The organism is Rheinheimera tangshanensis (assembly GCF_014645135.1).
GTDB lineage: Bacteria > Pseudomonadota > Gammaproteobacteria > Enterobacterales > Alteromonadaceae > Pararheinheimera > Pararheinheimera tangshanensis.
The window spans coordinates 115,344-199,895 of sequence record NZ_BMLH01000005.1; the positions used below are offsets into that span (position 1 = coordinate 115,344).

Here is an 84,552-nt window from a genome sequence, read left to right on the forward strand (position 1 = left end):
CTCTGTCTAGAATGATTCTGGAAACAACTTGCGAAGTAGTGCCCGAGGAAGTAAGGACTTTAAATACATCCTCCTGAGGTACACTTTTTAGTTCTTGTTGCTTAAACAACCGCACTGGCATCAATAAAGAGTTGCTACTCAACCAATTACCATGCCTGAATGAATTAGTCATATTCTGGTAAGATTTGCAATTCTGATAGTGATGTGTATCCAATCTACTTAAATGCAGTTCAATCGCCTCTCTCTTGTGTTCTTTCGAGAGGCTATAAGGTGAAGGTTGGTTATAAAAAAAATCAAGATTATTCATACTACCCCATCAAATCGCTGAGCGCCTTGCCATTAACTTTGCCATTGACCATTCTGGGTATTAAATCGACGCAATGGACAGCTATCGAGTTAATATTAATTTTCAAAGTAGCTGAAATCAATGCTGCAACGTGCTGCAAAAAATCATCTTGTCTATGACCTTCAATAAAAATGAATAACTTGTCATCAATTCCGGTTGCAGCTGCTGAAAGACCATTGTCAGCAAGAATGTTATCAACAGCATCTAAGCTCACTCGTAAGCCATAAATCTTAATAAAACGTTTTGAACGACCGGTAATGTAGAAGAAACCGTCATTATCTTGATACCCTAGATCGCCGGTCTTTAATACTCCTGCATTATGATCACCAAAGGATAGGTCAGACAAAGATTCAGCATAACCTAACATGACATTTGGCCCTTTATAAAAGAGCTCTCCTTCGACATGTGGTTCAGTAACTAAACCATTATCAATATCACGAATAGTCAATTCCCCCCCAGGAATCGGGATCCCTATAGAACCCAACTTATCTGCTAACCGTTCGCAAGGTAAATAGCTTATTCTCGCAGTTGCTTCAGTTTGCCCATACATTACATAGAGTTTTTGGTTTTTAATTGAACATTGCTGATAGAAATAATTTAAGGTTTCGTTATCTAGTCGACCACCAGCTTGAGTAAGATAACGTACCGAGCTCGTATTAAAACGTTCATAACGCATCTTCTTCAGCATCTGAAATATATAAGGGACGCCTGATAAAGATGTGACACTTTCTCCCTGAACCAAATGCCAAAACTCTTTACTTATCAAAGAAGATGACGTCAAAACTATTTTCGCACCAGCAGTTAAATGACTGTTAAGGATAGATAAACCAAATGAATAATGCAGTGGCATCGTTGTTATCGCAACTTCGTTATCAGTCAAACCAAGATAAACCACTATTGAATTAGCATTCTGTTGCAAATTTTCTTTGCTCAAACGAACCAGCTTAGGTGATCCTGTCGAACCAGAAGTAGAGAGCATCACTGCCAGCTCAGGAGCTAACTGGAGTTGTCTTTGATGCGTAACATGGATTTTCAGGCCTTCGATAATTAGATTTGGTTGATAAGTCTGGTAAAGCTTGTCGAGGAGCCCGTCATTCAAATCTGAGTCAACCATAATCAGAGGATGGTTATTCCTAAGGCATGCTAAGTAAGCTATAACTGACGCTATATCATTCCGGACTTTTAGCAGTACTAACGATCGATTTGACGGTAATAAGGCGCTAAAAAGGTCAACTTCTTTATTCACATCTGCGTAGCTTAAATGCCGGCCAGATTCATCTGTAAAAGCCACACTAGCAGCATCAGTCAGATCTAAATTCCAAAAATAGCTCATTCAGTGTGCCTTACTTCTTTAAATTAACATTCCGCCATCGACACCGATCACCTGACCAGTGACATACGCAGCTAAATCAGATGAAAGAAAGGCAGCAACAGAGGCTATTTCTCCAGGCTGGCCAATCCTTTTCATTGCGATAGATGAAACTCTAGTCTCAAACACTGAATCAGGAATAGAACGAGCCATATCGGTATCGATAAAACCTGGAGCAATCGCATTCACTCTGATGTTTGTAGAAGCTAATTCTTTTGCAAGAGACTTTGTGATGCCAATAACAGCAGCCTTAGAACCGCCATACACTGCTTGCCCACAATTACCGTTTGTACCAATAATTGAAGTCATATTGACAATGCTGCCAGATTTGTTTCTGCTCATAATCCGAGAAGCGTATTGGCTCATATAAATAACTGAATAAGTATTGACTCCAAAAGTACGCTCTATCTGAGCCGGTGAAACCATTCCAATTAGAGCGTCGTCCAATATTCCGGCGTTATTAATCAACACATCGAGTTTCTTTGATTTAGAAAGGAATAACTTGAATGCATTTTTAACTGATTCAGGGTCTGCGACATCACATACAAAAGCATCGGCCTTGCCTCCATCGCTATTTATTTGCGTAACGACAGCTTGTACCTGGCTTTCATCTCGACCATTAACAAAAACCCAGGCGCCTTGTTCAGCAAAAAACCTGGTCATTGCCAAACCTATACCGCGAGTAGCTCCTGTGATAATGCAGACTTTGTCCTTCAGCAGCATTTTAGAAATGAACCCCATATTTTGATAAAATTTCCTTTGCTTTAGCAACTGAACTCATATCAATGATGTCGTCAGTATCTAGCATCAAATCAAACTTCTCTTCTAGCATTGCGATCAAAGTCATATGAGCAACTGAATCCCACTGAGCAATTGAGTTGTATTTTAATGAATCGACTACTACTGGAGCCTGCACACCTAAAGCTTCAACAAAACATTGAACAAGAATATCTTGTGACATTAATTACCTCATTAATCTATTTTTAACAACAACATACTCTCCACGCAACGAGACAATGGATTTACTATCAACATTTGATTTTACATAAGAATGCGAGTCAACGATACTCTTATCACCTAACACCATCTTAGGAAAAACGGTTGCTCGGGTACCGAGAAAACACTGATCACCAACAATTGCATTCCCATTAACAGCGCTATATGGCGAAAGTACTGAACTCTGACCTAAATTAGACTCGTGCCCGACGCTACAATGAACATTTACAGCAACATTGGCTTTAATTACAGCCTTAGCGTTAACTATTGAGTAAGGCGCGACAATACATCCCTCCTCAATACTTGCAGTTTCGGCAATATAGGCAGACGGATGTATATAGCTAATAAAACAAGCCCCTTTCATTTTTAAAGATTTATAAAGTTTATCTCTGTTAAGTGGACTACCTAAGGTAATCAAAAATACGTCATCTATTTCTGGATCATAGTCTTCGACATTGCTAAGCAACCTCAGGGGTAGCTCAGATTGAGTTTTGACGTCATCGATAATACCCTTTATAGAAAACTTTTCAGTAACAGACAAATCCCTCTTTATATAATCAAATAACTCAAGAAAGAATCCACCACCACCTACAAAAACCAAATTTTTCACAACAACTCCGACTCATAAAATAACATTAGTCTGCAACAAACGACTGGATGTATATCACTCCACAGCGCTCAATCTTTAAGACTTAGCTCATCATGAATATTCCGACTATTTTGTTGTCGTACTTAGCGAAATTAGTTACAAAATTCTAGCCACTAATGTTTACTTATCTCACATGTAAAATATGTCAAAGGTATCTTTTCAATGTATTACATACATGAATTACTTCCTTTTCTGTCAGAGAAAAATACAACGGTAAACAAATAGTAGCAGAGGCAAAATGCTCAGAAACTGGACAACTGCCCGACTGCTGCGCACAATAAATATCTAATGTATTCAACGACGGCGCGAAATAACGTCTGGCAATAATGTTTTCATTTTTCAAGCCTTCTAGCACTTTTGTACACTGCTCAGCAGAAGAGAAAGTCACTGCAATATATGCCCCGTTGTAATTTGACTTCTCATGCCACACTGGAAACCTTACATAACCGGTCAGCTCTTTAAGATACAACTCAAAGAGCGCAGTTCGATGAGCGAGGATCAGATCGATATCATCTAAAACAGCTAAGCCCATTGCTGCATGTACTTCACTCATTTTGGTGTTTATGCCGTCGCTGACTATACTGCCATCGCTGGTATCTATGCCAAAATTAGTCATAAACATAGCTCTTTCATAATCGTCACTATTTCTGAAAATGACAGCTCCACCTTCAACACTATGAAACACCTTAGTGGCATGAAAGCTGAGAGATGAAGCATCACCATAATGAAGCACGCTTTTACCATTTACCTTGACACCAAATGCATGAGCGGCATCGTAAATAATCTTAAGACCATGGCTCTCCCGTAGTTTCTCGAATCCGTCGACATCACAAGGATTCCCATACACATGGACTGGCACTACAGCCGTGGTCTCATTGTTAATGTGCTTTTTTACCGAATCTAAGCTCAGACAATAGCTTTTCGGATCAATATCAGCGAAAACGGGACGGATATGTTCCCACTGAAGGCTACTGCTTGTCGCAATAAATGTAAACGGTGTAGTGACCGCATTGCCTTTTAACGCAAACACCTTATAAGCGAGTTGCATAGACAGTGTGCCGTTGGCAACAAGCATTAAGTTTTTTACACCCAGATAGTCTTCTAATCGAAGTTTCAGTTCCTGCACCAGTGGACCATTATTAGTCAGCCAGTTTCTTGCATAGGCTTGCTCTAAATACTTAGAATACTTTGAAAATGCAGGTAAATATGGTTTGTTAACAGGGATCATTTCACTCTCACAAGTTCAGCGAGGTATTGGCCATAGGTATTTTTCGACATACTGGCAGCAATCCGACTTATATCGTCGGCACTTAGCCAGCCATTCAAATAAGCAATTTCTTCCAGTACTGCAACTTTAAAGCCCTGCCGATGCTCTATCGTTTGAACAAAAGCTGAAGCCTCTAACAGACTGTCAAAAGTACCAGTATCAAGCCAGGCAAAACCACGTCCCAGCATCTCAACCTGAAGTTCGCCACGTTCTAAATAAACCTGGTTAATGCTGGTGATTTCCAGCTCCCCTCGCTCTGATGGCTTAATTTTTTTTGCAATTTCGATAACATCATTGCTGTAAAAATATAGACCCGTGACGGCATAATTTGATTTTGGCTTAGCAGGCTTTTCTTCTATAGAAATAGCTTTACGATTTTCGTCAAACTCAACCACGCCAAAACGTTCGGGATCTCGAACCTGATAACCAAACACAGTGGCACCTGCAGTTCTTAATGCAGCTTGCTTTAATTTGGGGCTAAAGCCTTGTCCATAAAAAATATTGTCACCAAGAACTAAACAGACGCTGTCACTACCGATAAATTCCTCGCCAATAATGAAAGCCTGCGCTAAACCGTCAGGGTTTGGCTGAATCGCATAACTGAGGTTGATACCAAAATCACGGCCATCTCCTAATAGTTTCTGAAATAAGCTTTGTTCTTCCGGTGTAGTAATAATTAATATGTCACGAATGCCTGCCAGCATAAGTACGGACATTGGGTAATAAATCATAGGCTTGTCGTATACCGGTAACAATTGCTTGGATACACCGCGTGTTATCGGATAAAGACGGGTTCCAGAACCGCCAGCGAGAATAATGCCTTTCATCAATCAACCCCTTGCCCTAAACGCTCCATCGCATAACTACCATTCAGGACAGCTTGCCACCACTCTTTGTTATCCATATACCATTGCACGGTCTTACGTAAACCTGACTCAAAACTTTCCTGAGGTGACCATCCAAGCTCGCTGGCAATTTTACTTGCATCTATTGCATATCGTAGATCATGACCAGGCCTGTCTGTGACATAGGTAATAAGGTCATGATATTTAGTTACTCCTGCTGGTTTAACAGGAGCTAGCTCCTCTAGTAGCTCACATATACTTCGTACAACTTCAATATTTTGCTTTTCATTGTGTCCGCCAATGTTGTATGTTTCTCCAACATTCCCCTGTGAAACCACTTTGTATAAAGCGCGGGCATGATCTTCAACATAGAGCCAATCCCTCACCTGATTCCCCATGCCGTAAACGGGAAGCGGCTTACCAGCCAACGCATTTAGGATAATCAAAGGGATAAGTTTTTCGGGGAAATGATATGGACCATAGTTATTTGAACAATTGGTCACTACCACAGGCAAACCATAAGTTCGATACCAAGCCCGAACTAAGTGATCACTGCCTGCTTTACTTGCTGAATAAGGGCTGCTGGGCGCGTAAGGCGTAGTTTCAGTAAATAAGTCTTCTGTACCATGCAAATCACCAAATACCTCATCAGTAGAAATATGGTGAAATCTGAAAGAGGTCCTGCGTTCGCCCTGTAGAAGATTCCAATAACTGCGTGCAGCTTCCAACAAAGTATAAGTACCGACAATATTTGTTTGAATAAAAGTAGAGGGACCATCAATGGAGCGGTCTACGTGACTTTCAGCAGCTAAATGCATGACTGCATCAGGTTGATAGTCGCCGAAAATGCGTATGAGTTCACTTTGATCACAAATATCAACCTGTTCAAAGGCGTAACGCTCAGAATCAGAAATATCAACCAGTGACTTAAGATTGCCAGCATAAGTCAATTTATCGACGTTAACGACAAAGCACTCAGTATGCTGAATTATATGTCGCACCACCGCTGATCCAATAAACCCAGCACCACCAGTGACCAGAATTGTTTTACGATTATCCGTTGCGTTTGTCATAATTTCTCAGGATTTAAATTAATCTAGCTAAAATATTTAACTGCTCTGCTCAGAGAGTATTTTTAATAATTCTGGTAAAAATACTTTGCTGTATTGGTGGATTGTCGGATCAGTGTTAAGAGAATCAAGACTAACCCACCGATAAACCTCATGCTGTCCAATAGGTAACTCAGCATCAATACTTACTAATCGAACTAAATGGGTTGCATTTATATAATGGGTCGATACTGATGAACCAAAGATACTCTCATCATAAAAGTGCTCGTACAGTCCTAATAATTTACTGTCAACGCGTTCTAGATTCTGGTTTAACTCGGTGAGCGCAATTCTTACAAAACCATCATCTAGTGACTCACCTTTAAAAACCCTCCCTCCGGGCACAAACCAGTATCCTTGTGCAGGAGGATTTTTTCGCAGCCCAACCAGAATCTCGTTTCGCTTATTCAGAATTACCAAATCCATAGCAAACAAAGGAGCATTCTGAACTACTTGTCTGAACTCATCATGATTCAACATTTTTCTATTTTCTGAAAACGTCTTGATTACGAAGAAACCACTCGTAAGTGCCTTCCAGCCCTGATTCCAAATCAATAGAGTACTTCCAGCCGAGTTCTCTGAGACGATCTACATTCATAAGCTTACGCGGTGCGCCATCAGGTTTAGTGGTATCCCATACAATTTTACCAGAATAACCAACGACCTTAGCCACAGTTTCTGTCAGCTCTCTAATGGTGCAATCGATACCTGTACCAACATTGATGTGGCTTAACATTGGACTGGTATGCTTTTCATAAGTTGATTTATCTAGTTCCATCACAAAAATGCTTGCGACGGCCATATCATCAACATGCAAAAACTCCCGCATTGGTGAGCCAGAACCCCAAGCCGTAACTTCTGGCGCGTTAGCTAATTTCGCTTCATGGAAACGTCTTAACAATGCAGGTATTACGTGGCTATTATCCGGGTGAAAATTATCGTTAGGACCATACAAATTTGTTGGCATTACACTTCGATAATCACGCCCATACTGCCTATGATAGCTTTCGCATAATTTGATACCAGCAATTTTCGCCAAAGCATATGGCTCGTTAGTTGGCTCTAAAGTGCCAGTTAATAAAGCATTTTCAGCCATTGGTTGAGCCGCAAGTTTCGGGTAAATGCAGCTAGAACCCAGAAACAGTAATTGCTGAACATTATTAATGTGCGCAGCGTGAATAATATTGGCTTGTATCATCAGGTTTTCATAAATAAAGTCTGCAGGATAAGTATTATTAGCAATAATACCTCCGACCTTTGCCGCAGCTAGGTAGACTTGATCAATCGTTTGTTCAGAAAAAAACCGCTGAACAGCAGCTTGGTTAGTCAGATCTAACTCTTTGCGAGTTCTGGTAATAACCTCTGCAGTGCCATTTTTTTCAAGCTGCCGCACTATAGCTGAACCAACCATACCGTTGTGGCCAGCAACAAATACCTTTTTCATGAAAACCTCAAATATGAAAACCACGATACACAACAATGTATCGTGGTTTCAGGATACTGATACTTACTCTACGGATACTGGTAGCTCATAACCATGTGCTTTTAATAAAGCATGGCGTTTAGCTGATTTCAGATCAGCTGCAACCATTTCAGCACACATTTCCTGAGTGGTAATTTCCGGCACCCATCCTAGTACTTGCTTCGCTTTAGTTGGATCACCTAATAACGTTTCGACCTCGGCAGGACGGAAATAACGAGGGTCAACTTTAACAACAATGTCTCCAATTTTAAGAGCAGGAGCATTGTCGCCGTCAATTTTCTCAACAATAGCAACCTCGTCAACTCCCTGGCCTTCAAAACGCAAAGTGACACCTAATTCTTTTGCCGACCAGCTGATAAATTCCCGAACTGAATACTGCACACCCGTGGCAATTACAAAATCGTCTGGTTGATCTTGCTGCAACATCATCCACTGCATACGAACGTAATCTTTAGCATGACCCCAGTCACGTAAAGCATCCATATTCCCCATATAAAGGCAAGATTCTAAACCTTGAGCGATGTTCGACAAACCGCGGGTAATTTTACGGGTCACAAAAGTTTCACCACGACGAGGAGATTCATGGTTGAACAGAATGCCATTACAGGCATACATACCGTAAGATTCACGATAGTTAACAGTGATCCAGTAAGCATACATTTTAGCAACAGCATAAGGAGAGCGCGGGTAGAAAGGTGTAGTCTCTTTCTGCGGGATTTCCTGTACTAAACCATAGAGCTCTGACGTTGAAGCTTGATAAAAGCGGGTTTTCTTTTCTAAGCCCAATAAACGGATAGCTTCCAACAAACGAAGAGTGCCCATCGCATCTACATCTGCAGTGTACTCAGGTGATTCAAAACTTACAGCCACATGACTTTGTGCGCCTAAGTTGTAGACCTCATCTGGCTGAACTTCCTGCAAAATACGTGTCAAATTTGAAGAGTCAGTCAAATCGCCATAATGCAAAATAAAGTTTTTATTGTCGATATGTGGGTCCTGATAAATATGGTCAACACGTTGCGTATTAAATGAAGATGCACGGCGCTTAATACCATGAACCTCATAACCTTTTTCCAGTAAAAACTCAGCTAAATAAGAACCGTCTTGACCGGTTACACCTGTAATTAACGCTTTTTTCTTCATTATCAATGCCTATATCAATTTAAACTTTATTAATTTTCACTTTCCGTAAAGAGGGAAATAGCAGCACTGCCAAAGTACCCAGCAGCCCACCAAAAATTATAGCAACACCCACAATTAAAGATCTTTTAGGCTCAAATCTATCCTCGGCGACTATAGCCGGATCAACTACTTTGAACATGTACTCACTACGAGTGTTAGCTAACATTAGAGTCTTTGTTTGCTCCTCAATTAGTGATGACAATGTACTCTTTACTTCAGAAATATTAGTTTTAGCGATTTGTTTTTCTAAATAATTAATACTTCGCTCTGATTCTTGGATATCTTTAATTTTCATCTCTTCATTAATATCAAATACAATCCAATCTAGTATTTGCTTGGCAAAATAGGGAGAATAGTGTTTAAAGGATAATGTTATTATTCCTGATTTAGCATCTTTTGATGCATTAAACCCTTCCATAAATGTCTTGTACGCCTCCTGCATAGATGGTTCTGCCTTTTTAGGAAAACTGACCTTACGAACCCACATCGAAGCTTTACTATCATACAACTTCTGATCAATCATCAAACTATTGTTAGCTGCATCCCAATTATTTGCAGCCATCAACTCAACTAGAATATTATGATCTAGTATAAATTTAGAAACGAATTGTCTTGATTTAATTGTTTCTAGAGCTAGAGTTGTCTTGTCTACACCATTGCTGCCGCCGATATTTACTCCTGCTAAAGCAGCTAATCCCCCAAGCTGCCCAGACAACATTCCACCTCCCTGCTGTTGACCAGTAGAGGCTACAAGTACTTCACTTTTATATATATTCTTTAAAGTAACAGCATAAAAAACAGATATAATTGAAACAATAGAGACAAAAATTATGATGAAAGTCTTACCTTGCCATACCATAAAAGCCAGACTTCTAAGATCGATTTCGTCGTTGTTAAGTTGAGCTCTATCATTAAATGCATCAGACCGTTGTTCTAATTCTTTCATAATTTACTACCAACTATACTAAAAGTAAGACTAAATTAAAATGAGTTCAAAGCAGCTAACGCCACACCTGATTGATAGAATATCTGTGTAATTTGACTCCAAAGCGATAAGCTATCCTTATATTCTGTATCGACAGGCACAACGATAGTATCACCAGGTTGCAAGCCAGTTTGAGCTACTGCAAACCAGCCGTTACTTTCTGGTAACATCACAGAACCATCTGCTTTAATAACATAAATACGTTCTTCGTCAGCACGCTTACGAGTGCCTCCGGCTAGTTTCAGATACTCCTCAAAAGACAAATCTTTTTGATATCTGTGGCTACTGGCGTGCTGAACTTCACCTACTATGGAAATAGTATTGTCATTGCGTGGCACATAAAATAAGTCACCGTCTTGTACCTGCACATCGTAGTCAGGCATACCGGCAAGGATAGAAGGTAAGTCTAAAACTAGGCGGCCCACAGGTTGTTGCTTTTCCAATTGCTCAATCATCAACAGCGCGTCTTCGGCAGGGGGAGCACCTTCAACCTGAGATAAGCTTTTGGTCGCAATATCTGCTCTTAACTGGTCTGCCAGTTTCTTAATTTGGATACGTTCGCGTTCTTTAATGTCTTCACGGGTGTATATAGCGCCTTGCATAAAGGCATTACGATTTAAGCCACCGGCACGCTGAATGACACTGGATAACATTTCTCCACGTTGGATAGTGTAGCGACCAGGGAAACGCACTTCGCCACGCAGCTCGATAGTGCGCTCAATGTTCCAATCAGGCACAGGAAACACGTTTAAGCGGTCACGGTCTTGTAAGGCAAGGCTGGTTTCTCCCGCAAACACTTGTGACAAATTCACAGCGATGTTCTGCGCTTCAATACCATTTTTATCTGAAGCTAATACTGCCCGGGTCAGTTCTGCACGGTTTAAATAAGCCGATTGGGTTAAGCCACCTGCTGCAGCTATTAAAGAAGCCACATCTGCATTTTCTGCACGAGGGTAATCGCCTGGTACTTTTACTTCACCCGAAACAGAGGCAATCATAGGGTCAGCACCACGACGCACCTGAGCCTTTAACTTTTGCAGCAGTGGATGCAGTAACTCAGTACGGCTAAAGCTTGCCGATAAAGCTAAAACTTCTTTATCACGAAATACTCTGGACATCATGTCTTGCATAATTGCAGGTAAGGCATCTTTACCCAGATCTTCAACCGCATTCATCGCTTGATTGGTCATCTGGCCAGGCTGAAGCTCGTTCGCTGCCTGATTTTGGTTAGCGCCTTCTCTGTTGTTTCTGCGATTTGCGGTTAAGGTAGTAGAAGACAAATCCTTCGCTGGCTGTACTAATTGCTGATCGCCTATGCTGGTTGCCTGACGCTGGCCTGTAAGTTCATCCTGACGCTTTTTGTCTGCATCTAACATGTCTTTGAAAGCTTTAGCTGTTAAATCTTCAGATGCAGTCCAACGCATATCTGGCATTAACTTGTATCTGTCCGTGATTTGCTTACGCAAATACTCGTTCAGTTTGTCACGCTGTATATGCTGATCAGCGTGGTGGAACACCATCACTAAATCACGAGGTTTTAAACTAAGGTTAGCCTCGCCTGAGGGCTGATTAATGGCATCTGCCAAGCTAAACTGCAAAACTTTTACATCACCAGCGTTGTTAATTTCGCGCACTACTAAGGCGTAATCTAAGTCGGCCGTCATATGTAAATCAGACCAGAACGACTTGATTAGATCGCTAATGCGGATACCTTGTTGCCAGGCATAAAAACCAGGGCGAACTACAGCACCTGCCACTGTGACCACATTTTCAATACGGGGGGAGGTTTCAGCGATACGCAATAAGTCACCATCACGTAGTGCCATTTGACGGTTTACTGCGTTGGTTAAATCTAAGTTCAATAAATCACGTAAGTTATTGCTGTTATAGCGTTCCAAAACTACCGATTGCGGGTAAGCGCCCGCTTTGGTACCACCAGCCATACTGAGCAAAGCATCAATAGTTTCGCCAGATTTTACTTCGTATATAGCAGCGCGCTTAATTTCGCCCGTCACCTGAACAGTGGCTTTCATCGGTGCTACAAATACAACGTCACCATGTTGCAGCTGGATATCGCCAGAACTGTCGCCACGTAGCAATAAGTCATATAAGTCAAAACGCCCTACTGTGGCGCCACCACGTTTTACCTGGATATCGCGTAAGCTACCAATGTCAGAAACGCCACCAGCTAAATACAAAGACTGGGTTACTGTAGTTAAAGCTGACACGGCAAACATACCTGGCGTTTTTGCTTCGCCCGCTACAAAAATATTGATAGTACGCAGTTTGCCCATAGTAATGGCGGCGTCGACACCTATCATCGCCTCACGCACTTTATTGGCGATCACATCTGATGCCTGAGACACAGATAAGCCACTGACATTAACAGGACCAATTTCTGGCAGATTAACAGAGCCGTCACGGCCAACGATAAGTTCTTCGCTGCTATTTTGCTTGCCAAATAATTGCAGTAACAGAATGTCGTCAGGGCCTAAACGGTAATTTTCCGGTACTGGCGCATTGTCTACCGGCGCAAAAGTGCTGATTTGCGAGTTAAACATAGTCATGCCGAAGCGCTGATTGGCTTTTTCTTCTTCAGTTAACTCTTTTGGATATTGTCCAAATTGAGGATCAATAGTTTCGAAAATTGGACTTTGCTGTTGAGGTACTAGCACCTGAGGCTGAGCTTGTTGTGCTGATGCCCCCATGCTACCCGCTGGTAAATCGATACCATACTGTTTAGCTAAACGCTGCTGCTCTGCAGGGGATAAGTTTTGAAACTGTGCCAACATTGCAGGAGAAGGTGTCACAGCTGACACGGGCAATGCAGCAAATAAAGCCACCAGCACACAAGTTTTAAACAGTTTTAGCACGCTACAACTCCAGATAGTGTATTTGTTAGATCCAACAAAAAAGAACCTACGTAGTTTACCTGCTTTACTCGTTTTTCCAAGCAGAAAGTCGGTTCAGACAAAGCCGACCACACGGAGAATCAGCAGAGGCTGATTATCAGTTTTCGCTGTTTTTATGGCACAGCTAAAAAGTGAAGTCGAATATTCTTCTTTTTAAACGATTTTTTTGTGTTAAACCAGCTGTATGTCAGAAGTAACTCAGAGAGGATTTCTGCACATCCTGATGCTAAAGGTCCTTTACGGTTCTTTACCCAAACCAAACCGGCGGCGACTTTAGCGAATTACACCGTTTTTGTCTAATAGAAATTTGTGTCTTTACAGTAACAGCAGCGAAACATTTAATCACATTTCGCTGCCGGTCAGCACAAAAGCAAAGGTTTAAAAACTGGCCTTAATTGCCTCAATAATTCGGGCGCACGCTTTGCCGTCCCCATAAGGGTTATGGGCATAACTCATTTGTTCATAATACGCTTTGTCTGTTAATAGACGGCTGACTTCCCGCACTATCACTTGCGCATCCGTTCCCACTAGTTTGACCGTACCTGCGGCTACAGCTTCCGGACGCTCAGTGGTGTCGCGCATCACCAATACGGGTTTGCCTAACGATGGCGCTTCTTCCTGAATACCACCTGAGTCAGTGAGCACTAGAGTGCTTCGGCTCATCAGGTAAACAAAAGGCAGATAATCCTGAGGTTCTATCAGGTGCACGTTGGAGGTGTCACTTAATAAACGAAATACGGGCTCACGTACATTCGGGTTTAAGTGCACTGGGTACACAACGTCTGTATCCGGGAACTGCTGGGCAATTTGCTTTAAGCCAGCACAAATTTGTTCAAAACCACCGCCAAAACTTTCGCGTCTATGGCCTGTAACCAACACTAGACGACGGCCGTTTAGACCATAAGGGAATTGTTGCTCAAAGTTTTTGGTTAAATTGGTATCCGCATCAATTTTTGCCACCACCTGATGCAAAGCATCAATCACGGTATTACCTGTCACTACGATGCCAGCAGGGTCGACATTTTCTTTGAGTAAATTCTGTTGTGAAGTCTCAGTGGGTGCAAAGTGCAGCTTGGTTAAAGCTCCTGTGAGCTTACGGTTTGCTTCTTCCGGCCATGGGCTGTAAATATTGCCGGTACGAAGCCCTGCCTCCACATGACCCACTGCAGTTTTTTCGTAATAACAAGCTAAAGCAGCAGCGAAAGTGGTACTGGTATCGCCATGCACTAATACGATATCAGGTTTAAAATCGCGCAAAACTGGCTTGATATTCAGTAGTATGCTGGTGGTGACGTCATACAAGTCCTGACCTGCTTTCATAATGGCCAGGTCATAGTCCGGAACTATGTTAAACAGCTTCAGCACCTGGTCCAGCATTTCTCTGTGTTGGCCTGTCACACAGACTTTGCTTTCAATGCCTGTTGTTTCTTTTAACAAATTCACAAGAGGAGCCATTTTAATGGCTTCAGGTCTGGTGCCAAACACACTTAATACTTTGATCATAGGGACTTCCATTGAAGTGAAACTACTGAAATGGTATCAGAATTTCCGTAATGGCGGCAGAGTAAAGTGCGCTAGCTGAACCGGAACTTAAAATCTAAAAATGGGGTCAGATCACATTGTTAACAGTTAACAATGTGATCTGACCCCATTTTTATCCTATGACGACCTTGTGGCCTTTGGATTCAAGTTTTCTTTTCAGCTCCAGTTTGGCGTCCATATCTCCGTGCACCAAACGGATTTGCTCTGGAGGACTTCGCATCTGTTCGACAAAATGCAACAAGTCCTGCTGATCGGCATGAGCAGAATAACCACTCAGTTGTATCACTTCTGCGTTAATCGAATAGTCTTGCCCATCCAGCTCTACATGGCCACCGGTGTTTCTCTGCTGCAGTATAGCTGCGCCCGGAGTGCCCCGGGCCTGATAGCCAATAAACAAGATTTGATGGCGGGCAGAACTTAACAAGGCTTTCAGATAGTTCACCACCCGCCCTCCTGCACACATACCACTCGCGGCTATGACTATCGCAGGCCTGCCGGTCTCAGCCAGGTGCTGTACTACTTTTTGGTGATCGGCATGACTTTTAACCGTCAATAGTTGCTCAAATTGCAGAGGATGGCGGCCACTTTTTAACTTCTGTTTCGCCTCGTCATCCCAGTACTGTTTTAACTCCTGATAAACAGCTGTGAAATTAGCTGCAAGCGGCGAGTCGACAATAATATCTAATTGATCCCATCTCAAACCTTTGTGGATAGTCTGCCCCTGCATTCGATGAATAATATCCTCCAATTCATACAACAGCTCCTGAGTGCGGCCTATGCTAAAAGCCGGGATCAGTACTGTCCCATTGTCTTTCAGCGCTTTTTCCAGTACGTGCTGTAAACGCTGTTGTCGGCTTTTTCGATCTTCATGGTTTTTATCGCCATAGGTACTTTCAAGTACCAGCAAGTTAGCCTCTTCTAATGGGGTTGGATCGGGTAACAATGGAGTGTCACGAGCACCTAAATCACCAGAAAATACAGCTTTGTAATAAAGCTCTTTGTTCATCGGGTTGTGATGGCGAATTTCGATATAAGCAGACCCCAGAATATGGCCTGCATTTTGAAAACGAATAGAGCTAGTGTCTGCACATCCTTCCAATGGATACCAACGCCCGTAGTCGCATGGCCGCAATTGACGGGATACCGCTTGAATAAAACCAGTGATCAGTTTTTCATCGCGCGTGATGCCCATTTTTAAGGCATCTTCTAACACCAGAGGCAATAACAAGGCAGACGCCTTGCTGCAATAGATTGGGCCTTTAAAACCTGCAGCTATTAAATAAGGAATACGGCCAGCGTGATCGATATGGACATGAGTTAATAAAAGCGCCTGAATACCATCCAACGTAAAATTAATCTGAGCAAAGTCGGCTCCGGCTTTGCCCATGCCCTGCTCTACCCCCTGAAACAAACCGCAGTCAATCAGTACACTGTGCTTTTCGCTGACAAAATATTGATGGCAAGAGCCTGTTACTCCGTCTACGGCGCCATGGTGGATTAGCCTTGGATACTGCACAAAATTATCCTTATCTGCTTGTCCATAACAAAAATGGAGGCATATCACATTGTTAACACTTTATAATGTGATACGCCCCCCATTTTAGATACTACCAGGTTATTTATAAACCCAATTGGGGCTTTTGATTAGGTTCAAGCACAGTACGTGCTATCGACTTTTTGCTGGAAGTAAAACTAATACCCTTAGCAAGCCCGCTTACTGCAACCTCTTCAGTAATGGCAGTTTCGTTCCAGTAATCAAAGGTAATCTCTTCGTAGATGTTCAGACGAGGACCAATACCAGTGGTGATATACCAGGGCGACGTACTGTCGAATCTCTGATCCTGTACTTCAAACACATAAATGCGAGAGCCTAAGATGCCATCAGTTGATTTAAGTAAACGCCACTGACGCTGAGTACAAACTTGCGTTTGGTCATCAGGACACATTCTGCGATTGATGGACATGATAGATTCATCCTCAGAAATAACCTCTTCGTCCCAGCTTAAAGATGTATTAAACACAGGTTCAAAATCTGGTGGCGATGTCATAGAAGATCCCATTTGATAGCCTGTGCCGTCTTCGAGGAACTGCCAACCAAAGTACGCAAAGCCGTCATCCCAAAGCAAAGTATCCTCATCCCATGCACTTTTAACCCACTGATTAATAGTGGTTTGCCAATACATATCTTCGGGGTTGCTTTGATCGTAGGTACTGAAATCGCTGCCATCCAATTTCAGAGCATAATCAGCGTCAGCGGCTATTAAGGTTCCTTCGGCATCGTAGGACGCACTAAAGACCTGAATATCAGTTCCCAATTGATCTAACTTCATAATTTCTGAATAAGAGCCGTCTTCGAAGGTCACTACAAATAAACCTTTGTCATCTAACTCCCAGGTGAAGGGCTTGTCATTTTCAAGTGCGACACCTGTTCCATCAGGATTAATATCAAAAATATCAGCAAACATATCGGAGTAGCCAAAACCTTCTTCACCTGCGTAGTAATAGTGTTCAAATAACCATTCGCCATCCAAATCTTCAGCAACAAATTTCACATCACCCAGTTTGTCGGCATTACGCAGCAATTGATCCTCGGTAGATTCATAGCTGACGGGGTCCGGGGCTATCACCACACCACCGGGTAGAGTAACAGGAACCATAGCTCTGGTTCCGGTTTCAACCACACGATAGGTATCAGTTTTTTCACCCTGAATAATGCGGGTTAAACTGGCAGTTAATGGCGTTTGTTTTGCTTCTACCTGGAAATAACGCGCGTCGTAAAGTTGATTGACCTGCTCCTGAGTTAAACCAAATAATCCAACTACAACAGTTGGGAAATAGGTTGTGCTGGTTTCGCCAGAATAGGTGATATCAACTTTACCTTCGGTCAGAGTCCATTCGAACTGATGAATACCAGAATTGAATACTTCTGAGCCTGTACCATCACTGTTAAAGTTAAACTTATTACCACCGCGAGATAAGAAACCTGTAGCCGCAGGATAAATCTCAAAGTATGCACTGGCCAGGCTAGTCGCATCTACAGGTGGTGTCAGTTCAGGGTCAGCGATGATCTCATCAATGGTATCTGTAATGATATTTGGATCTTGCGCCTCGGCAGCTGCAACATAGTCGTTATAGGCCTGAGTATTTGTCAGCAATTCAAGAACATTAGTGACGCCTTCAGGCAATGCAAACACACCACCTTGAGTGATCAGTTTGACCACAGCAGCCGCTTCAATCAGCTCATCCGGACTGACAGACTTCTCCACTAAGGTGAAACTATCCAGATTAATTGGAGCCGTTCCACCATTGGCCGCAACAATTAATGAATACAAAGCAGTGGACACGGCGTTGATGGAGACTGTATTGGGACTATCTCCTTCGGCCATGGGTCTCACATCAAACAGAGCGGCGACTGCAGAAGAGAGTCTTGTTGTTAGAGAACCAGCGACAGCTTGGGTGGCGTCAGCAGTTAGGCTCGGCACAAACTTATAATACTGCAGTCCTGTCGTGGTGACAGAGCTTGCTCTGATATCGGCAAAAAGATTGGTTTCGTCATCATCTGCTTGCATAGGCAAACTAAAAGTACCTGTAGCATCAGCAGTCGCAGTAAATGTCTGACCGGCTAAGGTACCTCTTATTGTCGCATTTGCAAAAGCGGCTTCAGATACAGTTCCAGTTACAGTAAAGCTTGTCTTTACTGGTGTGATAGTGACCACACCTTCAACCAAGGTAGCTTCCTCGTCATCATCAGTGACGGTAAGACTAAAACCCAATGGCGTATCTTCTGTCACGCTAGGTGCGGTAAAACTGAGGGTTGCAGTATCAGCCCCAGTTAAAGTGACAGGGTCGCCTGAAGTTTGTACCCAATTATAAGTTGTAACTGTGCCATCCGTATCCGCGGCAGTCGCAGCCAGGCTAACGCTTGATTTTTCGGCTGCAGAACCAAAGGTAGCGGTAACTGTGGGGAACTGATTATTGGCTACATTAACGGTAACGTCTGCGCTTGCGGTTTGGTTGCCTTTATCCGTCACTGTAATGCGCAATACGGCAGCAGCGTCAGCACTGACAGCCGGAGCTGTGACACCTACAGTCGCAGTGGTTGTATTAGTGAGAGTCAGGGTTGGACCAGACAGCTGGGTCCAACTGTATGTAATGGTATCGTCATCATCGTCTGCTGTCGCAGCTATGGTGGTCGTTCGGCTTTCTTTTAATGAAACGGCAGAGGCAACCGATACTGTTGGTACTTCGTCTTTATCGTCTGATCCACATCCTGCTAAAACCGCACAGGCAATAATGCTGAGCGATAAGTTATATAAGATCTTGTTTTTCATGGTGACTCCTTGCGGGTAATTCCCACGTGAGTCTAGACAACAATGGCTATTTCGCCAGAAAAGTCAGCGCATTTGCTCTGACCACAGCACTGCGCAACAAAAGTGTAATCAAATGTAATCAAAAATTAATAAGGCTATTCACAAGTCGCCAATGGCTATAACAATTCACTTATTGAGATTGTTTATGCAGATTGAAAAGTAGTTCGGCTTCCGCCTGAGGGAGTTCACATTCGAGCATGATTTCATCCAGAGTTGCCCCCATCTGAACCATTTTCATAGCTCTGCTGTAAATCTTTGATTCCGGATCGAACAAATGCAATGATTTTTGTTGCTCGGCAAGCTCAGCCACCTGCTGCATGCCCTGCCCTAAATGACTTTCTAAGCTCAATACCCGTTGCCCTACCCCAATCACTGTGGAGCGCAGCTCCTCGATATCCTGATAGGAACGTTTCAACTGTTGCCTTTGTTGTTCGAGTTGTTGTTGTAATTGCTCAAGGTTTTGTTGTTGCTGCCAACTGGCTGCAGCATTTTCATTGATAATGACCAACAGCTTTTTTGTTTGGCGTGACGCAACAATAGCCATCACAACAGACAGCAACAAAATGGCTGCAATACCCAGCAGCCATAGCCATGAAAAGTCAGTCAGAAAATTAGCCATTAAATACTACGGATCTCTTCCCACTCGTCATCGGACAGTAACTTATTCAGATCCACCAGGATCAGTAACTCGCCATCACGATTCGACACGCCCTGAATAAACTTAGCACTTTCGTCTGTTCCGACGTTTGGTGCTGTATCAATTTCAGATTGTTTCAGATAAACCACTTCAGCCACGCTGTCGACCATAATACCAATGACCTGACGCTCTGACTCGATAATCACAATACGGCTGTTGTCCGTCACTTCTGAAGGAGGTAAACCAAAACGAGCACGAGTGTCAATCACAGTGACTACGTTGCCACGTAAATTGATAATACCCATCACGTAATCCGGTGCACCAGGGACTGGAGCTATGTCGGTATAACGTAGTACTTCCTGCACCTGCATTACATTAATGCCGTAGGTTTCTTCTTGCAGTTTAAAGGTCACCCATTGCAGCACTAAATCTGTGACTTCTTTAGTTTTAGCGGATTGCGCTGTTAAATTACTCATGCCGAGCTCCTACCCAGAAGTTAAATTCTTGTATTATCAATCAATTTTGACTATTCATTCCCTTCGCCAGTAATGCAATCAGAGCATCAACGTCCAGCAAAGCACACATATGTTCTTTAATTAAACCGGCAAGCCATGGCCTTTTACCTTCTGTCTCACGCCACTTTACGTCGTCTTGCTCCAACGCGATAGTGTTAACCAACGTATCACAGGCTAAACCCCAATGACTATTGCCAAGCATAATAACATATTGATAGTTTAGCTTTTCTGCCAGTCCCTGATCATATTTTTCTGGCATCACCCAACGCGCCGTATCAACCACATTAATTTTTTGCTCGCGATATAACATGACCCCCTGGAGCCACTCTGGCTGTCCGGGCAAAGACTTCACAGGCATCATTTTATGAATACCGCCTAATGCCTTCAAAGGCAAAGCAACTTTTAAACCCGCAACGGTAAAAAACAGCGCCTGAAAACGGCCTTTTCTGTAATCTTTTACCACTGGTGCAGCCACTTGTACTGCCGGCGCAACTGCAGCCACTTTCGTTTGTTCAACCACAGGAGTGACCGGAGCAGCAACAGGTGCTTTTACAACTGGCGCAGTAACAGGCGCAACAACTGCTGGTTTTGTCACTGCAGGTGCTTTCACCGGAGCAGAAACAGGAGCCAATAACTCATTCAGTTGCTGTTTTTTTGCTTCCTGAATAGGCGTATCTACCACGTCATCCGTCAATAAAGCACTTAGATAGTGCTTCATCACTTTTTGGCTGGCTTGCAAATCGCTCATCTTAATTCTCCGGAGCTAACTGCAATAAATAGGTTAGCAACGTATTGTAAGCAAATACACCCCGTGATTTTGGCACAAATACAGGCGGAGGGGTCTGAGCTAAGCTAGCGTCACGAAATTTAGTGTCGATAGGGATAACAGCAGACCAGACCCTGTCCTGATACTGAGCTTTTAACGCCTTGTAAGCATCCAGCGAAGCTTTAGTTCTCTTGTCATACATGGTTGGGATTATAGTAAAAGCATAATCCTGTGGTGATGAACTGTGCATCAGTTGCATAGTTGCGATCATCCGGTCCAGGCCTTTTAAAGCCAAAAATTCAGTTTGCACCGGTATTAAAATACGATCACAAGCAGCCATAGCGTTGACCATCAGCACACCGATCACAGGAGGACAGTCAATCAGCACATAGTCGTAATCATTTTCTATTTTTTGCAGCGCCTTTTTCAGAATAAGACCCATACCACCTTGCTGACCATGAGAACGGTCTAGAGTAGCCAAGGCCATAGAAGTCGGCAGAATATCCAGATTCGGCATACCGCTTGGACACATCGACTGCAGGATTTCTTCTCCGGTAATATCTTTGCCACGAATAAAAATATCATAGACGCTGACTTCCAGCTCTTCGGCATCAATACCAAAGTAATAGGTTAAGGAGCCATGAGGGTCAGTATCGATCAGTAAAACACGATGCCCGCGCTGTGCAAGCAGAGCGCCTAAGGTGACTGTAGTGGTAGTTTTTCCAACTCCACCTTTTTGATTTGCGATAGTCCAAACAACCAATTTACTGTTCCTATTGACTAGCTGGTTCTTCTTCGCCTGGTTCAGGCGGTCTGGTTGTGATCCTTATACCGCCATGAGGTAAGCGGATCACCCGTATTTTGTTCTGTTCTTGTTCTGCTGCTTCTTCAGCGGCTTGTTCTTGCGCACTTTGTGCTTCTGCTGGTTGTGGTATTTGCGCCACAACAGGCTCATAGGCATATTTTGATAAAGCAATCACCACTTTGCGGTTTTGGCTACGTCCCTGAGCTGTCGTGTTCTCAGCAAAAGGAGCATATTGCCCATAGCCTTCAATGGCCATGCGCTCTGGGGCTATACCCAGCTCTTCCAGTAACCGGACTATAGACGCCGCTCTTGCCACGGATAACTCCCAGTTGGACGGGAATTGTTCAGTGCGGATAGGCACTGAGTCCGTATAACCCCGCACACGCATGTAGTTATTGGTTTGTTTTAAGATAGCAGTCAGTTCAGTCATCACGGCAGAAGCAGAACTGGTGGAATTAGCGCTACCACTGCTGAACAACAAACCACTACTGAGTTCAATGGTCAGCCAGTCTTCATCTAACGTCACCTTGGCTAAGTCTGACTCAACAAGGCTGCGTAATGCTCTGTTAATGTCTTTTTGCAAGGCCGATAAAGGACTGCCACGTCTTGTTCTGTCGATATGTTCCAGTTTAGCATTGTCAGCCAGCAGCGTCGGACCTGTTGCGTCTTCCAAACCTGAACCATACAGTTCAAAATCACTTTGAGGATGAATATCAGGTTGCACAGATTGGCCCTGAATACCCGTCTCCTGTTTATCTGTTGCTTCAATAAAAACCTTGGAAATAGTGTCCTGCAATTTTTTGAACTGCTCTTTTTCCATAGTAGCCATTGAATACAACAACAAAAAAAGTGCAAACAACAAGGTCATGTAATCGGCGTAGGACACCAACCAACGTTCTGTATCTGATTTGTCCGCTTCTACAGCGACAGAACTGCGTGGTCTATACATTTACGTCGCTCTGTAAGCCTGAAGTTTCATTTCCACACTACGAGGGTTTTCTCCAAGCGCTATAGAGCATAAACCTTCGATCACCATCGAATGAAACAGAGCCCGTTCTTCTACGAGTAGTTTGATCTTGTTAAACACAGGGATAAACAAAAAATTAGCTAAACCCACGCCGTAAATAGTAGCAACAAAAGCTGTGGCTATACCTTGTCCTAACTCATCCGGATTAGAAATATTAGATAACGCCAGAATTAACCCCAATACTGCGCCTACTATACCTATAGTCGGACTATAGCCTCCCATAGCTTCAAACACCCTGGCGGCACGCAACAGCCGCTCTTTTTCCAGATGTAGTTCAGTATCCAGAATATCCTGCAGCACTTTGACTTCGGTACCATCCACTAATAAATTCAATCCCCTTTTTAATAAAGGTTCTTCTTCATTCAGCGCATCGGTCTCTAAGGACAAAAAGCCTTGCAAACGCGCTGAGTGGCCCCATTGAGTCATGCGCTCAATCGTAGAGTCAAAGTCCAGCTTAGGAGGTGCGATCACCCAGGGAAGCAAACTCATGCTTAATCGGAATTGCCTGACAGGACTCTGAATAAGCACAGCACCTAAAGTACCGCCAAAAACGATACAAAAAGCAGGCCAGTGCAACAAAGTAAAAATGTCACCACCTTCCTGGCTAAACCCGCCAACTATAGCCGCCAGCGCAATTATAATGCCAGCGAAGGTAAGCTTATCCATGCCCTACTTCCGCCACTATGCGGGCTGCTACATCGGATAACGCCACTTCAACATCGGTCAATCCCGCAGCTGTTACCGCCTGAGGCATACCATAAACTACACAACTGGCTTCGTCCTGAGACCAGATACGGGAGCCGGATTGTTTTAGTAAACGGCAACCTTCTCTGCCATCCGATCCCATGCCCGTCAGCACTATAGCCAGCACTTTGTCATTAAAGATCTTTGCTGCAGTGCCAAAGGTGATATCTACGCTGGGTTTGAACGTAATACGGGGCGAATCATCTTCGCGAACGCGCAATCTGGCTTGGTTTTCATTGCCATCCAGCAGCATTTGTTTGCCGCCTGGAGCCAGATAAGCCACGCCAGGGCGCAACACATCATTATCTGCCGCTTCTTTCACTTCAATTTTCGCTAAGCCATTTAACCTGCTGGCAAAAGCCCCGGTGAAAGCCGCTGGCATATGCTGAATAAGCACAATGGGCAATGGAAAATTGGCAGGCAAAGCGGTGATAATTTGTTGCAACGCAACAGGACCACCAGTGGATGTGCCAATAGCGACCAGCTTGTAGTTTTTCCCGCTGGAGTCAAAGCTGCCAGAACGGTGAGTTTCGGCACGCTCAGCAGCACGATTTTGCAATTCAGCACGCTCAGCTAAAGCTCTGGCGGCTAGGCTTTGAGCTAAAGGCGCTCTCGCTGGTATGGCTGTTGGGCTTGCGGCCGGCGTTGCTGAAGTACGGGATGCTAAGGTTGAGCTAGCAGACCCTGTTAAACTGGAAGGTCTGCTAATCACCCGGCGTCTGGCTACTGTCTTAACACGCTGACGCAGCACATCAGCGGCTTCGGCTTTATCACGGGCAATATCTTCAAATTTTTTCGGCAGGAAATCGATGGCGCCTGCTTCCAGCGCATCTAAGGTCGCTTTTGCACCTTCATGAGTTAAAGATGAAAACATCAGAATAGGTGTGCGCTGCACCTTAAGGATTTCGCGCACAGCCGAAATGCCATCCATAACCGGCATTTCGATGTCCATCGTAATAACGTCAGGACGTAAGGCTAAAGCTTTTTCCACCGCCTCTTTACCATTATTGGCGGTGGCAATGACCTCTAACTCGGCATCCTGACTCAGAATTTCCGTCAGACGGCGACGGAAAAAACTGGAGTCATCAACAACTAATACCCTGATGGTCATAGTGCACTCTCTTAAGCTGAGAATTTGTCAAAGCGATCAAATTTAATTTTGGAACGTTTGGCATAATGCTTCAGCAGGTTAGGCACATCCAGGATCAGCGCTATACCGCCGTCTGATGTAATGGTAGCTCCTGCCATACCTGGTGTGCCCTGTAATAAAGCATCCAGCGGCTTGATCACCACCTCTTCCTGACCAATCAAAGAATCCACCACAAAACCGATTTGTTGAGTTCCCAGTTGCACTATTACCACATGGCCTTGTTCGCGTTTTATCTTCTTGTTCGAACCTTTTACCAGCCAGTGCTCAAGATAAAACAGCGGAATAGCTTTGTTACGTACAACGATAGTCAACTGACCATCCACATTGTTGGTTTTGGCTAAATCTAAATGGAAAATTTCGTTGACCGTCGCCAGTGGCAGAGCAAAGGTCTGCTCGCCCACAATCACCATTAAGGTCGGCAATATCGCCAAAGTCAGCGGAACCTTAATTTCTAATAAGGTGCCCTGACCCAGTTTTGAGTTGATATGCACTGTACCGTTGAGTTGAGTAATTTTGGTTTTCACCACGTCCATACCCACACCACGGCCTGAGATATCAGAAATCTGCTCTTTAGTGGAGAATCCTGGAGCAAAAATCAGGTTAAAGGCTTCAGTATCTGACATTCGCGCTGCGGCATCCGGATCCAGCACTCCCCGCTTAATAGCGATAGATTTCAGTTTCTCCGGGTCCATACCTGCACCATCATCCTGAATGGTTAGCAAAATATGGTCACCGGCCTGAGAAGCTGCTAATCTGACCAAACCCGTACGAGGTTTACCAGCTTTGACCCGCACATCCGGCATTTCAATACCGTGGTCTACCGAGTTACGCACTAAGTGGACCAATGGATCGGCCAAAGCCTCCACCAGGTTTTTATCTAAATCTGTCTCTTCCCCTTCCAGCTCAAGATTAATATCCTTTTGCAGTGAACGGGCTAAGTCGCGAACAACGCGAGGGAAACGGCCAAACACTTTCTTGATGGGTTGCATCCGGGTTTTCATCACAGCGCCCTGTAAATCGGCTGTGACTACGTCCAGGTTAGCAATGGCTTTGCTCATTTCTTCATTTTGCGCAGAACCAGACAGGCTCACCAGACGGTTACGTACCAGTACTAATTCACCGACCATGTTCATGATCTGGTCCAGGCGCTTGGTGTCAACCCGAACTGTAGTTTCTGGTTGGTTAGCTGCCGCTTTAGGATCAGCATCCGGATCTTTTGGCGCAGCGGCAACAGGAGCCGCTTTAGCTACAGCAGCTGCAGGCGCGGGCGCAGCTGCTTTCACTGGTTCAGCAGCTTTTGCCACCGTAGTGGAAGCAGGCACAACAGCAACAGGTGCTTTGCCTTTACCATGTAATTCATCCAGCAGAGATTCAAACTCATCATCAGAGATGTCGTCTGAAGAGGCCTTTGCTTTTTCTTTTGTTTTATCTTCTGTTTTAGCCGGTGTTTTTTCGACAGGAGCAGACACAGCAACTTCACCAGGGATAAAAGAACCCTGGCCATGCAGCTGGTCTAAAATAGCCTCAAATTCATCGTCAGTAATATCTTCGCTGGCGGTTTCTTTGGTCGCTGGAGGTGGCAGATTGGCAGACGTATCACGACCAGGCGCACCACTTCCATGCAATTCATCCAGCAAAGACTCAAATTCGTCGTCACTGATTTCATCAATAGAAGAAGAGCTTTCGACAGCAGGTGCAGTGGCAAACTCGACCACGGCATCAAATTCTTCCATACTAATTTCAGGTTCGGGTTCAGGTTCTGCAGGCGCAGCATGATGTGCGTGCTGTTCATCTTCTGATTCAGGCATGCTCAGGCGATGCAAGGCGTCAATGATGGCAGGGTCGGCCGGAGTCAGAGGTTCACGGTTTTGCACGTCGGCAAACATCGCATTCACCGCATCCAGGGCTTGTAAAATAACATCCATCAATTCTGGCGTGACACGGCGTTTGCCTGTGCGCAGAATATCAAACACGTTTTCGGCGCCATGGCAGGCGTCCACTAACTCAGTCAGCGATAAAAATCCAGCGCCACCTTTGACGGTATGGAAACCTCGGAAAATGGCATTTAATAAATTTGCGTCATCCGGATTATTTTCCAACTCAACCAACTGCTCTTGCAGTAGTTCAAGGATCTCGCCGGCTTCGACTAGGAAATCCTGTAAAATATCCTCATCTAAATCAAAGCCCATGCTACAGCTCCCCTTTTAGAAACCTAAACTTGATAATAAATCGTCCACATCATCCTGACCGGACACCACGTCATCACGCTCTGCTGCGTCAATAATAGGGCCTTCAGCTTCGTGACCTGCTTTTGGTTTTTTCGATACGGCAGCCGGACGCTCTTCCATACTTAAATTAGTCTGGCCAAAAGCCGTTAATAAACCAATTAAGCTGTCTTCCACTTCCCGGACCAATTCAATGACCCGCCGCAAAATCTGCCCTGTTAAATCCTGATAATCCTGTGCCATCAGTACTTCGGTCAGCAATGCATGTAAGGTAGCAGAGTTTCCGGTCGCCTGATGCAAAAAGCCATCGAGATTGTGACATAAAGCTTTGAACTCTCCGACTTTTAAGTCGCGACTCATCAGTTTCTGCCATTTAGGCAAAATAGAGTGTAAGTGCGTATTGAGTTCATCAGCGATAGGGAGACAGTTTTCGACTGCATCCATCGTTTTATTGGCGGCTTGTTCAGTCATATCGATGACATGATTCAAGCGTTTCTTCGCATCCGGAATATCATCTTCCAGCAAAGAACTTAGGGATGGGTCTATTTGGAAGCTTTTCAAAGAGTCGTGCAGTTGCCGGGTTAGTTTTCCAACCTCGGCAAACAACTCAGAGGAGCCCGGTACAGCCAGCTGTTGCACCAGTTCATTTGCGGCCTGGGTTTCGCCAAACTCCAGCAACTGAACTAATTCACGGGCCTGCTCTAAAGAAATCAAGGGTGCCGTAGCTACAGACATGGTGTACTCCTTTGTCAGTTACGGTTTAACCCAGGCGTTCGAATACTTTAGCCAGTTTTTCCTGTAAGGTTGCAGCAGTAAAAGGTTTAACGATATATCCATTCACGCCTGCCTGTGCAGCAGCAATGATTTGTTCCTTTTTAGCTTCCGCAGTAACCATCAACACAGGAATATGCTTCAGTTTAGCGTCAGCTCGAATTGCACGTAACAAATCGATACCTTGCATACCAGGCATGTTCCAGTCAGTGACTACAAAATCAAAATCACCGTTTTGCAGCATAGGTAATGCAGTGCTGCCATCATCAGCTTCAGAGACATTGGTAAAACCAAGATCTCTTAACAGGTTTTTTATAATGCGTCTCATGGTTGAGAAATCATCAACCACAAGAATTTTCATATTCTTATCCAAAATCCCCTCCGGTGAGAGCCCAAGCTGGACTAACTCAAACTATTACAACCAATCCTGCATCCTGGAGCGCAAGCGCACCAGCGCCTGACTATGAATCTGACTGACCCTGGACTCACTAACATCCAGCACAGCGCCAATCTCTTTCAAATTTAGTTCGTCATTATAATACAGCGACAACACTATAGCTTCTCGCTCCGGTAAGCTACTGATATTTTTTATCAACGCCTGTTGAAATGCATCAGTTGCCTGTTGTTCGTACAAATGATCATCATCTTTATCATTTGCTGTGACCAACACATCATCAGAGATGCCCAGATCTTCGATACCAATAATGCGACCACTGCTGGCGTCGCTGAGCATATGATGATACTCATCTAAAGATATATCAAGTTTTTCAGCAACTTCACTATCTTTTACATCACGACCCAGTTCAGATTCAAGCTCTGCAATAGCTTCAGCTATCATGCGGGAGTTGCGGTGGACAGAGCGTGGAGTCCAGTCGCCACGGCGAATTTCATCCAGCATAGAGCCACGGATACGGATACCGGCAAAGGTTTCAAAACTTGCGCCCTTGCTGCCATCAAAATTCTTGGCTGCTTCAATCAGGCCTATCATGCCAGACTGAATTAAATCGTCGACTAAGACACTTGCGGGCAATCGGGCTAATAAATGATAGGCAATACGTTTTACCAGAGGCGCATGCCGTTCCACCATTTGTGTCAACTGATCAGCGGCGCCGTAGGCCGCAAGTTTGCTATTCAAACCAGACCTCTCGCTTCAGGTTGTTGTACCAGTTGCTCCAGGAAAAACTCCAAATGTCCTGAGGCGACTGGCGGTACTGGCCACTGCACAGCTCGGGTAGCCAAAGTACGAATAGCCAAAGAGGCCGGAGTTTTTGGAAAAGCATCGACAAAAGCTTTTTGTTTACGAGCCGCTTTTCTGACGTTTTCATCAAATGGAATGGTAGCTACCAGCTCCAGATTGACATCTAAAAACCTGTCTGTCACCCGGCTTAGCTTGGCGAAAAGCTCTTGCCCCTCTTTTAAACTGCGCACCATGTTGGCGACAATTTTAAAGCGCTGTACACCGTGTTCACGGCTTAATATTTTCATTAAGGCGTAAGCATCAGTGATAGAAGAAGGTTCATCACAGACCACCACTAACACGTCTTGCGAAGCGCGGGAAAAACTCAATACCATATCGGAAATACCGGCAGCTGTGTCCACCAGTAAAATATCAAAACGGGTACGCATTTCGCTAAAAGCACGGATAAGACCAGCATGTTCCACAGGCTTTAATTCGGTCATCGACTGAGTGCCTGATGTTGCAGGCACAATTTTGATACCAAAAGGTCCTTCTATCAGAATGTCATCCAGCTCAGCCTCGCCGGACAACACATGAAATAAGTTTTTTTGCACCCTAAGCCCAAGCATAACGTCACAGTTCGCTAACCCAAGGTCAGCGTCCAGCACTAATACTTTTTTTCCAAGCTGAGCCATTGACATGGCAAGGTTCAGCGTAACGTTGGTTTTACCCACGCCACCTTTGCCGCCTGTCACTGCGATGACTTTTACTATCTGTTGTTGCTGTTGTTGCTTCATTCGTCTCAGGCCACTGGCTTGATCATCATTCATCGGAAGATTATGCATAGGTTCCTTCCACCCGGGCCGTTGTATCTGAATACCATTGATAGCCCGTACTACTGTTAGAGATCCGTAACTGCTCTGCCTTGGCAACCATTGTTTTCGCATCAGCCATTTCTATATCCTCAGGAACTCTTTGGCCCTGAGTCAAATAACTGACCGGCAACGCATTTTGGATTGCCACGTTAATGATTTCTCCCAAACTTAAGCATTCATCAAGTTTGGTGAAAATACAACCCGCTAATGGAATCCGTTTGAAATGTTCAACGGTTTCCTGCATAACTCGGGCTTGGGATGTTGCAGACAATACCAGATAACTTTTTATTTTAACACGCGAATTATGCACTAAAGACGCAAGTTTTTCAGCAAGACGAACGTCACGCTGACTCATTCCTGCAGTATCAATCAAAATTAATTTACGTTGTTGCAACTGATTTAACAGCGTCGCCAACTCTTCGCTGTCTTTGACCTGTTTTACCGGGCAACCGATGATACGACCAAAAGTGGCTAACTGTTCATACGCACCGATACGGAATGAATCCGTCGTAATTAAAGCCACCTGATCTGCACCGTGACGCTTAGCAAACTGAGCTGCAAGTTTAGCCACAGTAGTGGTTTTACCCACACCTGTAGGACCGACCAAAGCCACAACGCCACCGCGGCGCATAATGTCGTCGTTTGTTGTGATCAACTGGCCCGTTAATAGCTCTAATGCACTGTCCCAGGCTTCTGCATCATTGATATCTTCCGGCATAAAACAAGCGATTTGGTCAGCCACAGGTTCAGATAAACCTAATTCCAACAATTTTTCAATCACCAGAGCCCGCACTGGTTCACGACGAGCTAAATCTTGCCACATTAACCCTGAAACCTGGTGCTGCAACAGTTGTTTCATTGAAGACATTTCACTGCGCATCGCATCAAACTGTTTTTGCATCAGCTTAGCTTGCTGTTCCTGATAACGGGTTAGCTCACTCAGATTTACAGCGGCAGTGGCGGAAGATTGACGCTCATTGTCCGAAGGTGTTGAATTTGCAACCGAAAACAAAGCACTGGTCGCTGCGGCGGTTTTTGCAGCCGCCATTTTATTGGCAGAGATAGCCTGAGCAGCTGCAGGTTGTTTACTGATTTGGCGGGCGAGCAAAGCCTGTAAAGAATCAGCAGGAGTTTGTTCTGGTTCATCATCGACTTTGATGTTCAAACGACTGCCGACTGCTGGCTGAGCAGGAGCTTCTGGTTCGGGTGAAACCTTAACTGGCGTGGCCTCCGGGTCTATAGCCGCTACAATTTCAACGCCTCCAGCCACTTTTTTATTCGACAGAATAATGGCATCAGGGCCTAAAAACTCTTTGACTTCTGTCAGAGCGGTACGCATATCTTTGGCAACAAAGCGTTTGATTTTCATAGCTTAACTCCTAATTCGACTGGCCTACCACACTGACAATTCGGATTTGTTTGTTGTCAGGGATCTCTTGATAGGACAAAACCCGTAATCCTGGAATACTGTACTTCACGAATCGTGCCATAACTGATCGCAGAATACCGGAAGTCAATAAAACAGCAGGTTCGCCAGCCAGTTCCTGATTCTGAGAGGCGGTCGCCAAAGATTGCTGAATGCGTTCGGCAAGGCCTGGTTCAATGCCAGCGCCGTCGTTACCAGCCGATTGCATCGACTGATGTAACATCTGCTCTAAATCAGGCGCAAAAGTGATCACAGGCACTTCTGGCGCACTGCCCACCACTTCCTGGATAATCAGCCGCTTTAATGCGACACGACAGGATGCGGTCAGCACATCAACATCCTGACTCTTGGAACCATAGTCGACTAAGGTTTGCACTATGGTCCGCATATCGCGAATAGGCACGCCTTCATGCAGCAGATTCTGTAGCACCTTCACCACTACAGTAAGCGGCAGCGTATCAGGCACTAAGGCATCGACCAGCTTAGGTGAAGATTTCGCCAGCATATCCAGCAGATTCTGTACTTCTTCATGACCCAGTAACTGAGCTGCATTGTTGGTTAATATCTGGCTTAAATGAGTGGCCACTACGGTAGCAGCATCCACTACTGTGTAGCCCAGAGTTTGTGCATGTTCACGCTGATTTTTAGCGATCCAGACCGCCTCTAAACCAAAAGCAGGATCTTTGGTGGCTATACCCTTGACTGTGCCGAACACCTGACCCGGGTTAATCGCCAGCTCATTATCATGCCGCAGTTCGGACTCACCAGTCGTAACCCCCATCATGGTGACACGGTAAGTGTTAGGCTCTAAATCCAGATTGTCACGAATATGCACAGCCGGAATAAGGAAACCCAACTCCTGAGATAATTTTTTGCGCACCCCTTTAATGCGGGTCAGCAATTCTCCCCCTTGCGCTTTGTCAACCAGCGGGATCAAACGATAACCAACTTCCAGACCTATAGTATCGACTGGCTGTACATCATCCCAACCAATTTCTTTAACAGGCGCCATTTCAACTGGAGTCGTCAACTCAGCCTTTTTAATAGCGGCTGCTTTTTCTGCCGTTGGGTTTTCTACACGGTATAAATAGTAGGCTGCACCACCGACTATGGCCGCCAGACTCAAGAAGGCGACATGCGGCATGCCTGGCACTATGCCCATGATAACTAAAATTGCTGTGGCAATGACCAACACTTTAAAGTTGCTGAACTGGCCTGCCATCAAGGTACCAAAATCACCCTCTTTATTTTGGCGGGTGACGATAATGGCAGTACCTACAGATAACAATAAACCTGGGATTTGCGCTACCAGACCATCACCTATAGTCAGTAGCGTATAAATTTGTACGGCTTCCATAAAAGCTAAGTCATGCTGCAACACCCCAATGACTAAACCGCCAATGATATTAATGACCATAATGACGATACCGGCCATCGCATCGCCTTTCACAAATTTGTTGGCACCATCCATTGAACCGTAGAAATCAGCTTCTTCGCCAATTTGCTCACGGCGACGACGCGCCTCTTCAGCGTCAATAAAGCCAGCATTTAAATCAGCGTCGATCGCCATTTGTTTGCCCGGCATAGCGTCAAGAGTAAAACGTGCTGTCACTTCGGAAATACGTGCAGCACCTGAGGTAACCACCATCATATTGATAATAACGAGGATGATAAACACCACAAAACCTACAGCGTAGTTACCGCCTATCACCACTTCGCCAAAAGCCTCTACCACCTTACCTGCTGCATCAGGACCGTTATGGCCTTCCAGTAAAATAACCCTGGTACTGGCGATATTCAGCGTTAAACGCAAAATAGTAGCCACCAGAATGACGCTGGGGAAAATAGCGAAATCCAGAGGCTTTCTGGTATAAATGGTGATCAGCAATACCACGAGGCCTAACGTGATATTAAAGGTAAACAAAATATCCAGCATCAAAGGCGGTAAAGGTAATACCACCATGGCAAGAGCTGCCAGGATCAGTAACGGAGTGCCAACACCTTTGGCATAAGACCAAACTTCTGGATTAACGCGGGAAAACATTTGGGTCATCGACATAACAAGCCTGACAAATTACTGACGCTACAGGCTGTTATACAAAAAGCGTTCCACAATGAATTCAATTGAAATGAAATTGGGGTCAGAACACATAAGTTATGCATAACTTATGTGTTCTGACCCCATTTTTAATGACGGAAATCTTCAGGGATAGGCAAGTCCTTCGCCAGAGTTTTCGGGCGTTTTCCTTTGCCTTTTTTGTACATATTCAACTGATACACATAAGCCAGAACCTGAGCGACAGCTGCGAATAACTGCTCCGGAATGGGATGATCAAGCTCAGTGGTATAAAAAATAGAACGGGCTAAAGCCGGAGATTCCAACACTGGCACTTTGTTTTCTTCTGCTAAACGTCGGATATAAAGAGCCACTTCGTCCGCGCCTTTGGCCACAACCACTGGCGCTCTGAATTTGGCCTGGTCGTATTTCAGTGCCACGGCAAAGTGCGTCGGGTTAGTCACCACCACGTCGGCGGTAGGCACTGCAGCAATCATTCGACGCCTCGCAGCCTGATACTGCAAGCTACGAATACGCCCTTTCACCCGCGGGTCGCCCTCAGAGTTTTTGTATTCATCTTTGACTTCCTGCAGCGTCATTTTTAGCTCTTTGTGATGCTTCCACATCTGGTATGGCGCATCGATAGCAGCTATGACAATCACGCTGAAACAAATACCAAAAAAGGTCCAGGCCAGAATTTCGGCTGAAGCAAAAATATCCTCAGGATTGGTCATCAGAGATAACGCCATAATGTCGTCAAAGAAGGTCGACAACAACGCAAAAGTTAAACCACCTATCACCAGAACCTTGGCGATACTTTTAATCAGTTCCACCATAGCCTGCAAACCAAACATACGTTTGATACCGGCTAAAGGGCTTAATTTACTCCACTTAAAACCCACAGCTTGCCAGGTAAAGTTATAACCGCCGATCAGTACACTACCCACATAGGCAGCAAGCAAAATCAGCAGAAAAAACTTCAGTAAGCCTGGAAACAACTCAATTAAGGCGTCCTCCCAGACAGAGAACATCGAATAAGGATTAAAAATATCTTTTTCGTCCAGCGACAATAAACGGCGACAAACTTCCAGTACAGAACCAGCTATCTCTTTACCAAAGATTAGAATACCTGCACTGCTGCCCACTAACACGGTAAAAGTAGCCAGATCGCGGGAACGAGCGACCTGACCTTTCTTTCGGGTGTCTTCGAGCTTTTTACTGGTGGGTTCTTCGGTTTTTTCCTGGCCAGAGGTTGCCATCTGCTACTCCTAACAGCCAATTAACTTGCAGGTGTACTCGATACCATGCTGCCAGTTCAAATTAAAATGAAATAAGAAGGTGTCCATCGTCAGCCACATAATAAGTAGTCCGGCCAACATGCTAATGGGCATACCTATGGAGAAAATATTCAACTGCGGTGCTGTACGGGTGAGTACACCAAAAGCAATATTCACCACCAACATGGCTGTTACAGGCGCCAGCGTAATAGCAAGGGCTGTGGCGATAATCCAGCTGCCAAATTCAGCCACCTGCCAGTATTTATTCACATCCATCCACTGGCCATTGATAGGCAAAGACTCAAAACTGAACACCACCATCTGAAACATAATCAGATGGCCGTCATACACCAAAAATAACAAGGTGGCCAAAATCAGGTAAAACTGACCTATAGCCGGCACGGATACACCGTTAGCGGGATCTGCCATAGCGGCAAAACCTAAGCCGGTTTGAGTGGCCAGAATTTGACCTGCGGTGACAAAAGCCTGGACAAAAATTTGTGAGATGAAGCCTATCGCCAGTCCAATGATAATTTGTTGGATCATCTGCACAACCAGATTCAGCGACATCAGATTGACATCTTTGACTGGCGGCACCACTGGCATAATCATCACGATAAAGGCCGCACAAAAAGCAGCTTTAACCCGGGTAGGAATATTTTTGGCACCAAAAGCCACCATAATAAACATCATGGCGGATACACGGGCGAAAGGCAGCATAAAGTCAGCAATAACCTGAAGTAACTGCTGAAGTGGGTATTCCATCAGCTCACTACCGTGGGAATACTCTGATAAAGCTTCTCGGTGTAATCCATCAGAGTTTGAGTTAACCAATGACCACCGTACATCAAAGCAAGTAATGTCACTATTAAACGAGGTAAGAAGCTTAAGGTTTGTTCGTTGATTGAGGTCGCGGCCTGAAATATAGACACAATAAGGCCCACAATCAGCGAAGGAATGATAGCCACGGAGACAATGAGGATCACCAGCCAAAGCGCATCATTCAATATATCAACAAAAACCTCTGGACTCATGTCCCCACTCCGTAGCTAGTGGCTAAAGTCCCCATGACCAGTAACCAGCCGTCCACTAATACAAACATCATCAACTTAAAAGGCAAAGCAATAATCATAGGGGACAACATCATCATACCCATGGCCATCAAAATACTGGCAACCACCAAGTCAATGATCAAGAAGGGAATAAATATCATAAAACCAATTTGAAAGGCTGTTTTCAGTTCACTGGTGACAAAAGCCGGGATCACCACTGTGATAGGTAAATCGGCAACGTTGTCGACTTTTGGTGTACCCGCAATTTCAGCAAAGGTTTCTAAATCTTTCATTCGGGTTTGATGCAACATAAAGGCTTTCATAGGCTTTATTGCTTCATCAAAAGCCTGAATGGAGGTCATTTGTTCCGCCAGATAAGGCTGCAGAGCTTTTTGATTTACCTCGTCAAACACTGGCGCCATAATAAAAAAAGTCATAAAAATGGTGATACCAATCAGCACCTGGTTCGATGGTGAAGATTGCAAGCCTATAGCCTGTCGTAAGATAGCCAGCACCACGATAATACGAGTGAAACAGGTCATCATAATGACCATAGCAGGGATAAAACTCAGCGCCGTCATTACTGCCAATACTTGCAGCGTCACACTGTAATCCTGCGAACCATCCGGATTAGTAGTGACAGATAAAGCAGACAACGCACCGCCCTGCTGGGCTAACAACTCTGGGGATAACACCAATAAAACAAGCGCAAGTAATGGCCACATATTAAGGTTTCGACTTTTGTTTTTGAAGAAGTGTTTGAAACTGAGCACGCCAGTCTGGCATAGCCACATCATCAACCAGAGGTTGGTCTAATTCAAATAACATATTAATTTGATTGGATGTTACTCCCAGCACTCTTTGTTTGCCTTGCACTTCGATCACTAAAATACGTTCACGCGGCCCCAGCATCACAGAGCTGACAATTTTGATATGACTGGAGCCAGGTAATTTAATCGCCAGCTTTTTATACAACCAGGCCAAACCAAACAATAACCCCAGCACAATAATCAAGGAGCCAAACACATTCATAATGGTCATGGCATTCATACCATTACCTTGTGCGGTTGGGGCAGCAGCCGTTGCCACAGCAACGGTTTCAGCTATAGAAAAGGCAGGACAAAGTGCCATAACAGTAAAGAACACCCGCATTAGCGCAGCTTCTTAATACGTTCAATCTGACTGATCACATCGGTCAGACGAATACCAAATTTGTCGTTCACCACCACGACTTCGCCATGAGCAATTAAGGTACCATTAACCAGTACGTCCAGTGGTTCGCCGGCTAAACGCTCGAGCTCAACAACAGACCCCTGATTCAGTTGCAGCAAATTACGGATACTGATCTTAGCGCGCCCAACTTCCATAGAAATAGTGACAGGAATATCTAAAATCGTATCAAGTTTGCGTTTCTCATCAACGGTCAGTTGAGCTGGTTCTTCTTTTAACTCATCCAGTTCAACAGCAGAAGCGCCGCTATCTCCTTCCGCTTCCGCTAAGGCCGCAGCCCATTCGTCCATGGTATCTTGTTCATTCGCCATGATTATCTCTCTCCACGTTCAGATAAGTTTAGATCCGCTTCCAGTTCACTGATATCTGCATCGCTGTCCAGGCGACGACCGCCTTTGGTGAACACATGCATCTCTGATTTCACGGATTCAGGTCGTTTAATTTTTTCGATGATTTTCAACGCGAGATTATCGCGGGAGCGTCCCATTTTGGCTCTGTAGGTCGGTAAGTCTTCAATCAACACTGTGATATGGTCCGGCATTTCGACCGGAATGATGTCACCGGCTTTCAGGTTCATCAACTGCTCCAGCGTGATATCGACATCCAGCATCTTGGTGGTCAAGTCTACTTTTACATCCATAATTTCGTCACGCAGAGCTTTACTCCAGCGTAAGTCGGTGTCTTCTTTATCACTTTGCACACCGGCATCCAGCAGCTCACGGATAGGTTCTAACATCGAATAAGGTAAAGCCACGTGGAAGTCACCGCCACCGCCGTCCAGTTCAATGTGAAAGGAGCTGATAACCACCACTTCTGTAGGGCTGACGATGTTGGCCATAGCCGGGTTGACTTCAGAATCGAGGTATTCAAAGGACACGTCCATCACCGGAGCCCAGGCTTCTTTATAGTCTTCAAAGATAAGCTTCAGCAGCATCTGAATAATACGACGCTCCGTTGGGGTAAATTCGCGGCCTTCGATTTTGGCGTGATAACGACCATCACCTCCAAAGAAGTTATCCACCAGAATAAACACTAAACGAGCTTCCATCGTAATCAGGCCTGTGCCTTTTAATGGGCGGAATCGCACCATGTTTAAACTGGTTGGAACAAAGAGGGTGTGTACGTATTCACCAAATTTAATCATCTGTACGCCGTTGATAGACACTTCTGCGGTGCGGCGCATCATATTAAATAAGCTGATCCGCATATGACGGGCAAAACGTTCGTTGACCATTTCGAGCGTGGGCATACGACCACGCACGATACGATCCTGAGAGGAGAAGTCGTATTCGGTCGCAGAACGCCCACGACCGTCGCCACTTTCCTCGACCTCTTCTTCTTCGACGTCATCGACACCATGCAGTAGCGCGTCAATTTCGTCCTGGGACAATAAATCAGTCAAGCTGTTGCTCTCTTATTGCATCACAAAGCCAGTGAATAGTACTTCTTCCACTACTTCACTGCCGGCCACGCCAACTAGGGCTTCCTGCACTTCTTTCAGTGCCTTTTTCTTTAAATTCTCTTTGCCTTCTACCGTAATCAACTCTTCGGCATTACTGGTGCTGAAAGTACGTAATAAGGTACTTTCAATCAGAGGGATATGCACTTTGGCTGTTTCTTCATTATTGCTGCCACGCACCAACAGCTGTACTTTAATTTGCACCAGACGATCTTTACTGGCACCTGGTACATTAAAAATAAAAGGCCGTGGCATACTGACATATAAAGCCGAACCTTTGTCTGCTGAGGCATTTGGATCCGCTGCTACTGCAGTTTCAGCTGCACCAGCTTCTGCGGCAACAGGTTCTGCCGGATCACCGGACATCATCAATACCGCAACTACAGCGACTATAGCCAGCAACACTACTGCGCCGATAATGATGATCAGCTTTTTCTTTTTTTCCTGGCCTTCACCAATTTCTAAGTCTTTACCCGCTGCCATTTTTATTCCTTATCCGCTGTGATGAAGTCGTATTATTGACCTTGGCTTTCATCAAAGGCAATCACTAACTGTGCATCTGCCGCTTTTCTGTTCTGCAAAGCACTGTAACTGCAAATACTCAGCTGTACAGTTCTGACCCGAATCTGATTTAGGCGTAATAATCTACAACCCGATCACTAGTCTTTGTTGGTAAAACAACAGGTTCTGTCAGCTCTTCCGACAAGGCTTGTCCATTGCCCGAACCAGTGCCTCCGGCCGTACGGCGCCCCCCGTCCTGGCCTGAAGAAGATTGGTTTTGTTGTTGCACTGAGCCCTGACTCAATTCAATGCCCTGCTGTTGCAGTAGTTCTTTGAGTTTTGGCATTTGTTGTTCCATCAGTTCTTTAGCATTTCCTTGCTGAACCATAAACTGCACTGACATCTGATCCTGCTGCAAACTAATCTTGATCTGCATCGAACCTAATTCAGACGGATCCAGACGAATTTCAGCGGTATGAACCTTATCTTTTACCATCATCAGCATTTTTTCTTTTAATTGATTCGAAGCTTCAGGCTGGATCAGATTGAGTTTTTGTCCCAGCTGGTCAGCTTGTTTCTGGCTCGCCTCAGACACTAATTCACGACCAGACACTGAGATACCTGAGCTGATTTTGTCCAGAGTAGATTTTAGCTGGCTGCTAAAGGAATTTGTCTCTGCCACAACAGCTGCAGAAGTTTTTTGCGGTTCAATCGCGCTCAACAGCGCTTCTGTGGATCCATGCTGCGACGACTCACCAGAAGACGAGGAACTCCCCTGTTCTGCCTGTGCTGTAACTCCTACAGTCTGAAGTTGTTTTAACAGCTCTTCGGTGGTTACTTTAGCTTCTGCGGTAGGGGCTTTGCTCTGCTGCACCGCAGGTGCCAGCAATGCCGCCGCACTTTGAGCCTGTACTGAAGCTTTAGGATCTGTAGCAACAGCAGGCGTAGTCAAGATTTCACTGCCCTTTTCATCACTACTGTCCACTGTCTCATTACTGCTGAGAGTTACAGCTGTGCTAGCTTTTAGTAAGGCTGGAGCTTGCTCTGGCTGAGCCACAGATTTGTTCACCGGGCTGCTCGCTACTAGTACTTCAGCGTTTATTGCACTTTGCTTCTCGGTCTCAGCAGGCTGCATTGTCTGAGTCGTTTTCTCTAAGGCTTTCAGTGGTTTTTCAAGATGAGCCTGAATTTTATTTTGATCAGGTCCTGTGTCTTTTTGCACACCAATATTCGGTTTAGTATCCGCTTTATCTGTTGTTTCAGTTTCTTTATTTTGTGCTGTTCCGGGCTGTGTGAAGGCAGGATCGGCTAACTGTTTTGTCGTTTTGTCAGATGGAGTCGTCAGCTTTAACGCCTTCAGCTCTTCTGATGTCAGCTGCTGCTCTGCGCTTTGCTCTGACAACAGCGTCTTATCAAGCACTACAGGCCCATCTTTTGGTTCTGCGCTTTTCACTTTGGGCAAAGAGGACGTCTCAGTCTCTGACAGCCCGGCAGGTACTAACTTCTCGGTTTTCTGGCTTAATTTCACAGCCTCTAAGTCGTCGTGGTCCATCAAAGCGGAGGCTTTAGTTTCACTGCTTTGTGCTTTGTCCAGGCGCTCCTGCAAACTTTTTGCTTTATCCAATAAGTTTAACCAGTGGGAGTGATCAGCCTCGCTGGCATCACTCTTCATCTTTGCTGTATCAGAGGCTTCAGACTGAAGTTCTTCAGTCTCGTCTGACTCTGACTCTTTGCTGCTCACCGACTTGTCCTGTTTCAGCTCAGCAGCAGTCGTATTCAGCTCTGATGAAGTCTCTTTGCCTTCTTGCATTTCAGAGGCAGTATTCTGCCGTGTTTTAGTCGTGCTTTTTGCAGGCTTTTCCGGAGCTTTGCCATTGACCTCAGCGGCCAGGGTTGCCGCAAAACTTTGATCCGGCTCAGCTACGGTATCATTCGGCTGCGTCGTCTGTGGCTTTGTTGCAGATACCGGCTCAGCGCTTAGCATGGTCATGGATAAAAATTCAGTCATCGGTCACCCCGGGTCCAGATGCAAGTGACTCACTTGCTGCTGTTGTTGTTTTTGCCTGTCTTGAGCAGACAAAAGCTGTTTACACACGTCATAACAAAAAGACATACAAAATACGCGCCATACTTAACTTACTCTGCGGAAAAATTGCTGAGTTGCAATTTCGTCCAGCATTTTTTGCTCCTGCTTATCGGCTTTGCGTTGTATTTCTGCCAACTCACGGTCAATCAGTATTTCCATAGCTTTGCGTTTTTTCTGCATAGCCAACAGTTGCTGTAAACGCTGGTCGGCACTGGCTTTTGCCTGTTGTACATACTGTTGTTGTGCAGTTAAGGCCGCATCCAGCTTGCCGATAAAATTCAGGTATTGGTTAAACTGACGGCTTGCCATCCCCTCCTGACCGCGACTTTGAGTTTGCTGGACGTACTCAATACGGTAATCTGCCAGCCCCTGATACTTCTGCTGCATCGACTGGTAGTTCTGCTGTGCAGCTCTGTACTGCGCCTGAAGTTTGTCTTCTTTTTCCTGTTGGACTTTTACCAACAGCTGAAGTTGTGCCAAAGCCATAACTTATCGTCCTAAATGTGCAGGTAAAAGTTTATCCAGCTGTGTCAGACTTTCGTCATAAGGCACCACCTCTTTCATTTCCTGCTGTAAAAAACCACGGATTTTTGGCATCAGTGTCACTGCGGCATCCAGTTGCGGGTCAGCGCCTTTAACATAAGCACCAATGGAAATTAAATCTTTGCTTTGCTGATAAGAGGCATACAACTGTTTTACAGCGCGGGCCAGCTTTTGATGCTCCATGCTGGTCACAGCCGGCATCACCCGGCTGATGGATTTTTCGATATCAATAGCCGGAAAATGACCGCTGTCAGCGAGCTGACGCGACAAAACTATGTGCCCATCCAAAATAGCGCGGGATGCATCAGCAATAGGATCCTGCAAATCATCGCCTTCAGATAACACAGTATAAAACGCCGTAATAGAGCCCTGACCTGCAGCGCCATTACCTGCTCTTTCGACCAATGCCGGCAATTTGGCAAAGACTGAAGGTGGATAGCCCTTTGTTGCCGGAGGTTCACCGACAGCCAAAGCAATTTCCCGCTGCGCCTGAGCATAACGGGTGATGGAATCAAGCAGCAGTAAAACATCTAAGCCTTGCTCGCGGAAATACTCAGCCACCTGCACTGCGGTCTCACAGCCTTTTAAACGCATTAAAGGTGACACATCGGCAGGAGCCGCAACGACCACCGAACGTTTGCGGCCTTCCTCTCCCAGAATTTCGTCGATAAATTCTTTCACCTCGCGACCCCGTTCCCCCACCAGCCCTACGACTATCACGTCAGCTGCAGTGCCTCGGGTCATCATACCTAGTAATACAGACTTACCTACACCAGAGCCTGCAAACAAGCCCATTCGCTGGCCTTTGCCGACGGTAATAATACTGTTGATAGCACGCACCCCTACATCCAGCGGTGCATGAATAGGCTGACGTTGTAACGGATTAATAGGAGGTTTTTTCGCGCCGCCAAATTCCTGACTTAAAATAGGGCCTTTGCCATCCAGTGGTTTACCTGCACCGTCAATAACCCGCCCCAGCAATGCCATGGTCAAAGGTACGCCTTTAAAATCATTCAAAGGCGTGACCTTAGCGCCAGGCACTACACCGGACACATCATCTTTAGGCATCAGAAAAATACGATCGTTGGCAAAACCCACCACTTCAGCAAATAGCTGACCCGATGCAGTTTCCACATGACAAGTCTGACCTATAGCCGCTGTGCAGCCTGTCGCTTCCAGAGTCAAACCTACGACCCGGACTAAACGCCCCGCCAGATTAGGCCTGCTTTTCTGAATGTGCTGCAGCTGTAGCTTTAAATTGGCAGCTAATTGTGACGACGACATACAACTCCTTAAACAAAGCCCGCGATAACGCAGAACTTAATATTAATCAGGAGAATGCAAGAAATGCTCCAGACTGCTTTGCAATCTGTGTTTAATGCTTCTGTCCATCGAAGAGACTGGAGTTTCCAGCAGACAACCGCCGCGTTCGATAGCCGGATCAGAGCGAAGTTGCCAGTGGCGTTCGGCTAATTGCTCCGCGCTGAAATGCTGCTCAACTATGGCTATATCATCAGGGTGAAGTTTGATCAGTATATGTTCGGTTTGTAGTGGCAATACTGCCGTCGCATCGGACAGGGTTTTTAAGATCACTTGTGGATTAGTTTTACACTCGACTGCTATTACAGCTTCAGCCATCGCCAGGCACAGCTGCAGCAGTTGTTGCTCGACTTGTTGATCAACTTGTAATAGCGGTTGTTGCAGCTGATCCAGCAGAACAGCAAGCTCCAGCTTTTTCTGTTCAATCTCCTCAGTGGCTTGCTCTAAACCTAATTTTTTACCTTCGGCCTGACCATGGGCTAAACCATCCGCTGTGCCTTGTTCACGACCTTCTTCATAACCTTTGGAAAAACCTTCTTCTTTGCCTTGCGCAAAACCTTCATCAAAAGCAGCCTGACGAATTTGTTCAATGTCATCTGCTGTCAGAGGCTTAATTTCCAGTTGTGCCTCTTCTTCGATTTCAACTGCTGCAGCCTGGTGTGACGGCAGCGTTTTGTTCAGCGCATTCGTTTTTCCAACAGGAGCTTTTTTATCAGACTCAAGCTGTGGAGTTGGCCAACGTTTGAGTAACTCCAGTAACTCATCCGTTGGTGCAAAAGGTTGTTTGGTTCGAAAAGGATCCATGGTCATACTACTTTACTCCGGTATCCTGTTACAGGAAGTCTTCACCACCGCCACCACCAAGCATAATCTCTCCTGCATCGGCCAGACGACGGGCTACCGATAAGATATCTTTTTGCGCAGCTTCCACTTCACTGACACGCACAGGTCCCATGGCTTCCAAATCGTCGTTCAACAGTTCGGCAGCACGTTTGGACATGTTTTTCAGGATCTTCTCTTTTAAGTCGGCATCCGCCCCTTTTAAGGCTTTCATCAGTGCATCCTGCTGTACTTCCCGCAAAATGGTCTGAATAGCTCTGTCGTCAACATCGATCAGGTTTTCGAATACAAACATCAGATCCTGAATTTGTTGCGCCATTTCTTCGTCATGTTCACGAATAGCGTCCATCAACTGCCCCTCAACATTGGTATCGAGGTAGTTCATGATATCGGCAGCTGCTTTTAAGCCGCCCATTTTTGCCGCCTGAGCACCAGCTTGACCCGCAAACTGTTTCTCCATAATTTCGTTTAATTCCTGCAGTGCTGCCGGTTGTACTTCTTCCAGGTTGGCAATACGCATAGTTAAATCTAAACGCACTTTTTCCGGGAACTGCGACAGAATTTCGGCTGACTGCTCCGGTTCTAAATAAGACAATACAATGGTCTGGATCTGCGGGTGCTCGTTGCGGATGATATTCGCCACCTGCTTCGAGTCCATCCATTTCAGTGAATCCAGACCTTTGGCACCACCACCCAAAATAATCTGGTCGATGAGGTTCGAAGCTTTTTCTTCGCCTAAAGCAGCGGTTAACGCGCGGCGAATAAAGTCTTCGCTCTGGAAACCTATGGTGCTGAAGTTCTGAATTTGCTCGATAAAGAGCTTGTGCACCGCTGAGATTTTGGCCTGATTCAGATCGTCAATCTGTGCCATCGCCATCCCCACCTTCTGCACTTGCTTTGGCTCAAGGTGTTTTAAGATCTGTGCAGCGTCCTCTTCTGACAAACTCAGCAACAAGATAGCGGCTTTCTCGACGCCATCTAATTTGCCTACGTCAAAGCTCGGCTTGATGTTTTCAACATTACTCATCTTCGGCTAACCAATTTTTAACGACCAGTGAGGACAATTCTGGCTCGTTTGCCACCAGGGCCCGAACCGCTTTTAACAGATCTTCATCACCATGCAAGTCTGGTAACATCAAAGTACCATCAGCAGCAAAACCAACAGACTTCGAATCAAACTCACGAGTTAACATATCAAGCGTATCATCACCCAAATCTAATCCGCTATTTAATGAAGACTCATCATAAGCTTCCTGCGTATCTTCAGGGTAAATCAGTTTCTTCAGCATTGGGCGAACAACAGCCACAATCAACACTATGATGATCAAGGTACCCATGACCAGCTTCAGCATACGGGCAAACCATTCTTGCTCGTAAATAGGTGGTTCGACGGCCTCAGGCAATATATTACGGGCAAAAGGTACTGAGACAACTTCTATAGTATCGCCCCGTTGCACATCAAAACCAATGCCGCCTTGCAATAAACGCCGGATATTAGCGATTTCCGCCTGAGTACGGATCTGCGGTTCAGTGACAGTACCATCAGCCGCAGTGGAACCAGGCAAATAGTCCACAGCCACAGAAACACTGATACGACGAATTAAACCAGACTGCTGGGTGGAATGACTAATAGTAGTATCCAACTCATAGTTACGGGTCATTTCTTTGCTATTGCGACCCGGCACTACAGCTTTACTGGCATCCGCACCTACAGCTTGTTCCGGTATAGCACTATTGAGTGGTGGCTGATTAGTTAAAGCGCCAGGAATACCGCCTAAACCACCGCCCACGCTGTTTTCTTCAATACTCATCTCACTGCGCACTGCAGGCAAATCTGGATTAAAGCGTTTTTGAGTTTGCTCGACAGCAGTGAAATCCATCAGCAAATCAACCTGAGCTGTGTAGTTATCAACCCCCAGCACAGGAATTAAAATAGAGTCAATTTTCTGGCGATACTCTTCCTCACGGGCGCGCTCCATTTCGTATTCTTTACGACTACGCGCTGAAGATGCATCCTGTGAACCACTATTGAGTAACCGACCATTCTGATCTGTCACTGTAACACGGCTAGGTTCAAGCCCTTGCACCGCGGAAGCCACTAAATCCACGATAGAGTCGACTTCACCTTCTTTTAAACTTTTTCCACCTTTTACCGTCACCATCACGGTAGCAGAAGGTTGCTTTTCACGACGGGCGAAAATATTTTCCTTGGGGATAGCCAACAGCACACGGGCAGACGCAATGCTCTGAAATTGCTCAATAGTGCGGGCAAGTTGCTGTTCGCGACTGTGTTTTAATCGTTCCATCTCCAGACGCTGACTGACACCAAAACCGCTGTCCTGCATCAGAATTTCATCGCCTGTGGTTTGTTCTTGCTGCAAACCTGCGCGGGCCAGCTGCAATTTGATAGTCTGGTACTCTTTACCTGATACCATCACCACCTGGCCTTCGAGCTTGTAGTCAATTTTCTGACTATCCAGATAATCCAGAGTCTCAATCAGCTCTTTAGTTTCAAAAGTCCCCAGAGGACGCATGTCAGGTTCACGCGCCCATAAAATAATAAGGACAGCTAATGCAATACAAATGGTTAACGCGACAATCAGACTGATCTGCCGCACCATATCCATGCCACCGCCCATAGAACCCAGGAAGCCGGACTTCTGCTCCTGTTGCACAGGGGTATTACTGCCAAATTCATCTGACGATAGGGTCAGTTCAGTTGAGGTACTCTCTGCCACTTTTTATTCCCCCGCCTTAGACCGGCATCGACATAATTTCTTTGTAGGCTTCCACTAGCTTGGTTCGCACCTGCACTGTGGCTTCAAAAGCTATAGAAGCCTTCTGTCCAGCCAACATAGCTTGAGCCAGCGATACTTTAGGGTCGCCCATTTCAACAGCAGTACTAAGTTGACGACTTTCGCCCTGCAGACCATTTACTTTGTCTAAAGCACCTTTGAGCATGGCGGAAAAATCAGACTGACTGGAATTTTGTTCAGGGATAGCCGGAATCGCTAATTCAGCAGGCACACTCCGGGCTTGTGAAGCGAGGGATTGAAGTTCCTGATAAAGACTGTGACCTTGACCTTGAATGTTCATCTGCTGTGACCTGTCAAAATATTGCTATTACTACGATTAAAGTAGGTAAAGCAGGTATCGTGCCAGAATTAAAACGATTTAAATCAGATGGTTAATAAGTAAAAATGGGGTCAGATCACATTGTTAACCGTTAACAATGTGATCTGACCCCATTTTGAGTCGAAATTAGGCGGGTAATTGAATACCGGATTCACGCATCCGGGCCAATTTGTACCTTAAGGTTCTGGCACTGATGCCTAAACGTTCAGCCACTTCTTTGCGGCTATTGGCACAGGCACGCATAGTTTCCAGAATAATGCGGTGTTCCTGCTCATAGATCTCAGATTTAAATGCACTGACATCAGACTCGCTTGCATAACCCGACGCTGTATCAGGCATGCTGTCCATCATATTCGGCGCAGACTCGAGCAGAATATCAGCTGCACTAATTTGCTCACCATCACAAATGATCAGAGCACGCTGCACTATGTTATCCAGCTCCCGCACGTTACCTGGCCAGTAATGCTGCATCAATTTATGTTGAGCTGCGTAACTTAAGCTGGGCTGTGGCATTCCGGTGCTACGACAATGCCGTTCTAATAAATGCATCGCCAGTGGAACTATGTCAGCGGGACGCTCAGCCAAGGCTGTCCAGGTCAATGGGAAGACGTTCAGGCGATAGTACAAATCTTCGCGGAATTTCCCTTCAGCCACTGCTTGTTTTAAATCTCTGTTGCTGGTGGCAATCACCCGCACATCCAGTTTTATGGTTTTGCGTGCACCTAAACGCTCGACTTCGCGCTCTTGTAGCACACGCAGTAACTTCGCCTGCAGGTTTAAATCCATTTCACTGATTTCATCCAGTAGAATAGTACCTTGCTGAGCTTGTTCAAACTTACCGGGACAAGCCTGAACAGCACCGGTAAAGGCTCCTTTTTCGTAACCAAACAAAGTGGCTTCCAGCATATTTTCCGGAATAGCAGCACAGTTAATGGCTATAAAAGGTCCATCCTGACGACCACTTTGTTGGTGGATATAGCGCGCCAGTACTTCCTTACCAGAGCCACTTGGGCCCAGCACCAGCACATTGGCATCAGAACGAGCCACTTTTGCCGCCAGCTTCACCAGCTGTTTGCCTTGCTCGGAATGTACGACAGGTTCAATAGTCGCGACTTCTGCACCCAAGGCATAACGGCTGACCATATTAATCAGCACTTCAGGTGAAAAAGGCTTCGCCAGATAGTCTACAGCGCCGTGACGGATAGCAACCACAGCGTCATTCACATTGGCGTAGGCTGTCATCATCAACACAGGTAAAGAGGGGTAATTGAGCTTCACGGTTTTGAGTAAATCTAAACCTGACATGGTGCCCATTTGTACGTCACTGATCAGCAAAGACACTTTGTGCTCTTTTAACAGCTGCAAGCCCTGCTCAGCACTTTGGGCTGGCACCACCTGATAATTCGCCAGACTCAGCGTGTCACACAATGCTTCGCGTAAGCCGGCATCATCTTCAACGACCAAAATACTAGTTGTTTGCATAACTTAACTCCTGACCTGCAGTGACAGGCACATAGACGGGAAACAATAATTCAAAACGAGCGCCACCCAACTCTGAAGCACAATAACGGATAGAACCATTGTGCGAGTGAGCAACAGCCTGCACCACGGCTAAACCAAGCCCTGTGCCCTGACTACGAGTGGTAAAAAAGGGTTCAAAAATTTGTTGTTGTAAATGCTCTGGTACACCAGGACCATTATCTTCAACCGCGATCATCACCAGCTGAGGATTTACCTTATCCAGACGGGCCTCGAGCTTCATTACTGCACCCTGACCAATAATTTGCATGCTGTTTTGCAGTAGATTCTGAATAGCACCAGCCAGACTGCGTGGATTACCTAAAATTTGTACATCAGGTTCAGGTAATTGAATGTGGATCTGACTTTGTTGCTGTTCGACCAAAGCTTCAACTCCGACAAAGACATCACTTAACAGACGCTGTAAAGATAAAGGCTCTACCTGCTGCTCACGCCCTGCGCGCGCAAACAACAGCATGTCATTCACCTGCTGCTCTAAATCCACCAGACGGGCCACCAGTTTCTGCTGAAACTGCTCACGTGAGTTTGGATTCAATTTAGGACTGGTTAAGTTCTGGGCGTACAACAAGGCGGAAGATAAAGGGGTTCGAATTTGATGCGCCAGGGATGCCATCATTTTGCCAAGAGTAGATAAACGCTGCAGATGAGCCAGGCGGCTTTGTAACTGGCGAGTTTCCGTCAGATCGGTTAACACAATCAACTGACCAGCTTCAGGTTCAAGGGAACTGATCGCCAGTTTGACTCTGCGTCCATCCAGCAAAGACACTTCCATACCATCATCACTACGGGGACGGAATGAACGCGCTATCACATCCAGCCAGCGCTGCCCGACTAGAGGTTCGCCCAGCATGGAAATAGCCACAGGATTGGCTTCAGCGACGTACCCACGCTCGTCCAGCACTATGACGGCAGTGGGAAGATTGTTGACTAAATGCTGCAGACGGCGGGCCTGACGGGCCGTATGAATGGCGGTTGCAACAGGTGCGGCCGCATCTGGCTGCATTTCTGCTGCAACATAAGCAAAAGCTTTGGCTGTACTCATAACGTCTTCGCAAATGAATTGACACTAGCCTTTCAAATGCACAAGACATGCCACAATTAAACCAGATATAAATCAGATACTTAAGCAGCCATTTTTTTGACAGAAAGAGGGTTAAGCCTGATTTTCATCCCGCATCAAATTGTATTTACGCATCTTCTCTACCAATGTGGTACGACGCAGACAAAGAATATCAGCGGCTCTTGCTACTACATATTCATGGCGCTCCAGCGCCTGAGTAATCAAAGAAATTTCCAGTTCGGCTAAAAACTCTTTTAGATCCACCCCCTGCTCCGGTAAAACTTCAAGGCTGCCTGATGTTGCGAAGCTCAGCACGTCTGTCTGCTCGTCTTCATCGTCAGCACTTTGGAACAACTCATTGATGGCATCCCGCTCTAACAATGCATCCGGATATACGGGCACATAAGTTTCGACGTCCAGATGACGGTATTTTTGCGGTAATTCTGCGACGTCCACGACCTGATTCGGATACATAATAGCCATCCGCTCTACCAGATTGGCTAGTTCGCGCACGTTGCCAGGCCAGGGATGCAGTTTTAAGCTCTCAAGCGCACGCTCGGTAAACTTCACCTTGGCATGCCCTTGCTGTTCAGTGCGGATGATCAGTTCCTGCACCAGCAGCGGTAAGTCATCGGCTCTGTCACGTAAAGCCGGAGTTTCGATAGGAAAGACGTTCAGGCGATAAAATAAATCTTCACGAAAGCGCCCCTCCTCGATCATTTGCTCCAGCGCCCTGTGAGTGGCTGCAATAATACGCACATCAGCGCGAATAGGCTGACTGCCCCCCACCCGCTCATACACTCTTTCCTGCAGCACTCTTAATAACTTCACTTGCATAGGCAGTGGCATATCACCAATTTCATCTAAAAACAGCGTACCGCCCTGCGCCAGTTCAAAACGGCCTTTGCGGGTAGAAATTGCACCGGTAAAGGCACCTTTTTCATGACCAAACAGCTCGCTTTCCAACAGCTCTGCCGGAATAGCACCGCAGTTTAATGGCACAAAAGGCCCCTGATGACGATTGGATAACACATGAATATTGCGGGCAACTACTTCCTTCCCCGTTCCCGAATCACCAAGAATTAATACATTGGCGTCCGTTTTAGCGACTTGTTGAATTAAGAAACGGACTTGCTGCATGGCCTGAGTTTGACCAACCATGCCAATAAAACGGGACTGTTCGCACTGACCTTTCTGACCTGGCAATAAACGTTGGTATTCCTGACAATCACGCAGCAATTGAGTAAAAGAAGCGTAAGAGAAAGGCTCGGTCAGCAAGCCCACCACATTCGCCAGACCTAAATGATGCTTCAGCGTTTCGCCCAGCAATAAAAAAGCACAAGCAGGATACCGGCGGATCAGTTGTTCGTGATCCTGACTGGACAAAGCCCCTAACAGAACCACAGCCTGAGACTCAGCATGTAAATACTGGTCAAGTTCGTGATACTGCAACAATTGATGGGGCTCAGAGATAAAACTCAGTACAGCACCTAAGCGAGAGGTTCGTTGTTCCTGCTGATCCAGAATATAGAGCTTGGTGGTCATAAGACTCAGACTTTTATTGCTTTTTAGTCATTCTACAAAGCTTGTCTGAGGTTGCAAGGTAAAACGCTATTTTTTTGACACTGGTGTCAAAAAAATAGCGTTTTATGGGATGAAAAGAATAAAGAATTAAGCGAGTAACTTTAGGGCTTGTTGTTCAGACACCCGGCTCTGACTGACCACAGATAATGAAGCTTGTTCACGAATACCAGCTGCCACTTGTTCTGTCACCGCTTTCGCGTAATCCAGGTCTTGAATACGGCTGATCGCTTCCTGCTCGTTCACATTCTGAGTTTGCAGATTGCGGGCACTAGACTGTAAAGCGTTGATCGTCGCACCTAAATCAGTTCTGTTGTTATCCACCAGTTGCGAAGAACTCTGAATGGACTTCAGCGAAGCTTCTGCACTTTCAGCAGAAGATAAGTCGATGCTAAAAGCACCTGAGTCCGTTAAACGAGTCGATAAATCCTGAGTTTTGATACCAATGCTGCCATTCCCTGTACCAACAGGGATAGAGCCATCCTGGTCAAACAACTTAATACCAGCAAACTCAGTATTTTTAATCTGGTCTTGAATATTTGCTGCATAAGCGTCGGCTTGCTTCTGCAGCGCCTGACGATCGGATGCGGTTAACAAGCCATTACCGGCCTGCACAGCCAAACGCCCCATTTCACTCAGGTTATCTGTCACCCCCTGTAAGCCTTGGTCAGCCACAGTAGCAAGAGAAATACCATCATAGACATTTTGTGTCCCTTGAGCAGAGGCATTAGCGCTTTGAGTTAAACGGTTGGCAATTTGTAATCCGGCAGCATCATCAGCAGCACTATTAATACGACGCGCTGAGGCTAATTTTTTCAGCAGATTTTCAGATTCATTGGAGTTGAATTTCAGCTGATTTTCATTGGCTAGCGAGTTACCGATTTTCATACTACTACCTCAGGCTGTTCCGAAACGGATTTGCTATAAAAATTAGTCTACCTCAAAATCACCTGAGTGCCCAAGCCTTAAACTGAGCTTTTTTTAGCCAGCAAAAAGATAGCTGAATGATCTGCAGCTAAGCTTCTATATAAAAAGGATTTTTTAATAGTGGAATAAATTATGCTAAGGTTTGTTACAGTGGGTACAGATCCAATATGACTGTCAGTTTTATGACATATCAGGGGCGCTTATGTTTGACGGCAAAAATATCTTTATTACAGGTGGCACTGGCTCTTTTGGCCATAAATACACCCAAACACTGCTGGAGCGGTACAAACCCAACAAAATTATCATCTATTCCAGAGATGAATTAAAACAATACGAAATGCAGCAGAAATTCAATGCACGCTGCATGCGCTATTTCATTGGTGATGTAAGAGATCAGGAACGCTTGATTAGAGCCATGCGGGGTGTTGATTATGTCATTCACGCCGCAGCGTTAAAGCAAGTACCAGCGGCCGAATATAACCCTATGGAATGTATAAAAACCAATATCAATGGTGCAGAGCATGTGATTAATGCAGCTATTGAAAACCAGGTAGAAAAAGTTATAGCGCTGTCCACTGATAAAGCAGCCAATCCGATCAACTTATACGGCGCCACCAAACTGGCATCCGACAAACTGTTTGTTGCAGCCAACAACATTTCAGGCGGTAGTAAGCCTCGTTTTTCAGTGGTGCGTTATGGCAATGTAGTAGGTTCCCGTGGCTCTGTAGTCCCCTTTTTTGAGCAACTAAGACAAAAAGGCACAGACCATATACCTATCACTCATCTGGAAATGACCCGCTTTTGGATCAGCCTGCAACAAGGTGTGGATTTTGTACTGAAAAATTTCGAACGTATGCTGGGTGGTGAAATATTCGTCCCTAAAATCCCTTCTATCCGCATCGTGGATTTAGCAAAATCTATGGCACCTGATTTACCTATCCGGGAAGTGGGTATTCGTCCTGGTGAAAAATTGCATGAAATGATGTGCCCAGGTGATATGTCCTATAACACTTACGAATACGATGACCATTATGTTATAGCTCCATCAATTCAGTTTTATAACCGTGGCAATGACTTTACGATCAATGCATTAAAAGAGCACGGCAAACTGGTGCAGCCCGGCTTTGAATATGTGTCGGATAAAAATCCTCACTTTTTAAGCATCGAAGAGCTGGTTCAATTTAACCGGGACGCAATGCTATGATCCCCTACGGCAGACAGTCGATCAGTGATGCAGATGTAAAAGCCGTTGTAGACACTCTGCAATCTGATTTTCTGACTCAGGGACCCGCAATTCCTGCATTTGAAGAAGCGCTGGCGAAGTACTGTAAGGTTCCATACGCAATTGCAGTTAATAGTGCCACTTCGGCTTTACATATAGCTTGTCTGGCTTTAGATGTAAAAGCTGGAGACAGAGTCTGGACCAGCCCCATCAGCTTTGTCGCTTCAGCGAATTGCGCTTTGTATTGTGGTGCTAAAGTTGATTTTGTTGATGTAGAACCTGATACAGGCCTGATGTCGGTCAAAGCCTTAGCGGCTAAATTACAACAAGCAGCAGCCAACAATACCTTACCTAAAGTTCTTATTCCTGTGCATCTGGCAGGACATAGCTGCGCTATGCAACAAATTGCGACTTTATGCCAACCTTACGGTATTCGTATTATCGAAGATGCTTCCCATGCGATAGGCGGAAGTTATCAGCAAAATAAGATAGGCAGTTGTCAATTCAGCGATATCACAGTATTCAGTTTTCATCCGGTCAAAATAATTACTACAGCTGAGGGTGGTGCCGCGTTGACCAAAGATATGGCACTGGCTGCTCGTATGCAGTTGCTGCGCAGTCATGGTATTACCCGCAATCCAGACGATATGACTGAGGTCAGCCACGGTCCCTGGTATTACCAACAGATAGACCTTGGTTTGAATTACCGTATGACGGATCTGCAAGCTGCTCTGGGACTAAGCCAGTTAAAAAGACTGGATATTTTTGTAAACCAACGTATTGAAGCTGTGGCCAATTACAGTGCCTTGCTGCAAAACTTAGCTCTGGAGCTTCCTCAGGAATGCAGCACAGGACAATCATCATGGCACTTGTATATTGTGAAATTGCATGATGAAAACCTACGCTTGTCCACATTTGAAACACTGCGTGCTGCAGGTATTGGCGTCAACGTCCATTATATCCCGATCCATACTCAACCTTATTACCAGAAGCTTGGATTCCAGTGGGGTGACTTTCCGCAGGCAGAATATTTTTACAGCAGAATTATAAGCCTTCCTCTCTACGCTGACTTGACACAGAAGTCGCAAGACTATGTAGCATCTGTTCTGAAAAAAATACCAGGTCTTCAATGATGAACATCGCCATTATTCCCGCACGAGGCGGTAGCAAACGCATCCCTCGCAAAAATATCAAAAAATTCTGCGGCCAGCCCATGCTGGCTTATCCTATTAAAGCAGCATTGGAAAGTGGTGTTATAGACAAGGTTATTGTATCCACCGAAGATGAAGAAATAGCTGCTGTAGCTCGTGAGTACGGCGCCGAAGTTCCGTTTTATCGCTCTGCCGCGCTTGCTGACGACCATACAGGAACTAGTCCTGTGGTTAGAGATACATTACAACGTCTGCTGCAACTAGGATGGGATATTCAACACTGTGCCTGCATTTATGCCACTACTCCATTATTGAGCAGTGTGTTGATTAAGCAGGCCTATGAACAACTGTGCGAAACATCCGCAGATTATGTATTTACTTCTGCACGCTTCTCCTTTCCAATTCAGAGAGCCTTATTGCAGACCAAAACTGGAGGCGTAACCCCTTTTGATCCTGCCAGCATAGTTAAACGCTCACAGGATCTGCCTCCAGCTTTTCATGACGCTGGCCAGCTTTACTGGGGAAGCTGCAATACATGGTTGGATCAGAACAAATATATATTCAGTGAAAAATCACAGATGTTGGTACTTCCTCCGCATTTAGTTCAGGACATAGATACGCTGGAAGACTGGAACCATGCAGAGTTACTGTATCGGATGCTGCAATCTCAATGACACAGATTTTGTTTAGGGCAGATGCCAGTAGACAGATAGGTTCAGGACACCTGATGCGCTGCCTGACATTGGCACATGCATTAAAAGACAAAGGCTATAGCTGCCGTTTTATCTGCCAGAATTTGCCCGGCCAGCTTGGCTCTCTGGTTTCTGAGCAGGGATTTACTGTCGATTTGATCCCCGTCTGCCAGAATGAACAGGACGATGCCAGGTATTGCCTTGAGCGAATACAAGCTCCAATTGAACTGCTGGTGGTTGATCATTACCAGTTGGGTCGTAATTATGAACAACAGATGCGTGGCAAGGTAGCGAATATCATGGTCATTGATGATTTGGCCAATCGACCTCATGACGCTGATTTGTTGCTGGATCAAAATTTAGTTCCTCAAGCCGAGCTACGTTATCGCAATCTGGTCAACTCAAACTGCATTCTGCTAGCGGGTCCTCGTTATGCATTGCTCAGAGCTGAGTTTTATCAGGCAAAAGCTGAACAAAGAACCAGACTCTTGGTCAATTTTGGTGGGACTGATCCGGATAATCTCACCCTAATGGCTTTGGACGCGCTGGATTTATTAAAGTCTCAGCCTATTCCTGCCGATATAGTCATAGGACAGAGTCATCCTGCAGCGGATGTGATACGACAGCGCTGCGAACAGCAGCCGCTTTGGCGGTTTCATCAGCAATGTAACTATATGGCTCATTTGATGCTGCAAGCAAAGCTCATGTTAGGTGCAGGTGGCAGCACGCATTGGGAACGTTGCTTCAGTCAGCTGCCAGCGTTAGTGGTGACTGTGGCAGATAACCAGCGACAAAGTACTCAGTACCTTGATCATCTTGGTGCCTGCATTTGGCTGGGTGACTCCACTCAGCAAAGTATAGTTAAGCTGGCAGATGCCATTGCTCGCTGCTGGCAGGATGAAATGTTATTGAAACAGATGGCACAAAAAGCCAGTGAGCTACTACCACATCAGGCTGGTACTCCAGCCGTAGTAAAAGCTGTAACAGAACTCATGAGGTTGTAATGCACGATTTTTTTATTGGCGACCGTAAAATTGGCCCATTTGAAAAACCTTTTATCATTGCGGAAATGTCAGGTAATCATGGCCAGTCACTGGATAAAGCCAAGGCGCTGATTGATGCTGCGGCTGCGGCTGGCGCTGATGCACTCAAACTTCAGACTTATACCCCCGATACTATTACCCTGGATGTGCATCAAGGAGAATTTTTTATTGCCGACCCCAATAGCCTTTGGCAAGGCAACTCTTTATACAATTTATATCAACAGGCCATGACGCCGTGGGAATGGCATGAAGAGTTATTTGCTTATGCAAATAGCAAAGGTATGCTTGCTTTTAGTACTCCGTTTGATTTGACCGCTGTGGAGTTTCTTGAACAGTTAAATGTGCCCTGCTACAAAATAGCCTCTTTTGAAAATATTGATCATGCGTTGCTTGCAGCGGTAGCCCGAACCGGTAAACCAGTCATTGTCTCCACAGGGATGGCAACTCAGGCTGAACTGGCAGAATCGGTGCAAGTGTTACGAGAAAATGGCTGCAAAGACCTGGTTTTGTTGAAATGTACTAGCAATTACCCTGCCCGTCCTGTGGATGCAAACTTGCTGACAATACCTCATCTGGCTGCGCTTTTTGATTGCCAGGTCGGGCTGTCCGATCACACCCCTGGTGTTGGTGTTTCTGTTGCCGCTGTAGCCCTTGGCGCTACCGTGATAGAAAAGCACTTTGTTTTGGATCGTAAAGGGGGAGAAGTCGACGCTGAATTCTCCCTTGAGCCTGATGAACTGAAACTGTTGGTTGAGGAAACAGCCAGAGCCAGAGATGCGCTGGGTAAGGTGCATTATGGTTGTACAGAAAAAGAGGTAGCCTCCAGAGTACATCGTCGTTCCTTGTATATAGCAGAGGATCTCCCTGCCGGAGCTATATTGACTGCAAAGAACTTACGTTCAGTGCGCCCTGGATTAGGTCTACCCCCTAAGTATCTGCCTATGTTGCTTGGTAAAGCTCTTAAAGTATCAGCGAAAAAAGGTACGGCAATGAGCTGGGAGTTGCTGGCATGACAAAAGCGTTGCAGGTTGTTTTGTTTGGTGCCAGTAAAGCTGGGGAATTCTTTCTCAGTCAGAACCCTAACCTGAACATCACTGCATTTATTGACAACGACCCAAGCCGTCACGGCCAGAAGTTATCAGGTATTGCTGTGCTGCCTCCTGACGAACTTTTAAGTCTGGATTATGATCAGATTGTTATTACCAGCCAATGGGTTGACGCTATTAGCGCCCAGTTGCAACAACTTGGAGTTCCGGCTGAAAAAATTGTGGTCCCGGCTAAACAACAAGTAAAAGCGACACTACCTTTTTTACATAGCGCCACGCTGGAAATGGCCCATGTTCTGCTTTTGAGGTTAAACCAGTTTTTACAACAGCATGGTATACGACCATGTCTTGATTCAGGAACCTTGCTAGGCGTGACGCGACAGCAGGCATTGATCCCCTGGGATGACGATATAGATCTGGCAATAGACCAGTCAGAGTTCAGTACTTTACTTAAGGTTATCCCTGATTTTATTCCTCAACTGCCACACCAGAACCTTTTGAATTGGCAAGTACTGGTGTTAAATGTAAATGACGAGGATTGTTGCATAAATATAGAATTCACCCCTAAACCCGGCGCAGACTTTGTACCTTTTGATATCAGTCTGCAACTGAGGCGTGAACAAGCTGGATACTCAGAGCTGGTTTCTTCTGCGGGTTTATTTTTTGCTCCGGCCCATCATTTTGCGCAATTTCAACAAAAAGAATTTCTAGGCCAGCGTTTTTACGTTCCAACAGACACTGACGGTTTTCTGACCTTTATGTACGGCGATTGGCAAGAACCTAAAAAAGGCACAAAAATTACCGAATACAACAACAGGCGTGCTCAACTCTCCCATGACCATTGCCAGCCCCGTGTGAAAAAACGTTTGCTTGGCGAGCCTTCGCAGTGAAAGTGTTATTAAGCAGTGCTGGCGCCAAGATTCCATTATTGCAGGCATTAAAAAATGCGGCCTTAAAGCTACAGCCAGATGCCAAAATTATCGCAGGAGACAGCTCAAAGCCTGTAGTCAGTCAGTATTTTGCGGACCAATTCTGGCATATGCCTTTGTGCAATAAATCTAATCTAGATGCAATCAAAGTAGGCCTGGCTGAATATCAAATCACCCACATAATCCCCAGCAGGGATGGTGAACTGATGTTCTGGTCGGAACAAAAAAAGGCACTAAAACTTTTGGGCATCGAGGTACTGGTCTCTGCTGAAGAAGTCATTCAGTTGTGTCTGGATAAATTTAGCTTTGCCCAAATTAAGACTCATCCTAAATGTAAAGTGATCCCCGCCCTGCTTCATCCTGATGAGTCAGCTGACTTGTGGGTGGTCAAAGAGCGTTATGGTGCAGGAAGTCAGAATCTTGGCCTTAAACTGACCACCCAAGAGGCGCTTCATCACGCAAAAACAATGCAATGCCCGCTGTACCAGCCATTTATTCAGGGCACAGAAATTAGCGTGGATGCCTGGTTAGACAAAAATAGCAAACTAAAAGGCCATATTTGCCGTTACCGGACTAAAGTGCAGCATGGTGAATCACAAATAAGCCAAACCGTATATCTGCCCCAGTATGATGAGTGGATCAAAACTCTGCTGGAACAGTTGCAACTGACTGGTCCTGTGGTACTGCAAGCTATTATTGATAAGCATCAACAGTTGCATATTATTGAGTGCAATAGCAGGTTTGGCGGTGCTTCTACTTTGGGTATTAAAGCCGGCGTCGATAGCCTCTACTGGAGTTTGGCGGAATCGATGGCAATAGATATAACTCAACTGCCTTTTACGCCAGCAAAGCAAACTATTACACAAGTTCGTTATGCCGGAGACTTGTATCTGTGATTTATATTTTTGATTTGGATGACACGCTGTATGACGAACGTCAGTACGTCGAAAGTGGTTTTCGTGCAGTCGCAGCATACGCCGCCAAACAGTGGGGACTGGATGCAACAAATTGTTACGAACAATTGGTCGGATTGCTGGACACTCAGGGGCGGGGTCGTATTTTTGATGATTTCCTTGCAGGCCACAGTCTGAGTAGTAAAAGTAACATTCAGGCTTGCGTCCACACTTACCGCTTGCACAAACCCAAGCTGACCTTACCAACAGAACACTTACAGCTACTGCAGCTATTACCCAAACCTTTGTACCTAGTGACTGATGGCCACAAGATAGTACAACAGAACAAGGTAGATGCTCTTGGGATAGCAGCCTTATTTAAACGAGTTTTTATAACCCACCGTTTTGGCATTAAACATGCTAAGCCTTCTACACATTGTTTTGAATTGATTAAAAAAGCAGAAAAATGTGATTGGCAGGATATGGTGTATATAGGCGATAACCCAGCGAAGGATTTTGTGAACTTGAATAAGCTTGGGATGAATACCATAAGGGTATTAACTGGTGTGCATCGACAGGTAATTGCACAAAAAGGCTTTGATGCTCTCAGAACCATTCGCACTTTGATAGAGCTAGGCTCAAGTGAAAAGATGCCAGCTAATTTTGCTGATGTAAGGCGACCAAAAGATTGCCAAAACTAATTACCACCATCAAATCGTCTGCGGGAGCATTATAAAATGCGAAGAAAAATCTTAGTCTTAGGTGGTGGAGGCTTTATTGGTTCGCACTTAGTTGCAGCATTGAGTCAGACACAGCATCAGATCCAAGTGGCTGGCAATAATCTTCTCTCTTCCGGCAACAGTAATGTGGACTATCTATCTGGCAATTTAAGCAGTCAGATCTATCAGCAATGCACTACGCCTGATCTGATATTTCATCTTGCTGGCGGCGCATCAGTTGCTTCCTCGTTACAAGATCCTAACCATGATTTCGACAAGACATTACCTCACTTGAGTGCTCTACTGCACAAGATGCAAGTCGATTGGCCGCAAGCAAGGCTGATTTATCTGTCCAGTGCAGCCGTCTATGGTGAAAACGCTTCTAATAATACTTCAATTAGATGTCAGCTTAAACCTATGTCACCGTATGGCTTACACAAGCAACTGGCCGAAGAGATGATCCAATTTTATAGCCGTCGTTACAATATATCTGCGCAAATAGTGCGGCCATTTTCGGTCTATGGTGAGGGACTACGCAAACAACTCTTATGGGATGCGCTGAGCAAAGCACAGCGTGGCGAATTTAGTTATTTTGGCGATGGAGAGCAGCAAAGAGATTGGGTTTATATCCATGATCTAATTGATTTTCTGTTGCACCTGATGACTCAACAGCTCAATAAACAGAATCAACTTCTTAATGCAGGTACCGGAGATGGTATTGCGATTAAAACACTTCTCACTATGCTTTTAAAAACAGCGGGATATCATCAAACTCCAATTTTTTCTTCGATTGGTAAACCTGGCGACCCTGACAATCTGGTTTCTTGTCGTCAGGAGCAAATATCCTATCCACAACTACAACAGACCAGCTTGCAACTGGGACTGGAGCGTTATGTTGGGTGGTTTAAGCAGCAGGAGCGATTATGAAAAAAATCGGAATTTGCGTCATCGTAAATGAAGGCTGGTTTGGCGGGATCAACTACTTTCTTAGTCTATTGTCTGCGCTCAATCAGTACCCTCACCCAGAGCAAGAATACTATGTACTGACTAATCGGAGCGATATTTTCAATCAGGGTTATCGACCACATATTAACATTATTCAATGTGATTACCTGGCTGACAATTCTGAGCGTATCAGGAAGTTGTGTCGTCACTTTAAGACTAACATCAAGTTAGCTTATTACGCCCGGCGTCATAAGCTGGATCTGATTACCCATGCTATTCCTGGTAAGCGATTTCTTCCCCCAACCGTTTACTGGATGCCTGATTTTCAACACTGCCATTTACCTGCTTTGTTCAGTGAAGCAGAGCTTCGCGGCAGAGACCAAAGTATGGAGATGGTCGCTGAACGTTCTGGTCATCTGCTGTTAAGCAGCGAGTCCGCGGAGAGCGATTTCAGGAGATTTTATCCTGCGTACCAGTCTGTTCAAACTCATGTACTGCGATTTGTACCCTATATTCAAGAAGAAGATCTTGCCTATCAACAGCAGGTGCTTGAACAGTCACAGGTAGAGGAAGATTTCTTCTATCTTCCAAATCAATTTTGGGTACATAAAAACCATGCGGTTGTGGTAGACGCGCTACTGCAGTTGCCACCTGAGATCAAAGTGATGTGCACGGGAAGCTTGAATGACTACCGCAATGCAGCCCATATTGAACAGCTACTGCAACGGATTAAGGAGCTTGGACTCGAGGAGAGATTTATTGTTCTTGGTCTGGTAGAGCGCGATAAGATGATGTCTCTGATGGCTCAAGCTTTGGCCGTGATCAACCCTTCGCTTTTTGAAGGCTGGAGTACCACAGTGGAAGAGTCTAAATATACAGGTAAAAAGATTATCCTCTCCGATCTTGCGGTGCATCGTGAACAGGCTCCTGCAGATGCTGTTTATTTTTCGCCTCAGGATCCTTCAGCACTGGCCGCAGCTATGTTGCATATTTGGCAGGAAAGAAATGATGAAAGACAGCGAGCTGTTAGCAGATTTACTCAAGCCAGAATTAATTTAGCTGATAATCGCGCATTATTTGCCGAAAAATATCAAGCGATCGTCTCAGCTCTACTTCAACAAGTTTAAGGAACAACAGATGTCCGCGACCCCCGAGCAACCAGATATCAATGCAATAGTTCGAAACGCCATGAGCTCTGTGCATAAAAGGCTATCAGATATGATGGTTTTACAGGGCCGTGCTCTGGCCGTTGCCAACCAACAACGTACTGATATAAAAAGCCTGCACGATGCCGAGTTTAAGGTTTTCTCTCAATTTGGAGAAGATGGCATCATTCAATATCTAATCAAAGAAACTAACATCTCTGAAAAAGAAGCTACTTTTATAGAATTTGGAGTCGAGAGTTATCTTGAATCAAATACCCGTTTCTTATTAGTAAACAATAACTGGCGAGGCCTGGTTTTTGATGGTTCTGAGCGAAATGTAGAGACTATTAAAAAGCAAGATTTCTATTGGCGAAATGACTTGACCGCAGTGCATGCCTGGATTGACCGCGATAACATCAATCAATTAATTAGTAATGCTGGGTTTTCTGGTGATATTGGCTTGTTGAGCGTCGATATCGACGGCAATGATTATTGGGTGTGGCAAGCAATTGATGCAGTCAATCCGGTGATAGTGGCTGTAGAATGGAACAGTGTCTTTGGCCCGGAAGCTGCGATTTCTATTCCTTATGATCCCAAATTTTTTCGCACCGATGCTCATTACAGTAACCTTTATTATGGCGCGTCCATTTCGGCCTTTGAGTATCTTGGAAAGCAAAAGGGTTACTCACTAATTGGCTCCAACATCGCTGGCAATAACCTGTTCTTCGTGCGCAATGATCGTTTAGGCGCCCTAAAGCCCCTCAAAGCACAAGAAGCTTTCGTGAAATCCCGTATTCGTGAAGCAAGAGATCCGGAAGGTAAACTGAGCTATTTATCTGGGGACGCTAGGTTTAAAGAAATCATAGGCTTGAAAGTAATTGACGTGATTAGAGGATATGAGTATCCACTCTCATAAAGGCTAACACTGTCATAGATTTAAATACAAAGCAGCCCCAGCTCCCTTAGTAAATGACATTAAATGCCTAACATAAAAAATATAGTCGTACTCTGTAATTATCATAGCAGAACACCTGAAAACTGATGGTTTAAAATAATGAATAATGATGCTTACGCAAGATTTTATCAGGACTTTCTATACTACAAAAAATTTCTATCTGAAATTTTTCCTCGCGATTCATTAGCAACTACAGGCGAGAAAATAATTCATATTGTTATTTCGCCTTGGATGGGCACTGCTGTGCCATGGTATTCTATAACAATCGGTCTATTACTCTCAAAAAAAAACTATAACGTTAAATTCATTCTAGATGACTTGCCTTTTGGTCAATCAGTATCATTCTTTGCATTTCAAAAAAGACTAATCGGAATGATTCTATATAGAGTCAACCTTCACTTTGGTATTAAGTGGTCAGCTCTTTCGGACTATGCGTCTAACGAGATTCCGATCAATCGTGATCTTGTCAATAAAATTGCTCAATTAAATTCTATTCACTTCACGAAAGGCGAGCTAAACGCAGAAAAACGATCAGCCTATGAAGAGAAAATAAAGCCACAGTTAGTCGAAGCGCAAAAGCTTTATAAGGCGTACATAGATATCGAATCACCTAAAAAATTTTTATTACCAGGAGGCATATGGGGAAATTCAGGAATATTGATGCAACTGTGTAGAGAAAACATAATTGAGGCAGCTACATACGATAGCGGCGATGAATTGGTCTTATTTTCGCACAACGGTGTGGCCTCTCAACTTAAAGATATTCCTTCAGTTTTTCATAAGGTATGGTCTAATGAAGAAGAAAGAAATTTCGCGCGTGATTCCGGTAAAAACTTTCTGACAAATAGAATGAATGGCCTTGATGGAGGTTTTTCATTTTTTAATGAAAAATCTTTGACAATAAATGATGATGATTTTTATTTAATGCTTTTAAACTCAGTTTGGGATAGTGCTGCTCTGGGCTTACATACTGTCTATACATCATATTTTGAATGGGTAATAAGCTCAATTAATTGGGTTCTTGATAATACAACATCTAAAATAGTCATCCGCAAGCATCCTGCTGAACGTGTACCTTCGTTGGACAACACAGATAACTATCTCTACAGAATAGAAGAGCTGTATAAGAATACATCCAAAGTAATTTTCATAGATAGTTTACAGGATATAAGCAGTTATCAATTGATAAAAAGAGCAAAATGCGTTTTAGGGTTTTCGAGTACCGCAATAGTTGAAGCGGTCGCACTTGGTGTTCCAAGCATTATTACCTCCTCTGCATACTATGCCGACCTGGGCGTAGCCTATACAGCAGATAGCGAAGCTCAATATCATCACTATTTACGAGAGGCTGCAAATAAGCGGCTGCATGTTTCAGCGGAAATGCAAGCGAAAGCCTGTGTTATTAACCACATAACACAACGTTGCAACTGGGTTAAGACGAAGTTCACCCCTCAACCCCAAAACTTTCAGGTATGGGTTAGATATAAATCTATCGAACCACTTGAATCAGACCTCGTAATGCAAGCCTTAGTAGAAAACACACCGACATCATATTTAAAGCACAAGATGTACTTTACCGCTCAAACTAATTAATTGTTGCAATAGGATTAAATATGACTTTTATAAAAAAAATAAAGCGCACAATTAGCAACTTACTAATTACCCTATTAAAAGATGAAATTTCGAAAGAAGTACATACTGCGATACGTAAGAAACCCTCATATATTTGCACTACCGCAGACACAACAGTATTTTTAAGCGAAGCAAAAGTCGAAAACTTAAGTCGCGACAGAGATAAAATTATCATTGGCAGCAATTCATATATTCGTGGTGAACTGTTAGTCTATGCACATAGTGGTCAAATAAACGTTGGTGATTGGTGCTATATTGGCGCTGGAACAAGGCTATGGTCTATGGCATCCATCTCTATAGGAAATAGAGTTTTAATATCTCACAATGTTAACATTATTGACAATACTGCTCACTCCAGGACACCTTCGGAAAGACACGAGCATTTTAAAAATATAGTTACCACTGGGCATCCAAGAAATATAGAAGATATACCCGGGTTACAAGCAGATAGAATCGTCATTGAGGATGACGTCTGGATAGGTTTTGGAGTGACGATTTTAAAAGGTGTTAAGATTGGTGCAAACTCTATTATTTATGCCAACTCAGTTGTATTACATGATGTTCCACCGAACTCTACATACAGAAATAGAATTGAACCAATAATTAGTCCGATCTAATTTTCAAAGGTAGAGCGTATGGACAATTTAAATAATCAGAAGAATATAAAATCTATATTAAGTTTAATTGGTAGAACAGATACATTATTTTCTGACGATTTGAAGGCAGTCAAGCAGCAATTAGACGATTCCGTATCATCTTCACGCTTTTTGGTGCTTGGAGCGGCTGGTTCTATTGGTCAAGCTGTCGCTAAAGAGATATTTAAACGTAACCCCAAAAAGCTACATCTGGTGGATATAAGTGAAAACAACATGGTGGAGTTGGTAAGAGATATCCGTAGCTCTTACGGCTACATAACTGGTGATTTTCAAACCTTTGCGCTTGATATTGGTAGTATCGAATATGATGCATTTATCGAAGCCGACGGTCATTATGACTATATCTTAAATCTTTCCGCCCTGAAGCATGTACGTAGTGAGAAAGATCCCTACACCCTGATGCGGATGCTTGAAGTAAATGTGTTTAATACTGAGAAAACCATCAAACAAGCTATAGCGAAGGGGGTAAAAAAATATTTTTGCGTTTCGACCGATAAAGCGACAAATCCGGTCAACATGATGGGTGCGTCAAAGCGTATCATGGAAATGTATTTACAGCGCTATAGCCAGCATATAAAAATCTCTACGGCCCGTTTTGCCAATGTTGCTTTTTCTGATGGGTCTTTGCTCCACAGCTTCCATTTGCGAATGCAAAAACAACAACCTATAGTCGCTCCTAATGATGTGCGCCGCTACTTCGTCACACCTCAAGAGTCAGGTGAGCTATGTTTAATATCTTGTCTATTTGGAGAAAATCGCGATATTTTCTTTCCAAAATTAAACGAAGCTTTGCATCTCATTACTTTTGCCGAAATTGCGGAAAAATATGTCGCAGCACAGGGCTACAAGCCCTATCTTTGCCAGAATGAAGACGAAGCCAGAAATCTGATAGGCACCTTGCCTATTTTGGGTAAATGGCCTTGTCTTTTTACTCCAAGCGATACGACTGGCGAGAAAGATTTTGAAGAGTTTTTTACAGAACATGAAGTCTTAGATTTAGAACGATTTACCAATCTTGGCATTATCAAAAGCAAAGAGGATTACGACGAGTCTAAACTACAGCATTTTAGCTCCGAGATTACCAGACTTAAAATGGCCAGAACTTGGTGTAAAGAAGATTTGGTCAAGCTGTTCAACTTTATGCTCCCGACTTTTGAACACAAAGAAACTGGCAAATACCTAGACGGCAAGATGTAAGAGGCGCTATGGAACAAAACTTAGTTAAGTTTGTGCGAGAGATTTATCAAACTCAGGATTTTATCCCGCTTCACGCCCCAACCTTTAACGGTAACGAAAGAGCCTATGTGTGTGACACCATAGACAGCAGTTTTGTATCCAGTGTTGGTGAATTTGTTGAACGCTTTGAAAAACAAATGCAGATCTTTACTGGTTCAGCAAAAACCATAGCTACCGTCAATGGTACTGCAGCCTTGCACACCGCGCTCTATGCAGCGGGGGTTCGCGCAGGTGATTTAGTGATCACTCAAGCCTTGACCTTTGTTGCTACCAGCAATGTACTTTACCATATGGGAGCTGAGCCGGTTTTTATTGACGTATCGCCAGTCAGCATGGGGTTATGCCCAAAAGCGATGTCAAGCTGGCTAGAAAGTGAAGCAGAACTACTTGATAATCAATGCGTACACAAGGCAAGTCAAAAAACTATACGCGCAGTGGTTCCAGTGCATACATTTGGTCATCCTGTAGAACTCGATGAGTTACTTACCATCTGTACCAAATGGAATCTGGTTATGATTGAGGATGCGGCAGAGAGCCTGGGGTCACTCTATAAGGGAAAACATACTGGCACTCTTGCTCCTTTAGCTGCAGTTAGTTTTAACGGCAACAAAATAATCACTACTGGTGGCGGTGGTATGGTGCTGTGCCAGGATACCAAGCTAGCAGCCAGAATTAAGCATATTACGACCACAGCAAAAGTCGCGCATCCTTATGAGTTTTTCCACGATGAGGCTGGTTTTAATTATCGCTTGCCCAACCTCAATGCAGCTTTGGGTTGCGCACAGATGGAAAAACTACCTGAGTTCTTAACGAAAAAACGTGCGTTGGCTATGGCTTATAAGACTTTTCTGATGGGAAGTCATTTTCATTTTTTTTCAGAACCCGGTTATGCTCAATCTAACTATTGGCTCAATGCAATCGTCTGCCCAGATCAGCAAAGTCGTGAGCAACTTTTGACCCACACGAATAAGGCAGGAGTGATGACTCGCCCTATTTGGAAATTAATGCATCGCCTACCTATGTTTGCTAATGCCCTTCGGGGCGATTTAAATCAGTCTGAATGGTTTGAAGCTCGTGTAGTTAATATTCCAAGCTCCCCCGTGACGTTTAAGTAGGTAACTAAGATGAGAAAGATTGCGGTATTTACTGGCTCGAGGGCTGAATATGGACTGCTCTACTGGGTAATTAAAGGTATTTCAGAGTCAAAAGATGCTGAGCTTCAATTGATGGTAGGAGGAATGCATTTATCACCCGAATTTGGAAAAACAGTCAGTCAAATTGATAGTGATGGTTTTATCATCAAAGATAAGATTGAGTTCTTACTATCCTCTGATTCGGCAGTAGGTATATCGAAGTCTATCGGGCTCGCTATCATTAGTGCTTGCGAAGCCTTTGAACGAAATAAACCAGATATACTTGTTATTCTAGGTGATAGGTTTGAGTCTATGGCAATTGCTCAAGCAGCTATGGTTGCTCGGATACCGATAGCCCACATCCATGGAGGTGAAACTACAGAGGGTCTTATTGATGAGGCGGTCCGCCATTCGATTACAAAAATGTCACACCTGCATTTTGCTGCCACGGAAAGCTACTGTAAACGGATTATACAACTAGGTGAAAACCCAGAGCATGTATTCAATGTAGGAGCTCCGGGAATAGACAATATTAAGAAACTTAATTTACTGGATAGAAGCCAATTAGCGAGGTCTTTAGATTTTAATATTGAACTCGATAACTATATGCTAATAACTTACCATCCGGTAACCTTAAATAAAAAAGGTGACAGAGAGTCACTGACAAACCTTTTTAACGAACTAGAGTTACACAAAGACTTTAAATATATTATTACTTATCCAAATGCCGATACTCATAGCCGTGGCTTGATTGAAGTTATTGAAGACTTTAAAAAAAGGCATGTCGACAGGGTACTGCTTGTCAAGTCTCTCGGACAACTGCGCTATCTCAGCTCAATTAAGCATAGTTCTGTTGTTATTGGTAATTCTTCAAGCGGTCTGATAGAAGTTCCTAGTTTTAATTTGCCAACCATTAATATAGGTGATAGACAAAAAGGTCGCGTCGCTGGTGAGACAGTTATACATTGTGATAGTAGTCAAGAGTCGATACGTAAATCTTTAGAGATTGCATTGTCTTCGGAATTCAGAGCGACATGTAGTAAAGCGATAAACCCTTATGGTGAAGGCAGAAGTTCAGAAAAAATAGTTTCTCAATTATTACAAGTGGAACTAGAAGGTTTAATTTGGAAGAAATTCTACGACATAAATATTGAATAGAGGCATTATGCGAATTGGTCTGATCGGTTGTGTGAAATCAAGCAAGATGGCGCTGGAGACATTGCTGGGAATAGAAAATATTCATGTCTGCGCAGTTATTACACGCCAAAGTTCTAGGTTAAACTCTGACTTCTTCGATTTATCACCAATCTGCAAATTACATAACATCCCCTATCACTTTGAAGTGCCGTCAGGGCAAGACAATTCAATATTATTTTTTCAGCAGTTTAACTTAGACTTAATATATTGCATTGGATGGAGTCATTTATTAAGTGAAAAAATGTTAAACCTATCAAAGCTAGGTGTCATTGGATTTCATCCAACAAAACTACCGCGTAACAGAGGGAGACATCCTATTATATGGTCCCTAGCGCTAGGTCTTGAAGAAACTGCTTCAACTTTTTTTAAAATGGATGCGGAAGCAGACTCCGGCCCTATCTTAAGTCAGGTAAATGTACCTATTAATCATTCAGATGACGCGCAAGATTTGTATAATCGAATTCTGGATGTCGCGAAAGAGCAGCTCGTAAGGCTAACGTTGCAGCTAACGACAGGCTCGGTCGAATACGTAATGCAGAACCAAATGCAGGCAAGTTACTGGAGAAAAAGAAGTCGCATAGATGGCGTTATCGATTTCAGAATGTCTGCGAATGCAATCTACAATTTGGTGCGAGCTCTAGCGCCGCCTTATCCTTGTGCCGAGTTAATATTTAAAGGAAAGTACATCCCCGTAGTAAGCGCGTCAATTGCAGAGGAAATATTTCCAGTAGATATCGAGCCAGGTTTTGTACTAGAAAGTCTTGATTCTCGTATTTTAGTAAAGACTTCTGACTCCGGTGCGATTTGGTTAAATGGCATATTTGAAAATTCTATAAGAGCAGGTGATTACTTATGAGCAAGATAATGATTGTAGCGCCTCATGCTGACGATGAAACTCTTGGTTGCGGAGGTACAATTTTAAAGTTAATAGCCCAAGGGCATGAGGTACACTGGTTGCTGGTAACGGGCATGAGTGCTTCATCAGGTTTTTCTAAGCAGCAGATCGACAGTCGTAAGAACGAAATTTATCGTGCTGCGAAAGTTTATGGCTTTGCTAAAGTGCATGAGCTAATGCTGCCTCCTGCACGCTTGGATACATTAGCGTTGGGACAAATCATAGATCCTCTCTGCCAAATAATTACCGAGGTTAAGCCTGAACAGGTATTTACCGCTTACCGTAACGATGCTCACAGTGATCATCAAATTGTTTATGATGCAGTAATGTCTGCGACTAAGAGTTTTCGTTACCCTTTTGTAAAAAAAGTTCTTGCGTATGAAACCATGTCAGAAACCAATTTTGGCTTAAAACCCGAAGATGGTGGTTTTAAGCCCAATGTATTTATTGATATCGGACTTTACTTACAAAAAAAGTTAGAAATTCTGAGTATTTTTTCTTCAGAGCTGGGGGAGTTTCCATTTCCTCGGTCGATAAAAGCCCTAGAAGCCTTAGCTCATATTCGTGGTGCACAATGCAATGCTGAAGCTGCTGAAGCATTTATGCTTATTAAGGAAGTGTCATGATTAAAATCATTGCCGAAGCAGGAGTAAACCATAATGGTAGCGAGGAACTCGCATTTAAATTGATAGATGCAGCCTTTGAAGCCGGCGCTGACATAGTTAAATTTCAGACCTTTAAAGCAGCCAATCTTGTCACCAAAACAGCAAGACAAGCGGAGTATCAGACAGCCAACACAGGTAAAAACGAGAGTCAGTTTGCTATGCTCTCTCGTCTCGAATTGTCATATCAGACTCACCATCGCCTGCTTAGCTATTGCCAAAAGTTAGGTATTGAGTTTTTGTCTACCGCTTTTGACAGTGAAAGCCTGAAATTTTTGACTGAGGATTTAAATTTAAAAACTTTAAAAATCCCATCCGGCGAGCTGACTAATGCCCCCTTTTTACTTGAGCATGCGCAGACAGGAGCAGACCTTATTTTGTCCACTGGTATGTCCACCCTAGGAGAGATAGAACAGGCTCTTGGAGTCATAGCCTTTGGACTCTTAGGTTGTGAAAATCTGCCTAGCCCGGAGGCTTTTCAAACGGCGTACTCTAGCTCTGAAGGCCAGGCATTGTTACAGAAAAAGGTGACTATTTTGCACTGTACCACCGAGTATCCAGCCCCTCTGGCTGAAATTAACCTAAAGGCAATCGATACTTTAGCAGCCGTTTTCAATTTAAAGGCAGGTTATTCGGATCATAGTGAGGGTATTATTGTACCTATAGCTGCGGCCGCCAGAGGAGCTTGTTTAATTGAAAAACACTATACCTTAGATCGGAATATGGATGGACCGGATCACAAAGCGTCGTTAGAGCCTGATGAACTGAAAGCCATGGTTAAAGCAATTCGGGATATTGAAAAGATTCTTGGTGATGGCAGAAAAGTTACAATGCCAAGTGAGCTAAAGAATAGGTCTATTGCTCGGAAAAGTCTGGTAGCTCAAGAGGATATTAAGCAAGGTGAATGCTTTAATGAAAAAAATCTCGGGATAAAACGCTCTGGAGATGGTTTAAGCCCCTATCTTTATTGGCAACTGCTCGGAAAAACAGCACGCAGAGCATACCTTGAAGGAGCTTCAATCATTGACTAAATCTATTGTGGTTCTGGGAGCAGGAGGTCATGCAGCTGTTTTAGTCGAAATGCTGATCACACAAAAGTTTGACATCAAAGCACTGGTAAGCCCTGACAAACCTAAAAATACAAACACCTTTGCAAATCTGGCGCATTGGCAAGATGAAGCTAAGATTTTAAAGCTTGATCCTAAAAGCATTTTGTTGGTCAATGGCATTGGCTCCATGCCACGCTCCCATGCCCGACAAGAGGTTTATAAAAAATTTACCGAAGCGGGATTTAAGTTTCTAACCTTGATATCTCCTCATGCCTTCGTATCCCCTTCAGTTGAAATCGGTTCAGGAGTACAGATAATGGCGGGAAGCATTATCCAAACAGGGTGTAAGATTGGTGATAATAGTATTGTGAATACGGGCGCTATTGTTGACCATGGCTGCCAAATCGGTCGCCATAATCATCTGGCTCCAGGTGCGACTCTTTCTGGTGAAGTGGTAACAGCTGAAGGGGTGCATATTGGCACAGGAGCTACTCTTATTCAGGGGATCCAGATCGCGGCTTTTAGCATAATTGGTGCGGGAGCCATAGTGACAAAATCAGTTACAGAAAAACAGATAATATATCCTGCTCGAAGCACTTCTAAGCCAATATAAGTGGGTGGTTCATGAAAAACTATGACTTAAAAAGTATTTGCGTTGCTCCCCATCACTCACTGAAACATGCTCTTGAAGTAATCAACAGCATGGCTCTGCGAATAACACTAGTTGTGAACGAACAACAGAGGCTAGTTGGAGTACTGACTGATGGTGACGTCCGTCGCGCATTGTTAGCGGGCAAGGACCTAAACTGTTTGGTGTCGGAAGCGATGAATCCAAGGCCACTCACTGTTTCTGCAAAAATCTCCAAAACACAGCTTATCGCCACAATGCAAAAAACTAGTCTTCTTGCTTTGCCAGTGGTAGATGAGCATGGTTTTTTGATCGGTTTAGAAGTTCTCAACGAACTATTGGCAACACCAAAGTATGATAATCCAGTATTTATCATGGCAGGGGGAACAGGAACCAGGTTACGTCCTTTGACGAACGACTGCCCTAAACCTATGTTAAAGGTGGGAGACAAACCAATTTTGGAGACTATTCTGCTGAGTTTTATCGACGCAGGCTTTTATCGTTTTTATATTTCAACTCATTATTTGCCAGAAATTATCGAAGACTATTTTGGAAATGGTGAAAAATGGGGTATAGAGCTGACTTATGTTCATGAAGATGAACCTTTGGGAACTGGTGGAGCTCTTGGTCTGCTGCCAACAAACATCCCTAATTTGCCTTTGATTATGATTAATGGCGATATTCTTACCAATGTTGATTTTTCTAAGCTGCTGCAGTTTCATCAGCAATATTTGCCAGTGGCGACGATGGGCGTCAGGGAATATGAATATCAAGTCCCTTATGGTGTTATCCAAGGAGATGGCTTATTGATCAATAGCATGGTGGAGAAGCCTATCCAACGTTACTTTGTAAACGCCGGTATTTATGTTGTAAGCCCCCAACTATTTAAGGCAGTCCCCAAAGGGGTACGGGTTGATATGCCTACACTTTTAGAAAACGAGATAGCAAAAAACAAACAAGTTTGCATGTACCCTATCCATGAATATTGGCTCGATATCGGTCGTATAGATGATTTTCAAAAAGCACAATTAGATATTAACGGGATCTAAATGTTAAAAGTTGCCATCATTCCCGCCAGAGGAGGAAGCAAACGTCTGCCTCAAAAAAATATATTACCTCTCAATGGAAAACCCTTAATTGCTTGGACCATAGAGGCCGCTATCGCAAGCCAAATTTTTGATCATGTTTTTGTAAGCACAGATTGCCCTCAGATCAGAGATATTGCAGAGAGATATGGTGCAGAAACACCTTTTTTACGACCAAAAGAACTAGCATCCGATGAAGCTACCACAGAAGCTGTAGTACAAAATATGCTTCAATTTTTACAGAATAGTGGTAAAAAAGTAGATATGGTCGCGATTTTACAACCTACATCACCGCTAAGAGACGCTAATCATATTAAAAATGCTGTACGGCTCTATCATGAAAAACAAGCCAAAGCCATAGTTTCAGTATGTCAATTAGAGCATCCATACCAATACTGCAATACGCTAACTGCAGATCTGAGTCTTGAAAACTTTATAAAAGCAGAGAATTTAAGGCGAACTCAAGAACTGCCTGCCTATTTTAGACTTAATGGTGCTATCTATCTGTTGAGCAGTGATGTATTCGATGATTTCAAAGCTCTTTATCGTCAAGGCTCGTTTGCTTACGTGATGCCAAAAAATATCTCAATTGATATTGATGATCAGTATGATTTTGAACTTGCCCAGATGATGCAAAAATTAAATGAAAAATATCTGTAACAGTCTTTCAGCATCGTCCCCTGATTAAACTCTACTTTAGTGACTGTATTTGGAAAAAGGTCATTAGCGCTCTTTTCATCTCATCTTTCCATTATTAATTCTGGATAACCCCATTGGGTTGGCAAAACGCCCGCCAGCTCACAACTTGCACAGCTGGCGCAACCTGCCTAATTTTCGCTGATATCTCAGCCTCGTGTTTACCTTCAATACAATTGATCACCAGATCCACTGGCATGGTGCCAAGCTCGCTAATGGCAACTAGTGGGAACGCTACACCTGGCGGTATATGTTCAGGGTTAGAAACCACATAACAAAGCACTTCAAGCTGTTGCTGTTGTGCTAGAAGACTTAAAGCCTGTGACAATTCCCTAGTGCCAAAAATAGCAATTTTTTTCTTGGCCCATTGCCTAAGATTGAACTTGTCATCCAAAACGTTGAGAAGTAACTGTTTGAGATCATTGCTATTATGCATTTGAAGCGCTAGCTTTTCAGACAGCTCCTGCTGACTATCATCTCCATCAAGCAGCTCATCTATGATTGCGTGCTGACGCATCATGGCGACTCTGTTATCACTACTGCTGCTCATTCCTTCTAAGCTGAATTTAGCAACGACTCTTTCAGTCACAAAACCAGTGGTATGGCGTAGTACTTTTTTCATAAAGTACATGTCCGCAGCTATGCTGAAACATTCATTAAAAAGACCAAACCGATCAAATAACTCACGTCGGCAAAAAAAGCCCTGATGACAAGGTCGCCTGTTATTTTGGCTGGAGTCATTTTGCAGAGTGAAATAGCTTTTCCCAGTCTTTGCATCATGGCATAACACAGAACCGAAGTAATACTGATGCTCATCGGAAATAGCAGACAACACATCAGCAATCACACTGTTGTCATAAAAGCAGTCATCTGAATTCAAAAAATAAACCAGATCACCAGTAGCCAAGGCCACGCCCCGATTAAAGGCATGATAAATACCTCTGTCTTTTTCAGAAACTATGGTGCTGACATGAGGATACTGATTCACCAAAGCCAAAGTTGCGTCTTTTGATCGACCATCGACGATAATGTGTTCAATATTTGCTAAAGCGGTTTGATTTGCCACGCTGTCAAGACAGGCTTTTAAAGTGGACTCACTGTTATATGTTGCCGTAATTATTGAAACTTTCATTAAGCTATCACCATAAAGTGCTTCCACTCCTCCCAACCTTCAAGAGTCAAAAAGTGACATATCTGATCTCGCACTGGTTGTGCTGCGACTATAACTGAATCATGTATTTTATTTAATTCAGCTTCGTTTATGTTTACTACAGGATATACATTATCAGCAATACTAACTGGAGTTTTATGCTCTTTATCTAAAAAGGCAGAGACCAAAATGTCTCGCTTTAATAGATTTCTGGCCAAAGATTGAGCAAGTTGACCGCTACCATATATAAAAATATTCTTTGAACGTACAACAGCCTTGATGGCATCCAGTTTAAAATCAACTATCACATTTAGTCCCTCATCGATAGTTGATTCAGTTGTTGTTGCGGTAGTTGAAGAATTGCTTACACGCATGCGGACCAGATATTCAGGAATACAACCTAGTACATATCCGCGATTTAACATAGTGTAAAATAAATAATAATCTTCGAAAATCCTGCTGTTTGGGTATCCAATATCTTTAATGGAACTTGTTTTTCCCATATAGGTTGTATGAGGAAAGCATGACCAACGTCTAAGCTCGCGATGTATTAATTCGGCTGTATTGACCGAATTAATTTCGTGTTCTTTTACTTTCTTAAAAAGTGTGTATCGTTCGGACTGCGCAACGATATCGTTATCAGGAAAATAATCAATGTAGCTTTTGACAAGTGACACATGCTGATTCTCTTGTAAGTAGGCTAGCTGTTTACTAAATCTTTCGGGCGAACTGATATCATCAGAATCTACTTTCGCAATATAGGGAGTAGTAATGAGCTCCAGCGCCTGACTTAGTCTTGCTCCTACGCCAATATTATCCTTATATTGATAAAATCGAATTCGACTGTCAGAAATTCCCTTAATGCGTGCACAAGTCTCATCTGTGGAACCATCATCAAGGATCAAAAACTCAAAATTTGTATAACTTTGAGCCAATATACTTTTAATAGTGTCTTCCACTGTTGAAGCACAATTATAGGTTGTCATCAGTGCAGTGATTGTCGGAGCCACCATTATGTAAGCTCCTTACTTAACTGAGTAATAACTGCCACAGCCTGCTTAATCGCTGTAGATGATATATTTTTTGTTCTCGGCAGATAGACCACATTACATAGTGTCTTTAGTTCGTCAAACTTACCTTCCCAATCGTCTCCCATTACGAAAGTATCTATTTGATATTCAAGGATATCTCTTTCCTTTTGGCTCCAGCTAGACTCGGGGATGACTAAATCTACATAACGACAACTTTCCAGAACTTTGACACGATGCTCGTAGGGGACTATGGTCGTTTTGTTTTTTTCCTGCAGGTTAAACTCATCTGTGGAAACCGCAACAACAAGACGGTCTCCCAGCTCTCTTGCTCGCTTGAGTAAGTTCACATGACCTACATGAAATAAATCAAAAGTCCCATATGTGATAACAGTCTTCATGCATCATCCTTTTTGAGCTTGATCAAATGGGTAGTGAAACAGAACGATTTAATGACATTCTCTATCTTTGCCCATTCTCAGCACTTTTGTAAAAAAGGTACGCGGGTCTGGTCGAAAGCAAGTGGATCCTGTAGATAAGAATCTGCCGCCTCCTGCAGGTAATCACGCCATATTTGTACTATTTGATTAAAATTATCCAGCAATTCAACAGAGTCTTCATCGAGTCCCGAAGCAATTTTTGTAAGAATCCCGGAAATATAATTTGCGCTGCCATAAAACAAACTAAAGGTGAGATTTTTATCGAGCAGTCCACAAGCTCGGATCAAGGTCCATTGTTCGCGAATCAATTTGCGGGCAGAAACCCCATCTGTAACATCAACTGCGACTAACTCTTGCCATCTATTGAGTGTGTCATTCAAAGCATCCATAGAAAAACTATGAAAAATCATGTCAGAATAAGAACTGAGTTCAGGATGAAATGTCAGCGTTACCAATTCTTCAATCAGCTTACTTTTCGGCTGTTGCAATGGTTTTAACAGGATATTTTCTGGCGGCAAAGCCAAAGAGCCTTTTATTTTTGCACCATCACTACAGTTGTATACTTCAATCCTCTCAGGCGCCTTGCTGATCGCTTGTTCCATCAGTTTACGCGCTACCTCAAATTCCTTTTTTGTGAAAACTACAGGCCTAAAGTTGCCGGCAACAACAGGCCCTCCGCCATGCAATGATTTATAGTCATACGTCTGAGAACCATCTTCCTTGTAGTATGCGGAAAACTTTGAGTGATGACTGTTTATATCCACGAAACCCAAGTCGACTCCCATCAGGTAATAATCCCTAAACCCCCATTGAATAAAATAATTCATCACGAGGTTGGTCACTGTTGGGTAAGCATAAGCTAATTGCTTGATCTGGATCCCCCGCTTAGTTAGCCCGGAATTAAATACGAAAGTAGAGGCTTCTCCTTCTTTCATACATAATAAAGTTTGCTTGAATAAGGCTGCGCTGTCTGGGTGGATACCATTAACGCTTAGTAGCGTAATCTGTTTAAGGTAATCCTTATCATCAACTTGTGTAATCCAGTCATAGGTGGCACGGTTCTGTTCTATTTCTGCATGAAAATCTGGCCTGATACCATTACGGTATAAAGATCGTAGTGCGGTTCCACAGCTAACAATAACTGCATTATTCTGATGTTCTTTTAGGTAAGGTAGCAAAGTATCTAAACTAGGGCCGTTGCCTATCACAAATACAGGTAAATTTTTACTTATTGACGACGCTGCAGAATCGGACTTTTGCAATTTCATAAACCGATGGCCAGCACTCAGGCTATGATAAGTGTGAGCTATACCATAACGAGCATGGTCAAAATATTCACCTAAAGCCAAAACTACAGCAAGTTCTGAACGCAACTCATGGATCGCTGAACTCATTTTCTTATTGTAATAGCTACTCATTAAATAAGTATCGGCGATAGAATAGGCTCCAACCTGATAAAACTGCCCCATCAGATCATAAAAATACTGACTGCCATCGCCTCCTAGATTCAAATAGAGTCTCTGATCACCTGAACTGAATTTATCAACAATTGCTTGCCAATCCGTCTGGAAAAGACTTGCATAAAAGAAATCCAAATTAGGCTCACAAATATAGAGCTTATTCACCTTATGTTTTTGCAATAAAAGTTCAATGTGTCTGCCAAGACCAATACCGAAAACAATCAGCGACTCAACAGTTTCTGGTAAGACACCTTTCTTAATGAGCGTCTTTTCAAGGATGGGTCTCATTTTAGTGACTGCTTTAAAATGAGTGTATTGGGCAAGCTTGCCACCTGAACGAAGCCCTAAAATAACATCGTCTTTAAAGGGATGATTACTGAAGTATTCAACTAATTGCTCTGATTCATATTCCTGATCACCATACAAAAGCGCCTGGCGCTCTGTATGAAGTAAATTCAATTGCTGCTTATCTTGAACCAAAAGCCAACGCTTGGGCTTATGCAGATGGATCTCTTTATAGACCCCAGGATAGTATTGGCGCAGCACCTCAAGATTACGTTCAAAAAGCTGTTGCCTGGCGGCAGTATCTGCTGGTTCCGGGGCATAATTAGCTAAAACATGCCCGCTTCGCTCAGGAACATAATCCAACGCATCAGTGTACTCAGTGAACTGATGACCACTGTTAGTCAGTGCAGCAAAATCTCCTGAATGATCGTGAAGAAAATTAAATACGTTATCCATCATCGGATGAAACTGGTGTCGGTACAAATATACTTTGTCCAAAGTACCGTCAAAAGCCAAAAGCTCCTTGAGCTCTTCGGTTATTCCTGTAGCAGCGGACCCCATCTGTAAAAATATACGTGTATTACTAAAAGCAATAATCTCTAATAACTCACGCCAGTTGGCTACCTGCAAAGAACTGATAAGAAAATCCAACTCTGGTTCATAGACAATCAGATAACGAGGCTGACAACGTTTCACTAATTCATGCAGATGGTGTCCAAGCCCCATACCAAAGACTATAACCGCGTCAGGTTCTGAAGGTAATTTTTCAACACCAGCCTTTGCGCCTTGTGTAGTTAAGTGAATGTAATTCGCGGCACTAATAAAGGACTGAACCTCTTGCTGAACTTCCTGATGGACGTGCTCTGAGTAAAATGTACGCCCAGTGTTAAATTCAACTAAATTGAGCTCGCCACTTCGATTGCAAAAAAGGGAATAGCGCTCAGATTTATGATTATTCACTATGTCTATTAAGCTGGGGATATAAGTTTTGATGGCGTCAATATTTTGGCGAGTAGTATTTAATATTGCTGATGCTACATCTTTTTCAGCTTGTAGTTGCAATGTGTCGTCGTCGGACAACTGATAATTAATGTACTTCAGCATAAAAGCCTTTGATCCTGTCAGTTATAATCACTATAGCTTTTATGTGCTTTTTTTCCTTTTTGAAGTTGTAACATCATGGCCGCTATAGCACTACGTTCAGCTTGAACTAATTCTGTCACCAGATTAATCCATTGCAAATTGTCTGCCAAGAGAGACTCGCGCTGCTGGGGTTCAATGGTTTCTTCCAAACAGCGTTGAAGTAAAGAATGGTAAGAGCTTAATGTCAGCTCTAAATCGGCTACAGCATAAGCTTCTTGTTCCAACAGACTGAAGACAGCTTGCTGAGCCGATTTTAATTGTTCCAGAGACATCAGGCGGACGCCAATGCCTGTTGTTGTTCTTTTTCTGCCAACAACTGAAAGCCATGTTGTCTGTCAGCTACAGGTATAGCATCCCAGCCAGATTTAATCTTAATCATGATTTCGATGACATCGTCAACCTTAACCGTACTATTTTCACGGCTGGCATGCATCAGATGATTCACCATAAAGTCATATAAAGACCATAGGTTTTCTGATACCTCTCCGCCAGCAGCCATATCAAGTGAGTTCTGTAAGGCAGAGATTATGCTCATCGCCTTTGACACAGTTCTGGACTTTTCCGCGAAGTCTTTGCGCTCCATCGCACCTTTGGCTTTAGCCATATTTTCAAGTGAACCCTGCATCAATAACTGGATGATGCGGTGTGGATCTGCAACGGCCAAATCGTCTTTAATTCCAACAGATTTGTATGCCTTAATACCATAACTCATAGAAAGTTCCTGTTAATTATATTTAGGTAACGATGCAAGTTGCGACACCAACATACTTGAAGTGCTTTGTAACTGACCTAAGGTAGAATCAAGTGCACCATAGCGTTGTCGTAACGTTTCTTCGTAGCTTTCTATATATCGTTCAAATGCATCACGATCTTTAGTATTTTTCTTTAATTGTTCTTGAAGCGACGTTTCTTTGTTCACCAAAATCCCATCGCGGGCAGTAAATTGCGAAATAAGGCCGTCTAAGGATTCGCTAATACCATCAGTACCACCAAACAGGTCGGCAATCTTGTCATAATTGTTCTCAAGCGCATTATCAAAACGAGTACGACCAGAATCACCACCATACAAACTGGTGGTTGAAATTTCCATTTTGCCCTGTTCATTAAAGGTGATCCCCAAGGCATACAAATTATTAATCTCATTGCCGCCAGATGAAAAAACACCGCCTAAGCTTTTTGTAACTTGGTTCATAATACTACGAACCATAGGGTCACCGCTTAAAGCTCCCCCCTCAGAGAGAACAGTTTTACCATCGTCCCCCAGGGTACGATTCTTGGTTAAACTATCGACTTCTGTGATCAACGCGTTATAAGCCGAGATAAAAGCCTGAATTTTCTCTTCAGCAGCTTTCTTGTCAGTCGCTATAGTCAAAGTGGCATTGTTGTCTGTGGGTGTCACTGCTAACACTTTTAATTCAGTATCCTGAATAGCGTTAGTAAAAGTATTAGTTTTACTTTTTACACTGATACCATCAATCTCAACTTCAGCGTCACCTGCACCAATAGCAACCTCTAGCCCACCGGAACCATCTAACGTACTGCCATTAGCTACAGTTGATAATGCATCCAGTGCAGCATTGTTATTGCTGATCTTAAGATCATTACCTTCACCGGTGATAGAGGAGTTCAAAACTAATTTTGTACCGGTTCCATCACCTGCATTGATAATGTTAGCCGTTACACCAAAATTTCCTGTCGCGCTGTTTAACGCTTTACGAAAGTCATCTAGGGTCATGTTTGCTTTAACATCGACGTCAAAGCTTTTACCACCAGCTTCAAAAGTTAACTTGCCTGCAGTGGTACTGATTACAGCATTGGCGCCGCTGTATGCGTTATCAGGACTTTCGATTCTGCTCCCTGTGGCTATAGACTTTACTTTGATGTCGAAATTACCGGCAGCAGCTGTACCGCTGGATTTCGCTTCCAGGTAGGTCTTAGTGTCAGTGGGTTGTTTTATTGTTGTGGTTCTGGATCTGAGCTTATCTTCGCCCAAGGCAACTGAAGCATCTTTGAGCTTAGTCAAGGCGGACTTTAATTTACCGAAACCAGAAAGAGTTGAATCAAGCTCCTTTTTCGTTGTGTCCAGACGGCTTACTTTACTATCCCGCTCCACTTTAACTAACTGTGTTACAAGACTTTCTAGGTCAAGCCCTGATGCAGCACCTAACGACCGGATTGCCATGATTCATCCTCTCTTATATCGTTTTATCGAACATCAAACCTGTCGCAGAACCAAGATCTTCCTGTAATCTCTTGATTGCCTTTGCCATAGTCAGTACTTCTTCAGATGGGATCTGACGAATAACCTCTTTGGTTTCAAAATCAATGACTTTAACTACAGGCTTGCCTGATTCTTCATCGACAGAAAAATTTAAAGTACGCCCCTGAGAATTCACAAATTGATTGATATTCTCAACGGCTTCCCCTAATTCATCCAGAGTAACATTCTGCTGTACCTGCTCTTGAGGTTCTGCTTTTGTTGTACCCTGTATTTGAATTGCCTCAGAACTATTCTTAACTTTGTTCAGCTCGGCTGCACCATTAGCCACAGCGGCAGTCGCCGTCGGCTGATAACCAAAATTACCTGTGATTACTGAACTCATATGCATCTACCTCTTTATCGGCAAAATTGGCGAAGACTTTAATAAGCCCTCGCCTTTTTCACTGTTAGCCTAATAAGGATAGTGCAGTTTGAGGTCTGGTGTTAGCCTGAGACAGGATAGTAGTACTTGCCTGCTGCAATATCTGTGCCCGTGTCAACTCAGCGGTTTCTTTGGCAAAGTCTGTATCACGAATACGGCTACGTGCAGAAGACACGTTTTCGGCGATGTTACTTAAGTTACGAATGGTCGACTGGAAACGGTTTTGAATCGCACCCAGGTCAGCACGTTGTGTATCAATAGTTTTAATCGCAGCATCGATGCTGGCGATAGCCGCAGAAGCTCCACCTACTGTAGCAACAGTTAAAGTCCCGATGCTCAATCCTGAAGTACCAAAACCACCTGTACGAGACATATTAACGGAAATGTTCTGTCCGGCGTTCGCACCAACCAGGAATTTTGCAGAAAATTTACCATCTAATAAGTTAACGCCACCAAACTGAGTTGTATCTTTGATACGGTTAATTTCAGTTTTCAGTGCAGAGACTTCTTTCTGCAGTGCTGTACGGTCACCTGAACTGTTGATACCGTTTTGCGATTGCACAGCCAAAGTACGAATACGTTGTAAAGAGTTAGTAATTTCCTCCATCGCACCTTCAGCAGTCTGAGCTAAAGAAATACCATCATTGGCATTACTAATAGCCTGGTTCAGACCATTGATCTGAGAAGATAAACGGTTACTAATTTGCAAACCTGCAGCATCGTCTGCCGCACTGTTGATACGAAAACCTGAAGATAAACGTTTGAACGAAGTATCCAAAGAACTACCAGAGGATAATAACTGACGTTGCGCATTTAACGCGGATACGTTGGTGTTTACTGCTAAAGCCATAAGTCACTCCTTAAGTTGTCACGAGTCTGCAAACCCTGAAACAACTTTATTGTTAAGCGGAACCCCGCAAATTTCGCCAAACTGCAATTTGGCTTAACTAGCTATCGGCAACCAACTTCAGAACTTTAATAAAAAAAGGCATTTTTTTTCCACCACGCGGCAATTATTTTCACTTTCCCTTATTTTTCATATGGTTAAAATTTAAATTATTTTCAAAATAAATAAAAAACTAGTTCTGACTGAACGAAATAAACTCCATTAAAAAAAGCGGATCCTGTAAGGATCCGCTTTTTTTGCTGCCTGATTAACGCCGCTGTTAGCCTAACAGTGACAAGGCTGCCTGCGGGCGCTGATTTGCCTGTGACAGAATCGTCGTACTGGCCTGCTGCAGGATCTGCGAACGAGTCAATTCTGCAGTTTCCTTGGCAAAGTCTGTATCTCTGATCCGGCTGCGGGCGGAAGATACGTTTTCAACTATATTACTTAAGTTACGAATAGTTGACTGAAAACGGTTTTGTATTGCACCTAAATCAGCTCGTTTTGAGTCAATAGTTTTAATAGCTGCATCAACACTGGCAATAGCAGCAGATGCCTCCCCTACGCTCGCCACACTTAACGAAGTCAGGCTTAAACCAGAAGTACCAAAACCAGCTGTACGGGACATATTCACTGATATATTCTGCCCAGCATTAGCACCAACCAGAAATTTAGCTGAGAACTTACCATCCAGTAAATTAACACCACCAAACTGCGTGGTGTCTTTAATACGGTTGATCTCTGTCTTTAAAGCTGACACTTCTTTTTGTAGCGCAGTTCTGTCTCCGGAACTGTTGATACCATTTTGCGACTGTACCGCCAAGGTACGGATACGCTGCAATGAGCTTGTAATTTCTTCCATTGCGCCTTCAGCCGTTTGAGCTAAAGAAATACCGTCATTGGCATTACTTATCGCCTGGTTCAAGCCGTTGATCTGAGAAGATAAACGGTTGCTGATTTGTAAACCAGCAGCATCGTCAGCAGCGCTGTTGATGCGAAAACCTGATGATAAGCGTTTAAAAGACGTATCAAGCGAGCCGCCAGAATTGATTAACTGACGTTGTGCATTTAACGCTGATACGTTGGTGTTTACAAATAATGACATAGGGTCATCCTCCGGTTAGTGTATATGTAGCCATTTAGCCTTTCCTTTTTCCTTTAACGTCGTGTCGGATTGACCTGAACAAGCGACGTCATAAAGTCGGTGATCAGTGGTCGTGAAGTTTTTCACTGACCACATATGAAGTCATTTTTATAAAATCAGGAGAACTCTATTAACCGCCTAACAGCGACAGTGCTGCCTGTGGCCGCTGATTTGCCTGCGATAAAATAGTGGTGCCAGCCTGCTGTAAAATCTGAGCACGAGTCAGCTCTGCTGTCTCTTTCGCAAAATCTGTGTCCCGGATCCGGCTGCGTGCTGAGGAGATATTCTCCACAATGTTGGACAAATTTCGGATCGTTGACTGGAAGCGGTTTTGAATCGCACCCAAATCTGCCCTTTTGCTGTCAATCGCCTCTATGGCCGCATCAACAGAGGTGATAGCCGCAGATGCCAATCCAGTTGATGCGACTGACAACGGAGTAATACTCAGCCCCGAAGTACCGTAGCCATTGGTTCTTGATATGTTCACGCTGATCGTTTGGCCCGCGTTTGCTCCGACCAAAAAGGTTGAAGAATACTTACCATCCAGTAAGTTCACGCCACCAAACTGAGTAGTGCTTGCAATACGGTTTATTTCAGTTTTCAGGGCCGATACTTCTTTTTGTAAGGCCGCACGGTCACCTGAGCTGTTGATACCGTTTTGAGACTGAATCGCCAGAGTTCGGATACGTTGCAGAGCGTTGGTGATCTCTTCCATCGCACCTTCAGCTGTCTGCGCTAACGAGATACCGTCGTTCGCATTACTGATGCCCTGGTTCAAACCATTAATCTGTGACGTTAAACGGTTGCTGATCTGTAAGCCTGCAGCATCATCCGCTGCACTATTGATACGAAAACCAGAGGATAAACGTTGGAACGATACGTCTAATGATTTTCCTGAATTGATTAACTGCCGCTGAGCATTTAATGCTGAAATATTACTATTAACAAATAAGGCCATTTTATTTTCTCCTGAACATTATAATATA

The 84,552-nt window shown here is 44.1% G+C and carries 82 protein-coding genes (1 of these 82 cut by a window edge); 22 read left to right on the forward strand and 60 right to left on the reverse strand.

What is annotated here, in order from left to right:
* The 49 genes from IEW88_RS11180 to IEW88_RS11420 form a co-directional block, all read right to left on the reverse strand.
* A protein-coding gene (locus tag IEW88_RS11180; protein WP_147904396.1) for a LuxE/PaaK family acyltransferase crosses the window boundary here: on the reverse strand, positions 1–307 show its beginning. The gene continues 776 nt to the left of window position 1, outside the view; the window shows 307 of its 1,083 coding nt (coding positions 1–307); the start codon lies at positions 305–307; its stop codon lies beyond the left edge, outside the window.
* 1 nt (position 308) lies between these two features.
* Positions 309–1,679: an AMP-binding protein gene (locus tag IEW88_RS11185; protein WP_147904395.1), complete on the reverse strand. Its 1,371-nt coding sequence runs from the start codon at positions 1,677–1,679 to the stop codon at positions 309–311.
* Positions 1,680–1,697: 18 nt separating this feature from the next.
* Positions 1,698–2,456: an SDR family NAD(P)-dependent oxidoreductase gene (locus IEW88_RS11190; protein WP_229670446.1), complete on the reverse strand. Its 759-nt coding sequence runs from the start codon at positions 2,454–2,456 to the stop codon at positions 1,698–1,700.
* Complete coding sequence (locus IEW88_RS11195; protein WP_147904394.1) at positions 2,440–2,676, reverse strand: acyl carrier protein; 237 nt, start codon at positions 2,674–2,676, stop codon at positions 2,440–2,442. The genes IEW88_RS11190 and IEW88_RS11195 overlap by 17 nt, the downstream gene beginning before the upstream one ends.
* Before the next feature lie 3 nt (positions 2,677–2,679).
* A complete protein-coding gene (locus IEW88_RS11200) occupies positions 2,680–3,321 on the reverse strand; it encodes an acetyltransferase (protein WP_147904393.1) in 642 nt (213 codons plus the stop codon).
* Positions 3,322–3,505: 184 nt separating this feature from the next.
* Positions 3,506–4,588 carry a DegT/DnrJ/EryC1/StrS family aminotransferase gene (locus tag IEW88_RS11205; protein WP_147904392.1) on the reverse strand — a complete coding sequence of 361 codons (1,083 nt, stop codon included), beginning with the start codon at positions 4,586–4,588 and terminating at the stop codon, positions 3,506–3,508.
* Positions 4,585–5,454 (reverse strand): glucose-1-phosphate thymidylyltransferase RfbA, encoded by an 870-nt coding sequence (gene rfbA / locus IEW88_RS11210; protein WP_147904391.1) that lies wholly within the window; start codon positions 5,452–5,454, stop codon positions 4,585–4,587. Before rfbA ends, IEW88_RS11205 begins: the two co-directional genes overlap by 4 nt.
* The gene (gene rfbB / locus IEW88_RS11215) at positions 5,454–6,545 is read right to left on the reverse strand and encodes a dTDP-glucose 4,6-dehydratase (RefSeq protein ID WP_147904390.1); all 1,092 of its coding nucleotides are present in this window, start codon (positions 6,543–6,545) and stop codon (positions 5,454–5,456) included. Before rfbB ends, rfbA begins: the two co-directional genes overlap by 1 nt.
* A gap of 36 nt (positions 6,546–6,581) precedes the next feature.
* Entirely contained in the window at positions 6,582–7,061 is a 480-nt protein-coding gene (locus IEW88_RS11220; RefSeq protein WP_147904389.1) for a GDP-mannose mannosyl hydrolase, read from the reverse strand.
* Positions 7,062–7,065: 4 nt separating this feature from the next.
* The gene (fcl, locus tag IEW88_RS11225; protein WP_147904388.1) at positions 7,066–8,025 is read right to left on the reverse strand and encodes a GDP-L-fucose synthase; all 960 of its coding nucleotides are present in this window, start codon (positions 8,023–8,025) and stop codon (positions 7,066–7,068) included.
* 63 nt (positions 8,026–8,088) lie between these two features.
* Complete coding sequence (gmd, locus tag IEW88_RS11230; protein ID WP_147904387.1) at positions 8,089–9,207, reverse strand: GDP-mannose 4,6-dehydratase; 1,119 nt, start codon at positions 9,205–9,207, stop codon at positions 8,089–8,091.
* Between the two features lie 19 nt (positions 9,208–9,226).
* Entirely contained in the window at positions 9,227–10,192 is a 966-nt protein-coding gene (locus tag IEW88_RS11235; protein ID WP_147904386.1) for a Wzz/FepE/Etk N-terminal domain-containing protein, read from the reverse strand.
* A 35-nt stretch (positions 10,193–10,227) separates the two neighbouring features.
* The gene (locus IEW88_RS11240; protein WP_147904385.1) at positions 10,228–13,104 is read right to left on the reverse strand and encodes an SLBB domain-containing protein; all 2,877 of its coding nucleotides are present in this window, start codon (positions 13,102–13,104) and stop codon (positions 10,228–10,230) included.
* Between the two features lie 417 nt (positions 13,105–13,521).
* Entirely contained in the window at positions 13,522–14,646 is a 1,125-nt protein-coding gene (gene wecB / locus IEW88_RS11245; RefSeq protein ID WP_053424552.1) for a non-hydrolyzing UDP-N-acetylglucosamine 2-epimerase, read from the reverse strand.
* Positions 14,647–14,797: 151 nt separating this feature from the next.
* A complete protein-coding gene (locus tag IEW88_RS11250) occupies positions 14,798–16,201 on the reverse strand; it encodes an MBL fold metallo-hydrolase RNA specificity domain-containing protein (RefSeq protein ID WP_147904384.1) in 1,404 nt (467 codons plus the stop codon).
* Between the two features lie 103 nt (positions 16,202–16,304).
* On the reverse strand, positions 16,305–19,016 hold the full coding sequence (locus IEW88_RS11255; protein WP_147904383.1) for a PKD domain-containing protein: 2,712 nt from the start codon (positions 19,014–19,016) through the stop codon (positions 16,305–16,307).
* Positions 19,017–19,185: 169 nt separating this feature from the next.
* Positions 19,186–19,674 (reverse strand): DUF2802 domain-containing protein, encoded by a 489-nt coding sequence (locus tag IEW88_RS11260; protein ID WP_053424551.1) that lies wholly within the window; start codon positions 19,672–19,674, stop codon positions 19,186–19,188.
* Positions 19,674–20,168 carry a chemotaxis protein CheW gene (locus IEW88_RS11265; protein ID WP_053424550.1) on the reverse strand — a complete coding sequence of 165 codons (495 nt, stop codon included), beginning with the start codon at positions 20,166–20,168 and terminating at the stop codon, positions 19,674–19,676. The genes IEW88_RS11260 and IEW88_RS11265 overlap by 1 nt, the downstream gene beginning before the upstream one ends.
* 40 nt (positions 20,169–20,208) lie before the next feature.
* A complete protein-coding gene (locus IEW88_RS11270; RefSeq protein WP_053424549.1) occupies positions 20,209–20,955 on the reverse strand; it encodes a chemotaxis protein CheW in 747 nt (248 codons plus the stop codon).
* Position 20,956: 1 nt separating this feature from the next.
* Positions 20,957–21,736, reverse strand: a complete 780-nt coding sequence (locus IEW88_RS11275; RefSeq protein WP_147904382.1) for a ParA family protein — start codon at positions 21,734–21,736, stop codon at positions 20,957–20,959.
* Positions 21,737–21,746: 10 nt separating this feature from the next.
* Complete coding sequence (locus IEW88_RS11280; RefSeq protein ID WP_147904381.1) at positions 21,747–22,727, reverse strand: flagellar motor protein MotB; 981 nt, start codon at positions 22,725–22,727, stop codon at positions 21,747–21,749.
* A complete protein-coding gene (locus tag IEW88_RS11285; protein ID WP_147904380.1) occupies positions 22,728–23,471 on the reverse strand; it encodes a flagellar motor protein in 744 nt (247 codons plus the stop codon).
* On the reverse strand, positions 23,464–24,660 hold the full coding sequence (locus IEW88_RS11290) for a protein-glutamate methylesterase/protein-glutamine glutaminase (protein ID WP_147904379.1): 1,197 nt from the start codon (positions 24,658–24,660) through the stop codon (positions 23,464–23,466). The genes IEW88_RS11285 and IEW88_RS11290 overlap by 8 nt, the downstream gene beginning before the upstream one ends.
* An 11-nt stretch (positions 24,661–24,671) precedes the next feature.
* A complete protein-coding gene (locus IEW88_RS11295; RefSeq protein ID WP_147904378.1) occupies positions 24,672–26,888 on the reverse strand; it encodes a chemotaxis protein CheA in 2,217 nt (738 codons plus the stop codon).
* Positions 26,889–26,903: 15 nt separating this feature from the next.
* Positions 26,904–27,659, reverse strand: a complete 756-nt coding sequence (locus IEW88_RS11300) for a protein phosphatase CheZ (RefSeq protein ID WP_053424543.1) — start codon at positions 27,657–27,659, stop codon at positions 26,904–26,906.
* Between the two features lie 25 nt (positions 27,660–27,684).
* Positions 27,685–28,056, reverse strand: a complete 372-nt coding sequence (gene cheY / locus IEW88_RS11305) for a chemotaxis response regulator CheY (RefSeq protein WP_008898490.1) — start codon at positions 28,054–28,056, stop codon at positions 27,685–27,687.
* Between the two features lie 54 nt (positions 28,057–28,110).
* A complete protein-coding gene (locus tag IEW88_RS11310) occupies positions 28,111–28,830 on the reverse strand; it encodes an RNA polymerase sigma factor FliA (protein WP_147904377.1) in 720 nt (239 codons plus the stop codon).
* Positions 28,827–29,717 (reverse strand): MinD/ParA family protein, encoded by an 891-nt coding sequence (locus tag IEW88_RS11315; protein WP_147904376.1) that lies wholly within the window; start codon positions 29,715–29,717, stop codon positions 28,827–28,829. The genes IEW88_RS11310 and IEW88_RS11315 overlap by 4 nt, the downstream gene beginning before the upstream one ends.
* A complete protein-coding gene (gene flhF, locus IEW88_RS11320) occupies positions 29,710–31,116 on the reverse strand; it encodes a flagellar biosynthesis GTPase FlhF (protein WP_147904375.1) in 1,407 nt (468 codons plus the stop codon). Before flhF ends, IEW88_RS11315 begins: the two co-directional genes overlap by 8 nt.
* A 10-nt stretch (positions 31,117–31,126) precedes the next feature.
* The gene (gene flhA / locus IEW88_RS11325; RefSeq protein WP_147904374.1) at positions 31,127–33,232 is read right to left on the reverse strand and encodes a flagellar biosynthesis protein FlhA; all 2,106 of its coding nucleotides are present in this window, start codon (positions 33,230–33,232) and stop codon (positions 31,127–31,129) included.
* A gap of 128 nt (positions 33,233–33,360) precedes the next feature.
* Positions 33,361–34,488, reverse strand: a complete 1,128-nt coding sequence (flhB, locus tag IEW88_RS11330; protein ID WP_147904373.1) for a flagellar biosynthesis protein FlhB — start codon at positions 34,486–34,488, stop codon at positions 33,361–33,363.
* A gap of 9 nt (positions 34,489–34,497) precedes the next feature.
* On the reverse strand, positions 34,498–35,271 hold the full coding sequence (fliR, locus tag IEW88_RS11335; RefSeq protein ID WP_053424538.1) for a flagellar biosynthetic protein FliR: 774 nt from the start codon (positions 35,269–35,271) through the stop codon (positions 34,498–34,500).
* Positions 35,271–35,540, reverse strand: a complete 270-nt coding sequence (gene fliQ / locus IEW88_RS11340; RefSeq protein WP_053424537.1) for a flagellar biosynthesis protein FliQ — start codon at positions 35,538–35,540, stop codon at positions 35,271–35,273. Before fliQ ends, fliR begins: the two co-directional genes overlap by 1 nt.
* Positions 35,537–36,283 (reverse strand): flagellar type III secretion system pore protein FliP, encoded by a 747-nt coding sequence (gene fliP, locus IEW88_RS11345; protein WP_053424536.1) that lies wholly within the window; start codon positions 36,281–36,283, stop codon positions 35,537–35,539. The genes fliQ and fliP overlap by 4 nt, the downstream gene beginning before the upstream one ends.
* Before the next feature lies 1 nt (position 36,284).
* A complete protein-coding gene (fliO, locus tag IEW88_RS11350; protein WP_185148598.1) occupies positions 36,285–36,689 on the reverse strand; it encodes a flagellar biosynthetic protein FliO in 405 nt (134 codons plus the stop codon).
* A 20-nt stretch (positions 36,690–36,709) separates the two neighbouring features.
* The gene (gene fliN, locus IEW88_RS11355) at positions 36,710–37,099 is read right to left on the reverse strand and encodes a flagellar motor switch protein FliN (protein ID WP_053424534.1); all 390 of its coding nucleotides are present in this window, start codon (positions 37,097–37,099) and stop codon (positions 36,710–36,712) included.
* 2 nt (positions 37,100–37,101) lie between these two features.
* Complete coding sequence (gene fliM / locus IEW88_RS11360; RefSeq protein WP_053424533.1) at positions 37,102–38,190, reverse strand: flagellar motor switch protein FliM; 1,089 nt, start codon at positions 38,188–38,190, stop codon at positions 37,102–37,104.
* A gap of 12 nt (positions 38,191–38,202) precedes the next feature.
* On the reverse strand, positions 38,203–38,730 hold the full coding sequence (gene fliL / locus IEW88_RS11365; protein WP_147904371.1) for a flagellar basal body-associated protein FliL: 528 nt from the start codon (positions 38,728–38,730) through the stop codon (positions 38,203–38,205).
* Between the two features lie 148 nt (positions 38,731–38,878).
* Positions 38,879–40,756 carry a flagellar hook-length control protein FliK gene (locus IEW88_RS11370; RefSeq protein ID WP_147904370.1) on the reverse strand — a complete coding sequence of 626 codons (1,878 nt, stop codon included), beginning with the start codon at positions 40,754–40,756 and terminating at the stop codon, positions 38,879–38,881.
* Between the two features lie 123 nt (positions 40,757–40,879).
* On the reverse strand, positions 40,880–41,320 hold the full coding sequence (gene fliJ, locus IEW88_RS11375) for a flagellar export protein FliJ (protein ID WP_147904369.1): 441 nt from the start codon (positions 41,318–41,320) through the stop codon (positions 40,880–40,882).
* Between the two features lie 3 nt (positions 41,321–41,323).
* Positions 41,324–42,661: a flagellar protein export ATPase FliI gene (gene fliI / locus IEW88_RS11380; RefSeq protein WP_053424529.1), complete on the reverse strand. Its 1,338-nt coding sequence runs from the start codon at positions 42,659–42,661 to the stop codon at positions 41,324–41,326.
* 42 nt (positions 42,662–42,703) lie between these two features.
* Positions 42,704–43,507 carry a flagellar assembly protein FliH gene (gene fliH / locus IEW88_RS11385; RefSeq protein ID WP_147904368.1) on the reverse strand — a complete coding sequence of 268 codons (804 nt, stop codon included), beginning with the start codon at positions 43,505–43,507 and terminating at the stop codon, positions 42,704–42,706.
* Positions 43,508–43,529: 22 nt separating this feature from the next.
* Positions 43,530–44,564 carry a flagellar motor switch protein FliG gene (fliG, locus tag IEW88_RS11390; RefSeq protein WP_147904367.1) on the reverse strand — a complete coding sequence of 345 codons (1,035 nt, stop codon included), beginning with the start codon at positions 44,562–44,564 and terminating at the stop codon, positions 43,530–43,532.
* Positions 44,557–46,275 (reverse strand): flagellar basal-body MS-ring/collar protein FliF, encoded by a 1,719-nt coding sequence (gene fliF / locus IEW88_RS11395; RefSeq protein WP_053424527.1) that lies wholly within the window; start codon positions 46,273–46,275, stop codon positions 44,557–44,559. Before fliF ends, fliG begins: the two co-directional genes overlap by 8 nt.
* Before the next feature lie 16 nt (positions 46,276–46,291).
* Positions 46,292–46,633, reverse strand: a complete 342-nt coding sequence (fliE, locus tag IEW88_RS11400) for a flagellar hook-basal body complex protein FliE (protein ID WP_185148597.1) — start codon at positions 46,631–46,633, stop codon at positions 46,292–46,294.
* A 165-nt stretch (positions 46,634–46,798) separates the two neighbouring features.
* Positions 46,799–48,154: a sigma-54-dependent transcriptional regulator gene (locus tag IEW88_RS11405; RefSeq protein ID WP_147904366.1), complete on the reverse strand. Its 1,356-nt coding sequence runs from the start codon at positions 48,152–48,154 to the stop codon at positions 46,799–46,801.
* The gene (locus IEW88_RS11410; RefSeq protein ID WP_053424525.1) at positions 48,141–49,253 is read right to left on the reverse strand and encodes a sensor histidine kinase; all 1,113 of its coding nucleotides are present in this window, start codon (positions 49,251–49,253) and stop codon (positions 48,141–48,143) included. The genes IEW88_RS11405 and IEW88_RS11410 overlap by 14 nt, the downstream gene beginning before the upstream one ends.
* A 111-nt stretch (positions 49,254–49,364) precedes the next feature.
* A complete protein-coding gene (locus IEW88_RS11415) occupies positions 49,365–50,816 on the reverse strand; it encodes a sigma-54 dependent transcriptional regulator (protein ID WP_053424524.1) in 1,452 nt (483 codons plus the stop codon).
* Between the two features lie 126 nt (positions 50,817–50,942).
* Entirely contained in the window at positions 50,943–51,740 is a 798-nt protein-coding gene (locus tag IEW88_RS11420; protein WP_147904365.1) for a flagellin, read from the reverse strand.
* A 241-nt stretch (positions 51,741–51,981) separates the two neighbouring features.
* Between IEW88_RS11420 and pseB the strand changes: the two genes are divergently transcribed.
* The 22 genes from pseB (at position 51,982) to IEW88_RS11530 (ending at position 73,352) form a co-directional block, all read left to right on the forward strand.
* Positions 51,982–52,983, forward strand: a complete 1,002-nt coding sequence (gene pseB, locus IEW88_RS11425; protein ID WP_147904364.1) for a UDP-N-acetylglucosamine 4,6-dehydratase (inverting) — start codon at positions 51,982–51,984, stop codon at positions 52,981–52,983.
* A complete protein-coding gene (gene pseC, locus IEW88_RS11430) occupies positions 52,980–54,134 on the forward strand; it encodes a UDP-4-amino-4,6-dideoxy-N-acetyl-beta-L-altrosamine transaminase (RefSeq protein ID WP_147904363.1) in 1,155 nt (384 codons plus the stop codon). Before pseB ends, pseC begins: the two co-directional genes overlap by 4 nt.
* Complete coding sequence (gene pseF / locus IEW88_RS11435; protein ID WP_229670448.1) at positions 54,131–54,826, forward strand: pseudaminic acid cytidylyltransferase; 696 nt, start codon at positions 54,131–54,133, stop codon at positions 54,824–54,826. The genes pseC and pseF overlap by 4 nt, the downstream gene beginning before the upstream one ends.
* Positions 54,823–55,848 (forward strand): UDP-2,4-diacetamido-2,4,6-trideoxy-beta-L-altropyranose hydrolase, encoded by a 1,026-nt coding sequence (gene pseG / locus IEW88_RS11440; protein ID WP_147904362.1) that lies wholly within the window; start codon positions 54,823–54,825, stop codon positions 55,846–55,848. The genes pseF and pseG overlap by 4 nt, the downstream gene beginning before the upstream one ends.
* Complete coding sequence (pseI, locus tag IEW88_RS11445; RefSeq protein WP_147904361.1) at positions 55,848–56,900, forward strand: pseudaminic acid synthase; 1,053 nt, start codon at positions 55,848–55,850, stop codon at positions 56,898–56,900. The genes pseG and pseI overlap by 1 nt, the downstream gene beginning before the upstream one ends.
* The gene (locus tag IEW88_RS11450; RefSeq protein WP_147904360.1) at positions 56,897–57,823 is read left to right on the forward strand and encodes a LicD family protein; all 927 of its coding nucleotides are present in this window, start codon (positions 56,897–56,899) and stop codon (positions 57,821–57,823) included. Before pseI ends, IEW88_RS11450 begins: the two co-directional genes overlap by 4 nt.
* Positions 57,820–58,758, forward strand: coding sequence for an ATP-grasp domain-containing protein (locus IEW88_RS11455; protein WP_147904359.1), 939 nt, complete (start codon positions 57,820–57,822; stop codon positions 58,756–58,758). Before IEW88_RS11450 ends, IEW88_RS11455 begins: the two co-directional genes overlap by 4 nt.
* Positions 58,755–59,456 carry an HAD family hydrolase gene (locus tag IEW88_RS11460; protein ID WP_147904358.1) on the forward strand — a complete coding sequence of 234 codons (702 nt, stop codon included), beginning with the start codon at positions 58,755–58,757 and terminating at the stop codon, positions 59,454–59,456. The genes IEW88_RS11455 and IEW88_RS11460 overlap by 4 nt, the downstream gene beginning before the upstream one ends.
* 36 nt (positions 59,457–59,492) lie before the next feature.
* The gene (locus IEW88_RS11465) at positions 59,493–60,401 is read left to right on the forward strand and encodes an NAD-dependent epimerase/dehydratase family protein (protein WP_147904357.1); all 909 of its coding nucleotides are present in this window, start codon (positions 59,493–59,495) and stop codon (positions 60,399–60,401) included.
* Positions 60,398–61,546: a glycosyltransferase family 4 protein gene (locus tag IEW88_RS11470; protein ID WP_147904356.1), complete on the forward strand. Its 1,149-nt coding sequence runs from the start codon at positions 60,398–60,400 to the stop codon at positions 61,544–61,546. The genes IEW88_RS11465 and IEW88_RS11470 overlap by 4 nt, the downstream gene beginning before the upstream one ends.
* Positions 61,547–61,556: 10 nt before the next feature.
* Complete coding sequence (locus IEW88_RS11475; protein WP_147904355.1) at positions 61,557–62,480, forward strand: hypothetical protein; 924 nt, start codon at positions 61,557–61,559, stop codon at positions 62,478–62,480.
* Positions 62,481–62,618: 138 nt separating this feature from the next.
* The gene (locus IEW88_RS11480) at positions 62,619–64,112 is read left to right on the forward strand and encodes a hypothetical protein (protein ID WP_147904354.1); all 1,494 of its coding nucleotides are present in this window, start codon (positions 62,619–62,621) and stop codon (positions 64,110–64,112) included.
* A gap of 20 nt (positions 64,113–64,132) precedes the next feature.
* Positions 64,133–64,768, forward strand: coding sequence for an acyltransferase (locus IEW88_RS11485; RefSeq protein ID WP_147904353.1), 636 nt, complete (start codon positions 64,133–64,135; stop codon positions 64,766–64,768).
* Between the two features lie 18 nt (positions 64,769–64,786).
* A complete protein-coding gene (locus IEW88_RS11490; protein ID WP_221411424.1) occupies positions 64,787–66,004 on the forward strand; it encodes a UDP-N-acetylglucosamine 4,6-dehydratase in 1,218 nt (405 codons plus the stop codon).
* 8 nt (positions 66,005–66,012) lie between these two features.
* Complete coding sequence (locus tag IEW88_RS11495) at positions 66,013–67,158, forward strand: LegC family aminotransferase (RefSeq protein ID WP_147904352.1); 1,146 nt, start codon at positions 66,013–66,015, stop codon at positions 67,156–67,158.
* 9 nt (positions 67,159–67,167) lie between these two features.
* Positions 67,168–68,334, forward strand: a complete 1,167-nt coding sequence (gene neuC, locus IEW88_RS11500; protein WP_147904351.1) for a UDP-N-acetylglucosamine 2-epimerase — start codon at positions 67,168–67,170, stop codon at positions 68,332–68,334.
* A 7-nt stretch (positions 68,335–68,341) separates the two neighbouring features.
* Positions 68,342–69,229 carry a formyltransferase family protein gene (locus IEW88_RS11505; RefSeq protein ID WP_147904350.1) on the forward strand — a complete coding sequence of 296 codons (888 nt, stop codon included), beginning with the start codon at positions 68,342–68,344 and terminating at the stop codon, positions 69,227–69,229.
* Complete coding sequence (locus tag IEW88_RS11510; protein WP_147904349.1) at positions 69,226–69,894, forward strand: PIG-L deacetylase family protein; 669 nt, start codon at positions 69,226–69,228, stop codon at positions 69,892–69,894. The genes IEW88_RS11505 and IEW88_RS11510 overlap by 4 nt, the downstream gene beginning before the upstream one ends.
* Entirely contained in the window at positions 69,891–70,961 is a 1,071-nt protein-coding gene (gene neuB, locus IEW88_RS11515) for an N-acetylneuraminate synthase (protein ID WP_147904348.1), read from the forward strand. Before IEW88_RS11510 ends, neuB begins: the two co-directional genes overlap by 4 nt.
* Entirely contained in the window at positions 70,954–71,592 is a 639-nt protein-coding gene (locus IEW88_RS11520) for an acetyltransferase (protein ID WP_147904347.1), read from the forward strand. Before neuB ends, IEW88_RS11520 begins: the two co-directional genes overlap by 8 nt.
* 11 nt (positions 71,593–71,603) lie before the next feature.
* Positions 71,604–72,656 carry a nucleotidyltransferase family protein gene (locus IEW88_RS11525; protein ID WP_147904346.1) on the forward strand — a complete coding sequence of 351 codons (1,053 nt, stop codon included), beginning with the start codon at positions 71,604–71,606 and terminating at the stop codon, positions 72,654–72,656.
* Entirely contained in the window at positions 72,657–73,352 is a 696-nt protein-coding gene (locus IEW88_RS11530) for an acylneuraminate cytidylyltransferase family protein (protein WP_147904345.1), read from the forward strand. It begins immediately after the preceding gene.
* 94 nt (positions 73,353–73,446) lie between these two features.
* On the opposite strand, the gene IEW88_RS11535 is transcribed toward IEW88_RS11530, so the two are convergent.
* From IEW88_RS11535 to IEW88_RS11585, 11 genes are all read right to left on the reverse strand, one after another.
* A complete protein-coding gene (locus IEW88_RS11535; RefSeq protein WP_147904344.1) occupies positions 73,447–74,547 on the reverse strand; it encodes a glycosyltransferase family 2 protein in 1,101 nt (366 codons plus the stop codon).
* On the reverse strand, positions 74,520–75,551 hold the full coding sequence (locus tag IEW88_RS11540) for a glycosyltransferase family 2 protein (RefSeq protein WP_147904343.1): 1,032 nt from the start codon (positions 75,549–75,551) through the stop codon (positions 74,520–74,522). Before IEW88_RS11540 ends, IEW88_RS11535 begins: the two co-directional genes overlap by 28 nt.
* Positions 75,551–75,967, reverse strand: coding sequence for a glycerol-3-phosphate cytidylyltransferase (gene tagD / locus IEW88_RS11545; RefSeq protein ID WP_147904342.1), 417 nt, complete (start codon positions 75,965–75,967; stop codon positions 75,551–75,553). The genes IEW88_RS11540 and tagD overlap by 1 nt, the downstream gene beginning before the upstream one ends.
* 77 nt (positions 75,968–76,044) lie before the next feature.
* Positions 76,045–78,855, reverse strand: a complete 2,811-nt coding sequence (locus IEW88_RS11550; RefSeq protein ID WP_147904341.1) for a 6-hydroxymethylpterin diphosphokinase MptE-like protein — start codon at positions 78,853–78,855, stop codon at positions 76,045–76,047.
* 17 nt (positions 78,856–78,872) lie between these two features.
* Positions 78,873–79,166 (reverse strand): hypothetical protein, encoded by a 294-nt coding sequence (locus tag IEW88_RS11555; protein ID WP_147904340.1) that lies wholly within the window; start codon positions 79,164–79,166, stop codon positions 78,873–78,875.
* On the reverse strand, positions 79,166–79,606 hold the full coding sequence (gene fliS, locus IEW88_RS11560) for a flagellar export chaperone FliS (RefSeq protein ID WP_147904339.1): 441 nt from the start codon (positions 79,604–79,606) through the stop codon (positions 79,166–79,168). The genes IEW88_RS11555 and fliS overlap by 1 nt, the downstream gene beginning before the upstream one ends.
* Before the next feature lie 12 nt (positions 79,607–79,618).
* Positions 79,619–81,076 carry a flagellar filament capping protein FliD gene (gene fliD / locus IEW88_RS11565; protein ID WP_147904338.1) on the reverse strand — a complete coding sequence of 486 codons (1,458 nt, stop codon included), beginning with the start codon at positions 81,074–81,076 and terminating at the stop codon, positions 79,619–79,621.
* Between the two features lie 13 nt (positions 81,077–81,089).
* Positions 81,090–81,497, reverse strand: a complete 408-nt coding sequence (locus tag IEW88_RS11570) for a flagellar protein FlaG (protein ID WP_053424498.1) — start codon at positions 81,495–81,497, stop codon at positions 81,090–81,092.
* A gap of 64 nt (positions 81,498–81,561) precedes the next feature.
* Positions 81,562–82,386 carry a flagellin N-terminal helical domain-containing protein gene (locus IEW88_RS11575; protein ID WP_147904337.1) on the reverse strand — a complete coding sequence of 275 codons (825 nt, stop codon included), beginning with the start codon at positions 82,384–82,386 and terminating at the stop codon, positions 81,562–81,564.
* Between the two features lie 316 nt (positions 82,387–82,702).
* Entirely contained in the window at positions 82,703–83,527 is an 825-nt protein-coding gene (locus tag IEW88_RS11580; RefSeq protein WP_147904336.1) for a flagellin N-terminal helical domain-containing protein, read from the reverse strand.
* Positions 83,528–83,696: 169 nt separating this feature from the next.
* Positions 83,697–84,524: a flagellin N-terminal helical domain-containing protein gene (locus tag IEW88_RS11585; protein WP_188713508.1), complete on the reverse strand. Its 828-nt coding sequence runs from the start codon at positions 84,522–84,524 to the stop codon at positions 83,697–83,699.
* Between the last annotated feature and the right edge of the window lie 28 nt (positions 84,525–84,552).

What these genes read in the sequence shown, in the direction of transcription:
- IEW88_RS11185 (WP_147904395.1), bottom strand. Translation starts at nt 1,679, where the DNA reads ATGAGCTATTTTTGGAATTTAGATCTGACTGATGCTGCTAGTGTGGCT.
- IEW88_RS11190 (WP_229670446.1), bottom strand. Translation starts at nt 2,456, where the DNA reads ATGGGGTTCATTTCTAAAATGCTGCTGAAGGACAAAGTCTGCATTATC.
- IEW88_RS11195 (WP_147904394.1), bottom strand. Translation starts at nt 2,676, where the DNA reads ATGTCACAAGATATTCTTGTTCAATGTTTTGTTGAAGCTTTAGGTGTG.
- IEW88_RS11205 (WP_147904392.1), bottom strand. Translation starts at nt 4,588, where the DNA reads ATGATCCCTGTTAACAAACCATATTTACCTGCATTTTCAAAGTATTCT.
- rfbA (WP_147904391.1), bottom strand. Translation starts at nt 5,454, where the DNA reads ATGAAAGGCATTATTCTCGCTGGCGGTTCTGGAACCCGTCTTTATCCG.
- rfbB (WP_147904390.1), bottom strand. Translation starts at nt 6,545, where the DNA reads ATGACAAACGCAACGGATAATCGTAAAACAATTCTGGTCACTGGTGGT.
- IEW88_RS11220 (WP_147904389.1), bottom strand. Translation starts at nt 7,061, where the DNA reads ATGTTGAATCATGATGAGTTCAGACAAGTAGTTCAGAATGCTCCTTTG.
- fcl (WP_147904388.1), bottom strand. Translation starts at nt 8,025, where the DNA reads ATGAAAAAGGTATTTGTTGCTGGCCACAACGGTATGGTTGGTTCAGCT.
- gmd (WP_147904387.1), bottom strand. Translation starts at nt 9,207, where the DNA reads ATGAAGAAAAAAGCGTTAATTACAGGTGTAACCGGTCAAGACGGTTCT.
- IEW88_RS11235 (WP_147904386.1), bottom strand. Translation starts at nt 10,192, where the DNA reads ATGAAAGAATTAGAACAACGGTCTGATGCATTTAATGATAGAGCTCAA.
- wecB (WP_053424552.1), bottom strand. Translation starts at nt 14,646, where the DNA reads ATGATCAAAGTATTAAGTGTGTTTGGCACCAGACCTGAAGCCATTAAA.
- IEW88_RS11255 (WP_147904383.1), bottom strand. Translation starts at nt 19,016, where the DNA reads ATGAAAAACAAGATCTTATATAACTTATCGCTCAGCATTATTGCCTGT.
- IEW88_RS11260 (WP_053424551.1), bottom strand. Translation starts at nt 19,674, where the DNA reads ATGGCTAATTTTCTGACTGACTTTTCATGGCTATGGCTGCTGGGTATT.
- IEW88_RS11265 (WP_053424550.1), bottom strand. Translation starts at nt 20,168, where the DNA reads ATGAGTAATTTAACAGCGCAATCCGCTAAAACTAAAGAAGTCACAGAT.
- IEW88_RS11270 (WP_053424549.1), bottom strand. Translation starts at nt 20,955, where the DNA reads ATGAGCGATTTGCAAGCCAGCCAAAAAGTGATGAAGCACTATCTAAGT.
- IEW88_RS11280 (WP_147904381.1), bottom strand. Translation starts at nt 22,727, where the DNA reads ATGTATAGACCACGCAGTTCTGTCGCTGTAGAAGCGGACAAATCAGAT.
- IEW88_RS11285 (WP_147904380.1), bottom strand. Translation starts at nt 23,471, where the DNA reads ATGGATAAGCTTACCTTCGCTGGCATTATAATTGCGCTGGCGGCTATA.
- IEW88_RS11290 (WP_147904379.1), bottom strand. Translation starts at nt 24,660, where the DNA reads ATGACCATCAGGGTATTAGTTGTTGATGACTCCAGTTTTTTCCGTCGC.
- IEW88_RS11295 (WP_147904378.1), bottom strand. Translation starts at nt 26,888, where the DNA reads ATGGGCTTTGATTTAGATGAGGATATTTTACAGGATTTCCTAGTCGAA.
- IEW88_RS11300 (WP_053424543.1), bottom strand. Translation starts at nt 27,659, where the DNA reads ATGTCTGTAGCTACGGCACCCTTGATTTCTTTAGAGCAGGCCCGTGAA.
- cheY (WP_008898490.1), bottom strand. Translation starts at nt 28,056, where the DNA reads ATGAAAATTCTTGTGGTTGATGATTTCTCAACCATGAGACGCATTATA.
- IEW88_RS11315 (WP_147904376.1), bottom strand. Translation starts at nt 29,717, where the DNA reads ATGCATAATCTTCCGATGAATGATGATCAAGCCAGTGGCCTGAGACGA.
- flhF (WP_147904375.1), bottom strand. Translation starts at nt 31,116, where the DNA reads ATGAAAATCAAACGCTTTGTTGCCAAAGATATGCGTACCGCTCTGACA.
- flhA (WP_147904374.1), bottom strand. Translation starts at nt 33,232, where the DNA reads ATGTCGATGACCCAAATGTTTTCCCGCGTTAATCCAGAAGTTTGGTCT.
- flhB (WP_147904373.1), bottom strand. Translation starts at nt 34,488, where the DNA reads ATGGCAACCTCTGGCCAGGAAAAAACCGAAGAACCCACCAGTAAAAAG.
- fliR (WP_053424538.1), bottom strand. Translation starts at nt 35,271, where the DNA reads ATGGAATACCCACTTCAGCAGTTACTTCAGGTTATTGCTGACTTTATG.
- fliQ (WP_053424537.1), bottom strand. Translation starts at nt 35,540, where the DNA reads ATGAGTCCAGAGGTTTTTGTTGATATATTGAATGATGCGCTTTGGCTG.
- fliP (WP_053424536.1), bottom strand. Translation starts at nt 36,283, where the DNA reads ATGTGGCCATTACTTGCGCTTGTTTTATTGGTGTTATCCCCAGAGTTG.
- fliO (WP_185148598.1), bottom strand. Translation starts at nt 36,689, where the DNA reads ATGGCACTTTGTCCTGCCTTTTCTATAGCTGAAACCGTTGCTGTGGCA.
- fliN (WP_053424534.1), bottom strand. Translation starts at nt 37,099, where the DNA reads ATGGCGAATGAACAAGATACCATGGACGAATGGGCTGCGGCCTTAGCG.
- fliL (WP_147904371.1), bottom strand. Translation starts at nt 38,730, where the DNA reads ATGGCAGCGGGTAAAGACTTAGAAATTGGTGAAGGCCAGGAAAAAAAG.
- IEW88_RS11370 (WP_147904370.1), bottom strand. Translation starts at nt 40,756, where the DNA reads ATGACTGAATTTTTATCCATGACCATGCTAAGCGCTGAGCCGGTATCT.
- fliJ (WP_147904369.1), bottom strand. Translation starts at nt 41,320, where the DNA reads ATGGCTTTGGCACAACTTCAGCTGTTGGTAAAAGTCCAACAGGAAAAA.
- fliI (WP_053424529.1), bottom strand. Translation starts at nt 42,661, where the DNA reads ATGTCGTCGTCACAATTAGCTGCCAATTTAAAGCTACAGCTGCAGCAC.
- fliH (WP_147904368.1), bottom strand. Translation starts at nt 43,507, where the DNA reads ATGACCATGGATCCTTTTCGAACCAAACAACCTTTTGCACCAACGGAT.
- fliG (WP_147904367.1), bottom strand. Translation starts at nt 44,564, where the DNA reads ATGAGTAATGTTGAAAACATCAAGCCGAGCTTTGACGTAGGCAAATTA.
- fliE (WP_185148597.1), bottom strand. Translation starts at nt 46,633, where the DNA reads ATGAACATTCAAGGTCAAGGTCACAGTCTTTATCAGGAACTTCAATCC.
- IEW88_RS11405 (WP_147904366.1), bottom strand. Translation starts at nt 48,154, where the DNA reads ATGCAAACAACTAGTATTTTGGTCGTTGAAGATGATGCCGGCTTACGC.
- IEW88_RS11410 (WP_053424525.1), bottom strand. Translation starts at nt 49,253, where the DNA reads ATGAGTACAGCCAAAGCTTTTGCTTATGTTGCAGCAGAAATGCAGCCA.
- IEW88_RS11415 (WP_053424524.1), bottom strand. Translation starts at nt 50,816, where the DNA reads ATGACCACCAAGCTCTATATTCTGGATCAGCAGGAACAACGAACCTCT.
- IEW88_RS11420 (WP_147904365.1), bottom strand. Translation starts at nt 51,740, where the DNA reads ATGAAAATCGGTAACTCGCTAGCCAATGAAAATCAGCTGAAATTCAAC.
- pseB (WP_147904364.1), top strand. Translation starts at nt 51,982, where the DNA reads ATGTTTGACGGCAAAAATATCTTTATTACAGGTGGCACTGGCTCTTTT.
- pseC (WP_147904363.1), top strand. Translation starts at nt 52,980, where the DNA reads ATGATCCCCTACGGCAGACAGTCGATCAGTGATGCAGATGTAAAAGCC.
- pseF (WP_229670448.1), top strand. Translation starts at nt 54,131, where the DNA reads ATGATGAACATCGCCATTATTCCCGCACGAGGCGGTAGCAAACGCATC.
- pseG (WP_147904362.1), top strand. Translation starts at nt 54,823, where the DNA reads ATGACACAGATTTTGTTTAGGGCAGATGCCAGTAGACAGATAGGTTCA.
- pseI (WP_147904361.1), top strand. Translation starts at nt 55,848, where the DNA reads ATGCACGATTTTTTTATTGGCGACCGTAAAATTGGCCCATTTGAAAAA.
- IEW88_RS11450 (WP_147904360.1), top strand. Translation starts at nt 56,897, where the DNA reads ATGACAAAAGCGTTGCAGGTTGTTTTGTTTGGTGCCAGTAAAGCTGGG.
- IEW88_RS11465 (WP_147904357.1), top strand. Translation starts at nt 59,493, where the DNA reads ATGCGAAGAAAAATCTTAGTCTTAGGTGGTGGAGGCTTTATTGGTTCG.
- IEW88_RS11470 (WP_147904356.1), top strand. Translation starts at nt 60,398, where the DNA reads ATGAAAAAAATCGGAATTTGCGTCATCGTAAATGAAGGCTGGTTTGGC.
- IEW88_RS11475 (WP_147904355.1), top strand. Translation starts at nt 61,557, where the DNA reads ATGTCCGCGACCCCCGAGCAACCAGATATCAATGCAATAGTTCGAAAC.
- IEW88_RS11480 (WP_147904354.1), top strand. Translation starts at nt 62,619, where the DNA reads ATGAATAATGATGCTTACGCAAGATTTTATCAGGACTTTCTATACTAC.
- IEW88_RS11485 (WP_147904353.1), top strand. Translation starts at nt 64,133, where the DNA reads ATGACTTTTATAAAAAAAATAAAGCGCACAATTAGCAACTTACTAATT.
- IEW88_RS11490 (WP_221411424.1), top strand. Translation starts at nt 64,787, where the DNA reads ATGGACAATTTAAATAATCAGAAGAATATAAAATCTATATTAAGTTTA.
- IEW88_RS11495 (WP_147904352.1), top strand. Translation starts at nt 66,013, where the DNA reads ATGGAACAAAACTTAGTTAAGTTTGTGCGAGAGATTTATCAAACTCAG.
- neuC (WP_147904351.1), top strand. Translation starts at nt 67,168, where the DNA reads ATGAGAAAGATTGCGGTATTTACTGGCTCGAGGGCTGAATATGGACTG.
- IEW88_RS11505 (WP_147904350.1), top strand. Translation starts at nt 68,342, where the DNA reads ATGCGAATTGGTCTGATCGGTTGTGTGAAATCAAGCAAGATGGCGCTG.
- IEW88_RS11510 (WP_147904349.1), top strand. Translation starts at nt 69,226, where the DNA reads ATGAGCAAGATAATGATTGTAGCGCCTCATGCTGACGATGAAACTCTT.
- neuB (WP_147904348.1), top strand. Translation starts at nt 69,891, where the DNA reads ATGATTAAAATCATTGCCGAAGCAGGAGTAAACCATAATGGTAGCGAG.
- IEW88_RS11525 (WP_147904346.1), top strand. Translation starts at nt 71,604, where the DNA reads ATGAAAAACTATGACTTAAAAAGTATTTGCGTTGCTCCCCATCACTCA.
- IEW88_RS11530 (WP_147904345.1), top strand. Translation starts at nt 72,657, where the DNA reads ATGTTAAAAGTTGCCATCATTCCCGCCAGAGGAGGAAGCAAACGTCTG.
- IEW88_RS11540 (WP_147904343.1), bottom strand. Translation starts at nt 75,551, where the DNA reads ATGGTGGCTCCGACAATCACTGCACTGATGACAACCTATAATTGTGCT.
- tagD (WP_147904342.1), bottom strand. Translation starts at nt 75,967, where the DNA reads ATGAAGACTGTTATCACATATGGGACTTTTGATTTATTTCATGTAGGT.
- IEW88_RS11550 (WP_147904341.1), bottom strand. Translation starts at nt 78,855, where the DNA reads ATGCTGAAGTACATTAATTATCAGTTGTCCGACGACGACACATTGCAA.
- IEW88_RS11555 (WP_147904340.1), bottom strand. Translation starts at nt 79,166, where the DNA reads ATGTCTCTGGAACAATTAAAATCGGCTCAGCAAGCTGTCTTCAGTCTG.
- fliS (WP_147904339.1), bottom strand. Translation starts at nt 79,606, where the DNA reads ATGAGTTATGGTATTAAGGCATACAAATCTGTTGGAATTAAAGACGAT.
- fliD (WP_147904338.1), bottom strand. Translation starts at nt 81,076, where the DNA reads ATGGCAATCCGGTCGTTAGGTGCTGCATCAGGGCTTGACCTAGAAAGT.
- IEW88_RS11570 (WP_053424498.1), bottom strand. Translation starts at nt 81,497, where the DNA reads ATGAGTTCAGTAATCACAGGTAATTTTGGTTATCAGCCGACGGCGACT.
- IEW88_RS11575 (WP_147904337.1), bottom strand. Translation starts at nt 82,386, where the DNA reads ATGGCTTTAGCAGTAAACACCAACGTATCCGCGTTAAATGCGCAACGT.
- IEW88_RS11580 (WP_147904336.1), bottom strand. Translation starts at nt 83,527, where the DNA reads ATGTCATTATTTGTAAACACCAACGTATCAGCGTTAAATGCACAACGT.
- IEW88_RS11585 (WP_188713508.1), bottom strand. Translation starts at nt 84,524, where the DNA reads ATGGCCTTATTTGTTAATAGTAATATTTCAGCATTAAATGCTCAGCGG.